Source organism: Variovorax rhizosphaerae (assembly GCF_037889975.1).
In the GTDB taxonomy this organism is placed as follows: domain Bacteria; phylum Pseudomonadota; class Gammaproteobacteria; order Burkholderiales; family Burkholderiaceae_C; genus Variovorax; species Variovorax rhizosphaerae.
The window spans coordinates 111,030-223,800 of record NZ_JBBKZT010000007.1 but is presented as its reverse complement, the minus strand read 5'-3'; the positions used below and the strand labels follow the sequence as shown (position 1 = coordinate 223,800).

At 66.5% G+C, this 112,771-nt stretch carries 104 protein-coding genes and 3 pseudogenes (2 of these 107 only partly in view); 45 read left to right on the top strand and 62 right to left on the bottom strand.

Features of this window, described 5'->3' with window-relative positions; translation table 11 throughout:
* Positions 1-452 carry the 3' end of a DUF294 nucleotidyltransferase-like domain-containing protein gene (locus tag WKW82_RS16700; RefSeq protein ID WP_340343603.1) on the top strand. The gene continues 1,366 nt to the left of window position 1, outside the view, so 452 of the gene's 1,818 nt are visible here — the last part of the coding sequence; the start codon falls outside the window, past its left edge; its stop codon occupies positions 450-452.
* Positions 449-1,078 (top strand): 3'-5' exonuclease, encoded by a 630-nt coding sequence (locus WKW82_RS16695; RefSeq protein ID WP_340343428.1) that lies wholly within the window; start codon positions 449-451, stop codon positions 1,076-1,078. Before WKW82_RS16700 ends, WKW82_RS16695 begins: the two co-directional genes overlap by 4 nt.
* 37 nt (positions 1,079-1,115) lie before the next feature.
* Here WKW82_RS16695 and WKW82_RS16690 read toward each other — a convergent pair whose 3' ends face one another.
* Positions 1,116-2,411 (bottom strand): acetyl-CoA hydrolase/transferase family protein, encoded by a 1,296-nt coding sequence (locus WKW82_RS16690; RefSeq protein ID WP_340343427.1) that lies wholly within the window; start codon positions 2,409-2,411, stop codon positions 1,116-1,118.
* A gap of 144 nt (positions 2,412-2,555) precedes the next feature.
* On the opposite strand from WKW82_RS16690, the gene WKW82_RS16685 reads away from it, so the two are divergent.
* On the top strand, positions 2,556-3,542 hold the full coding sequence (locus WKW82_RS16685) for an ABC transporter substrate-binding protein (RefSeq protein WP_340343426.1): 987 nt from the start codon (positions 2,556-2,558) through the stop codon (positions 3,540-3,542).
* Positions 3,543-3,660: 118 nt separating this feature from the next.
* Here WKW82_RS16685 and WKW82_RS16680 read toward each other — a convergent pair whose 3' ends face one another.
* Complete coding sequence (locus WKW82_RS16680; protein WP_340343425.1) at positions 3,661-4,704, bottom strand: XdhC family protein; 1,044 nt, start codon at positions 4,702-4,704, stop codon at positions 3,661-3,663.
* An 86-nt stretch (positions 4,705-4,790) separates the two neighbouring features.
* Here WKW82_RS16680 and msrB point away from each other — a divergent pair, with 86 nt between their 5' ends.
* On the top strand, positions 4,791-5,294 hold the full coding sequence (gene msrB / locus WKW82_RS16675; protein WP_340343424.1) for a peptide-methionine (R)-S-oxide reductase MsrB: 504 nt from the start codon (positions 4,791-4,793) through the stop codon (positions 5,292-5,294).
* A gap of 17 nt (positions 5,295-5,311) precedes the next feature.
* On the opposite strand, the gene WKW82_RS16670 is transcribed toward msrB, so the two are convergent.
* The 6 genes from WKW82_RS16670 to WKW82_RS16645 form a co-directional block, all read right to left on the bottom strand.
* Positions 5,312-5,635, bottom strand: a complete 324-nt coding sequence (locus WKW82_RS16670; protein ID WP_340343423.1) for a winged helix-turn-helix domain-containing protein — start codon at positions 5,633-5,635, stop codon at positions 5,312-5,314.
* Between the two features lie 360 nt (positions 5,636-5,995).
* Positions 5,996-6,985, bottom strand: a complete 990-nt coding sequence (locus WKW82_RS16665) for a molybdopterin-dependent oxidoreductase (RefSeq protein WP_340343422.1) — start codon at positions 6,983-6,985, stop codon at positions 5,996-5,998.
* 21 nt (positions 6,986-7,006) lie between these two features.
* A complete protein-coding gene (locus WKW82_RS16660) occupies positions 7,007-7,375 on the bottom strand; it encodes a type 2 periplasmic-binding domain-containing protein (RefSeq protein ID WP_340343421.1) in 369 nt (122 codons plus the stop codon).
* Between the two features lie 526 nt (positions 7,376-7,901).
* Positions 7,902-9,656 (bottom strand): IlvD/Edd family dehydratase, encoded by a 1,755-nt coding sequence (locus WKW82_RS16655; RefSeq protein WP_340343420.1) that lies wholly within the window; start codon positions 9,654-9,656, stop codon positions 7,902-7,904.
* A 244-nt stretch (positions 9,657-9,900) separates the two neighbouring features.
* Positions 9,901-10,941, bottom strand: a complete 1,041-nt coding sequence (locus tag WKW82_RS16650; RefSeq protein WP_340343419.1) for an extracellular catalytic domain type 1 short-chain-length polyhydroxyalkanoate depolymerase — start codon at positions 10,939-10,941, stop codon at positions 9,901-9,903.
* A gap of 8 nt (positions 10,942-10,949) precedes the next feature.
* Complete coding sequence (locus WKW82_RS16645; protein ID WP_340343418.1) at positions 10,950-11,159, bottom strand: hypothetical protein; 210 nt, start codon at positions 11,157-11,159, stop codon at positions 10,950-10,952.
* Between the two features lie 241 nt (positions 11,160-11,400).
* On the opposite strand from WKW82_RS16645, the gene WKW82_RS16640 reads away from it, so the two are divergent.
* Positions 11,401-13,833 (top strand): PAS domain-containing protein, encoded by a 2,433-nt coding sequence (locus tag WKW82_RS16640; RefSeq protein ID WP_340343417.1) that lies wholly within the window; start codon positions 11,401-11,403, stop codon positions 13,831-13,833.
* A gap of 230 nt (positions 13,834-14,063) precedes the next feature.
* Positions 14,064-16,496 (top strand): PAS domain S-box protein, encoded by a 2,433-nt coding sequence (locus WKW82_RS16635; protein ID WP_340343416.1) that lies wholly within the window; start codon positions 14,064-14,066, stop codon positions 16,494-16,496.
* Between the two features lie 18 nt (positions 16,497-16,514).
* On the opposite strand, the gene WKW82_RS16630 is transcribed toward WKW82_RS16635, so the two are convergent.
* The 9 genes from WKW82_RS16630 to WKW82_RS16590 all read right to left on the bottom strand — a co-directional run bounded on the left by WKW82_RS16630 (position 16,515) and on the right by WKW82_RS16590 (position 24,027).
* A complete protein-coding gene (locus WKW82_RS16630; protein ID WP_340343415.1) occupies positions 16,515-16,898 on the bottom strand; it encodes a hypothetical protein in 384 nt (127 codons plus the stop codon).
* Positions 16,899-17,052: 154 nt separating this feature from the next.
* Complete coding sequence (locus WKW82_RS16625; protein WP_213959091.1) at positions 17,053-17,268, bottom strand: TOBE domain-containing protein; 216 nt, start codon at positions 17,266-17,268, stop codon at positions 17,053-17,055.
* Between the two features lie 28 nt (positions 17,269-17,296).
* Complete coding sequence (locus tag WKW82_RS16620) at positions 17,297-18,106, bottom strand: ATP-binding cassette domain-containing protein (protein WP_340343414.1); 810 nt, start codon at positions 18,104-18,106, stop codon at positions 17,297-17,299.
* Positions 18,107-18,116: 10 nt separating this feature from the next.
* Positions 18,117-18,956 (bottom strand): aliphatic sulfonate ABC transporter permease SsuC, encoded by an 840-nt coding sequence (gene ssuC, locus WKW82_RS16615; protein ID WP_340343413.1) that lies wholly within the window; start codon positions 18,954-18,956, stop codon positions 18,117-18,119.
* 5 nt (positions 18,957-18,961) lie between these two features.
* The gene (gene ssuD / locus WKW82_RS16610) at positions 18,962-20,131 is read right to left on the bottom strand and encodes an FMNH2-dependent alkanesulfonate monooxygenase (protein WP_340343412.1); all 1,170 of its coding nucleotides are present in this window, start codon (positions 20,129-20,131) and stop codon (positions 18,962-18,964) included.
* A 10-nt stretch (positions 20,132-20,141) separates the two neighbouring features.
* Positions 20,142-21,131, bottom strand: a complete 990-nt coding sequence (locus tag WKW82_RS16605) for a sulfonate ABC transporter substrate-binding protein (RefSeq protein ID WP_340343411.1) — start codon at positions 21,129-21,131, stop codon at positions 20,142-20,144.
* On the bottom strand, positions 21,128-22,087 hold the full coding sequence (locus WKW82_RS16600) for a sulfonate ABC transporter substrate-binding protein (RefSeq protein WP_340343410.1): 960 nt from the start codon (positions 22,085-22,087) through the stop codon (positions 21,128-21,130). The genes WKW82_RS16605 and WKW82_RS16600 overlap by 4 nt, the downstream gene beginning before the upstream one ends.
* A gap of 117 nt (positions 22,088-22,204) precedes the next feature.
* Positions 22,205-22,789 carry an NADPH-dependent FMN reductase gene (gene ssuE / locus WKW82_RS16595; protein WP_340343409.1) on the bottom strand — a complete coding sequence of 195 codons (585 nt, stop codon included), beginning with the start codon at positions 22,787-22,789 and terminating at the stop codon, positions 22,205-22,207.
* A gap of 209 nt (positions 22,790-22,998) precedes the next feature.
* The gene (locus WKW82_RS16590; RefSeq protein WP_340343408.1) at positions 22,999-24,027 is read right to left on the bottom strand and encodes a sulfate ABC transporter substrate-binding protein; all 1,029 of its coding nucleotides are present in this window, start codon (positions 24,025-24,027) and stop codon (positions 22,999-23,001) included.
* A gap of 117 nt (positions 24,028-24,144) precedes the next feature.
* Here WKW82_RS16590 and WKW82_RS16585 point away from each other — a divergent pair, with 117 nt between their 5' ends.
* The 3 genes from WKW82_RS16585 to WKW82_RS16575 all read left to right on the top strand — a co-directional run bounded on the left by WKW82_RS16585 (position 24,145) and on the right by WKW82_RS16575 (position 26,802).
* A complete protein-coding gene (locus tag WKW82_RS16585) occupies positions 24,145-24,417 on the top strand; it encodes an oxidative damage protection protein (protein ID WP_213959084.1) in 273 nt (90 codons plus the stop codon).
* Positions 24,418-24,430: 13 nt separating this feature from the next.
* Complete coding sequence (mnmC, locus tag WKW82_RS16580) at positions 24,431-26,254, top strand: bifunctional tRNA (5-methylaminomethyl-2-thiouridine)(34)-methyltransferase MnmC2/FAD-dependent 5-carboxymethylaminomethyl-2-thiouridine(34) oxidoreductase MnmC1 (RefSeq protein ID WP_340343407.1); 1,824 nt, start codon at positions 24,431-24,433, stop codon at positions 26,252-26,254.
* Positions 26,255-26,355: 101 nt separating this feature from the next.
* Positions 26,356-26,802 carry a universal stress protein gene (locus WKW82_RS16575; RefSeq protein WP_340343406.1) on the top strand — a complete coding sequence of 149 codons (447 nt, stop codon included), beginning with the start codon at positions 26,356-26,358 and terminating at the stop codon, positions 26,800-26,802.
* A 135-nt stretch (positions 26,803-26,937) separates the two neighbouring features.
* On the opposite strand, the gene WKW82_RS16570 is transcribed toward WKW82_RS16575, so the two are convergent.
* Entirely contained in the window at positions 26,938-27,579 is a 642-nt protein-coding gene (locus WKW82_RS16570; RefSeq protein WP_340343405.1) for a trimeric intracellular cation channel family protein, read from the bottom strand.
* A 56-nt stretch (positions 27,580-27,635) separates the two neighbouring features.
* Here WKW82_RS16570 and WKW82_RS16565 point away from each other — a divergent pair, with 56 nt between their 5' ends.
* From WKW82_RS16565 to WKW82_RS16535, 7 genes and pseudogenes are all read left to right on the top strand, one after another.
* Positions 27,636-28,646 (top strand): transglutaminase family protein, encoded by a 1,011-nt coding sequence (locus tag WKW82_RS16565; RefSeq protein ID WP_340343404.1) that lies wholly within the window; start codon positions 27,636-27,638, stop codon positions 28,644-28,646.
* A gap of 167 nt (positions 28,647-28,813) precedes the next feature.
* Complete coding sequence (locus WKW82_RS16560; RefSeq protein WP_340343403.1) at positions 28,814-29,275, top strand: ArsR/SmtB family transcription factor; 462 nt, start codon at positions 28,814-28,816, stop codon at positions 29,273-29,275.
* Positions 29,272-29,622: an SRPBCC family protein gene (locus tag WKW82_RS16555; protein WP_340343602.1), complete on the top strand. Its 351-nt coding sequence runs from the start codon at positions 29,272-29,274 to the stop codon at positions 29,620-29,622. Before WKW82_RS16560 ends, WKW82_RS16555 begins: the two co-directional genes overlap by 4 nt.
* A gap of 22 nt (positions 29,623-29,644) precedes the next feature.
* Positions 29,645-30,118 carry a VOC family protein gene (locus WKW82_RS16550; protein ID WP_340343402.1) on the top strand — a complete coding sequence of 158 codons (474 nt, stop codon included), beginning with the start codon at positions 29,645-29,647 and terminating at the stop codon, positions 30,116-30,118.
* Between the two features lie 128 nt (positions 30,119-30,246).
* Positions 30,247-31,282: pseudogene (locus tag WKW82_RS16545) on the top strand (aldo/keto reductase).
* A 118-nt stretch (positions 31,283-31,400) separates the two neighbouring features.
* Complete coding sequence (pgm, locus tag WKW82_RS16540) at positions 31,401-33,041, top strand: phosphoglucomutase (alpha-D-glucose-1,6-bisphosphate-dependent) (protein ID WP_340343401.1); 1,641 nt, start codon at positions 31,401-31,403, stop codon at positions 33,039-33,041.
* Positions 33,042-33,215: 174 nt separating this feature from the next.
* Positions 33,216-34,823, top strand: coding sequence for an MFS transporter (locus WKW82_RS16535; RefSeq protein WP_340343400.1), 1,608 nt, complete (start codon positions 33,216-33,218; stop codon positions 34,821-34,823).
* A 10-nt stretch (positions 34,824-34,833) separates the two neighbouring features.
* On the opposite strand, the gene WKW82_RS16530 is transcribed toward WKW82_RS16535, so the two are convergent.
* Positions 34,834-35,343 carry a hypothetical protein gene (locus WKW82_RS16530; protein ID WP_340343399.1) on the bottom strand — a complete coding sequence of 170 codons (510 nt, stop codon included), beginning with the start codon at positions 35,341-35,343 and terminating at the stop codon, positions 34,834-34,836.
* Positions 35,344-35,528: 185 nt separating this feature from the next.
* Between WKW82_RS16530 and WKW82_RS16525 the strand changes: the two genes are divergently transcribed.
* Both WKW82_RS16525 and WKW82_RS16520 read left to right on the top strand, forming a co-directional pair.
* On the top strand, positions 35,529-37,307 hold the full coding sequence (locus WKW82_RS16525; RefSeq protein WP_340343398.1) for a nitrite/sulfite reductase: 1,779 nt from the start codon (positions 35,529-35,531) through the stop codon (positions 37,305-37,307).
* A gap of 71 nt (positions 37,308-37,378) precedes the next feature.
* On the top strand, positions 37,379-37,786 hold the full coding sequence (locus tag WKW82_RS16520; RefSeq protein WP_340343601.1) for a DUF934 domain-containing protein: 408 nt from the start codon (positions 37,379-37,381) through the stop codon (positions 37,784-37,786).
* Positions 37,787-37,891: 105 nt separating this feature from the next.
* On the opposite strand, the gene WKW82_RS16515 is transcribed toward WKW82_RS16520, so the two are convergent.
* Positions 37,892-38,206: a hypothetical protein gene (locus WKW82_RS16515; RefSeq protein ID WP_340343397.1), complete on the bottom strand. Its 315-nt coding sequence runs from the start codon at positions 38,204-38,206 to the stop codon at positions 37,892-37,894.
* Positions 38,207-38,715: 509 nt separating this feature from the next.
* Between WKW82_RS16515 and WKW82_RS16510 the strand changes: the two genes are divergently transcribed.
* From WKW82_RS16510 to WKW82_RS16490, 5 genes are all read left to right on the top strand, one after another.
* Positions 38,716-39,534: a phosphoadenylyl-sulfate reductase gene (locus tag WKW82_RS16510; protein ID WP_340343396.1), complete on the top strand. Its 819-nt coding sequence runs from the start codon at positions 38,716-38,718 to the stop codon at positions 39,532-39,534.
* 16 nt (positions 39,535-39,550) lie between these two features.
* Entirely contained in the window at positions 39,551-40,501 is a 951-nt protein-coding gene (gene cysD / locus WKW82_RS16505; protein ID WP_340343395.1) for a sulfate adenylyltransferase subunit CysD, read from the top strand.
* Positions 40,502-40,637: 136 nt separating this feature from the next.
* Positions 40,638-41,984: a sulfate adenylyltransferase subunit 1 gene (locus tag WKW82_RS16500; RefSeq protein WP_422823500.1), complete on the top strand. Its 1,347-nt coding sequence runs from the start codon at positions 40,638-40,640 to the stop codon at positions 41,982-41,984.
* Positions 41,985-42,024: 40 nt separating this feature from the next.
* Positions 42,025-42,354, top strand: coding sequence for a ferredoxin FdxA (gene fdxA / locus WKW82_RS16495; protein ID WP_340343394.1), 330 nt, complete (start codon positions 42,025-42,027; stop codon positions 42,352-42,354).
* Between the two features lie 220 nt (positions 42,355-42,574).
* Entirely contained in the window at positions 42,575-43,588 is a 1,014-nt protein-coding gene (locus WKW82_RS16490; protein ID WP_340343393.1) for an NAD(P)/FAD-dependent oxidoreductase, read from the top strand.
* Positions 43,589-43,631: 43 nt separating this feature from the next.
* Here WKW82_RS16490 and WKW82_RS16485 read toward each other — a convergent pair whose 3' ends face one another.
* Positions 43,632-44,498, bottom strand: coding sequence for a LysR family transcriptional regulator (locus WKW82_RS16485; protein WP_340343392.1), 867 nt, complete (start codon positions 44,496-44,498; stop codon positions 43,632-43,634).
* 65 nt (positions 44,499-44,563) lie between these two features.
* On the opposite strand from WKW82_RS16485, the gene WKW82_RS16480 reads away from it, so the two are divergent.
* Both WKW82_RS16480 and WKW82_RS16475 read left to right on the top strand, forming a co-directional pair.
* The gene (locus WKW82_RS16480) at positions 44,564-45,793 is read left to right on the top strand and encodes a YbfB/YjiJ family MFS transporter (RefSeq protein WP_340343391.1); all 1,230 of its coding nucleotides are present in this window, start codon (positions 44,564-44,566) and stop codon (positions 45,791-45,793) included.
* A 79-nt stretch (positions 45,794-45,872) separates the two neighbouring features.
* Positions 45,873-46,172, top strand: coding sequence for a hypothetical protein (locus WKW82_RS16475; protein WP_340343390.1), 300 nt, complete (start codon positions 45,873-45,875; stop codon positions 46,170-46,172).
* A 34-nt stretch (positions 46,173-46,206) separates the two neighbouring features.
* Here the strand turns inward: WKW82_RS16475 and WKW82_RS16470 are convergent.
* From WKW82_RS16470 to WKW82_RS16445, 6 genes and pseudogenes are all read right to left on the bottom strand, one after another.
* Positions 46,207-47,339 (bottom strand): annotated as a pseudogene (locus tag WKW82_RS16470) (CaiB/BaiF CoA transferase family protein).
* A 74-nt stretch (positions 47,340-47,413) separates the two neighbouring features.
* On the bottom strand, positions 47,414-48,226 hold the full coding sequence (locus tag WKW82_RS16465; RefSeq protein WP_340343389.1) for an oxepin-CoA hydrolase, alternative type: 813 nt from the start codon (positions 48,224-48,226) through the stop codon (positions 47,414-47,416).
* Complete coding sequence (locus tag WKW82_RS16460) at positions 48,223-49,365, bottom strand: acyl-CoA dehydrogenase family protein (RefSeq protein WP_340343388.1); 1,143 nt, start codon at positions 49,363-49,365, stop codon at positions 48,223-48,225. Before WKW82_RS16460 ends, WKW82_RS16465 begins: the two co-directional genes overlap by 4 nt.
* 13 nt (positions 49,366-49,378) lie before the next feature.
* Positions 49,379-50,575 carry an acyl-CoA dehydrogenase family protein gene (locus WKW82_RS16455; protein ID WP_340343387.1) on the bottom strand — a complete coding sequence of 399 codons (1,197 nt, stop codon included), beginning with the start codon at positions 50,573-50,575 and terminating at the stop codon, positions 49,379-49,381.
* A 15-nt stretch (positions 50,576-50,590) separates the two neighbouring features.
* Positions 50,591-51,772, bottom strand: a complete 1,182-nt coding sequence (locus WKW82_RS16450; RefSeq protein ID WP_340343386.1) for an acetyl-CoA C-acyltransferase — start codon at positions 51,770-51,772, stop codon at positions 50,591-50,593.
* Positions 51,773-51,848: 76 nt separating this feature from the next.
* The gene (locus tag WKW82_RS16445) at positions 51,849-53,975 is read right to left on the bottom strand and encodes a 3-hydroxyacyl-CoA dehydrogenase NAD-binding domain-containing protein (RefSeq protein WP_340343385.1); all 2,127 of its coding nucleotides are present in this window, start codon (positions 53,973-53,975) and stop codon (positions 51,849-51,851) included.
* Positions 53,976-54,101: 126 nt separating this feature from the next.
* Between WKW82_RS16445 and WKW82_RS16440 the strand changes: the two genes are divergently transcribed.
* Entirely contained in the window at positions 54,102-55,022 is a 921-nt protein-coding gene (locus WKW82_RS16440) for a LysR family transcriptional regulator (protein WP_340343384.1), read from the top strand.
* 58 nt (positions 55,023-55,080) lie between these two features.
* Positions 55,081-55,584: an arsenate reductase/protein-tyrosine-phosphatase family protein gene (locus tag WKW82_RS16435; protein ID WP_340343383.1), complete on the top strand. Its 504-nt coding sequence runs from the start codon at positions 55,081-55,083 to the stop codon at positions 55,582-55,584.
* Between the two features lie 17 nt (positions 55,585-55,601).
* Here WKW82_RS16435 and WKW82_RS16430 read toward each other — a convergent pair whose 3' ends face one another.
* The 3 genes from WKW82_RS16430 to WKW82_RS16420 form a co-directional block, all read right to left on the bottom strand.
* The gene (locus WKW82_RS16430; protein WP_340343382.1) at positions 55,602-56,141 is read right to left on the bottom strand and encodes an arsenate-mycothiol transferase ArsC; all 540 of its coding nucleotides are present in this window, start codon (positions 56,139-56,141) and stop codon (positions 55,602-55,604) included.
* Positions 56,142-56,292: 151 nt separating this feature from the next.
* Positions 56,293-56,868 (bottom strand): phosphate ABC transporter substrate-binding protein PstS, encoded by a 576-nt coding sequence (pstS, locus tag WKW82_RS16425; RefSeq protein WP_340343381.1) that lies wholly within the window; start codon positions 56,866-56,868, stop codon positions 56,293-56,295.
* Between the two features lie 18 nt (positions 56,869-56,886).
* Positions 56,887-57,651, bottom strand: a complete 765-nt coding sequence (locus tag WKW82_RS16420) for a LuxR C-terminal-related transcriptional regulator (RefSeq protein WP_340343380.1) — start codon at positions 57,649-57,651, stop codon at positions 56,887-56,889.
* Positions 57,652-57,803: 152 nt separating this feature from the next.
* Between WKW82_RS16420 and WKW82_RS16415 the strand changes: the two genes are divergently transcribed.
* The 3 genes from WKW82_RS16415 to WKW82_RS16405 all read left to right on the top strand — a co-directional run bounded on the left by WKW82_RS16415 (position 57,804) and on the right by WKW82_RS16405 (position 62,867).
* Complete coding sequence (locus WKW82_RS16415; protein ID WP_340343379.1) at positions 57,804-60,320, top strand: ATP-binding protein; 2,517 nt, start codon at positions 57,804-57,806, stop codon at positions 60,318-60,320.
* A gap of 313 nt (positions 60,321-60,633) precedes the next feature.
* A complete protein-coding gene (locus WKW82_RS16410; protein ID WP_422823499.1) occupies positions 60,634-61,476 on the top strand; it encodes an alpha/beta fold hydrolase in 843 nt (280 codons plus the stop codon).
* A gap of 2 nt (positions 61,477-61,478) precedes the next feature.
* On the top strand, positions 61,479-62,867 hold the full coding sequence (locus WKW82_RS16405) for a carotenoid oxygenase family protein (protein WP_340343377.1): 1,389 nt from the start codon (positions 61,479-61,481) through the stop codon (positions 62,865-62,867).
* Positions 62,868-63,957: 1,090 nt separating this feature from the next.
* Here WKW82_RS16405 and WKW82_RS16400 read toward each other — a convergent pair.
* A complete protein-coding gene (locus tag WKW82_RS16400) occupies positions 63,958-64,386 on the bottom strand; it encodes a hypothetical protein (RefSeq protein WP_340343376.1) in 429 nt (142 codons plus the stop codon).
* A gap of 237 nt (positions 64,387-64,623) precedes the next feature.
* Here WKW82_RS16400 and WKW82_RS16395 point away from each other — a divergent pair, with 237 nt between their 5' ends.
* The 3 genes from WKW82_RS16395 to WKW82_RS16385 all read left to right on the top strand — a co-directional run bounded on the left by WKW82_RS16395 (position 64,624) and on the right by WKW82_RS16385 (position 66,624).
* Positions 64,624-65,082 carry a DUF995 domain-containing protein gene (locus tag WKW82_RS16395; protein ID WP_340343375.1) on the top strand — a complete coding sequence of 153 codons (459 nt, stop codon included), beginning with the start codon at positions 64,624-64,626 and terminating at the stop codon, positions 65,080-65,082.
* A 192-nt stretch (positions 65,083-65,274) separates the two neighbouring features.
* Positions 65,275-66,252 (top strand): ferritin-like domain-containing protein, encoded by a 978-nt coding sequence (locus WKW82_RS16390; protein ID WP_340343374.1) that lies wholly within the window; start codon positions 65,275-65,277, stop codon positions 66,250-66,252.
* Between the two features lie 102 nt (positions 66,253-66,354).
* Positions 66,355-66,624 (top strand): hypothetical protein, encoded by a 270-nt coding sequence (locus tag WKW82_RS16385; protein ID WP_340343373.1) that lies wholly within the window; start codon positions 66,355-66,357, stop codon positions 66,622-66,624.
* 94 nt (positions 66,625-66,718) lie between these two features.
* Here WKW82_RS16385 and WKW82_RS16380 read toward each other — a convergent pair whose 3' ends face one another.
* Genes WKW82_RS16380 through WKW82_RS16335 form a run of 10 tightly spaced genes read right to left on the bottom strand, consistent with a single transcriptional unit; the run spans position 66,719 to position 76,492 of the window.
* The gene (locus tag WKW82_RS16380) at positions 66,719-67,708 is read right to left on the bottom strand and encodes an NAD(P)H-dependent flavin oxidoreductase (protein ID WP_340343372.1); all 990 of its coding nucleotides are present in this window, start codon (positions 67,706-67,708) and stop codon (positions 66,719-66,721) included.
* Positions 67,709-67,720: 12 nt separating this feature from the next.
* Entirely contained in the window at positions 67,721-68,983 is a 1,263-nt protein-coding gene (locus tag WKW82_RS16375) for a CaiB/BaiF CoA transferase family protein (protein ID WP_340343371.1), read from the bottom strand.
* A 30-nt stretch (positions 68,984-69,013) separates the two neighbouring features.
* Positions 69,014-70,561, bottom strand: a complete 1,548-nt coding sequence (locus tag WKW82_RS16370) for an AMP-binding protein (protein ID WP_340343370.1) — start codon at positions 70,559-70,561, stop codon at positions 69,014-69,016.
* On the bottom strand, positions 70,558-71,379 hold the full coding sequence (locus tag WKW82_RS16365; RefSeq protein WP_340343369.1) for an SDR family oxidoreductase: 822 nt from the start codon (positions 71,377-71,379) through the stop codon (positions 70,558-70,560). Before WKW82_RS16365 ends, WKW82_RS16370 begins: the two co-directional genes overlap by 4 nt.
* Positions 71,376-72,584: an ABC transporter substrate-binding protein gene (locus WKW82_RS16360; protein ID WP_340343368.1), complete on the bottom strand. Its 1,209-nt coding sequence runs from the start codon at positions 72,582-72,584 to the stop codon at positions 71,376-71,378. Before WKW82_RS16360 ends, WKW82_RS16365 begins: the two co-directional genes overlap by 4 nt.
* The gene (locus tag WKW82_RS16355) at positions 72,581-73,228 is read right to left on the bottom strand and encodes a TetR/AcrR family transcriptional regulator (RefSeq protein WP_340343367.1); all 648 of its coding nucleotides are present in this window, start codon (positions 73,226-73,228) and stop codon (positions 72,581-72,583) included. Before WKW82_RS16355 ends, WKW82_RS16360 begins: the two co-directional genes overlap by 4 nt.
* Positions 73,228-74,175 (bottom strand): branched-chain amino acid ABC transporter permease, encoded by a 948-nt coding sequence (locus WKW82_RS16350; protein ID WP_340343366.1) that lies wholly within the window; start codon positions 74,173-74,175, stop codon positions 73,228-73,230. The genes WKW82_RS16355 and WKW82_RS16350 overlap by 1 nt, the downstream gene beginning before the upstream one ends.
* 4 nt (positions 74,176-74,179) lie before the next feature.
* Positions 74,180-75,049, bottom strand: coding sequence for a branched-chain amino acid ABC transporter permease (locus WKW82_RS16345; protein WP_340343365.1), 870 nt, complete (start codon positions 75,047-75,049; stop codon positions 74,180-74,182).
* Positions 75,049-75,789, bottom strand: a complete 741-nt coding sequence (locus WKW82_RS16340; RefSeq protein ID WP_340343364.1) for an ABC transporter ATP-binding protein — start codon at positions 75,787-75,789, stop codon at positions 75,049-75,051. Before WKW82_RS16340 ends, WKW82_RS16345 begins: the two co-directional genes overlap by 1 nt.
* A complete protein-coding gene (locus WKW82_RS16335) occupies positions 75,773-76,492 on the bottom strand; it encodes an ABC transporter ATP-binding protein (RefSeq protein WP_340343363.1) in 720 nt (239 codons plus the stop codon). The genes WKW82_RS16340 and WKW82_RS16335 overlap by 17 nt, the downstream gene beginning before the upstream one ends.
* Before the next feature lie 480 nt (positions 76,493-76,972).
* Between WKW82_RS16335 and WKW82_RS16330 the strand changes: the two genes are divergently transcribed.
* Positions 76,973-78,448, top strand: a complete 1,476-nt coding sequence (locus WKW82_RS16330; protein ID WP_340343362.1) for an NAD(P)-binding domain-containing protein — start codon at positions 76,973-76,975, stop codon at positions 78,446-78,448.
* A 56-nt stretch (positions 78,449-78,504) separates the two neighbouring features.
* Here the strand turns inward: WKW82_RS16330 and WKW82_RS16325 are convergent, their stop codons facing one another.
* Both WKW82_RS16325 and WKW82_RS16320 read right to left on the bottom strand, forming a co-directional pair.
* Positions 78,505-79,635, bottom strand: a complete 1,131-nt coding sequence (locus WKW82_RS16325; protein WP_340343361.1) for a zinc-binding dehydrogenase — start codon at positions 79,633-79,635, stop codon at positions 78,505-78,507.
* Positions 79,636-79,812: 177 nt separating this feature from the next.
* Positions 79,813-81,255 carry an aldehyde dehydrogenase family protein gene (locus WKW82_RS16320; RefSeq protein WP_340343360.1) on the bottom strand — a complete coding sequence of 481 codons (1,443 nt, stop codon included), beginning with the start codon at positions 81,253-81,255 and terminating at the stop codon, positions 79,813-79,815.
* A gap of 308 nt (positions 81,256-81,563) precedes the next feature.
* Between WKW82_RS16320 and WKW82_RS16315 the strand changes: the two genes are divergently transcribed.
* From WKW82_RS16315 to WKW82_RS16300, 4 genes are read left to right on the top strand one after another with little or no spacing between them, the layout of a single operon-like run.
* Positions 81,564-82,481, top strand: coding sequence for an NAD(P)-dependent oxidoreductase (locus WKW82_RS16315; RefSeq protein WP_340343359.1), 918 nt, complete (start codon positions 81,564-81,566; stop codon positions 82,479-82,481).
* Positions 82,482-82,504: 23 nt separating this feature from the next.
* Positions 82,505-82,882: a carboxymuconolactone decarboxylase family protein gene (locus tag WKW82_RS16310; protein ID WP_340343358.1), complete on the top strand. Its 378-nt coding sequence runs from the start codon at positions 82,505-82,507 to the stop codon at positions 82,880-82,882.
* A 60-nt stretch (positions 82,883-82,942) separates the two neighbouring features.
* Positions 82,943-83,914, top strand: coding sequence for a Bug family tripartite tricarboxylate transporter substrate binding protein (locus WKW82_RS16305; RefSeq protein WP_340343357.1), 972 nt, complete (start codon positions 82,943-82,945; stop codon positions 83,912-83,914).
* Positions 83,914-84,876, top strand: coding sequence for an amidohydrolase family protein (locus WKW82_RS16300; protein ID WP_340343356.1), 963 nt, complete (start codon positions 83,914-83,916; stop codon positions 84,874-84,876). Before WKW82_RS16305 ends, WKW82_RS16300 begins: the two co-directional genes overlap by 1 nt.
* Positions 84,877-84,882: 6 nt before the next feature.
* Here WKW82_RS16300 and WKW82_RS16295 read toward each other — a convergent pair.
* The 6 genes and pseudogenes from WKW82_RS16295 to WKW82_RS16270 form a co-directional block, all read right to left on the bottom strand.
* Positions 84,883-85,812: pseudogene (locus WKW82_RS16295) on the bottom strand (tripartite tricarboxylate transporter substrate binding protein).
* An 82-nt stretch (positions 85,813-85,894) separates the two neighbouring features.
* Positions 85,895-86,824: an NAD(P)-dependent oxidoreductase gene (locus WKW82_RS16290; RefSeq protein WP_340343355.1), complete on the bottom strand. Its 930-nt coding sequence runs from the start codon at positions 86,822-86,824 to the stop codon at positions 85,895-85,897.
* On the bottom strand, positions 86,825-87,802 hold the full coding sequence (locus tag WKW82_RS16285; RefSeq protein WP_340343354.1) for a tripartite tricarboxylate transporter substrate binding protein: 978 nt from the start codon (positions 87,800-87,802) through the stop codon (positions 86,825-86,827).
* Positions 87,802-88,188, bottom strand: coding sequence for a (R)-mandelonitrile lyase (locus WKW82_RS16280; protein WP_340343353.1), 387 nt, complete (start codon positions 88,186-88,188; stop codon positions 87,802-87,804). Before WKW82_RS16280 ends, WKW82_RS16285 begins: the two co-directional genes overlap by 1 nt.
* A gap of 18 nt (positions 88,189-88,206) precedes the next feature.
* Positions 88,207-89,178, bottom strand: coding sequence for a Bug family tripartite tricarboxylate transporter substrate binding protein (locus WKW82_RS16275; RefSeq protein ID WP_340343352.1), 972 nt, complete (start codon positions 89,176-89,178; stop codon positions 88,207-88,209).
* An 11-nt stretch (positions 89,179-89,189) separates the two neighbouring features.
* A complete protein-coding gene (locus tag WKW82_RS16270; protein ID WP_340343351.1) occupies positions 89,190-90,176 on the bottom strand; it encodes an SMP-30/gluconolactonase/LRE family protein in 987 nt (328 codons plus the stop codon).
* Positions 90,177-90,402: 226 nt separating this feature from the next.
* On the opposite strand from WKW82_RS16270, the gene WKW82_RS16265 reads away from it, so the two are divergent.
* The 4 genes from WKW82_RS16265 to WKW82_RS16250 are packed head-to-tail and all read left to right on the top strand — an operon-like array spanning position 90,403 to position 95,672.
* Positions 90,403-91,830, top strand: a complete 1,428-nt coding sequence (locus WKW82_RS16265) for an MmgE/PrpD family protein (RefSeq protein WP_340343350.1) — start codon at positions 90,403-90,405, stop codon at positions 91,828-91,830.
* Between the two features lie 55 nt (positions 91,831-91,885).
* Positions 91,886-92,881 (top strand): Bug family tripartite tricarboxylate transporter substrate binding protein, encoded by a 996-nt coding sequence (locus WKW82_RS16260; protein WP_340343349.1) that lies wholly within the window; start codon positions 91,886-91,888, stop codon positions 92,879-92,881.
* 9 nt (positions 92,882-92,890) lie between these two features.
* The gene (locus WKW82_RS16255) at positions 92,891-93,853 is read left to right on the top strand and encodes a Bug family tripartite tricarboxylate transporter substrate binding protein (RefSeq protein ID WP_340343348.1); all 963 of its coding nucleotides are present in this window, start codon (positions 92,891-92,893) and stop codon (positions 93,851-93,853) included.
* Between the two features lie 37 nt (positions 93,854-93,890).
* On the top strand, positions 93,891-95,672 hold the full coding sequence (locus tag WKW82_RS16250) for an acyl-CoA dehydrogenase (RefSeq protein WP_340343347.1): 1,782 nt from the start codon (positions 93,891-93,893) through the stop codon (positions 95,670-95,672).
* Here the strand turns inward: WKW82_RS16250 and WKW82_RS16245 are convergent.
* Complete coding sequence (locus WKW82_RS16245; RefSeq protein ID WP_340343346.1) at positions 95,653-96,033, bottom strand: hypothetical protein; 381 nt, start codon at positions 96,031-96,033, stop codon at positions 95,653-95,655. The two genes, WKW82_RS16250 and WKW82_RS16245, sit on opposite strands and share 20 nt — an antisense overlap.
* Positions 96,034-96,209: 176 nt before the next feature.
* Between WKW82_RS16245 and WKW82_RS16240 the strand changes: the two genes are divergently transcribed.
* Positions 96,210-97,520, top strand: a complete 1,311-nt coding sequence (locus WKW82_RS16240) for a toll/interleukin-1 receptor domain-containing protein (RefSeq protein WP_340343345.1) — start codon at positions 96,210-96,212, stop codon at positions 97,518-97,520.
* Positions 97,521-97,726: 206 nt separating this feature from the next.
* The gene (locus WKW82_RS16235; protein ID WP_340343344.1) at positions 97,727-99,034 is read left to right on the top strand and encodes a TIR domain-containing protein; all 1,308 of its coding nucleotides are present in this window, start codon (positions 97,727-97,729) and stop codon (positions 99,032-99,034) included.
* 38 nt (positions 99,035-99,072) lie between these two features.
* On the opposite strand, the gene WKW82_RS16230 is transcribed toward WKW82_RS16235, so the two are convergent.
* The 10 genes from WKW82_RS16230 to WKW82_RS16185 all read right to left on the bottom strand — a co-directional run bounded on the left by WKW82_RS16230 (position 99,073) and on the right by WKW82_RS16185 (position 110,306).
* Complete coding sequence (locus tag WKW82_RS16230) at positions 99,073-99,990, bottom strand: LysR family transcriptional regulator (protein WP_340343343.1); 918 nt, start codon at positions 99,988-99,990, stop codon at positions 99,073-99,075.
* A 217-nt stretch (positions 99,991-100,207) separates the two neighbouring features.
* The gene (locus WKW82_RS16225; RefSeq protein WP_340343342.1) at positions 100,208-100,774 is read right to left on the bottom strand and encodes a DUF2889 domain-containing protein; all 567 of its coding nucleotides are present in this window, start codon (positions 100,772-100,774) and stop codon (positions 100,208-100,210) included.
* A gap of 4 nt (positions 100,775-100,778) precedes the next feature.
* Positions 100,779-101,570, bottom strand: a complete 792-nt coding sequence (locus WKW82_RS16220; protein WP_340343341.1) for a crotonase/enoyl-CoA hydratase family protein — start codon at positions 101,568-101,570, stop codon at positions 100,779-100,781.
* A 10-nt stretch (positions 101,571-101,580) separates the two neighbouring features.
* A complete protein-coding gene (locus tag WKW82_RS16215) occupies positions 101,581-102,621 on the bottom strand; it encodes an NAD(P)-dependent alcohol dehydrogenase (protein WP_340343340.1) in 1,041 nt (346 codons plus the stop codon).
* On the bottom strand, positions 102,621-103,580 hold the full coding sequence (locus WKW82_RS16210) for a Bug family tripartite tricarboxylate transporter substrate binding protein (protein ID WP_340343339.1): 960 nt from the start codon (positions 103,578-103,580) through the stop codon (positions 102,621-102,623). The genes WKW82_RS16215 and WKW82_RS16210 overlap by 1 nt, the downstream gene beginning before the upstream one ends.
* Positions 103,581-103,607: 27 nt before the next feature.
* Positions 103,608-105,023, bottom strand: a complete 1,416-nt coding sequence (locus tag WKW82_RS16205) for an aldehyde dehydrogenase family protein (RefSeq protein ID WP_340343338.1) — start codon at positions 105,021-105,023, stop codon at positions 103,608-103,610.
* Positions 105,024-105,027: 4 nt separating this feature from the next.
* Positions 105,028-106,194, bottom strand: coding sequence for an iron-containing alcohol dehydrogenase family protein (locus tag WKW82_RS16200; protein ID WP_340343337.1), 1,167 nt, complete (start codon positions 106,192-106,194; stop codon positions 105,028-105,030).
* Positions 106,195-106,199: 5 nt separating this feature from the next.
* Positions 106,200-107,783, bottom strand: coding sequence for a class I adenylate-forming enzyme family protein (locus WKW82_RS16195; RefSeq protein WP_340343336.1), 1,584 nt, complete (start codon positions 107,781-107,783; stop codon positions 106,200-106,202).
* Positions 107,784-107,807: 24 nt separating this feature from the next.
* Positions 107,808-109,058 (bottom strand): CaiB/BaiF CoA transferase family protein, encoded by a 1,251-nt coding sequence (locus WKW82_RS16190; protein WP_340343335.1) that lies wholly within the window; start codon positions 109,056-109,058, stop codon positions 107,808-107,810.
* 42 nt (positions 109,059-109,100) lie between these two features.
* The gene (locus WKW82_RS16185) at positions 109,101-110,306 is read right to left on the bottom strand and encodes an FAS1-like dehydratase domain-containing protein (protein ID WP_340343334.1); all 1,206 of its coding nucleotides are present in this window, start codon (positions 110,304-110,306) and stop codon (positions 109,101-109,103) included.
* Positions 110,307-110,643: 337 nt separating this feature from the next.
* Here WKW82_RS16185 and WKW82_RS16180 point away from each other — a divergent pair, with 337 nt between their 5' ends.
* Positions 110,644-111,840 (top strand): amidohydrolase family protein, encoded by a 1,197-nt coding sequence (locus WKW82_RS16180; RefSeq protein ID WP_340343333.1) that lies wholly within the window; start codon positions 110,644-110,646, stop codon positions 111,838-111,840.
* A 17-nt stretch (positions 111,841-111,857) separates the two neighbouring features.
* Here the strand turns inward: WKW82_RS16180 and WKW82_RS16175 are convergent, their stop codons facing one another.
* Positions 111,858-112,292: a MaoC family dehydratase gene (locus WKW82_RS16175; RefSeq protein ID WP_340343332.1), complete on the bottom strand. Its 435-nt coding sequence runs from the start codon at positions 112,290-112,292 to the stop codon at positions 111,858-111,860.
* A 103-nt stretch (positions 112,293-112,395) separates the two neighbouring features.
* On the bottom strand, positions 112,396-112,771 hold the final stretch of the coding sequence (locus WKW82_RS16170) for a CaiB/BaiF CoA transferase family protein (protein ID WP_340343331.1). The gene runs 833 nt beyond the window's last position; 376 of the gene's 1,209 nt are visible here — the last part of the coding sequence; the start codon falls outside the window, past its right edge; the stop codon is at positions 112,396-112,398.

Below are 112,771 nucleotides of genomic sequence, written 5' to 3'. Positions count from 1 at the left end.
ATGATGCATGGCTCGCCCGCTTTGCCGCCGCGATCGATGCGTTCCCCGATGCCGGCGGCGGATGGTGGAACAGGCTGCTCCTCGGCGAGCACGACAAGCAGGTCCTCGACCTGAAGAAAGCAGGCATCTTTCCGATCGTGCACGGCGTGCGCAGCCTGGCCCTGCGCGACCATGTCCACGCCACCGGCACCGTCGCACGCCTCGATGCGCTGGTGGCCGTGGGACGCCTGCCGCAGGATCTTGCGAACGACCTGGTCGACAGCCTGCATTTCATGATGGGTCTCAAGCTGCAGGCCGGGCTGGCCGAACTCGACGCGGGCCATGCGGTCAGCGGCGCGATCTCGACCGGAAGAATGAGCAGCCTCGAGCGCGACCTGCTCAAGGATGCGCTGGCCGTCGTCAAGCGCTTCAAGGTGCTGGTGCGCCATCAGTTCCACCTGGAGACGGCATGACGCCGCGCTGGCTCGACGCGGTGCGCCGCCGCTGGATGCGCCGTCAGCTGGCGGATGCGCGCTTCGCCTTCATGTACGACGCGCCACCCAAGGACGAATGGGTCACGCTGGATTGCGAGACCACCGGCCTCGATGTGCGGCGCGACCGGATCATCTCGATCGGCGCGGTGCGCATCGTCGGCAATCGCCTGCTGACCAGCGAGCGGCTCGAACTGCTGGTGCGGCCCGAGCAGGCGTTGAAGAGCGAGAGCGTGCGCGTGCACAGGCTGCGCGAGCAGGACGTTGCACTCGGCATGGAACCGGTGCAAGCGGTGCGCCGGTTGCTCGACTTCATCGGCAGCCGTCCGCTGGTGGGCTACTACCTGGCGTTCGATGTCGCCATGCTCAACCGTGAGATCCGGCCCATGCTGGGCGTGCGCCTGCCGCAGCCGAAGATCGAGGTCTCGGCGATGTACTACGACTACAAGAGCCGGCAGTTACCCGCGCACCTGCGCGGCGGCACGATCGACCTGCGCTTCCAGACGATCATGAGCGACCTGGGCCTGCCGCAGCGCGACGCGCACGATGCGCTGAATGACGCCGTGATGGCGGGGTTGGCTTTCGTGAAATTGCGGAACATGAAGTAGTCGTCATTGCAATTCACCTTGGATGCCAAGCTCCGAATCAGAGGATGCGCATCGATCTGGCCTGGTCCGTCAATTCGCCACGAAACGCCGGGTGGGCGATGCCGATCAGTTCCAGTGCACGCTGCTTCGCCGACTTCCCACGCAACTGCGCCACGCCGTATTCGGTGACGACATGGCTGATGTCGTTCTTGCTGGTGCTGACGTGCGTGCCCGGCGACAGAACCGGGACGATGCGCGAAATGGCATCGCCCTTCGCCGTCGAAGGCAGCACGATGAAGGACTTGCCGCCGCGCGAGCGATTCGCCGCGCGTACGAAGTCGGACTGCCCGCCCGTGCCTGAATAGGGCGACAGCCCCAGGCTTTCAGAGCCGCACTGGCCCAGCAGGTCGATCTGCAAGGTCGCGTTGATGGAGACCAGGTTGTCGTTCAGCCCCGCCAGCGCCGGGTCGTTGGTGAAGTTCACCGGATGCATCTCCAGCGCCGGGTTGCGGTGCATGTACTGGTAGAGCTTGCGCGACCCGAGCGCGAAGGTCGCGACCGACTTGCCCGGCAGGTAGTTCTTGCGCCTGTTGGTGACAGCGCCACTTTCCACCAGCGAGAGGATGCCGTCGCCGATCATCTCGGTATGGATGCCGAGGTCGTGCTTGTGCGTCAACTGCATGACCACCGCATCCGGAATCCCGCCGTAGCCGATCTGCAGCGTCGAGCCATCGTCGATCCGCTCGGCCACATGCTTGCCGATCGCCTCCTGCACCGGCCCGATGACCGGCAGGCCGACCTCCAGCACCGGCTCGCTGCTCTCCACCAGTGCCGCGACCTTCGAGACATGCACGCGGCAGTCACCGAAGGCGAAGGGCACGTTGGGGTTGACCTCCAGCACCACCGCGCGGGCCTTGGCCACGCCGGCCATCGTGTAGTCGGCGCCCAGGCTCAGCGAGAAAAAGCCCTCCTCGTCCATCGGCGAGGCCATGCTGAACACCACGTCGGCCGGGATCTGCCCGCGCTCGATCATTCGCGGGATCTCGGAGAAGTAGTTGGGGATGAAGTCGATCCATCCCGCCTGTCCGCCGGCACGCGTCGCACCGCCATAGAAGAAGGCGACGTGCCGCACATGCTGCGTGGTCTCCGGGTCGATGTAAGCGTACTTGCGAACGGCCAGGATCTGGGCGACCTTCACGTCGCGGAAATCGAGCCGCTGCTCGGACAGTGCCGTCAGCAACGCCGGCGGCTCGCCGACGCCGGTGGGCACGATGATGAAATCGCCGTCGCGCACCTGTCGCACGGCCTCCGCCGCGGAAGTCCGCTTTTCCTGGTACATCGCCTCGAAAGACATGCAGTTGCTCCTTGTGGATGGCCACGGTCCTTGCCCGCGGCCGCCATGGAATATAGGGCGGCTTCTGCGGATGTCGCAGTCGTGCTTCCACGGGTTTGACTTGCACATGGCGCATTGGCCCGCAACGGCCCATACTCGCTCCGCGTGAACAAGCTCCGAAGAATCCTCCTGACGCTCGCGGTGGGTGCGGCCTGCGCCCCACGCGCCGCGCTCGCGCAACGGCCCGCATCGAAGCCGGTGCGCATCGGCTACCTGGACACCGCTTCGGCCAGCACAGCCGGCAACCGTCTGGATCGACTCCGCGCGGGCCTGCGCGACCTGGGCCAGGTGGAGGGCACGGACATCCTCATCGATGCGCGCTGGGCGGAGAGCGCCTACGACCAACTTCCCGCCCTCGCGGCCTCGTTGCTCGCGCAGAAGCCGGACCTCATCGTGGCCGCGGGGCCCGCCGCCATCCAGACAATGCGGAGAGCCACAAGCACCGTGCCCATCGTCTTCGCGGCAAGCGGCGATCCGCTGGTCTTCGGCTTCGTCCAGAGCCTGTCGCGGCCCGGCGGCAATGTGACCGGCGTGTCCAGCGTAGGTGCCGACCTCAGCGCCAAGTACCTGGGGTTCCTGCGCGAGGCCTTGCCCGGCCTCTCCACGGTCGCGGTCCTGATGAACCCGGGTCACCCAGGCCACCCCGACTACCTGCGGAGCATCCAGGCTGCGACCCCGGCGTCCGTGCGCGTGCTGCCCCTCCAGGCGGCGGATGCCGGCCAGATCGAGGCAGCCTTCGGCGCGATCCGGCAGCGCGGCGCGCAGGCGCTGATCGTGCTTGGGGACGGGCTGTTTTTCTCGCAGGCGCGCCGCATCGCCGAACTGGCCGTCCAGCAACGCCTGCCCACGCTGTTCTCGACGCGGGAGCCCGTGCAGGCCGGCGGGCTGATGAGCTACGGCCCCAACCTGGCCGAGCAGTTCTACCGGGCCGCGAGCTATGTCGACAAGATCCTGCGCGGCGCGCTTCCAGCGGATCTGCCGGTGGAGCAACCCACGACCTTCGAACTGGTCATCAACCTGAAGACCGCCAAGGCGATCGGGCTGACCCTGCGCCAACCCTTGCTGTTGCGCGCCGATGCACTCATCGAGTGATACGACTTCGCAATCAACCGCATGACTGCGTTGGATCGCCCTGCCGTGCTACAGCACTGTCTGCGGCGCTCCGCCTTGTTCTGCGATTGATTGCAAAGTCGCATGAGTCAAGTCCGCGTCAATGCGTCTTGCGCAACACCGCCACCATCTCGGCCACGATCGACGCCGCGATCTCCGCCGGCCCGATCGCACCGATGTCCAAGCCCGCGGGCCCGTGGATCCTGGCGCACTGCTCGGCCGTCACGCCCGCTTGCTCCAGCCGCGCCAGCCGCGCCGCATGCGACTTGCGGCTGCCCAGCGCGCCGATGTAGAAGACGTGGCTGCGCACCGCCTCGATGAGCGCCGGATCGTCGATCTCCGGCGCATGCGCCAGCACCACGACCGCACAGCGGCTGTCCAGATGCAGCGACCGCATCGTCGCGCCCACATCGCCCACCAGCATGTTCACGCTGGCGAATTCCGGGCCCGCGGCATGGGCGCGCGACTCGATGATGGTCACCTCGAAACCGATCAATTGCGCCGCGTCACGCAAGGCCCGGCCCGTGCGCACCGCACCCACCACGAACAGGCGCAACGGTGCGTTGAACACCTGGAACAGCACCTCGTCCCCCTCCACCAGCGCAATCGCGGTGTCGTCCATGCGCGCCCGCTTGTGGGCCTCGCTTGCCCACGCGCCCGATGCGGGCCCGTTCCCAGAGATCAGCAGGCGCCGCCCATCGGCAAGCCCGGTGCACAGCACGACGCTGTGGCCGCTGCGCATCGCGTCGAGCGTCTCGCGCAGCACACCGACCTGGCCACCGTGCCCCCCTGACCCGCCACCGATGCATTCCAGCCGGATCTCCAGTCCGCCGCCGCAAGCCATGCCGGCGGCCGAGGCCGTGGCGTCGTCCACCGACACGTTCACCATCGCGTCCTTGCCCTCCGCCAGCGCACCCAGCGCGGCCGCCACCACCAGCGTGTCGACGCTGGTGCCGAACAGGGTGCCGGCGTGCGTGCCGTTCTCGTGCACGGCCATCTGCGTGCCGGCGCGCCGCGGGGCGGTCGACCATGCCTTCACCACCGTGGCCAGCACCACGCCGGCGCCGGCTTCGTTCCACTGCAGCACATGTTCGAGCACCCCCGCTGCCAGGTCGCGCGCCTTTTCACCGTGTACATCCGTCATGCCGATTCCTTTGGTGTCACAAGGTTGTTCCAGAGCGCGGACCATTGCCACGCAAGTCCATCGAATGGACCCCCTGGAGACCTCGTATGTACCACCGCAGGCAATTCCTGAACACCCTCACGGCATCTTCCCTGGCCGCGCTGCCCGGATGGATGATGTCCACCACGACGGCGCATGCCGCCAGGGCCTATGAGGTGAGCTTCAGCGACGCCGAATGGAAGAAGCGCCTCTCGCCGCAGCAGTACGCGGTACTGCGCCGGGCCGACACCGAGCCGCCCTTCACCAGCCCGCTGAACAAGGAGCACCGCGCCGGCGTGTTTTCCTGCGCGGGTTGCCAGTTGCCGCTGTTCTCGTCCGCCACCAAGTTCGACAGCGGCACCGGCTGGCCCAGCTTCTGGAAGCCGCTCGACAACGCCGTGGTCAAGGCCGCAGACAACAGCCTCGGCATGAGCCGCGACGAGGTGCTGTGCCGGCGCTGTGGCGGGCACCTGGGCCACGTGTTCGACGATGGGCCGAAGCCGACGGGGCTGCGGTATTGCATGAACGGGTTGGCGTTGACGTTCTCGCCGGGCGCTGCGCCAGCGGCTTGAGGACTGTTTCGGGGGCTTCAGTCCGCCAGCAGGCCGGTCAACGCGCGAATCTCCGCCTTGCAGGCCTCCGCCGCAGTCGTCTCGATGTTGCGGTAGTGCTCGATCAGCCGACAACCCACGTCGGTGACCACGCTGCCGCCGCCATGCTCGCCCCCTTTGCCGGATTCGACGGCGGGCTTCTTCAAGGCACTGTTGAGTTCGTTGATCAGCAGCCAGGCGCGCCGGTACGACATGCCGATGTGCTTGGCGCCGGCCGTGAGCGAGCCGGTTTCGAGGATCGCTTCCAGCAGTTGGATCTTGCCGGGGCCGATCGCGATGATGTCGCCCGCGGTGACGCGCATGCGGAAGCGGACCTTGGGTTTCAGCGCCTGCGCTTTCGCAGGCTGTGCCGCCTTGGCAACTTTGGCGGCTTTGCTTGGAAGCGAGGTTTTCGCGGGAGCTCTGGGCATGTCGACGGCATCGTGCAATTGAATGGCTCGCAGGTTAGCGCGACATTGGCTCGGGCGCACGTGGGGTTCGCCGCATGGCGCCTGCCCAAGCTGTGCCGGTTTTCCCGGTCAGTCGGTACCGATCATCACGCTGGATGCCTTGATGACGCGTAGGCCTTGCCGCCTTCGACCAGGTTCATGCCTTCGGCCAAGGTCGAGATGGGGAGACTTTGCTGAGCAGTTGATCGGAATCGCCAATGCAAGACCCAAGCCTCAACTGCCGCCGCTGCGCGCCACGAAGACCTCGATCGCCGTCAGGTTCGACACCGACCGGCCCTGCTTCACTTCCCCAGGGACGATGAGGCGCGCCATGCCGCTCGCGCGCAGGCCCGACCCGTCGACTTCGTAGGCGATCAAGGCGCCCTTGGCGCCGAAATCCGGGTCGATCTCGCCCAGCGACACCGCCGCGCGATAGCCATCGCTGCCCGTTGCAACGACATACATCGACAGCGTCGGGTTGCTGGCGGAGGCCGACTGCCGGAGCCCCACCACGTTCAGCAAGGTCCACAGGCTGACCCCGGTATAGGTGCTGGTTCCAATCGCCTGACTGATCCTTGGCAAGGCCTGCAAGGCGGCCAGGTCGAAGGTCACCGGAGCCGTCACGGCACCAGAGACCTTGAACGATGGCGACACACCTCCGCCCACGCCCGGCGTGGTTGCAGGCGACGCGAACACTTCCAGCCCGGTCAGCTTCGAAACGTAGCGCCCGTCTTTCACATCGCCCGGCGCCGTCGCGCGCACCGGCCCTTGGCCGGCGCCCAACGGCCCCTGGAAACCGTAGGACGTCTCGCGATAGGCCACGAGGCTCGCCTTGTTGCCGAAGTCGGGACTCAGCTCACCCACTGTGAAAACCACCTGGTCGCCATCCGTGCCTGTCGCCAGGACGTAGCGGCTCAGCAGGTCGTTCTTGCGCGAAGCGTCGGCCTGGATCCCTGCATCGCCCAGGAGCGACCACAGGCTGGCCCCGATGTAGGTGTGGGTCTGCGGCGTGGTGCCACTGTCGAAGGTGACCGTCTGCGTCACCTCCGGCTTGGCGGCCAGCGTGGCCAGGCTGACAGCGGAAGGACGGTCGACCGCACCGCCGATCAACAGCACAGGCGAGATGTAGTTCTCCACGCCGGGCGGGCCACCTCCACCACCACACCCACCCAGCAGCGCCACGGCCACCGTCGCACAACCCGCCCACTTCATGTTCCGTCGCATCGCGTATCTCCCTGACTTTGTTCAACGGCCTTGGGGCAAGGCGATTGCCTTGAACCCATTTTTCGCGAGGATCGCCTGCCCTTCCGGGAAAAGGATGCGCAGCGCCAGCAGCATCGCCTCCGGCCTCGCGCCCTTGATGACGGCAAGGCCGTTTTGCGGGCCGACCTGCAGTTCCGGTGCGAAGGGCACCAGCGAGAGATCCTTGTCCAGCCTGGCGTAGCGCTCGCGGGCCGAGCGATGGACGATGGCCAGGTCGACCCTGCCGTACGTGGTCACCAGGATCTTGTCGCTGGCGGTGAAGGCAGCCGCGACTTCGGTCATCGCCTCGCGCAAGGAGCCTGCGCCGTAGAGCACCAGGCTGTCCTGTGCCCAGGCCGGTGTCGCTGACACGAACACTGTCAGAAGAACAGGCAAGAACCGTGAGATCAGCCGCCGCGTCGCGATGACCATGAAGAAGCGCCTCCTGAATATGGCTTCGGCAGAACGCCGAGCGTTGTATTCCGCGAATCATATCGCGACAGCCTCCGACGCTGCGTCTTCCGGACCCGAAGGTTGGAGCTTCCTCGAGATCCGCAGCGGTCCACTGTCCGATTTGCATCGAGGGCCATGCGCGTTGGAGGCTTTCGACGGCTCACCTGCGACTGCCGCGTCCTGTTCCGCCGAGCGGCCTCGGCACGCTGCCGGGCGCGATTGGGCATCGTGTGCTGCACGAGATCCGACGCCACGGCGGAACAGCTCGTCAACCTGCCGGACGAGCGCGTGCATCGCCTTGTGGTGGAGGCCGGGCGCGCAAGCTCGTGCCCGTCCGGCACCTGAGGGGACACGGACTCAGGGTGCCTGTCAAAACTCCGGCCCGCCACCCCGACTTCTTTCGTCACCAGATCGGTGCGCAGCGTGCCGTCCGGCCGCGTGCTGCTCAACCTTTGCGCGGCACCTTGTCCACCATCTTCGCGGCGCGCAGGAAGTCGAAGTCCACCCCCTTGTCCGCCTGCATCACCGACTGCAGGAACAGCTTGCGATAACCGCGCTCGGCGGTGGGCTCAACCACCGGCGACGCCTTGGCGCGTCGTGCCAGTTCCTCGTCCGAAACCAGCAGCGCGACCTCGCGATTTGCAACGCTCAGCCGGATGCGGTCGCCGTTCTGCACATAGGCCAGCGGCCCGCCGATTGCGGATTCCGGTGTCACGTGCAGCACGATGGTGCCGAAGGCCGTGCCGCTCATGCGCCCATCCGAGATCCGCACGATGTCTTTCACCCCCGCCCGCGCCAGCTTGCGCGGGATCGGGATGTACCCCGCCTCGGGCATGCCCGGCGCGCCCTTGGGTCCGATGTTCTTCAGCACCAGCATGTCCTGCGCGGTCACGTCGAGGTCGTCGCTATCGATGCGGGTGGCCAGGTCCTCGATATCCTCGAACACCACGGCGCGGCCTTCATGCTCCATGAGCTTGGGGTCGGCAGCCGACTGCTTGATGATCGCGCCGCCCGGCGCCAGGTTGCCGCGCAGCACGGCCATGCCGCCTTGCGCATAGATCGGATTGGCGATGGAACGCACCACGTCCTGCTTGAAGCCCGGCCCGGCACGCTCGATCTCCTCGCCGAGCGTTCGGCCCGTCACCGTCATGGCGTCGAGCTTCAACAGCGGCTTGAGTTCACGCAGCAGCGTTGCCATGCCACCGGCCGCATGGAAGTCCTCCATGTAGTGCTGGCCCGATGGCTTCAAGTCCAGCAGCACCGGCGTGTCGCGTCCCATGCGGTCGAGCGCGGCCAGGTCGATCTCCAGGCCCATGCGGCCGGCGATGGCCGTGAGGTGCACGATGCCGTTGGTCGAGCCGCCGATCGCCAGCAGCACCCGCATCGCGTTCTCGAAGGCGGCCGGCGTCAGCACCTTGTCGATGGTGAGCCGGTCGCGAGCCATCTGCACGGCCTGGGCGCCGGTCTGCTCGGCAATGCGGATGCGATCGGCGGTCACGGCCGGGGGCGATGCGCCGCCCGTCATCGTCATGCCCAGTGCCTCGGCGATGCAGGCCATCGTGCTGGCCGTGCCCATCACGGAGCAGGTGCCGACGCTCGCGACCAGCTGGTTGTTGACGTCGACGGTCTCTTCCACGTCGATCTCGTCGGCGCGGTAGCGGGCCCAGTAGCGTCGGCAGTCGGTACACGCGCCCACGCGCTCGCCGCGATGGCTGCCGGTCAGCATCGAGCCGGTGATGAGCTGGATCGACGGGATGCCGGCCGAGGCCGCGCCCATGAGTTGCGCGGGCACGGTCTTGTCGCAGCCGCCGATCAGCACCACCGCGTCCATCGGTTGCGCGCGCACCAGTTCCTCGGTGTCCATGGACATCAGGTTGCGCAGGAACATGCTGGTCGGCGCGGCAAAGCTCTCGTGGATGCTGATGGTCGGGAAGTCCATCGGCAGGCCGCCGGCGAGCATCACGCCACGCTTGACCGCCTCGATGAGCTGCGGCGCGTTGCCGTGGCAAGGGTTGTAGGCACTGCCGGTGTTGGTAATGCCGACGACGGGCCGGTCCAGCGCAGCATCGGTGAAGCCTGCCCCCTTGATGAAGGCCTTGCGCAGGAAGAGCGAGAAGCCCTGGTCGCCATAGCTGGTGAGGCCCTTGCGCATGCCGGAGTTGTCGGGCGGGTCGGTGGGTTCGAAGGGGGATGGGGGCATCGTGATCTTTCGGGGTCTTATCGTGCTTTCGAACTGGAAACGCACGACCGGATTCTCGACCACAACTCGGCGGACGGGGTTCCAGGACAAGGCCCCCGCAAACGCCCACGACACGACTGCGCGCTGCTCGTTTCTGCGAGCCTGCGGCAGCGCCTTGCAGCAATTCAGCACCTCGCCGTTCCACCAATGCTTCCCGGGGCTTCCCGAGCCCCGGAATGCCCATCGAGCGCAGCGCGGACCGCCCTCAGCGCCTGAACTGCTTCGACGCGAAGGTCCAGGCCATCCGCGAGGCATCCGGTCCCTTGTCGTCGCTGAAGTGCTCGGACGCAGCACCGCCGCTCCATGCATGCCCCAGCCGCGCGACCTCCACCAATGTGGCGACCGTGCTGCCCTTGCGCTTGTAGTCGGTCACGCTCGTCGCATAGCGCGTGCCGCGTTGCACGCTGCGGGTGGCGGTGGCCCGGGCGCCGCTGGCCCTGGCCCAGGCCTGCACGGCCGCGTGGCCGTTGTGAAGCGAAACGACGCGGTCCAGGTTGCCATGGATCACCATCAGCGGCGGCCATGCCTCGACCACCGTCAACGGCCGGGCCGCCAGGGTCTTGGTGGACCGCAGGCCGTGCATCGCGCCGAGTGCCGACATCGTCGAATGCGCCGTTCCGGGCGGGATGCCCGAATGCATCACGACCGCCTTGAACCTTTCCGGATGCCGACTCGCCAGCAGCGCCGCCATGCTGGCGCCCGCCGAAAGCCCCACCACCGCGATGCGGGCGCGATCCGCCCCATACAGCAGCGTGGCCTGGTCGATAGCGCTCATGATGAGCCCAGCCTCCGCATACGCCCGGCCGCCCGTCGTGTCGTACCAGTTCCAGCAGCCTTGCGGATTGGAGACGCGGTCCTGCTCCGGGTACAGCACCATGAAGCGCTCGCGCGCCGCGATCACGTTCATGCGCGTGCTGTTGGCGAAAGTCCGGGCGTCCTGGCTGCAACCGTGCAGCATCACCATCAACGGCAGCCGCTCGCCCATCTTGACGTTGGGCGGCCGATAGAGCCGGTAGCGCCGCATCCCCGCCGCCCCCATCGCCACGCCCTGCAGCCATTGCCCGGCGCCCGCGGGCGGCTTGCGCTGCTTGAGCGTCTGCTTCACCGTCTGCTTGACGGCCTGCTTGACCACCGAGGCCATCGCGCTCTGTCCCGCGCGCATGCCTTGCCGTGTCATCGTCGCGACGCTGCGCTGGAAAATCGCACCCCACGACGGGAGCTTCGGGGCCTTGTATCGCCTTGCCATGCCCGCGTTCAACGACGCGTCTTCTTCTTCGTCGCAGCCTTGGCAATGCCCTTGCCGCTCCAGAAGTCGAGCACCTGCCGCGTGACGTCCGCCTGCGCGGTCGCGACATTGCGCTTGGCCGCCGCAGTCGCTTGGCCCTTGGCCGAGCCGGCGGCCCGGTTCGCGGCACTCAGCCACATGCTCATGAAGGGGTTCTTGGTGGTCCAGGGGTTGCGCATGGTGGGGTCCTTCAGGGTCAGGGGGCGGGCCGGAATGGCCGAAGCCCTGAGCATGAAGTCCGCAGGCATGGCCACGCGGGACGTTTTGTCCGCGACACCGCGTCGGCAGGTTCTTACGCACTTGCCGGTGCGCGCTGCTTTGGTGACCGAGGCCCGGGTCGCGTTCTCCGCCTACCTGAAAACGCGCCGACGGGTGCTACAAAACCGATCCCCTCCCACACTGAACGCCGCGAAAGTTTCCATGAAACCCCGCCCCGCCACGCACCCCTTTCTCACCGGCGGCGGCCAGGCGGCGCAGTTGATCGCGAACTTCGACTGGGCGCGCACCAGCGTCGGCCCCATCGACGATTGGCCCCAGGGAATGAAGGCGGTCCTGTCGATGGTGCTGCTCTCCGACGTGCCCATCGTCACGCTCTGGGGCCCGCACGGCGTGATGATCTACAACGACGCGTACTCCGTCTTCGCCAGCGCGCGGCATCCGCAGTTGCTGGGCTCCAACGTGCGCGAAGGCTGGCCCGAGGTCGCCGACTTCAACGACAACGTGATGAAGGTCGGACTCGCGGGCGGCACGCTCAGCTACAAGGACCAGGAACTCACGCTCTACCGCACCGGGCAGGCCGAGCAGGTCTGGATGAACCTCGACTATTCGCCGCTGCTGGATGAACTCGGCCAGCCCGCGGGCGTGATGGCGATCGTGATCGAGACGACGGCCAAGGTGCGCGCCGAACAAGCGGTGCGCCTGCGCGATGCGCGCTTCCAGACCTTTGCCGAGGCCATGCCCAACCACGTCTGGGCGTCCGCGCCGGATGGCTTGCTCGACTGGTTCAACCACAACGTGTCGGCCTACTGCGGCCTCTCGCAGGCGCAGTTGGCCGGCAACGGCTGGACCACCATCGTTCATCCGGACGACCTGCCCCACGCCGCGCAGCAATGGGACCGCGCCCGGGCCGAGGGAATCGGCTACGAGGTGGAATTCCGGCTGCGTCGCGTCGATGGTGTCTATCGATGGCACATCGCGCGGGCCGTGCCGCTGCGCGACGAGGCCGGCACCGTCGTCCACTGGATCGGCACCAACACGGACATCGAGGACCAGAAGGCCGCGGCGCTGGTGCTGGCCAACATGAACCAGATGCTGGAGGAGCAGGTGGCCGAGCGCACGGCGGACCGCGACCGCATGGGGCGCCTCTCCACCGACGTCATGCTGGTGGCCGATTTCGAGGCACGCATCGTCTCGGTGAACCCGGCCTGGACCCGGCTGCTGGGCTGGTCGGAAACCGAACTGGTCGGCCACAGCTTTATCGATTACGTGCACCCCGACGATCGCAGCGCCACGCTCGCGGAAGTCGCCGGACTGGCCGGCGGCGCGACCACCTTCCGGTTCGAGAACCGCTACCGCCGGCAGGACGGCAGCTACTGCCTGCTGATTTGGACCGCGGTACCGGACGAGCGCCTGATCCATGCCGTCGGCCGCGACATGACCGCGGACCGCGAGGCGGCGGAGGCGCTCAAGCGCACCGAGGCGGCGCTCTACCAGTCGCAGAAGATGGAAAGCGTCGGCCAGCTCACCGGCGGCGTGGCGCACGACTTCAACAACCTGCTGCAGGTGATCTCGGGCAACCTGCAACTGCTGTCGCGCGTCATGGGTGTCAACGGGCCGGCCGAGCGCTATGTGGCCAACGCAGTGGCGGCCACGCAGCGCGGCGCGCGGCTGTCGAACCAGTTGCTCGCCTTCGCACGGCGCCAGCCGCTCGACCCCAAAGTGGTCAACATCGGCCGCGTGATCACCGGCATGGGCGACATGCTGCGCAGCACGCTCGGCGATGCGGTCGAGATCGAGACCGTCATCTCGGGTGGGCTCTGGAACAGCTTCGTCGACGCAGCCCAGGTCGAGAACGCCCTGCTCAACCTGGCCCTCAACGCGCGCGATGCCATGGAAGGCTCCGGGCACCTCACCATCGAGGCGGGCAATGCGTCGCTCGACGAGCGCTACGTGCTGGACTACCCCGGCGTGGCGGCCGGTCAGTACGTGATGCTGGCGGTGACGGACACCGGCAGCGGCATACCGCCAGAGATCCAGGCGAAGGTCTTCGAACCCTTCTTCTCGACCAAGGCCGAGGGCAAGGGCTCGGGCCTCGGGCTGTCGATGGTCTATGGCTTCGTGCGGCAATCCGGCGGCCATGTGAAGCTCTACAGCGAACCGGGCCATGGCACCACCGTCAAGATCTACCTGCCGCGCGCCGTCGGGGAAGTGACGGCCGTCGCGGCGGAGATCGACGAACTGGACGGCGGCAACGAGACCGTGCTGGTCGCGGAAGACGACGATGCGGTGCGGGCCACGGTGGTCGAGTTGCTCGGGCACCTGGGCTACACCGTGCTGGAGGCGCGCGACGCGGCGGCGGCACTGGCCATCCTTGAAGCGGGTGCGCAAGTCGACCTGCTCTTCACCGACGTGGTCATGCCCGGCAGGGTGCGCAGCCCGGAACTCGCGCGCAAGGCTCAGCAGTTGCTGCCGGATATCTCCGTGCTGTTCACCTCGGGCTATACGCAGAACGCCATCGTCCATGGCGGGCGACTGGACAGCGGCGTGGAACTGCTGGGCAAGCCCTACACGCACGACGCCCTGGCCAAGCGGATTCGCCGGGTGCTGGCGGACAGGGCGAGACGGGTGCGCTGAGCGCCTTGGCGAGCCCCGGCGCAGCCTGGAAATTTGGCGCCCGTACCACCCGCTTGGACACAGGCGATGTTTATGCGCGACACCGCGCCCGCACGTTCTTACACCATAGGTTTTCATGTGCGCAGCGCTTTCGAAATTGATCGCATGGATGTGTGATTTATCCGTCCGTAATCTCTGCGCACGGTGCTACAAATCGAGGAGCTGTCACCTCCCCCGCTAGTAAAAATGCCATGAAGCCCAAGTGCACAACGCATCCGTTTCTCAATGGCGGCGGCGAGGCGGCGCGGCTGATTGGGGACTTCGATTGGGCGAAAACCAGCGTCGGGCCGATCGACGATTGGCCGCCGTTCATGAAGGCGGCGGTGTCGCTGATGCTGCGCTCGCCCGTACCGATCATCACACTCTGGGGCACGGACGGCGTGATGATCTACAACGATGGCTTTTCCGTCTTCGCGCACCAGCGGCATCCGCAAGTGCTGGGCTCGAACGTGCGCGAAGGCTGGCCCGAGGTGGCCGACTTCAACGACAACGTGATGCAGGTCTGCCTGGCGGGCGGAACGCTCAGCTACCTGGACCAGGAGCTGACGCTCTATCGCAAAGGGCGTGCCGAGCAGGTTTTCATGAACCTGGACTATTCGCCGTTGCTGGACGAGTCCGGCCAGCCGGCGGGCGTGATGGCCATCGTGATCGAGACCACCGGCAAAGTGCGCGCCGAGCGGGCGGTGCGCCAGGGCGATGCACGCTTCCGGACCTTTGCCGAAGCCGTGCCAAGCCATGTCTGGGCCGCCCCGGCCGATGGATTGGTGGACTGGTTCAACCACGCCGCCGAGACCTACAGCGGCCTGTCGCAGGAGGAACTTGCCGGCCATGGCTGGGCGAGCATGGTGCATCCCGAGGACATCCCGGACGTCGCCGAGGAATGGGAACGCTCGCGGGCCGAGAGCCGCGCCCACGAGGTGGAAGCCCGGCTGCGCCGCGCAGATGGTGTCTACCGCTGGCACATCACACGCGCCGTGCCACTGCGCGACGAGGCCGGCGCCATCATCCACTGGGTCGGCACCAACACCGACATCGAGGACCAGAAGGCCGCGGCGCTGATGCTGGCCAACATGAACCAGATGCTCGAGGCGCAGGTGGCCGAGCGCACCGCGGACCGCGACCGCGTCTGGCGCCTGTCGACCGACCTCATGCTCGTCGCCGACTTCGATTCGCGGATCCACGCAGTGAACCCGGCCTGGACGCGCTTGCTCGGATGGTCGGAGGCGGAACTCGTCGGCCACAGCTTCATGGAGTTCGTGCATCCGGACGACCACAGCGCCACGATGGCGGAGGTCGCCGGCCTGGGCGACGGCGTTGCGACCTTTCGCTTCGAGAACCGCTACCGGCGCAAGGACGGCAACTACTGCCTGCTGAGTTGGACTGCCGTGCCGGAGGCGCGCATCATCCATGCCGTGGCCCGTGACATCACCGCCGACCGCGAGGCAGCCGAGGCCCTCAAGCGCACCGAGGCCGCGCTGTACCAGTCGCAGAAGATGGAAAGCGTCGGCCAACTCACCGGTGGCGTGGCGCATGACTTCAACAACCTCTTGCAGGTGATCTCGGGCAACCTGCAACTGCTGTCGCGCACCATGGGCGTGAATGGCTCGTCCGAGCGCTATGTGGCGAATGCCATCGCCGCCACGCAACGCGGCGCACGCCTGTCGAGCCAGTTGCTCGCGTTCGCGCGGCGCCAGCCGCTCGACCCCAAGGTGGCCAACATCGCGCGCGTGGTCAGGGGCATGGAAGACATGCTGCGCAGCACGCTGGGCGATGCCATCGAGATCGAGAGCGTGATCTCCGGGGGGCTATGGAACTGTTTCGTGGACGTGGCGCAGGTCGAGAACGCGCTGCTCAACCTGTGCCTCAATGCGCGCGACGCCATGAACAGCTCGGGGCGCCTCACCATCGAGGCCGGCAACGCGTCGCTCGATGAGCGCTATGTTCGCGACTACCCCGGCGTGGCGGCCGGGCAGTACGTGATGCTGGCAGTCACGGATACCGGGACCGGCATCCCGCCCGAAATCCTCGCGAAAGTCTTCGAGCCCTTCTTCTCGACAAAGGCCGAGGGCAAAGGTTCGGGCCTGGGTCTGTCGATGGTCTACGGCTTCGTGCGGCAATCGGGCGGCCATACGAAGATCTACAGCGAACCGGGGCACGGCACGACGGTGAAGCTCTACCTGCCGCGCGATCTCGGTGAAGTGAGCGCCCTGCCCCCCGAAATCGATGCGATGGAAGGTGGCGACGAGACCATCCTGGTCGCCGAAGACGACGATGCGGTGCGCGCGACAGTGGTCGAACTGCTTGGTCACCTGGGCTACAACGTGCTGGAGGCGCGCGACGCAGCCGCGGCCCTGGCCATCCTCGAAGATGGCGCCCAAGTCGACCTGCTCTTCACCGACGTGGTCATGCCCGGCAAGCTCCGCAGTCCCGAGTTGGCGCGGATCGCGCAGCAGATGCTTCCGGGCATCGCCGTGATCTTCACCTCAGGCTACACGCAGAACGCGATCGTGCATGGCGGGCGCCTCGACAAGGGCGTCGAGTTGCTGGGCAAGCCCTACACGCACGACGCCCTGGCCAAGCGGATTCGCCGGGTGCTGGCGGACCGGGCGCGCCGGCCGCGTTGAGCGACCGGCAGGTCTTCATCAGTAGCGGCGCGGACGTGTCGCCACCAATACCGCCATCAGCGCGGCGCCGCCGGCCATTGCATAGGCCACGGCACGCATCGGCTGGGTGGCGATGTACTTGGCACTCGACGTCCTCAGGTCCGCTGCACGGTTCTTCAATTCGCCGAACTTCTCGCTCGCGGCCGCGGCAGCGCTTCTCGCGTACACCCGTCCGGTGGCGGCGGCGTCCGATGCGATCACGCCGGCATCGCTTGCCACGTCCCTGGCCACGCGTGCCGCGTGCTGACCCGTGGTCCGTGCTTCAGCGGCGACGTTCCATGCGGCAATCGTGGCGTCATGGCTGGCGCGGCGCGCATCGTCAGCCAATTGAGCGGGGGTCTTCGTCATCTGCAATTCATCCATTTCGCAACTCCTGTGATTTCCGAACGGCAACGTGCCGAATCGATGAATCACTGTTGCCAAACGCACCGGCGCCCCATGTGGGTGCCGGGGCGCAATGCGCGTAGGTCGATGCTCGCAAGTTCCTACACGCACGCGGTAGCCGGCGGTCGCCCTGCTACAGCTTCGCGATCGACACCTCGGTCGACTTCACCAGCGCGACCACGTCGGAGCCGGGCCGCAGTTGCAGCTCGTCCACCGAACGCGTGGTAATGACCGAGGTGACCACGCCCCAGGCGGTCTCGACATCCACTTCGGAGACGACGTCACCGCGGATGATTTCCTTCACCTTGCCCTTGAACTGGTTGCGGACGTTGATGGCTTGAATGGACATGAGATAACTCCTTTTGGTTTGAAAAAGATCAGAGCGCCCAGCGCAATGCGTGGGCGGGGCCGTCGGCCCAGTGAAGGTCATTGGCCGGCTCGGCATCGGGCTTCTGCAGCACGCGGTCGAGGATGCGTTTCTCGATCGCGGCAAAGGCCGGGTCGCCCTGCGAGCGCGGCCGGGCCAGCGCGATGTTCTCGTCGAGCGCGATGCGTCCGTCCTCGATGAGGATCACGCGGTCGGCAAGCGCCACCGCTTCCTGCACGTCATGTGTCACCAGCAGCGCGGTGAAGCGGTGGCGCTGCCACAGGTCCTCGATGAGGCGGTGCATCTCGATGCGGGTCAGCGCATCGAGCGCGCCCAGCGGTTCGTCCAGCAACAACAGCCGCGGGTGATGCACCAGCGCGCGCGCCAGCGAGACGCGTTGCCGTTGTCCGCCGGAGAGGCGCGCCGGCCATTCGTTCTCGCGGTCGGCCAGCCCGACCTGCGCCAGCACTTCCTTGCCACGCGCCTTGGCCTCTGCCGGCAGGCCCAGCGTGACGTTGTCCAGCACGCGCCGCCACGGCAGCAGGCGCGCCTCCTGGAACATGATCCGCGTGTCGTCGTGCAGCCCGTCGATGGCCTTGCCATCGGTGAAGAGCGCGCCTTCGCTGGCCTTCCCCAGGCCTGCCACAAGACGCAACAAGGTGCTCTTGCCGCAGCCGCTGCGCCCGACGATGGCGATGAACTGCCCCGGCTCGACGACGAGCCGCGTGTTGCGCAGCACCTCGCGCTGGCCATAGCGCTTGTGGACGCCGCGCACTTCGAGCTTGACGCCGCCTTCGTTGGAAATCGTTTGATCGGTCATTGCGTTACTTTCAAGCAGTCTTCTTCTGATACCCAGGGTGCCAACGCAGCCACCACTGTTCGAGTCCGCGAGCGAACAGATCGGCCAGCTTGCCCAGCAGCGCATACAGCAGGATCCCCACCAGCACGATGTCCGTCTGCAGGAACTCCCGCGCATTCATCGTCAGGTAGCCGATGCCGGCTTGCGCCGAGATGGTCTCCGCCACGATCAGGATCACCCACATCAGCCCGAGCGAGAACCGCAGCCCCACCAGGATCGACGACAGCGCGCCCGGCAGGATGACTTCGCGATAGAGCTGCCACCGGCTGAGCCCGTAGGTGCGCCCCATCTCGATCAACTGCGGATCGACATTGCGGATGCCGTGGAAAGTGTTCAGGTAGATCGGAAAGAACACCGACACGCTGATGAGGAACAGCTTGGCCGATTCATCGATGCCGAACCACAGGATCACCAGCGGGATCAGCGCCAGCGCCGGAATGTTGCGCACCATCTGGATGGTCGAGTCGAGCAGCGTCTCGAAGAACTTGACCGAGCCGGTCAGCAGTCCCAGCGCAAGCCCGAGCCCACCGCCGATGGCGAGCCCCGCCAGCGCCCTGCCCGCACTCACCTTCACATGCGTCCACAGTTCGCCCGAGACAGCCAGGTTCCACGCAGCTTTCACCACGTCGATGGGGGCAGGCAGCACCCGCGTAGACAGCCAGCCCAGCGAGGAGGCGATCTGCCACAAGACGATCAGCGTGATGGGCACCAGCCAGGGCACGAGCCGCGCGCCGACGTTGCCGGCAAAGGCCTTGATCGCTGCCGTGGGCGATGCAGATTCGACGGGCAAGGTATGCACTTGTTCAGTCATGGTGTTCAGCTTTGCGAATGAAGGCGCGATGGCGCATCGAGATTGGCGACCACCTCGCCGAAAGGCCCACCCAGCGGCCCGCCGCGCAGTTGCTGCTTCACGCGCTTCGACAGCAGCGGGAACACCAGCTCGGCGAAGCGGTAAGCCTCTTCCAGGTGCGGATAGCCGGAGAGGATGAAGTTGTCGAGCCCGAGCGCCGCGTATTCCTCGATGCGGGCGGCCACCGTCTTCGCATCACCCACGAGCGCCGTGCCCGCACCACCGCGCACCAGGCCCACGCCGGCCCACAGGTTGGGCGACACCTCCAGGTCGGCGCGCGAGCGCTTCCTGCCACCGGCATGCAGCGCGGCCATGCGGCGCTGGCCTTCGGAATCCATGCGCGCGAAAGCGGCCTGCGCGCGGATCACGGTGTCGTCATCGACGCGGCTGATCAGGTCTTCGGCGGCCTGCCAGGCGGCGTCCTCGGTCTCGCGGACGATCACATGCAGGCGGATGCCGAACTGCACCGTGCGTCCGCGGCTCGCAGCCCGCGCACGCACATCGGCGACTTTCTTTGCCACCTCGGCCGGCGGCTCGCCCCAGGTCAGGTAGGTATCGACCTGCTCGGCCGCCAGTTCATGCGCGGCCTCCGACGAGCCACCGAAATACACGGGCGGATACGGCGCCTGCACCGGCGGGTAGAGCAGCTTGGCGCCCTTCACGCTCAGGTGCTTGCCCTCGTAGTCGAAGGCCTCGCCGTCATGGCTGCGCGCCAGGATCTCGCGCCAGATGCGGATGAACTCGGCCGACTGCTCGTAGCGCGATGCATGGTCGAGGAACACGCCGTCGCCTTCGAGCTCGGCCTGGTCGCCGCCGGTGACGAGATTCACCAGCAGCCGTCCGCCGGAGAGCCGGTCGAAGGTCGCGGCCATGCGCGCGGCCAGGCTCGGCTGGTGCAGCCCCGGGCGCACCGCGACCAGGAACTTGAGCTTGCGCGTGGCGCCGATCAGGCTGGACGCGATCACCCACGGGTCTTCGCAGGAACGGCCGGTCGGGATCAGCACGCCTTCATAGCCAAGCTGGTCAGCGGCGCCTGCGATCTGCTGCAGGTAAGGCAGGTCGACCTGCCGCGCGCCTTCGGTGCTGCCGAGGTAGCGGCTGTCGCCATGGGTGGGGAGGAACCAGAAGATCTTCATGTTCATGCGCTCAAGGTTGCGTGCCGCGCCAGACGACTTGCGACACGTTCACGGGCTTGGGGATCAGCCCCAGTTGATGGAAGGCATCGGCCACGCGCTGCTGGTCGCGCACCGTGGCGGGCTGGATCGGGCCCACTGGCGACGGCGGACGGCGCTGGAGGAACAGGCTCACCACGCCCGCATCGAGGCCGCTGAAACCGGCAACGAGCTTGATCGCGCCGGCGCGGTCCTGCTGCACCAGCTTGTCGGCGCGGGTCAGGTCCTCGAACAGCGCAGTGAGCACATCCGCATGCTGTTCGGTGAAGGCACGCGAGGCGAGATAGAAGGAGTTGTTGCCCGACAGCCCGCGCCCGTTGGCCAGCACGCGCGGCTGGATCGCCAGCTCGGTCGCGGCATAGAACGGGTCCCAGATCACCCATGCGTCCACGGCCTTGCGCTCGAAGGCGGCGCGTGCATCGGCGGGCGTGAGGTACACGGGTTGAATGTCAGTCCATTGGAGCCCGGCCTTCTCGACCGCGCGCACCAGCAGGTAGTGCGCGCTCGAACCCTTCTGCAGCGCGATCTTCTTGCCGCGCAAGTCCTGCAGCGTCTTCAGCGGCGAATCCTTCAGCACGAGCACGGCCGAGCTGTCGGGCTTCGATGGCTCGGCACCGACGTAGAGCAGGTCCTTGCCGGCTGCCTGCGCGAACACCGGCGGCGAATCGCCGGTGAGCCCGAACTCCAGGCTGCCGACCGCCAGCGCCTCCAGCAACTGCGGCCCCGCGGGAAATTCGATCCAGGCAATTTTTGCGTTGGGATAGCGCTTTTCGAGCCAGCCCGATTGCTTGACGATCACCAGGTTGGCGGCCGACTTCTGGTAGCCGATGCGCAGTTGCTGCAACGGTTGCGAGGCGCCGGCCGGTTGCGCCAACGCGATGGGGCCTCCGACGCCAAAGGCCAGCGCGGTGACGGCGAGCAGACGCAGCAGGCCGCGTCGTCCGAATGTGTGCAAGGCGCTCATGCCACACCCGCGCCAGCGGCCTCGAGCAGGTTGATCTTCTTCGGGATCAGCTTCAGTTCGAAGAAGGTGTCCGCGATCTGTTGCTGCTCGGCCAGGATGGCCTTGGTGATCGGTGCCGTGCCGTAGGCCGCACGACCCACGGATACATCGACCACCGGCTTCGGCAAGCCCCACAGCACCGACAACTCCTGCGCATACGCGCTCTTGTTGGCCACGGCCCACTGGTCGAGCTTGTCGATCTCCTCGACGACCAGCTTGAGCACGTCTGCGTTCTTCGCGACATAGGGCAGCGAGGAGAAGTAGTAGCCGCGATTGCCGACCACGCCCTTGCCATCGGCCAGGATGCGCGCGCCCAGCGTGAGTTCGGCGGAGGCGAGGAACGGGTCCCAGATCACCCACGCGTCGATCGAGCCCTTCTCGAAGGCAGCGCGTGCATCGGGCGGTGCCAGGAACACGACGTTCAGGTCGCTGTATTTCAGCCCGGCCTGCTCCGCCAGCTTGACGATGAAGTAGTGGACGTTCGAGCCCTTGTTGAGCGCGATCTTCTTGCCTTTCAAGTCGGCCACGGTCTTGATCGCCGAGTCCTTGGGCACCAGCACCGCCTCGGCGCTCGGCCGCTGCACGGTCGCGGCCACATAGGCCAGTGGCGCACCGGCCGCCTGCGCAAAGATCGGCGGCGCCTCGCCGACATCGCCGAAGTCGATGGAGCCGACGTTCAGCGCTTCGAGCTGCACCGGGCCGGCGTTGAACTCGGTCCAGGTCACGTTCACGCCGAGCGGCGCGAGGCGGTTCTCCAGCGTGCCACGTCCCTTGAGCACGGTCAGCGCGCCCTTCTGGTTGCCGATGCGCAGCGTGCGCGACGGGCTCTGCGCCAGCGCCGCGAACGATGGCAGCGCAATGGCGGTGGCCGCGCCCTGGAGCAGGCGGCGGCGTTGGATCGAAACGGAAGAGGTCATGATTGGATTCCTTCAGGCAAGCCTTTTCCCGCGCCGCGAACGAGCGGCGAAAAAAATCGGGACGATGAATGGGGAGATCGGTTTGCCGCGCGATGGCGCCAAGGCGCGGCGATGGCGTCAGACGCTACATCGCACCCGCGAGAAATGAATCGGCTCGAAGCCCCGCATCGGCGGCAGCTTCAGTCCTTCGGCGGCCAGCACCTCGGCCGCGTCGTCCAGGCGATGGGCCAGGTCGTCATGCACCCGGAACTCGCCCTGCGGCGATGCCGTGATCTGCGCATCGGTCGCATAGATGCCAGGCAGGATGTGCCGTGCCGCGAGCGCCTGCAGCACCGGCCGCAGCGCATAGTCCAGCGCCAGCATGTGATGCGCGCTGCCGCCGGTGGCCAGCGGCAACACCGTCTTGCCTTTCAGCGCGCCCTGCGAGAGCAGGTCCAGGAACACCTTCAGCGCGCCGCTGTACGCCGCCTTGTAGACCGGCGTGGCCACCACCACCACACGCGCCTGCGCCACTTGGGCGATGGCATGCGCGATGTCCGGATGCTCCCACTCGGCGAGCAACAGCGCCTTCGCCGGAAGCTCCCGCACGTTGACGCGCTCGATGCGCGCGCCGCGCCTCTGGAGCCGATCACCCACCGATTCAAGCAAGGCGGTGGAACGGGACGGCGTCGACGGACTCCCGGCAATCAGTAGGACGGTCACAAGATTTCCTGGACGAAGGTGTGAATATTTCTACTGCGGCCACCGATCTCGGGTCTGCGGTGCTCACCGTACTGGAGTACGGCTCCGCTCCTCAACCCGACCTCGGCGCCCTCGCTACGAAATCTTCAAACCTTCTGACTGAGTTCGGTCCCGGCGCACTCTGTTGAGTGGTTGCGCCGCGAATGGATGAATGAGGATGCGCGCTCGACCTACTTCAGCTTCGCCGTGTAGATCTGGTCGAAGGAGCCGCCATCGGCGAAGTGCTCCTTGTCCGCCTTGGTCCAGCCACCGAAGGCCTGGTCGATGGTGAACAGCGTCAGCTTGGGGAACTGCTTGTCGTACTTGGCCTTGGCCTTCTCGGAGGTCGGGCGGTAGTAGTTGCGACCGGCAATGTCCTGGCCTTCGTCGGAATACAGGTACTTCAGGTATTCCTCGGCCACGGCGCGCGTGCCCTTCTTGTCCACCACCTTGTCGACCACCGTCACCGTGGGCTCGGCCAGGATGCTGATGGACGGCGCGACGATGTCGAACTTGTCGGCACCGAATTCCTTCAGCGCAAGGTAGGCCTCGTTCTCCCAGGCCAGCAGCACGTCACCCACGCCTCGCTGAACGAAGGTGATCGTGGATCCACGCGCACCCGCGTCGAGCACCGGCACGTTCTTGTAGAGGTTGCCGACGAAGTCCTTCGCCTTGGCATCGCCACCGTACTTGCGCTTGGCGAATTCCCAGGCGGCCAGGTAGTTCCAGCGCGCGCCGCCGGAGGTCTTGGGATTCGGCGTGATCACCTGCGTGCCGGGCTTGACCAGGTCGTCCCAGTCCTTGATGCCCTTCGGATTGCCCTTCTTCACCAGGAACACGATGGTCGAGGTGTAGGGCGCCGAGTTGTGCGGCAGTCGCTTCTGCCAATCGGGCTTGACCAGGCCACCGTGCGTCACGAGGGCGTCGGTGTCGCCGGCCAGCGCCAGCGTGGCCACGTCGGCATCGATGCCGTCGATGATCGAGCGGGCCTGCTTGCCCGAGCCGCCATGCGACTGCTTGATCACCACGTCCTGGCCGGTCTTGCCTTTCCAGTAGGCGGCAAAGGCCTTGTTGTAGTCGACGTAGAGCTCGCGCGTCGGGTCATACGACACGTTGAGCAGGTTGATGGTCTGGGCGAACGACGGCAGCGCCGTGAGGGCCATGCTTGCGCCCAGCGTGGCACCGAGGGAAAGCTTGATAAAGTCGCGGCGAAGGCTCATGGCGGTCTTTCGAAAGGCAATCTGGCTAAGAAGCTGCCGATTTTGAAAGCCACCCTACAAAACTGGAACTACCGTTTTCACAGTTCCAAATAGCCAAATCAACTAAGGACCCCGCAAATGGCACGAATGATTCAGTGCGTGAAACTCGGCAAGGAAGCCGAGGGACTCGACTTCCCCCCCTATCCCGGCGAACTCGGCAAGAAGATCTGGGAGAGCGTCAGCAAGGAAGCCTGGGCCGCCTGGCTCAAGCAGCAGACCATGCTCGTGAACGAAAACCGCCTGAACCTGGCCGACCAGCGCGCCCGCGAGTACTTGAAGCGCCAGATGGAAAAGCATTTCTTCGGCGACGGCGCAGACGTGGCGCAAGGCTACGTGCCACCGAGCGCCTGATCTTCGCGCCCTGATGCGCGAACCCGTCCAGTGGCGCGCCGACGGCGTTCCGCGCAGCGAGCGCTTCGACGACATCTACCACACCGAAACCGGCGCCCTCGCCCAGTCCCGCCATGTATTCCTCGGCGGCTGCGGGCTTCCAGAAGCATGGCGTGACCAGCCGCAATGGCGGATTCTCGAAACCGGCTTCGGCTTTGGCTTCAATTTCCTGACAACCTGGCAGGCCTGGCGCACAGACCCTGCGCGGCCGCGCATGCTCCACTTCGTTTCGATCGAGGCGCATCCGGTCGGCGTGGAAGATCTGCTGCGCGCAGCATCGGCCTACCCGGAACTGGCCGAACTCGCCCGGGCGCTGGCCGGCCAATGGACCGAACTCCTGTCCGGCTTCCACCGGATGAGCTTCGACGACGGCCACGTGCTGCTGACGCTGTGCATCGGCGACGTGCAGGCCATGCTGCGCGCCCAGCGCTTCGAGGCCGACAGCCTCTACCTCGACGGCTTCAGCCCGGACCGCAATCCCGCGATGTGGTCACCGGAGACGCTCAAGGCGGTCTCGCGCTTTGCCCGCCGCGGCAGCGGCATCGCGACCTGGACCATTGCGCGGGCTGTGCGCGATGCCCTCGCGCAGAACGGATTCCAGGTCAGGAAAGCGCCCGGCCTGCCGCCCAAGCGCGATTGCCTGCGCGGCGTGTTCGATCCAGCCTGGACCCCACGACGCCGCACCCCACCCCCGGAACAAGCGACGCCGGGCCGTTGCGCAGTCATCGGTGCCGGCCTCGCGGGCGCTGCCGTCGCCGCCAGCCTCGCGCGACGCGGATGGCAGGTCGACGTGTTCGACAAGGCAGCCCAGGCGGCGACTGGCGCCTCCGGCCTGCCGGTCGGCGTGCTCGCGCCGCATGTCTCGCCCGACGACGCCCTGCTCTCGCGCCTGACGCGCGCGGGCATTCGCGCGACGTGGCAGCAGTTGCAAGAACGCTTGGTCGGAGGCCGCGACTGGAAGGCCAGCGGCGTGCTGGAGCGCCGCCCCGATGGCGATCTGCGCCTGCCCCCAGGCTGGCGTGCCGAGGGCCCGAACCTTTCGTGGCCTGCCAATGCAGCGCAACTCGCTGCCTCGAAGTTGCCTGCCGATACCGCCGCGCTCTGGCACCCTTGTGCCGGCTGGGTTCGTCCGCGGGCACTGGTGGAAGCGTGGCTGGCCACGCCGGGCGTGCACCTGATCCCGGATTGCGAGATCGAGCGCATTGCGCCCACCGGCGCCGGCTGGCAACTCCTGACCCACGGTGATCCAACCCCCGGCGAGTTCGAACGCGTCGTGATCGCCGCCGGATTCGAAAGCGCCCGCTTCGCCCCATCGCTCCCCTTGCAACCCGTGCGCGGCCAGGTCCAATGGGGGCATTCGCCATGCGAATCGAACTTGCCTCCGGCCCCGATCAACGGCGACGGCCACCTGATCGCCGGCGTGCCGGACGGCGACAGTGCCCTGTGGCTGACCGGCGCCACTTTCGACCGTGACAGCATCGACCTGATGCCAAGCCACACGGACACCGAGGCCAACCGCGAACGACTCGCCCGCCTGTGCCCACAAGCCGCATCGGCGCTGGCCAGCGCTTTCGAGGGCGCCACACCCTGGACCGGCGTGCGCTGCGCCTCCGGGGACCGCCGCCCGCTCATCGGCCCCCTGCCCGATCAGCCAGGGCTGTGGGTCTGCACCGCGCTGGGCTCGCGCGGCCTGACGTTCGCTACGCTCTGCGCGGAACTGCTCGCCGCACACTGGCACGCCGAGCCCCTGCCCCTCCCGACGGCGCTGGCACAAGCCCTCGATACGCGCCGCCTTTGATGCTCGGGCGCCGAGAGTCGTCAGAAAGACCACATAGCCCTTCCGCTCCCCGCGGGATCGCTGTCAAATCGAACCCCATCAAAACCGGAGGAGAACCCCAAATGTTCAAGCGAATTCTTGTAGCCACCGATGGCTCCGCCTTGTCCGAGCAAGCCGTCAGCAAGGCCGTCGAGTTGTGCCGGCTGTGCGGCGCCGATCTGTGCGCCGTCACCGTGGCACACATGGAACCGCACAGCTTCTTCGAAGGCTCCCCGGTGCTGAGCCAGATGCAGGTCGAGGAAGTGCGGGCCCGGTCGACCCTGGCGGCGCAAGGCTTGGTCGACGCGGTCAAGGCCAGCGCCATGAACCAGGGAGTGCCCAATGTCGAAGCGGTGGTCGTCCGCTCGAACCAGGTGGCGGAATCCATCATCGAGATCGCGACCACCCACAACTGCGACCTGATCATCATGGCCTCGCACGGCCGCCGCACGCTCAAGCGGCTGATGATGGGCAGCGAGACCTTGCACGTCCTCACGCACTCGAATACGCCGGTGCTTGTCCTTAGATAGGCCCACCCCCGAAGCGCCTGCGACGCCTACCCAAGGGGGCGCACCCGGCGGCCCGGCAAAGCCGGCTCCACGGGTGCCCACGGAACAGGCATCGCGTTCTTGCCATGGCCTCCGAGGCGCGACGGCACTGCCGCGCTACTTGTCCGGCCCGTCCTCATCCGGCGGCTTGACGAAGCGCGGCAGGTGCCAGTTGTAGCGCACCGCGAGGAAGCGCAGCGTGAAGCAGGTCGCCAGGGCCGCCATCGCGCGCCAGTCCGAGCGCCAATGCAGGCGACTCCCGAACACCTCGATCAAGGCCGCAGCCAAGGCCGCCAGCGCGTAGATCTGGCCCTTGAGGATGGCCGGCACGCGGTTCAGCAGCACATCCCGTGCGATGCCGCCACCCACGGCAGTCAGCACACCCAGGATGACCGCACCTTCCGAGGTCAGCCCGTAGATCATGGCTTTCTGCGCCCCGGTCACGGCAAAAAGACCCAGCCCGAGGCTGTCGAACAGCACGATGGGCTGCTCCAGCCTTTCCCGCACGATGCGCGAATACATCGCCATCAGTGCCGCGACCGACGAGATCGCGAGGTAGCGCCAGTCCGATAGCCCCGCTGGCGGCACCGCGCCGATGCAGACGTCGCGCAACACGCCGCCGCCGCAAGCGACCAGGAAGGCGACCACGAAGATGCCGAACACATCCAGCCCCCGGTTGCGCGCCGCCACGGCGCCGCTGAATGCGAACGCGAAGGTTCCGGCCAGGTCGAGGATGTAGAACAGGAGAAGGCTTGTCATGCGGTGTGCGCATTCTGCCGTTGCACGCGAGGCCGGCCAATCCGAGACAATCCCCCATGCACACCCGCTACGACATCCAGCACACCACCATCTACAGCTACAACCAGCCCGTCAGCTTCGGGCTGCACCGCGTGATGTTCCGTCCGCGCGACAGCCACGACCTGCGCGTGCTCGCCACCGACCTGCAAGTGAGCCCCGCCGCCAATGTGCGGCTGATCCAGGACCCCCACTCCAATTCCGTCGCGCTGGTGCAGCCGCTCGGCGAGGCGACCGAACTCAAGGTCGTGTGCTCCTTCACCATCGAACAGGTGCCGCCCGCCGACGACGTGCTGAGCGAACTCGACCCGGCCGCCGAGTTCCTCCCCTTCGCCTACTCGATCGAGGACCGCCTCGATCTCGAGCACTACCTGCGCCCGCACCATCCCGACCCCGACGGCACGCTCATCCGCTGGGCGCACCAGTTCCTCTACACCGACGAGCCCAACAGCACGCGCGAAGTGCTGGCCCGCATGAACGAGCACATCGGCAAGACCCTGACCTACAAGGCCCGCGACGAGGAAGGCACGCAGAGCCCACTCGAAACTCTCAACCTCGGCTCCGGCAGTTGCCGCGACTACGCGCTGCTGATGATGGAAGCCGCAAGGCGGCTGGGCGTGGCGACTCGATTTGTCTCGGGCTATCTGTATGACGCTTCGTTGGACAAGCCCGCACCATTGACGGACGCCAGCGACGCGACAGACGCCACTGACGCGACCGGCGAGTTCGAAGAGGAGTCAGCGAAGGCCCCGGAGGACAAGAAGGACACGAAGGACGCGGCCGACGCCGCAAGCCCCGGCGTCACCGTCGGCGCCGGCTCGACGCATGCGTGGCTGCAGGCCTACCTGCCCGGCGCCGGCTGGGTCGCCTTCGACCCCACCAACAACCTCATGGGCAGCAGCCAGTTGATCCGCGTCGGCGTCGCGCGTGATCCGAGTCTGGCGACGCCGATCGCGGGAAGCTGGTTCGGCAAGGCAGAGGCCTATGAAGGCCTGACCGCCACCGTGCAAGTGCGACGCGTGCGCAACTGATACCACTTCGCGATCAAGCGCATCACTGCGTTGGATCGCCTTGCCGTGCGACAGCACTGTCTGCGGCGCTCCGGCTTGTTCTGCACTTTTGATTGCAACTCCGGTTGCATCGCGGCGCATTCCCACTCGCTTGACAAACAGCACGCATTCGCTCAATACTGAACCAAATGGTTCAGTTATCAGACCCCAATCTCGACCTTGTTTTCACTGCGCTGGCCGACCGCACGCGGCGCGATGTGCTGGTCGCGCTGGGCCAGCGTGACCTGAGCATCTCGGAGCTGGCGCAGCCGCACGGCATGTCGCTGACCGGCTTCATGAAGCACCTGCGCGTGCTCGAAGCCGCGGGCCTGATCGCCCGCTCGAAGGAAGGCCGCGTGGTGCGCTGCGAACTGTCGGCCGCGCCCTTGCAGGAGGCCGCCGTGTGGTTGTCCCGTTATGAAAAGTTCTGGAACGCGCGCTTCGACGCGCTGGGTCGCTACCTCCAACATCAGGAAGAAGTCAAGCCATGCCCAACCTCAACGCCCTCGACGAAGCCCCCACCCGCGAACGCCCCGAACTCCGCCTCGAACGCCACTTCCCCGTCCCGCCGGAAAAAGTCTGGCGCGCGTGGACCGACCCGCAAGCCCTGATCCATTGGTTCGGCACGGGCGCGCCCGGCTCGGTCACGCATGCCGAGACCGACGTGCGCATGGGCGGTTACTTTCGCATCGAATTCCACACGCCCGACGGCGAAGCGCACAGCGTGAGCGGCTATTACCTGGATGTGGTTCCGCACCGCCGCCTGCAGTTCAGCTGGGCCTGGCGCAGCACGCCGGAGCGCGAGTCGCTGGTCACCATCGATTTCGTGAAGACCCCGACCGGCACGCGCATGAACTTCGTGCACACCCAGTTCTTCGACCAGGCCGCGCGCGACGGCCATGAAGGCGGATGGATCCAGACCTTCGAAAAGCTCGCGCATCACCTCCAGCAACCCTGATCAAACCCCGAAGGAAAGCCCGATGCAAAAGATCACCCCCTGCCTCTGGTTCGACGGCCAGGCCGAAGAAGCGCTCAACTTCTACGCCGGCATCTTCAAGAACTCGCGCGTCTACAACGTCAAGCGCTATGGCGATGCCGGCCCCGGCAAGAAGGGCTCGGTGCTGGCCGCCAACGTCTCGCTCGACGGCCAGGAATTCATGGCCCTCAACGGCGGCCCGATGTACAAGTTCACGCCTGCCATCTCGCTCTTCGTCAGCTGCGAAACGCAGAACGAAGTCGACCACTACTGGCACCGCCTGCTCGAAGGCGGCAAGCCGAGCCAGTGCGGTTGGCTCGACGACAAGTTCGGCGTGTCCTGGCAGATCGTGCCCAAGGCGCTCGGGCAGATGCTGGAAGACAAGGATCCGCGCAAGGCCAACGCCGTCATGACGGCGATGTTGAAGATGGTCAAGCTGGATGTTGCAGCGCTGAAATCAGCCTACGACAGCGTCTGAGGGTTCCGCGCCTCTCGCAGGCCCGGCCCGCCGCCACAGCGCGGATCGGGTGGTGGCAAAGCCGAAGACACGGCAGGATTCCCGGGATCGCCCTATGCTCCCTGGCTTTCCCTTCCGGAGCCCCGCTCATGCGCAATCACCCCCTGGGCCGCACCGGCCTCTACGTCTCGGAACTGTGCCTCGGCACCATGACCTTCGGCGGCACCGGCGGCTTCTGGAACAAGATCGGCGAAGTGCAGCAGTCGGATGCGGAGCGACTGATCGGCGCGGCGCTCGACGGCGGCATCAACTTCATCGACACGGCGGACGTGTACTCCGAGGGCCAGTCGGAGGAAATCACCGGTCAGGCACTGAAGAACCTCAAGGTCCCGCGCGAGAACGTGGTGATCGCGACCAAGGTCTTCGGCGAGACCGGCGCCGGCCCCAATGCGCGCGGCGCCTCGCGCGGCCACATCATGGACGGCGTCAAGGCCAGTCTGAAGCGGCTGCAGCTGGACCACATCGACCTCTACCAGATCCACGGCTTCGACCCCGCCACGCCGATCGAGGAAACCGTGCGGGCGCTGGACCAGTTGGTGCGCCAGGGCCATGTGCGCTACGTCGGCGTGTCGAACTGGGCGGCGTGGCAGATCGTCAAGGCGCTGGGCATCGCGGAACGGCTGGGGCTGTCGCGCTTCGAATCCCTGCAGGCCTACTACACGGTCGCCGGCCGCTACCTGGAGCGCGAGATCGTGCCGATGCTCGAAAGCGAAGGCCTCGGGCTGATGGTGTGGAGTCCCTTGGCGGGGGGCCTGCTCAGTGGCAAGTACGACCGCGACCACCAAGGCGAGGTAGGCAGCCGCCGCACCACCTTCGATTTCCCGCCGGGCTTGGACCTGCGTCGATGCGATGCGGTCGATCGCAGCAGCGCACGGCGTGTCTGTTGCGCAGGTCGCGCTGGCCTGGCTGCTGCATCAGCCAACGGTGACCAGCGTCATCGTCGGCGCCAAGCGGCCCGACCAGCTGGCCGACAACATGGCCGCCACGCGGGTGGCACTGAGCACGGCTGAACTCCAGCAGATCACCGACGCGGGCCAGTTGCCCGCCGAGTACCCCGGTTGGATGTTCGAACGCCAGAGTGCCAACCGCCGCAAGCAGATTGCGGATGCCGCGGCGCCGCGCTGATTCGTATAGGAGGTCGTAGGCCATTCGCGTTAACCTCCGTGCATGTCTGCCATGCCGAAGACAACCTTCCTGTCCCAAGGCAATCCCCGCCGACAGCACCCCAAGGAGAAACGACCCAATGGCAGACAGTCCACTCGCCGGCAAGATCGCCCCCGCCTCCATGCGCGCCAACCTGCCGCGCCTGGTCACCGCCTACTACGCGCTGGTGCCCGACCCGGAGGTGGCCGCGCAACGCGTCGCCTTCGGCACCTCCGGCCACCGCGGCTCCTCGTACAACGCCGGCTTCAACGAGTGGCATGTGCTGGCCATCTCGCAGGCGATCTGCGAATACCGCGCGCAGAAGGGCATCGACGGCCCGCTCTACCTCGGCATCGACACGCATCCCTTGTCCGAGCCGGCGGCCGCAAGCGCCATCGAGGTGTTGGCGGCCAATGGTGTCGAGCTGATGCTGGCCACCGACGACGACTACACCCCCACGCCCGCCATCTCCCACGCGATCCTGGTCTACAACCGCGGTCGCACGGCTGGCCTGGCCGACGGCATCGTCATCACGCCGTCGCACAACCCGCCCGATGACGGCGGCTTCAAGTACAACCCGCCCAACGGCGGCCCGGCCGACACCGACGTCACCAAGTGGATCGAGAACCGCGCCAACGAGCTCATCAAGGCGGGACTGCAAGGCGTCAAGCGCTTGCCTTACGCGCAAGCCCTGCGCGCGGCCACGACCCATCGGCACGACTACATCACCCACTACGTCGCCGACCTCGGCAACGTGCTCGACTTCGACGCGATCCGCGCGGCCGGCGTGCGCATGGGCGTGGACCCGATGGGCGGCGCGGGCGTGCACTACTGGGGCCGCATCGCAGATCACTACAAGCTCGACCTCACCGTCGTGAATCCCGACGTGGACGCCACCTTCAGCTTCATGCCACGCGACTGGGACGGCCGCGTGCGCATGGATCCATCGTCCATCTACGCGATGCAGAACCTGATCGGCCTGAAGGACAAGTTCGACGTCGGCTTCGGCTGCGACACCGACCATGACCGCCACGGCGTCGTCACGAAAAGCGGCGGCCTGATGCGCCCCAACCACTACTTGGCTGTGATGATCGACTACCTTTTCCAGCACCGGCCGAACTGGAGCCCCAACGCCGCTGTCGGCAAGACGCTGGTCAGCAGCACCATGATCGACCGCGTCACCGCGCGGCTCGGCCGCCCGCTGCAGGAGGTGCCGGTCGGCTTCAAGTGGTTCGTGAACGGCTTGATGGACGGCAGCCTCGGCTTCGTCGGCGAGGAGAGCGCGGGCGCCTCCTTCCTGCGCCGCGACGGCACGGTCTGGACCACCGACAAGGACGGCCTCGCCCCCGCGCTGCTGTCCGCCGAGATCACCGCGAAGATGGGCCGCGACCCCGGCGAGCTGTACCGGCAACTGACCCAGGAATTCGGCGACCCGGCCTACGACCGCGTCGACGCACCGGCCACGCCGGAGCAGAAGGCCAAGCTTTCGAAGCTCACGCCGCAGCAGGTCACCAGCACCGATCTCGCAGGCGGAAAGATCGAGAAAGTGCTGTCGAACGCGCCCTCCAACGGCGCGGCCATCGGCGGCATCAAGGTCATGTCGGCCGACGGCTGGTTCGCGGCGCGGCCGTCGGGCACGGAGAACATCTACAAGATCTACGCCGAGAGCTTCAAGGGCGAGACGCACCTGCGCAGCATCATCAGCGAGGCGCAGGCGATCGTCGACAAGGCCCTGGGCTGAGAGGATGAGAATATTTCGACTGCGGACGCCGATCTCGGGCCTGTGCTGCTCACCGCACGAGAGTGCGGTTCCGCTGCGCGACCCGACCTCGACGCCCTCGCTACGAAATCTTCTCACCCTCTGACGTCTGGTCAAAACGGTACGGGCCAGATCGCGCAAAGTTCGTTCGCTGCCGTGAACCCCAACCGCTCGATCTCCTTCCACCACCCGGTCGCCTTCTGGCTCGGCTGCATCGCCATCATCGGCGGCGTGCTCTCGCACATGCCGATGTTCATGATGGGCCGCCACAACGGCTACCAGATGGTCGGCATGCCGATGGACACGCCCATGCTCATCGGCATGGCGATGGTGCCGCTGGGCGTGCTGCTCTCGGCCTACGGCCTGATGCCGCGCATCGGCCGCATGGCGAAGAGCGGGCATGGCGGCCGCCACCTGCAGTTCCATGTCGCCGACGGCGTGCCGCTCAATGCCGAGCATTGGAAGCTCGTCACCGTGCTGGTCATCGCGTTGGCGGTCGACGTGCTGAAGCCGGCCACGCTCGGCTTCGTGATGCCGGGCATGACCCGCGAGTACGAGATCACCAAGGAGACGGCCGGTGTGCTGGCGCTGGTCGCGCTCACCGGCACCACCGTCGGCTCGGTGGTCTGGGGCCGCATCGCCGATGTGTTCGGACGCCGAGCGGCCATCCTGCTGTCGGCGCTGATGTTCATCGGCACGGCCATCTGCGGCGCGATGCCGGCCTTCGGCTGGAACCTGGCGATGTGCTTCCTGATGGGCGCTTCCGCCGGCGGCCTGCTGCCGATCACCTTCACGCTGATGGCCGAGTCGGTGCCTGCTGCGCATCGGGGCTGGCTGCTGGTGGCGCTGGGCGGCGTCGGTACCTCGGCCGGCTATCTGCTGGCTGCAGGCTCCGCGGCCTGGCTGGTGCCGGAATTCAGTTGGCGCGCGCTCTGGCTGCTGGGCCTGCCGACGGGGCTGATCATCGTGTTCCTCGGCCGCTACATTCCCGAATCGCCGCGCTTCATGTCGAACGCAGGCCTGGTGAACGAGGCGCGCGAAGTGCTGGAACGCTTCTCAGGCCCACGCGCCGCCGCCACGCCGGCCGAAGCGGTGGTCGTCGAGGCCGTGGAGGAAGCGCCGAGCGGCGGCCTCGCCCAACTGCTCCGAAGCAGCCACGCCCGCATCACCTGGGGCCTGATGGTCTGCGGCGTCGCCTGGGGCCTGGTCAACTTCGGCTTCCTGCTGTGGCTGCCGACCAACCTGGGCAGCATGGGCATGGACGCCACCGCCGCCAGCGCCCTGCTCGCACGCTCCGCCCTGCTGGCGCTGCCGGGCATCGGCATCGTGATCTGGCTCTACCACCGCTGGAGCAGCATCAAGGCGCTGGTGCTTTTCATCGCGCTGACGACCGCGACGCTGCTGCTGTTCGTGGCGATGAGCATGCTCAAGGTGCAGTCGAGCATGGCCATCGTGAGCGCGACCGCACTGCTGCTGGTCAGTTCCAGCGGCGTCATCGCGATGCTGATTCCCTATGCCGCCGAGATCTATCCGGTGCACCTGCGCGGCACAGGCTCAGGCGTCATTGCGGCCAGTTCCAAGTTCGGCGGCATCGTCGGCGCGGGGCTTGGCGTGATGGGCGTCTTCACCCATTTCGCGATCTCCGCCCTGCTGATCGCGGTGCCGATGGCGCTCGCTGCCGCGCTATTGATCCGCAGCGGGATCGAGACGCGCGGGCGGCGGCTGGAGGAGATCCAGCGGGCGCTGCATTTGCGCGCGCGCTGACTTCACCGCACTACTTGCCCTCGAACAGCTCCGCGCAGCCATCGCACACGACGTACTCTGTCTCCGCACCGCAGTGGATGCTGCCCGTGCCTCCCGGGCGGATCTTCCAGTCACAGGATTCGGCGTTGCGCTTCATCGTGCCCTCGATGTTGCACGGCGCGATCTCGTAGTTGTCGTGCAAAGTCATGGCGTCCACGGGCCTGGCGCGCAAGAAGAACATCCCGGCTTGCACGTCCGTCAACGCCACGTCGGATGGCCGGCACGACTCCGGCGCCTCCGAGCGGAAATCCAAAAGACGCACATCGGTGATCGCGTCATGCGCATTGGCAGGCATTGCGCAAGCGGCAAGGCACAGTGCCGCGACGAATGCACCCGCCCGTTGCGCTACAGCCATCGCGCTGCGCTCGCCGAATCCGGCTTCCTGATGCTGGCCACGTGCTTCTCCCCGATGTTGTTGCTTGTGAAATCCACCGCGATCGTAGCGCGCCGCATTGCAGTGAAAATACACGGCAGCGCGCACTGACCCTGAACCAGCGGCTTATCCGGAAACCGCCAAAAACCCTGCGGCAACCCGCATGGGCATTGAGGAATAAGCTTATCCGCATAAGGCGTGCACCAAAAAATCGTTTGTTTCCATAAGCAGTCCTCCGAGAATCCCCGCCTCTTGGGCTGGCGTTGGCCGCACCCGACTTCAAGACTTTCACGATGTACCAATACACAGATTTCGATCGCCAGTTCGTGCAGCAGCGCGCGGCGCAATTCCGCGACCAGCTGGAACGCTGGCAAGCTGGCAAGCTCCACGAAGACGAGTTCCGCCCGCTCCGCCTGCAAAACGGCTGGTACGTGCAACGCTACGCCCCGATGCTGCGCGTGGCCGTCCCCTACGGCGAACTCTCCAGCAAGCAACTGCGTGTGCTGGCCCGCATCGCCCGCGAATACGACGAGCCCGAAGTCGAGGTCTACAAGAACGCCCTCAAGACCCAGGGCAAGCTCGGCACGCAGAAGCTGCCGACGCACTACGCACACTTCTCGACGCGCCAGAATGTGCAGTTCAACTGGATCCCGCTGTCCAAGTCCGCCGACGTGATGGACCTGCTGGCCTCAGTCAACATGCATGGCATCCAGACCAGCGGCAACTGCATCCGCAACATCACCAGCGACGAGCGCGCCGGCATTGCCATCGACGAAGTGGCCGACCCGCGCCCCTTCGCCGAAATCATGCGCCAGTGGAGCACGCTGCATCCCGAGTTCGCCTTCCTGCCACGCAAGTTCAAGATCGCCATCACCGGCGCCACCGAAGACCGCGCTGCCACCGGCTGGCATGACGTGGGCCTGCATGTGGTCAAGAACGACGCCGGCGAGATCGGCTTCCGCGTGCAGGTCGGCGGCGGCATGGGCCGCACGCCGATCATCGGCACCGTGCTGCGCGAGTTCCTGCCGTGGAACCAGATCATGAATTACCTCGAAGCGGTGATCCGGGTCTACAACAGGTATGGACGCCGCGACAACATCTACAAGGCCCGCATCAAGATCCTGGTGAAGGCCGAAGGCCAGCGCTACATCGACGACGTCGAGGCCGAATACAAGCAGATCGTCGAGCACGACGGTGGCCCGCACACCATCACGCAGGCCGAATACGACCGCGTCGCCGCCTCCTTCGTCCCGCCGACGCTCGCCACCCGCGTGCTGCAGAGCGCCGAGCAGACCGACGCCGACCTGCGCCGCTTTGCCGACGACGATGTGCAATTCGCGCGCTGGCTGGCCCGCAACGTCGCGCCGCACAAGAACCCCGCACTGCGCGCCGTCACGCTGTCCTTCAAGCGCCTGCACCAGGCGCCGGGCGATGCCGACGGCAATCAGCTCGACACCATCGCCACCCTGGCCGACCGCTTCTCCGCCGGCGAAGCACGCGTCACGCACGACCAGAACGTCGTGCTGCCCTGGGTGCACGCCGAAGACCTGCACGCCCTGTGGCTCAACGCCCGCGAAGCCGGCTTCGCCAGTGCCAACGTGCGCCTGCTGACCGACATGATCGCCTGCCCCGGCGGCGACTTCTGCGCGCTGGCCAATGCGCGTTCGATCCCGATCGCCGAAGCCATCACCGAGCGTTATCAAGACCTCGACGAGCTCGACGACCTCGGCGAGATCGACCTGCACATCAGCGGCTGCATCAACTCCTGCGGCCACCACCACAGCGGCCACATCGGCATCCTCGGCGTCGACAAGGATGGCAAGGAGTGGTACCAGGTCACCCTGGGCGGCTCGGACGGCTCGCTGCTCAGCGGCACGCCGCAGGCCGGCAAGGTGGTCGGCCCGTCGTTCTCCGCGGCCGAAGTGCCGGACGTCATCGAAGCCGTGCTCGGCACCTATCGCGACGCGCGCAACGCTGGCGAGACCTTCATCGACACGCTGCGCCGCGTCGGCATCGACCCGTTCAAGGCTTCCGCCAACGGTGCGCGCTTCAAGGTGGAGGTGGCAGCATGAGCGACGCGACGAACCGCTTCGAGCAAGCTCGCGCCCCCTTGGGGGGCAGCGAGGACACGCAAGTGCCGAGCGTGGGGGTCAAAGGACGCCGCGCACTCCAGATCCTCGCCGCGGAAGAACACATCGACGACGGCGATCCGAAGGTCCTGCAACTGGCCAACGATGCCGACCCGCAGGCCATCGAGGTCTGCCTGGCCGACATCGAACGCATCGACCTCGTGTTCCCCAAGTTCACCGACGGCCGCGCCTACAGCCAGGCCTTCCTGCTGCGCCGCCGCCTCGGCTTCAAGGGCGACATCCGCGCCACCGGCGACGTGCTGATCGACCAGCTGGTGCAGATGCAACGCACCGGCTTCTCCAGCGCCGTGCTGAAGGAAGGCGTGGACGCCTCCGACGCGCAGCGCCAGTTCGACCGCTTTGCAGCCTTCTACCAAGGCGACGCGGTGCAGCCTGCGCCGCACTTCACGGCCACGGCCTGAGCCTGCAACGCTAGCAACACGCCCCAGGGACGGGGGCGTTGCCGGCGAGCGCTCGGGTCAGACACCGCCCGACGAGGCTTTTCCAAAGGCTCTACTTGTGACTGGCTAGGCTCGCGCCCGACCGTCCTCCTGAAGCCCCTGTGTCACCTCCAGGTGCGTCTCATGCGCAAACTGGTCCGCCAATGCCAGCAGTGCACGTGCCTTGATCGGACCGCCGTGGACATGGCGCGTGTAGTGCCAGTTGTGAAGCACGATCTCGAGGAAGGTGCCCTCCTCGACCGACACCACATGCACGAACCCGTAGCGCGTGCGAATGGCGCCCAGCAAGGCCTGCGAGTCGGTCGAATCCTCGAGCGGATGGAGCCCCCACGACACAGGTTTGGTGACCGCCTGGCGCGAAGTGCTTGATTCGAAGTTCATCGGTTCTCCAGGGAACATCGGCAACGCCTCGCACTGGGCGTCGCATCCTTTGAGCAGCGTTCGGTATCGCCTCAAGGCGAACGATCCACTGCCACCCTCCTCACAAGTCGGGCGCATGGGCGCCGACCGCATTGCCCAACGCGTCACGCCCGCGTCAGGCAGGCTCGCATCATGAATGATCAATGCCCGTGCATTTCAAAAAAAGTGAAACCAAAAGCACTACTCACTGACGCCTGATCCGAAGTGCCCTGCACGCGTGGCCCCTATCTGGCGTGCTGCTGTCCATCGACTTGGTCACCAGAGATCAACAACCGCAAGGCGCGGATCGCCTTATCCAGTTTGGTCCTCCAACCGCCCCGGAACCCGCATGAACACTGGTGCATTTGCTTATCCGCATAAAGCGCGAATAAAAAGATAGTTTGTTTTCATAAGCACTCTCCCTACAGTCCGAATCCGACCGAGCCAGCACCGCGACGAAGCGCGTGCCGGCCCTTGATTCCACGATGCACATGAACGCCATTTCCCTCTACGCCAAGCCCTCAGCCGACTTCGACGCGAAGGTCGCCGAAAGCGTCGCGCTGCTGCAGCGTGCCGCCCGCGACTACGCGCCCATCACGCAAGCTTCCAGCCTGGGCGCGGAGGACATGGTTGTCACCGACCTGATGCAGCGCCACCATGTGCAGTCGGCCATCTTCGTGCTCGAGACCGGCAAGCTGCACCCCGAGACGCTCGCGCTGATCGACCGCCTCGAATCGCACTACGGCCGAGAAGTCGATCGCTACCACCCCGACCCCGCCGCCGCTGCCGCCTTCGTTGCCGAGAACGGCGAGGAAGCCATGTACCGCAGCCTCGGCCTGCGCAAGAGCTGCTGCGACATCCGCAAGATGGAGCCGCTGGAGCGCGCCCTCTCCGGCAAGCGCGCCTGGATCACCGGTCTGCGTCGCGAGCAATCGGGTGCGCGTTCCGAGGTCGAATTTGTCGAGCATTCGCAAGTCACCGACAAGAACGGCGTCGAAAGCACCCGCACCAAGATCAACCCGCTGGCCCGCTGGACCTGGGGCGACGTGTGGCACTACATCGCGACGAACAAGGTGCCCTACAACCCGTTGCACGACCAGTTCTTCCCCAGCATCGGCTGCGCGCCCTGCACGCGCGCCGTCACCCTCGGCGAAGACTTCCGCTCCGGCCGCTGGTGGTGGGAACAGGAAAGCGCCAAGGAATGCGGCCTGCACGTGGCTGCCGACGGCACGCACGAGGGCGAGGAGCCCGCGGCCTTCGAACCGCTGTCGGCTGTGTCGGTGATTCCGATCCGCGCCATCCCGAACTGAATTTCCACTGAGCCTCATGAACGCCCGTACCGATACCGAACTGCTGCAACCGATGCATTCCCCTGCGCGCCTGTCCAACACGCACCTCGACGCGCTCGAGGAAGAAACCATCTTCATCCTGCGCGAAGTCGCTGCCGCCTTCGAGCGGCCGACGTTGCTGTTCTCCGGCGGCAAGGACTCGCTGGTGCTGCTGAAGTGCGCCGAGAAGGCCTTTGGCGCCGGACGCATTCCGTATCCGCTGTTGATGATCGACACCGGCCACAACTTCCCTGAGGTGACGGACTACCGCGACCAGCGCGCCAAGGAACTCGGCGCTGAACTGATCGTGCGCAGCGTCGAGGATTCGATGGCGCGCGGCACCGTGCGCCTGGCGCATCCCGGCGAATCGCGCAACGCGCACCAGTCGGTGACGCTGCTCGAAGCGATCGAGGAATTCCGCTTCGACGCCCTCATCGGCGGCGCGCGCCGCGATGAGGAAAAGGCCCGCGCCAAGGAACGCATCTTTTCGCACCGCGATTCCTTCGGCCAATGGCAGCCCAAGGACCAGCGCCCGGAACTGTGGACCCTGTTCAACACGCGCCTGGCTCCGGGCGAACACTTCCGCGTGTTCCCGATCTCGAATTGGACCGAACTCGACGTCTGGCAATACATCGAACGTGAGCACGTCGGCCTGCCGTCGATCTACTACACGCACAAGCGCGAAGTGGTCGAGCGCCGCGGCCTGCTGGTGCCGGTGACCGGCCTGACACCGGCGCGTGACGGCGAGCAGATCCAGGTGCGCGACGTGCGCTTCCGCACCGTCGGCGACATCACCACCACCTGCCCGGTCGAGAGCCTGGCCGCCGATGCCGGCGACGTGGTGATCGAGACACTGAGCGTGGACGTGAGCGAACGCGGCGCGACGCGCATGGACGACATGACCTCCGAGGCTTCGATGGAGAAGCGCAAGAAGGATGGCTACTTTTAGCCCACCCGAAGCATCGCCCACGGGCGGCCGCCAGAGGCGGCTGCTCTTGCGGGCCGTCCAAGCCTGCGCAGGCAGGCTTGGAGCCGCGGCCCTCAGCCCCTTCGAGGGATGTGAGATTTGAGAGCTGGAGATTGATTTGAACGCGACGACTTTTTCTGAAGCATCGACCATTGCACAAGCCGCCCACGGCGACACCGGCACGGCCCTGCGCTTCATCACCTGCGGCAGCGTCGACGACGGCAAGAGCACGCTGATCGGCCGCCTACTGGTCGACAGCAAGACCGTCCTGCAAGACCAACTCGCCGGCGTGCAGCGCGGCGGCGAAACCGACCTGGCCCTGCTGACCGATGGCCTCTCCGCCGAGCGCGAGCAAGGCATCACCATCGACGTCGCCTACCGCTACTTCTCGACCGCCAGGCGCAAGTTCATCATCGGCGACGCGCCCGGCCACGAGCAGTACACCCGCAACATGGTCACCGCCGCCTCGGCCGCAGATGCCGCCGTGGTGCTGGTCGACGCCACCAAGCTGCCCTGGGCCGGTGAAGTGGCCGATGGCGAAGTGGTCGTGCAAGACCTCCTGCCGCAAACCCGCCGCCACACGCTGTTGTGCAACCTCCTGCGCGTGCAGTCCATCGTGTTCGCTGTCAACAAGCTCGACGCGATGAACGATGCCGAGGTCGCCTTCGAGCGCATCTCGACCGCGCTCAACGCCTTCGCCGAAGCCGCCAACGTGCAGGTCGCCGCCATCGTGCCGATCTCCGCGCTCAAGGGCTGGAACGTGGCCTCGCGCCATGCCGACTGGTGCAACTACGAAGGCCCGAGCCTGCTCGAACTGCTGGAGCAACTGCCCGTCACCGAAAAGGACGAGGCCGTGCCCTTCGCCTTCCCGGTGCAGTGGGTCGAGAAGTTCTCCTCGTCAGCCGATACCTCGCAAGGCCGCCGCGTCTTCTGGGGCCGTGTCGCCAGCGGCCACATCGAGCCCGGCCAGCGCGTGACCGTGCTGCCGAGCAAGCAGACCGCCACCGTCGCGCAAGTGCTGAACCACGTGCGCCAGCCGCACGCCGTGCATGCGGGCCACAGCGCCGGCATCGTGCTGGACCGCGAACTCGATGTCTCGCGCGGCGACTGGCTGCTGGAGCCCGAAGCCTTCGAACCGGTGCGCGAGATCACCGCGACCATTGCCTGGCTGGACGACGAGCCGCTGGTCGCAGGCCGTGTCTACTGGGCGCTGCAGGGCCATCGCTGGGTCAAGGCCAAGGTCGCACGCATCATCGACCGTGTGAACATCACGACGCTCGGCTCCGAGCCCGCCACGCAACTGGAGGCCAATTCGATCGGCGACGTGGTGCTGTCGCTGCAGCAGCCGCTGGCCGTGCTGCCCTTCGCAAAATCGCGTGCGCTCGGCTCGCTGGTGCTGGTCGATACCGCCTCCCACAAGACCGCAGCAGGCGTGCTCGTGCAGCCTTCTGTCACAAACAACTAAAATCACGGGTTTCCCCGATCACCAGCTTCAGCAAAAGAACATGACCCACGTCGTCTCCGAATCCTGCATCCGTTGCAAATACACCGACTGTGTGGACGTGTGCCCCGTGGACTGCTTCCGCGAAGGCCCCAACATGCTGGTGATCGACCCGGACGAATGCATCGATTGCGCCGTGTGCATCCCGGAGTGCCCCGTCAACGCGATCTACGCCGAGGAAGACCTCCCCGCCAACCAGATCGCCTTCATCAAGCTCAACGCCGAACTCTCGCTGGCCGACGGCTGGAAGAGCATCACCAAGCGCAAGCCCGCGCTGCCCGATGCGGACGAGTGGAAGGATGTGACGGACAAGGTCGGCGAACTGGTTCGCTGAACGACTTGAATACGGACATCCCGACGCAGGGGACGCGAAGTTTTCGCGCAGGATGCGAAGGGAGATCCAGGATCTTCTCTTTGGCGCCGATGCGGCTTCGCCATCTCGACTCGATCCCCCACGGGGGACTGGCTGGGCGCAGGCCGGCCTTGGGGGCTCTTTTGCGTCCAATTGCGCTTCTTGGCGCTCTTCGCGGCGGGTCGCGCCCGCTTTCGAGTCAATGCAGCCTCTCATTGAAACCGACGCACTGATCATCGGCGCCGGCCCGGTCGGCCTGTTCCAGGCCTTCCAGCTCGGGTTGCTCGAGATCGCCTGCCATATCGTCGACGCGCTGCCCCGTGCGGGCGGCCAATGCGTCGAGCTGTATGGCGACAAGCCCATCTACGACATCCCTGGCACCCCGCGCACCACGGGGCATGGCCTTGTCGAATCGCTGCTCGAACAGATCGCCCCGTTCAAGCCGACTTTCCACTACGGTGAGCAAGTTGCCACGCTTGCTCGCCAGACAGACGACCGCCTGTTGTTGAGCACTTCGGCTGGCACGACCTTCCTCGCACGTACGGTCTTCATTGCCGCCGGCGTCGGCGCGTTCGTGCCGCGTCGCATGACGATCGAAGGCATCGCGCGCTTCGAGGGCTCGAAGCTTTTCTACCATCCCGATGCGCTGGAGCGCTTCGCCGGCCAGGACGTGGTCGTGTACGGCGGCGACGATGCGGCCGTCGACACCGCATTGACGCTCGCGGGCCAGGCGAAAGAGGTCACGCTCCTGTTCCGCCGCGATGTCTTCAACGCCGAAGACGCGCTGGTGGCACGCTTGCGCGAGGCCGTGTCGGCCGGCGCGCTGAAGCTCGTCATCGGCCAACCCACCGGCTTCGATGGCGCGCAGCTGCAGGTGGCGACACCCGACGGCCAAGTCATCGACCTCAACGTCGATGCCCTTATCGCCTGCCTGGGCATCTCCCCCCGCCTCGGCCCCATCGCCGACTGGGGGCTGGCACTGGAACGCAAGCAGATCCCGGTCGACACCGAGCGCTTCGAGACCCGCGAGCGAGGCGTGTTCGCGGTCGGCGACGTCAACACCTATCCCGGCAAGAAGAAGCTCATCGTCTGCGGCTTCCACGAGGCCACGCTCGCCGCGTGGGCCGCCACGACCATCGTCTTTCCCGGCCAGTCGATCCCGCTCCAATACACCACCACCAGTACGCGATTGCATACGCTGCTCGGCGTCGGCTGAAGCGCGGCGCCACGCGCAGTGCCGCATGGGCACACGGGGAGGTTCAGGTCGACGTGTCCAACATCTCGATCAACCGACCCAACGCCACAGAAGGCGTCCCATGCCACACGAGATGGGTTCGGTTCCGTCGCATCTTCGCGGGCAATGCGTGCTGCCGAACCTGTGCCGTCGCACGCAATGCTCTCAGCACCGACACCGGAACGATCGCGAAGCCCGTGCCCGCGGCGACGCAGGAAATCATCGCCTGGTAAGACGAAAACTCGAGCGATCGCGAAGGCATGGCTCCGCCCTTGCCGAGCCATTGCTCGAGCAGCCGCCTGTAGGAGCAGCCCTGTGCAAATGCAATCAGCGTGGCATTGGCAAGATCGCTTGCCGAGGTGACCGACGCCACGCTGCGCGCGGTGACCAACACCAGTTCCTCGTCAAACACCGGCAAGGCTTCCAATCCCGCCCGCGTGAAGGGTTCCGCCACGAAGGCAGCTTCGATTTCGTAGGCATTCACTCGCTTCAACAGTGCTGCGGTCGTGCCCGTGGCCAACTCGACCACCACGCCCGGGTAGAGCTTGTGAAAGCGCGACAGCACCGGCGCCAGGCGACTGCCCGCCGTGCTCTCGAGGGCGCCGAGCCGGAGGGCACCGACCGGAACGTCGCTGCGCAATTCGCTTTCGGCCTCATCGGCCAGTCGCAACAGGCGCTCGGCATAGGGCAGCAGCTTCTGACCGGCCGGCGAGAGTGCCAGCGAGCGGCCTTGGCGATGGAACAGCTTGTGGCCGAGCCGGCCCTCCAGCTGCTGGATGCGCGTCGTGATGTTCGATTGGACGCGGTGGAGCTTTTCCGCGGCACGGATCACGCCTCCTTCGGCCACGACGCTGCGAAAGATCTCGAGGGAGTCCAGGTCGATGGTTCTCATAGAGAGAATGATTGTTCTGAACAATTCATTTGTTTATTGGCGCATTTTGCGTTCAAGTCGGCTGCATGTCGAACGCTTCACCGAACAGCACCCGCCCCTCTTCCCTTGCCGTCTGCATCGCGGGCCTCCTGGTGCTGGCAGTCGCCATGGGCGTCGGAAGATTCGCGTTCACGCCGTTGCTGCCGTTGATGATCCAGACCGACAGCGTCGACGTGGCGGCGGGCGGCTGGCTGGCAACCGCCAACTACGCGGGCTACCTCGTCGGCGCGCTGACGACCGGACGCCTTCGGCTCACTCCACAACGTATCGGGCTTGTGGCGCTGGCGGCCATCGTCGTGTCGACTGCTGCGATGGGGCTGGCCTCATCGCTGTCGATCTGGCTGTTGCTGCGCTTCGTCGCCGGTGCGGCGAGCGCCTGGGCTCTCGTCAGCACCAGCGTCTGGTGTCTCGCATGGCTGACCCGGCTGGAGCGGTCGGCGGGGGCCGGGGTCCTCTTCGCCGGCGTTGGTGCAGGCATCGCCTTTGTCGGCCTCTACTGCTGGCGTGCGAGCGTCGCGAGCGTCTCTCCGGATGGCCTGTGGCAGCAACTGGGCGCGGTGGCGCTCGTGAGTCTTCTTGCCGCAGCCGCGCTGATGCCGCGCGCCTTGCCGATTGAGGCGGCGCCGCCGCAACGCGCGGCCGCGGTGGCGCCTTCATCCGCCACCCCTTGGGGATTGGTGATCTGCTACGGCGCACTTGGCTTCGGCTACATCCTGCCCGCCACCTTCCTGCCCGTGCTTGCGCGCGCAGTGGTCCATGACCCTTCCGTGTTCGGCGCCGCCTGGCCTGTATTTGGCGCGGCCGCCGCGCTCTCCACGCTGGTTGCGAGCTGGTTCCTGGGCCGGGTGCCACGGCGGCGCGTCCTGGCTTGCAGCCTTGGGCTGATGGCAACGGGTTGCCTGCTGCCGGTGCTGCACCTGTCGGCGCTCACCGTGCTGGTCGCCGCGATGCTGGTGGGCGGCACCTTCATGGTGGCGACCATGGCCGGCATGCAGGAAGCGAGAGACAGCACGGTCGGCGATCCGACACAGGCGCTCGGTCGCATGACCGCGGCCTTCGCAATCGGCCAGATCGCCGCCCCGGTCCTGTCGTCGACCCTGAGCGGCCCGACGCAGGGCTTCGGCGGCCTCTTCATTGCGCTCGTCGCGGGCGCCGTGGCCCTGCTGGCCAGCGCTGGATGGCTGATGCGCGCGGACCACAAGATCAAGTCGCCACAGCCTTTGCTGGACCCCTTGCGGGAGCACATGACGCGATAGGCGGGTGGCGGACCTGGGCCATCGATTCGGCGGCAGGCAGCCGGGACTTCCGGGCGTGGATGGGAAGGAAGCCGCTCTCGTGATCCGGCGCCCGGACGGCACCTCACTGGTCGTCAACGACATCATCGCCAACGTGCGCCATCCCGACCGGCTGGGCGCCCAGGTGATGGCGCGCCTCATGGGGTTCGGCGTCAAGGGACCGCAGATGCCATGGGTGGGCGAGAAGATGTTCGTCAAGGACCATGCGGCCGTGGCCGCCGCCTTGCGCGCCTGGGCTGCCGAGCCGGGTCTCGCACGCATCGTGGTCAGTCATGGCGATGTCATCACCAACCGCCCGCGCGAGGTGCTCGAAAGAATTGCTTCCGACGTCGGCCACTGAGCCCACTCCGTCGACGGTCCTCCGGTTCAAAGAACTACAGGACGCCGCCTTGCCGGAGCGCGGCAATGGCCGCCGCGTCCATGCCCAGCAGGTCGCCGAGCACGCGCTCGGTGTCCTGCGCGAGCAGCGGTGGCGCTGCGCGCACGGGCATGCGCTGGCCATCGATGCGTAAGGAGGCGCGAGCACCTGCACGCTGCCCGTTTCGGGGTTGGGAAGCTCGGCCAGCAGTCCGGCCTCCGCAGTGCGCTGCGACTGCAAGGCCTCCAGCAGGCCCAGCACCTCGCCGCATGGAATGCCGGCCGCTGTCATACGCGCCAGCAACTGTTCACGCGGACGGCTCGCCAGTTCGGCGCGCAGTTCGGGCAACAGCACGTGGCGGTTCTGCGAGCGGGCCAGGTTGGTGGTGAAGCGTTCGTCGGTCGCCAGGTCCGGACGCTCCAGCACGTCGGCACAGAAGCGCTGGAACTGTGCGTTGTTGCCCACCGTGATGACCACCGGACCATCCGCCGCATCGAACACGCCATAGGGCACGATGGACGGATGCGCGTTGCCGTACTTGGGCGGGTCGTTGCCCATGAGCAAGGCCTCCATGCCGTAGTAGGCGGTGATCATCAGGCCGCAGTCGTACAGGGCCATCTCGACATGCCGGCCCTCGCCGGTGCGCTGCCGGTCGAACAGGGCTGCCAGGACCGCCTGCGCCGCATACATGCCGGTGAACATGTCCACGGCCGCGACGCCGAACTTCAGCGGGCCCTGCCCCTCCTCGCCGTTGAGCGCCATCAGGCCGGCCTCGCCTTGCACCACGAGGTCGTAGCCCGGACGCGCGGCCTCGGGGCCATCGGTGCGGTAGCCGGTGATGGAGCAGTACACCAGGCCCGGATTGATGGCCTTCAAGGACGCGTAGTCCAGCCCCATCTTCGAGATGCCGCCGAACTTGAAGTTCTGGATCACCACGTCGCTCTTCGCGGCGATATCGCGCACCAGGCGTTGCCCCTCGGGCTTCTGCAGGTCCACGCCCACCGACTGCTTGTTGCGGTTGGCGCTGTTGAAGTAGGCGGTGTTGCGCGAGCCCACGCGCAGGCCCCAGTCGCGCGTGTCGTCGCCCCGGCCGGGATGCTCGATCTTGATGACTTCCGCGCCCAGGTCGCCGAGCGCCTGCGCGCACATGGGGCCCGCGAGGACGCGCGACAGGTCCAGCACGCGCACACCGGCCAGCGGCAGGCGCGATGCGCCGGCCGCGCTCAACGCTGGCCCCGCAATCGCGCGAAATCAGGCGTCTGTTTGGCCAGGAAGGCATCGATGCCCGCTGCGGACTCGGCGCTGCCCTGCGCCTCGACCATGAACTCCGACTCGCGGTCCAACTGCACATCCAGCGTGTTCGACATCGCCTCACGGCACAGCGTCTTGATGCGCGCCATCGCCTGCTCGGGACCACCCGCCAGCCGCGTGGCCAGCGCGATGGCCTCGGCATCCGCCCCACCCGCTTCGGTGAGCCGGTTGACCACGCCCAGCGCGTGCAGGCGCTCGGCGCCGATGCGGTCGCCGGTCAGGCACATCTCGGCCAGGAACTGGCGCGGCAGCACCTGCGCCAGGAAGGCCGTCGCGCCGCCATCGGGCGTCAGGCCCACCTTGACGTAGGCGACGGAGAAGGTCGCGTCGCGAGCGGCAACAAGCAGGTCGCAGCCCAGCGCCATCGACAGGCCGGCACCGGCCGCGCCCCCTTCCACCGCCGCGACGATGGGCTTGGGAAAGTCGCGCAGCAGGCGTACCAGGCCGTGCAGGCCTTCGAGCTTCTCGCGCCGCTGATCGGGCGTGAGCAGGCGGCGCGTGGCGAGCGTGTTCAGGTCGCCGCCGGAGCAGAAGTAGCCATCGGCGCCCGTGAGCACCACCGAGCCGATGGTGGCATCGTCCATTGCCGCTGCGAGTTGGTCGGCCAGCGCGGCATACAGGCCCGGGCTGATCGCGTTGCGCTTGCCGGGCGTGTGGATGGCCAGCACCAGCACCGGGCCTTCGCGGCGCACGAGGATGGGCGGGAGGGTCGCGGTGTCGTTCATTGCACAGTCTCCTGGCCCAGCGCGATGTAGCGTGCCAGATGATGGTCCTCGTCGCCGAGCTGGTGGTCGATCATCACCAGCCGCTTGGCATAGTGCGACAGCGGCAACTCCCATGTCATGCCGATGCCACCGTGCAGCTGGATGCACTCTTCCGCGACGCGGGTGCCGATGCGGCCGATGCTGTACTTGGCTGCCGATAGCGCCTTCTCTCGCTCGACGCGCTCGCCAGCGTCGATGGCAGCGGCGGCATTGATGACGGCCGAGCGCGCCTGCTCGATCTCCAGCAGCAGGTCGGCCATGCGGTGCTGCAAGGCCTGGAAGCTGCCGATGGGCACGCCGAATTGCTTGCGGATGCGCAGGTATTCGAGCGTGTCGCGCTTGGCGACTTCCATCGCGCCCAGCGACTCTGCGGCAAGTGCGAGCAGGCCCCAGCCGATCGCATGCTCCAGGAGCGGGGCGCCGGCACCCTCGGCGCCAAGCAAGGCCTCGGCGCCCACGCGCACTTTGTCCAGGCTCAGTTCCGCGGCACGCCCGCCGTCGATCCGGGGGTATCCGCGCCAGCTCAAGCCCGGCGCGTCGCCCGGCACCAGGAACAGCGAGACACCGTCTGCATCGCCTTCGGCGCCGCCGGTGCGCGCCGACACCAGCAGCAAGCCCGCCTGCTCGCCCTGCAGCACGACCGCCTTCGCACCGCTCAGCGACCAGCCGTCGCCCGATCGTTCGGCACGTGTGGCGACCTGTGTCGGCTCGTAGTGCGAACCCGGCTCCTCGTGCGCCAGCGCAGCGATGGTGCTCCCGTCGATCAACGAGGCGATGTGTTCCTTCTGCGCAGCGCTGCCGGCCTGCGCGATGGCGCGGCCCACGACCAGCGCGCCGAGGAAGGGCTCGACCACCAGGCCCTTGCCCAGGCTCTCGAAGACGACGGCCACGTCGAAGCCGGCGCCGCCAAAGCCGCCGACCTCCTCGGGGAACAGCGCGCCGAGCGCGCCGATCTCCGCGAGTTGCGACCAGTGCTCGCGGCTCAAGCCCTCGTCGCTGCGGGCGACGTGGTCACGCGTGGTGAAGCCGTACTGCTCGGCGATGAAGCGGTCCAGCGAATCCGCCAGCATGCGGCGGTCTTCCGTGTGTTCGAAGTTCATGGTGTAGCGCGCCTCACAGGCCCAGGATCATCTTGGAGATGATGTTCTTCTGGATTTCATTGGAGCCGCCGAAGATCGACAGCTTGCGGTTGTTGAAGTACTGCGCGGCCAGCGGCGCCGCCTCGGCCGGCCCGACCGGCGCTTCGTCCCAGCCTTCGTGCAACGCGCCCTCGATGAAGGGTTGCGCATACGGTCCCATTGCACGGCGCGCCAGCGAGGAGATCTCCTGCCGGATCTCGGTGCCGCGGATCTTGAGCATGGAGCTTTCCGCACCCGGCACGCCGCCACCTGCGACGGCGGCGATCACGCGCAGGTTGGTGGTCTTCATGTTCTCCAGGTCGATCTCGACCCGGGCCAGCCGCGTGGCGAACAGCGGGTCCTGCGCCAGCGGTCGCCCGTTGCGCTGCACCTTGCCGGCGATGCGCTTGAGCTTTTCCAGCGCCGCGACCGAGAAGCCCACGCCCGCGATGTTGGTGCGCTCGTAGGTCAGCAGGTACTTGGCGCAGGTCCAGCCCTTGTCCTGCTCGCCCACCAGGTTCTCGACCGGCACCCGCACGTCGTTGAAGAACACCTCGTTGACCTCGTGCTCGCCGTCGAGCGTGATGATCGGACGCACTTCGACACCGGGCGAGTTCATGTCCACCAGCAGGAAGCTGATGCCCGACTGGGCCTTGGCCTCCTTGTTGGTGCGCACCAGGCAGAAGATCATGTTGGCATGCTGGCCCAGCGTGGTCCAGGTCTTCTGGCCGTTGACGACGAAGTGGTCGCCGTCGCGCACCGCCGTCGTCTTGACGGAGGCCAGGTCCGAGCCCGAGCCGGGCTCCGAGTAGCCCTGGCACCACCAGTCGTTACCGTTCAGGATGCGCGGCAACCAGTACTGCTTCTGCGCCTCGTTGCCGAACTTGATCAGCACCGGCCCCAGCATGCTGACGCCGAAGGGCACGATGCGGGGCGCAGCGGCCAGCGCGCACTCGTGCTCGAAGATGAACTTCTGCACTGCGCTCCAGCCCGGCCCGCCGTACTGACTGGGCCAGTGGTTGGCCAGCCAGCCGCGCTCGTGCAGGATGGCGTGCCACTGCACCGAGTCCTCGCGCGTCAGGCGCAGGCCGTTCATGACCTTGTGCGAGAGCCGCTCGGGCAACTTCTCGCGCAGGAACTGCTGCACTTCGCCGCGGAACGCTTCTTCTTCAGGGGTGAAATTCAGATCCATGTGGTCGCTCCCCAATCAAAAGATTTCGAAGAGGCCCGCCGCGCCCATGCCGCCCGCGATGCACATCGTGACCACGCCCCACTTGGCCTTGCGGCGGCGCCCTTCGAGCAGGATGTGGCCGGCCAGCCGTGCGCCGGTCATGCCGAAGGGATGGCCGATGGAGATGGCGCCGCCGTCCACGTTGAGTCGCTCGGCCGGGATGCCCAGCGTCTGCTGGCAATAGATGGATTGCGAAGCGAAGGCTTCGTTGAGTTCCCACAGGTCGATGTCCTCGACCTTGAGATCGAAGCGCTTCAGCAGCTTGGGCACGGCGAACACCGGGCCGATGCCCATTTCGTCGGGCTCGCAACCGGCCACCGCCATGCCGCGGAAGGCGCCCAGCGCTTGCAGGCCGAGGCGCTCGGCTTCCTTGGCTTCCATCAGCACGCAGGCGCTGGCGCCGTCGGACAGCTGCGAGGAGTTGCCCGCGGTGATGAACTTGTCGGCGCCCTTCACCGGCGCCAGCTTGGCCAATGACTCGTAGGTGGTGCCGGCGCGATTGCAGGTGTCGTGGTCCACGGTCACCTGCTTCTTGCTGACCTCGCCGGTGTCCTTGTCCTTCACGGCCATGGTAGTCGTGACAGGCACGATCTCGTCGCGATAGCGGCCAGCTTCCTGCGCCTGCGCAGTCTTGGTTTGGCTTTCGACGGAGAAGCGGTCCTGCGCCTCGCGGCCGATGCCGTAGCGCTGCGCCACGATGTCGGCGGTGTCGATCATCTCCATGTACAGCGCCGGCTTGTGCTCGACGATCCACGGGTCCATGCCCGAATTGCCGTCTTCACGCGTGCGGATGCCCGAGATGCTTTCGATACCGCCCGCGATCATGGCCGGTGCGCCGTCCACCACGATGCGCCCGGCGGCGATGGCGATGGCCTGCAGGCCCGAGGCGCAGAAGCGGTTGACCGTGGTGCCGGCGATGGAGAGCGGCAGCTCGGAGCGGATGATGGCCTGCCGCGCGATGTTGCGGCCGGTGATGCCCTCGGGATAGCCGCAGCCGAGGATGGCGTCCTCGATCAATGCCGGGTCGATGCCCGAGCGCTCGACGGCTGCGCGCACCGCGAAGCTTGCGAGCGTCGGGCCGGGCGTGATGTTGAATTCGCCGCGGTGCGACTTGGTGAGCGGCGTGCGGGCGGTGGAGACGATGACAGCTTGGCGCATGGACTTGTCCTTGAAGGTTCAGGGTGAGTGCCGCCCTCCTCCGACTTGCGGAGGATGCGGCACGGATGGATGGAATTCAGCCTTGCGGCTGGTTGAGACTCGAGAAATCCTTGCCCTCGGCCACGAGCTTTTCGAGCAGTGGCGCGGGCTTCCAGAACAACGGGTCGTCCTTTGCGAAAGCGCGAATGTCTTCCAAGATCCTGGGCAGGCCCACGGTATCGGCGTACTTCATCGGGCCACCGCGATGGCGCGGAAAGCCGTAGCCGTAGAGGAAGGTCGCGTCCACATCCAGCGGCCGCAGCGCGATACCCTCGGCCACCACCTTGGCGCCCTCGTTGACCATCGCGGCCATGTAGCGGCGCATGATCTCGTCGGCGCTGAAGGGGCGCGGCGTGACGCCCTTCTTCTGCCGTTCGGCGTCGACGATGGCCAGGACTTCAGGATCCTCCTGGCCCGCGCGGGCGCCCTGGGGATACAGGTAATAGCCGCGGCCGGTCTTCTGGCCGAACCAGCTGCGCTCGCAGATGCGGTCGGCCACTTCGACGTAGCGGGCATTGGGGTCGCGCGTGGCAGCCTTGCGCTTGCGGGTGGCCCAGCCGATGTCGCCACCCGCCAGGTCCGACACCTGGAACGGCCCCATCGGGTAGCCGAAGCCGCGCACCGCGGCGTCGATCTCATAGGGACTGGCGCCGTCCTCGAGGATGTGGTCCGCCGCCTGCCGGTAGACGGCCAGGATGCGATTGCCGATGAAGCCATCGCACACGCCCGCGCGCACCGCGACCTTCTTCATGCGCTTGGCCAGCACGAAGGCGGTGGCCACCACGTCGGCACTGACCTTGGCGGGCACGACGATCTCCAGCAGCTTCATGATGTTCGCCGGGCTGAAGAAGTGCAGACCGATCACGTCCTGCGGGCGCGAGGTGCTGGCGGCAATCGCGTCGATGTCCAGGTAGGAGGTGTTGGTCGCCAGCACCGCACCGGGCTTGCACACGCGGTCCAGTTCCTTGAACACGCCCTTCTTGACCTCGATGTCCTCGAACACCGCTTCGATGACCAGGTCCACGTCGGCGAAGGCGGCGTAGTCGGTGCTGCCGGTGTAGCGGGCCATCACCGTGGCCTTGGCCTCGGGCGTCATGCGGCCCTTGGCGACCAGGCCGTCGTAGACCTTCTCGACGTTGGCGCGGCCGCGGTCGATGGAGATTGTGTCGCGCTCGACCATCACCACGGGGAAGCCCGCGTCGAGCGCGGACACGGCAATGCCCGCCCCCATGGTGCCGCCGCCGACGATGCCCACGCTCTCCAGCTTGCGCGGCTGCGCGGCCTTGGCCTCGGGCACCTTGGCCACTTCGCGCTCGGCGAAGAAGGCATGAATGAGGCCGGCGCGCTGCGGGCTGTCGATGCAGGCAAGAAAGGCCTCGCGCTCCAGCTTGATGGCCTCGTCGAAGGACTTGTCGAGCGCGGCCTGCACGGCCTCGACGATTTTCATGGGCGAGAACAAGCCGCGCGACTTCTTGGCCGTGTCGGCCTTTGCAGCGTCGATGGCGGCCTGCGCCACGGCGCGGTCGGCCAGGCCTTGTGCGTCGCGCGTGCGGCGCACGCCGGCGCCCTGCGCCAGCAATTTGCCGGCGTATGCGAGACCCGCTGCCTGTGCGTCCTCGCCGGCGGCCAGTTCGTCCACCAGGCCCAGTGACAAGGCTTCTTTTGCCTTGGCGTGGCGGCCGCTGAGCGTCAGGTCCAATGCAGCCTGCGCACCGACCAGCCGCGGTGCGCGCACCGTGCCGCCGGCACCGGGCATCAGGCCCAGTTGCACCTCGGGCAGGCCCAGCTTGGCGTCATGCAGCGCCACGCGGTAGTGCGCGGCCAGCGCGATCTCGAGCCCCCCGCCCAGCGCCGCACCGCGGATGGCGGCGATCACGGGTTTGCCGCAGGCTTCGATGCGGTTGCACACCTCGGGCAGCGACGGCGGTTGCGGTGCCTGGCCGAATTCACGGATGTCCGCGCCGGCCACGAAGTTGGCGCCCTCGCCCACGATGACGATCGCCTTCACGCAGGCATCGGCGTCGGCAGCCTCGATCGCTGCCTTCAGCCCGCGGCGCACGGCCGAGGAGATGGCATTGACGGGCGGGTTGGCGATGGTGATGCACTGCACGTCGCCGTGGCGGGCGCTGCGTATGACATCGGCGGGTGCGGAAGCGGTGGTCATGAACTTGTCTCCAAAAGCGCGTTGGCCGCGAAGCGGGCCTTGCGCAAATTCTGATCTGACAATCCCATATCGACAATTCCCCTGGGGATTGACACACTGTCAACCTGTACTTGACAGTGAAAAGCCATGGACCAGAACGCCCTCACCTTGTTCGTCGAGATCGTCGAAGCCGGCAACCTCAGCGAGGCCGCGCGCCGCCTGCGCATGAGCCGCGCCAACGTGAGCCACCGCCTCGGCCAGTTCGAACGCGAGCTGGGCCAGCAACTGTTGCGCCGCACCACCCGCCGCATCGAGCCCACCGAGATCGGGCTGCGACTGTATGCACACGGCTGCGCGATCCGCAACGAGTTGCAGGCCGCCAGCGAATCGGTGGCCCTCGGAAAGAGCCTGCAGGGGCGCGTGCGGCTGTCGGTGCCCAGTGGCTACGGGCAACTCGTCATGTCGGATTGGCTGGTGGAATTCAAGCGCGCCTACCCCGGCATCGTGCTGGACGTGATGTTCGAGAACCGTGTGGAGGACCTGATGCGCGAGGAGGTGGACATTGCGGTTCGCGTCATGTCCGAGCCACCGCAGAACCTGGTGGCGCGCGACATGGGGCCGGTGCACTACGTGGCATGCGCGAGCAGCGCCTGGGCACGTGAACACGGCATGCCCGCGGAACTGGGTGACCTGCCGCATGTGCCGCTGATCACCTCGGCCGTACACGGACGGCAGCTTCGCGTCTCGGCCTACCTGGGCGAGGAGCGGCACGAGGTGCTGCTGGAGCCAACCCTCATCTCGGAAAACTTTCTCTTCCTGCGCAAGGCGGTCCAGGCGAGCCTGGGCGTGGGCATCGTGCCGGACTACGTGTTCACCGAGGAACTGCGAAACGGAGAAGTGGTGGCTGCGCTGAGGGAGTGGCGCCTTTCCATCTTCGGCACGCACATGTACATGCTCTACATGCCCGGCCGTCATCGCACACGTGCCGCCACGACCTTCATCGACTACATGCTTGCGAAGGCAAGGGAGACGCGGGACAGCGCGATGTCGCCCGTGACAGCAGAATGATGCTTTCGAGTCAGTCACGCGACATCGGCCTGCCGGTTTCGCGAACACTGGAGAGCGCATGGACGGCCGCAATCGCATCAACGTTCTTTTCGTCTGCAACGACAACTCGGTGCGCAGCCTGATGGCCGAGTCGCTGCTGCAGCGCCTCGGGGGCATGCGCTTTCGCGCGTTCTCCGCCGGCAGCACCGGCGTGGACGACGAGGAGCCCGACCGGCGCACTTTCCGCGCGCTCTCCGAGGCCGGCCTGCCGGTGGCCGGCCTGCGGCGCAAGAGGTGGGCGGAATTCACCCGGCCCGGCTCGCCGCACATGGATCTCGTCGTGACCTTGTGTGACGCGACTGCCGGCGAGCCGATGCCCGACTTGCCCGGCGAGCCCGGCACCGCGCACTGGTCTCACCCGAATCCGCTGCATGCCAACCCCGACGATGAAGCCGCCGCGTTCCGGCACGTGCTGCACGAGATTCGCCGCCACGTGGAGTTGCTCGTCAACCTGCCGGACGAGCGGGTCGATCGGCTGGTGCTGGAAGCCCAGGCTCGAGAGCTCGCCCAGCAGGGCCGTTGAGCGCGCCGCTGTCGGCGTCAATCCATGTATCCGAGGTCGCGGATGTCGGAACGTATCGCGGCCGGGTCGGCGCCCTGCAGCGGAAGGCTGATGAGCAATTCCAGCCGACGGCGCAAGCCGTAGAGGATCAAGGTGGCAGCGCGGGCCGCGTCCTCGGCGTTGGCAGATGCCGCCGTGTCCGGGAAGGCCCACAAAGCGGAATACGGTTGACCGGGCCAACTGGGTTCCAGGATTTGCGTGGGCTCGTCCAGCGTGATGACGAAATCGACTCGGGCCGCGCCCGGCCGAGCCAGGTCGTTCCAGCCCCGCGGCTGGACCTCAGGCACTGCGATGCCGGCGCTCCGCAGCGCACCCACCGCCGCAGGGTGAATCGACGGACTGACGTGCCGGGGGTGGCCGCAGGAAACAACCGCAAACCGGTCCTTCGCGAGATGCACGAGACACGCCTGCGCCAAGATGCTGCGCAGGGAGTTGCGCCTGGAAACGAACACGATTCTCTTGGCCATCAAAGTCGGTGAGCGCAAGCCGCTTGCCATCGCGACAAGCTGCCGCAGCACGAATTCTCGTTCACAGTTGTTACCCGATCAACGCTCCGTTTCCCTGAGAGCCGGGCAATGCGAAGCGCCAGTGCGCAACAGTGACCGTCGCCGGATCAGCCGACGACGAGACCCTTCACCAGACCCTTCCCAATCGCGCCGAAACCGGCTCCTACTTGCCGTTTTCCCAGGTCGCCTCGATCTGCTTGACGAGGCTTTCTGGCAGCGGCACGTAGCCGAGCTTCCGGGCGTCGAGCCGGCCGCTCGACAGCGCAGACTTGAAGAAGCCCAAGGCCTCCGCCGAGCGGGCTGCGTCCCGCGGGTGCTGCGGCAGCAGTGCGAACGTCGTCGCAGTGATGGGCCATGACTGCGCGCCGGGCGCATCGGTCAGCAGTTGGTAGAAGTCGGGGCTCGACCAGGTCGCGCTGGCCGCTGCGGCCTCGAAGCTCTCGGGAGAAGGACTGACGAAGGCCCCGCTCTTGTTGCGCAGCAGGGTGTAGGTCATCTTGTGCTCGATGGCGTAGCTCAATTCCACGTAGCCGATCGAGCCCTTGACGTAGTTGACATAGCGGGTCACGCCGTCATTGCCACTGCCACCATAGCCTGTGGGCCACTTGAGCAAGGTGCCCTCACCGACCGTCGCCTTCCAATCCTCGCTCACCTTGCCAAGGTAGTTGGCGAAGTTAAAGGTCGTGCCCGAACGATCCGACCGGTGCGTGACGGTGATCTTGAGATCGGGCAGCTTCAAGTCCGGGGGTTGCTCGCGTCACACGATCGCCGCCCAATTTCCCACGGCAGGTGCGTACAAGGCCATCGGCCATGACAGGCCTGTGCAAAGCTCGAGCGGAAAAGTCATGCACGCCACCACCGTACCCGCGTGCCGCTGCACGCCCGACGGACGTCTCACGGCATGTTGCTCGACGAGCCCGCGCGCGGATGCGATGCTGGCGGCCTGGGTGCGCGATGTGGCGCCGAGCTTGCTCATGATCGCCGTCATGTGGGACTTGACGGTCCCTGCCGCAATCGCGAGATCGCGGGCGATCGACTTGTTGGATTCACCGCCCGCGACCAGGCTCAGCACCTGCATCTCGCGGGCAGTGAGGGCTGTTCGGGTCAGGCTGTCGGCCATGCGTTGTGCGACAGAGCGGGACACGTAGCGCAGGCCGGCGGCCACCGCGGTCACGCCGTCTGTCAGTTCATCCAATGGTCCTCCCAGCAGGATGTACCCATGGATCCCCGCCTCGAACGCACGCCGGATGTCCGCCTCGCGATCATTGGTCGTCACGATGACGATCCTTGCGCCTGCAAGCCCGTCGCCGGATGGGCGGACAGAACAGGCCAGATGCATCGCGTTGTCGTAGTCGACGATGACGACGTCGATGCGGTGTCGGGCCAAGTCCGGACCATCGACGCCATCGACGAGGGTCTCGAAGGCCGCGTGCCGGCGCAACGCTGCCTCGACACCCGCACGCAAGAGCGGATCAGGGTGCTTCACCAAAAGTGCCGGCCGAGCGGACACAAGCTGGTTCATGAATATCCTCCTGTCCGCGGCTTCGATCCGAAGCCGCAGCCGGGATCTTCGCGCTGGCCGGGGCCGGTGTCCTGGGTGGCGGCCTGAAGTTTTCCTGAAGTTTGGCGCCGCAACTTAGACTGCGCGACGCACAGGCGCCTGGCATCGCTTCCATGACCGCTTCCGCCGCATCGCCCCGCTACTGGTTCGGCCGCTTCGAGCTTCAGCCCGATGAGCGCCGCTTGCTCGCGGGCGGGCAGGCCGTTCACCTCGGCCCTCACGCCTTCGACCTGCTGGTCGCACTGGTCGGTCGCGCCGGCCACCTGGTCGGCAAGGACGAACTGCTGGCGCAGGTCTGGCGCAGCGTGATCGTCGAACAGAACACGCTGCAGGTGCATGTCTCGGCGCTGCGCAAGGTGCTGGGGCCCGACGCGATCACGACCATCTCCGGGCGTGGCTACCGCTTCGACCTCGCCGTCGATGCCAGACCGACGACGCCGATGCACAACCTCCCGCACAGCCTGACGAACTTCATCGGCCGCGAGCGTGAAATCGCGGAGATCAGGCAGTGGCTGGCCACCACGCGGCTGCTGACGCTGAGCGGTGCCGGTGGCTGCGGCAAGACCCGGCTGGCGTTGCAGGTGGCGAGCACTTTGCAAGGCCAGTATTCCGACGGCGCCTGGCTCGTCGAGCTCGCGCCCCTGAGCGACCCTTCGCTGCTACCCCATGCCATGGCAAAGGCACTGGGCATCAGCGAGCGGTCGGGTCAGGAACTCATGGAGACGGCGACCGAATGGCTCGCGTCGCGGCAGGTCCTGCTGTTGCTCGACAACGCCGAACATCTCATCGCAGCGTGCGCGCCACTCGCCGACGCGCTGTTGCGGCGCTGTGCCGGACTCTCGCTGCTCGTGACGAGCCGCGAGCGCCTGGGCATCGAGGGCGAACTCATCTACCGCGTGCCGTCGCTCGCCATGCCGCCGGCGCGCCTGGATTCGACAAGCGACGAAGAGATCATGGGCTGCGAGGCCGTGCGCCTTTTCATCGACCGGGCCGGACTGCAGCGGCCAGCGTTCCAGGTCACGGCGACGGATGCGCCGGTGCTGGCGTCGATCTGTCGCCGCCTGGACGGCATCGCACTGGCCATCGAACTGGCGGCCACGCGCACCCGGGTCATGTCGATCCAGGAACTCGACAGCCGGCTGGCCGACCGCTTCGGCATGCTCACCGGCGGCTCACGTGCGGCCCTGCCTCGCCATCGCACGCTGCGCTCCCTGATCGACTGGAGCCACGAACTGCTGGGTGCTGCCGAGCGAGCCGTCCTTCGGCGGGTTTCGGTGTTCGCCGGCGGCTGGAGCTTGCAGGCAGCCGAGTCCGTCTGCAGCGGCGGAAGTGTCGAAGGCACCGAGGTGCTCGACCTTCTGGCCTCGCTGACCGACAAGAGCCTCGTCATGACCGAGACGCAAGGCGACGCAGCACGCTTCGGTGTGCTCGAAACCGTGCGCCACTACGCACAGGACCGGCTGCGCGAGAGCGGCGAAGACGAGGCGACGTGCAATCGCCAACTTGCCTTCTTCCTCGACATGGCCGGCAAGCTGCTCGACCCGATGCAGACCGATTCCGAGCTGCAGGCGAAGCTCCTGCAACTCGACCAGGAGCACGACAACATTCGGGCCGCGCTGGCGTGGTGCGAAGCCGCGCCGTCGCGCGCCGAGCAGGGCCTCGCCCTTGCAGGCGCGCTCCACTGGTTCTGGCGGATGCGCGGCCACTATGCCGAGGGCCGCGCATGGATCGCCCGCCTGTTGGCTATCGCACCCGACGTCGCGCACCGGGACGCGCACGCCAGCGCGTTCCACGCTGCCGGAGCGCTTGCTTACCTCCAGGGCGACTACCAGCCGGCAGAGATCCGACATCGGCAGGCCCTCGCGATCTGGAGCCGGGAGGGCAACCGTCGGGGAATCGTCCGTTCGCTGATCAGCCTGGGCAGCATCGCCAACTCGCGCGGCGAGCCGGCAGCGGCCCGCGGTCTCTACGAGGACGCCCTGTCCATTGCACGCGCGATCGACGACCGACGCAGCATCTCCATGGGCCTGCAGTGCCTCGGCGCTGTTGCCTGCGATGCAGGCGAGTACGCCGCGGCGCAATCGCTGCTGGAGGAATGCGTCCGTGTCAGCCGCGACATCGGCGCCTGGCGCGCGGCACTGGCGCTCTCGGTGCTTGGCGAAGTCAGGCATGCGCTGGGTGACCTTGCGGCGGCGCATGCCTTGCTGCTGGAAGCCCTGCAAGGGCACCGCGACCTGGGGGACAGGCCCGGCATCGCCAGGACCCTGGTCGGGCTTGCGACAGTCGCGCATGACAGGGGTGACATCGCGGCCGCGAAGTCCCACCTGGGGGAGGCGCTGGGCATTGTTCCAGCCGGTGACGCACTCTTCTGCGCGACCTTGCTGGATGCCTGCGCGGGCTTGTGGCTGGCGTTTGCGAACGTGACCTGTGCGGCACGCCTGTGGGGTTGCACCGAGCGTCTGCGCGAGGCCATCGGCGCGCCGATGTCCGCGCCACAGCGTGCGCGGCACCAACGCCTGGTGAATGACGCACGAGATGCCTTGAACGACGACGAGGCCTTCGACGATGCGTGGAGCGAGGGGCGATCGCTGAACCTCGATGCGGCCCTGCAACTGGCTCAGCGCCTCTGAGGACTGGATCTGGCCAAAAGGTATGAGGTCCGGGTTGGACCTCCTGGCGATGCGCCACCACCGGATGTGCGTCACGCTATGCCCGTCGACACCGCAGGCGCATGCAGCCGGCGTCGATCCACGACGGAGATACACCATGAAGGCACCCCCATCCGCGACAAGCCTGCCGACCACACGGCGCCGACTGCTTGTGGGCAGCGCAGCCGCCGCAGCGGCGTTCGGCATTCCATTGGCGACTTCCGCCAACGACACGCCCGCTGCAAGCCGACAGGCCGCCAACCGAACTTCCACCCTTCCCCGCGAAAGGCGAACCATGAGCACCTTCACCACCAAGGACGGCACGCAGATCTACTACAAGGACTGGGGCTCCGGCCCCGTTGTCAGCTTCAGCCACGGATGGCCCTTGAACTCGGACGCATGGGAATCGCAGATGTTCCACCTGGCATCGAACGGCTTTCGCTGCATCGCGCACGATCGCCGCGGCCACGGCCGTTCGAGCCAGCCCTGGAACGGCAACAACATGGACACCTACGCCGACGACCTGGAAGAGCTGTTCACATCGCTGGATGTGAAGAACGTGACGATGATCGGCCACTCCACCGGCGGCGGCGAGGTGGCACGCTACATCGGCCGGCACGGCAGCCGCCGCGTCGCACGCGTGGTGCTGATGGGCGCGGTGCCGCCCATCATGGTGAAGACCGCGGCCTATCCCGGCGGGCTGCCGATGGATGTGTTCGACGGCTTTCGAAAGTCCTACCTGGCCGACCGCTCGCAGTTCTTCCTGGAGATCGCCAGCGGCCCCTTCTTCGGCTTCAACCGCCCGGGCGCCAAGGTGTCGCAGGGGATGATCCAGGCCTGGTGGGCGCAGGGAATGATGACCGGCCACAAGAACGCCTACGACTGCATCAAGGCCTTTTCGGAGACCGACTTCACCGAGGACCTGAAGAAGATCGACGTTCCAACCTTGATCATCCACGGCGACGATGATCAGATCGTGCCCATCGCCGCATCGGCGCTGCTGTCGGCCAAGCTGGTCAGGGGCTCGGTGCTGAAGATCTACCCCGGCGGCTCGCATGCGCTGGGCGACACCGACAGGGCCAAGCTCAATGCCGACCTGCTGGCTTTCGTGACCTCCACCCAAACTGCAAGGAGCTGAACATGAACATGCATGCAACGGCCGAGCGGATCGCTTCCGCGAACAGTACCGGCGCGCCCTACGTCGCGGGTAACTTCGCACCCCTCAAGAGCGAGGTCACGGCCTTCGACCTGGAGGTGATCGGCCGCATCCCGGAAGAACTGAACGGCCGCTTCCTGCGCATCGGGCCCAATCCGATCGACGAACTGGACCGCGTGCAACTCGTGCGCCATCACTGGTTCGCGGGCTCGGGGATGGCACATGGACTGCGACTGCGCGGCGGCAAGGCGGAATGGTTTCGCAGCCGCTTCGTGCTCGATCGGGATGCCGCAAGGGTCTTGAGCCGCAAGCCGATCCCTGGGCCCGGAGAAGGCGCGCGCGACGGCAACGTCAACACCAGCCTGATGAACGTCGGCGGCAAGCTCTGCGCCGTCGTGGAGGCAGGCAGCCTTCCGGTCGAACTCGACGACGAACTGGCGAGTGTGCGACGCACCGATTTCAACGGCACGCTCGAAGCGGGCTTCACCGGGCATCCGAAGTTCGATCCGCTCATCGGCGAGCACCATGCGCTGGCCTATGAGCCGTTCCAGCCGGTGCGCTACATCACGGTCGACGCCGACGGGCGCGCCACGACCAAAGCGCGCATCGACCTGCCGCACATCCCGCTCATCCACGACATGGCGTTCACCCAGTCCTTCATCGTGGTGCCCGACTTCCCGGTGACCTTCCAGCCGGAACTCTCCCACACGGACTTCCCGTGGCTCTGGGACGAGAAACGAGCCTCGCGCATCGGGCTGCTGCCGCGAAAGGGTGACGCGGCGGCGATCCAGTGGTTCGAAGCGCCGCGCTGCTTTGCCTTCCACTTTGCCAACGCCTATGACGACGGTGATCTCACCATCGTCGACCTGATGCGCCATCACCGGATGTTCCACACCGACCAGAACGGGCCCAACGAAGGTGCGCCCGTCCTGGTGCGCTGGACGCTCCACCGCCCGACCGGGCGCTTGAGCGAGACGGTGATCGACGATCGCGGCGTCGAATTCGCGCGGATCAACGGCCGCTACGGCGGGCAGGCCTATCGCTTCGCCTACACCGCTTACTGGGGCGACGACGTGGCCTTCGGACCCTCGATGAAGCACGACCTGCAGCGTTCCACCACCGAGGTCCATGACTACGGTCCGGGCCAGATGACGTCGGAGCCCGTGTTCGTGCGCAAGCCGGGCGCCACCGCAGAGGATGAAGGCTGGATCCTGTCCTATGTCTACGACCCTCGGCGCGACCTCAGCGACGTCGTGATCCTGGATGCACAGGACTTTGCCGGCGAGCCGGTTGCCACGATCCGCCTGCCTGTTCGCGTTCCCTTCGGCTTTCATGGCGGATGGGCGCCTGACAAGGTGACCGTGGTCGAGTGAAGGTGGCGCAGGCACGACGCACCGCCCGAGCGCTTGTCCAAGGCGTGCGCGAACGGCACGCAAGTTGCTCACGACAAGTGTTCGTGGCCATCGCGCAGCGACCGCTGCCCTGGCTTGGTGCGTCGAATGTCTCCTCCACCCTTCCTTGGTGGATTTGGTCCTCGGGGTTCGCACTCCGAGGATCTTTCTTGCGCACCCGCGCAGCGGGGGACGAGGCAGTCGCCCGACGATTCAAAAGACGGCCCAGCGCATTCAGGGGCACGCCCTGCGCGAGCCCTCGCCCATCGCAAAGAGGCGCGCAAGGACTCCCGGCTGACGCAAGGCGTAAGCCCGCGTGGCAGCGACATGCACAAGGTCGCGGAAGGCGGAGCGATTGGAACCGACAAGGCTGCAATGTCCGGCGAGCGCAGGGCAGAGACACGCGACATGCGTCGACCTGGAAAGCCCAAGCCGACGCAAGGCGGCACGCCGAAGCAGGTTGGGCGCAGCGGTCTTCGCTGCCGGCCAGCTTCCAGCGAAGCTCTGGCTTGCCCCGACGCTAGTTGAGGCCGACGGCAGGCGCCATGGCCGTTCGTACGCGAAGTTGCGCTGGCGACGCACTGCTTGGGCGGTCGCCATCGTCAACGTCCCGAATCGGCCTCCAGTCATCCCATTCACACGCTGCTGGATCTCTCAACATCTTTCCCTCAGCGGATCCGGTCGGGGATGCTGCGTTTCGCTTTCGCTTCGCGCGGCTTCGCGTCAGGGCCGACGCCAACGTGCCATAGAGCTGATGGATCGCTGTTCCGACACGTTCGACTCCGGCATGGGTCAAGGGCTGCTCGACATGGATAAAGCGGGTCATGGATTCCTCCAATGGGAAAGTCAGGTTCAGACCGACCCATATTAGGGTTTGTACCTATCCATGACAAGTTCTTACTCGTGATGGTTGCCATCACGCTGCGTGATCTCTCTCGGGGCTGGAACGCAGATGACGGCCTTGGGCCAACTCGAGATCGGTGCCTGCGACGAGGTCAGGCCCCCAACGTTGACCAGTCGTCCTCACAAAGAGGCAATGCCAAAAATGGGAGCCCTTGCTCCCAGGACGCTGTCATGAACACACCAGACGCATGGCTTCGATGCGTCCGCCGAATCCGAGCTTGCGGATCAACCCACCCTCGCGGCTGTTGGCCGGAAAGTTGACGACGCGATCGCGAAACATGCTGTGCTCGTACACCTGCAGCGTGGCCTTCGGACCGACCGTCACGCTGTCGATCTGGCGCTTGAGTTGCTGCGCAGTACCTTTGTCGAGCGTCGCCAGTTCCGCCGGGCCAACCAGGGTCGCCATGTCGCCCTGGAAGTTGCGGTCCGAATAGAACTGCGCCCAGCACCCGGAACTCAGCGCTGGGTCGGTCACCACCACAGGCACCAGCAGGATGGTCGGATCAGGCTGGTTGGCGGTGGCTGCGACCTTGGGCGCGGGGCTGGAACAGGCTGCGAGCGTGACCGCTGCTGCGATCACCATGGCTTTGCAAATCATGTGTTCGTTCTCTGGGAGTCAAGGAAGCGGTCAGCGTAGCGGCGGCGCACGCCGTTCACCTTGCCGAACGCGCAATCGACGCGTAGGACTCCAGCGCTTCTCCTTGACGTATGGCCTGGCGATTCGGTTGGGTCCAGTGGCCGAATGGCCGGTGGCGGCCGGCGACCGATCACGCCAGACTCGACGCTGCGGATCATTGCCAACCCCGTCTCCCTGACCCTATCAAGGAACAAGTTCATGCGAGTCTCGATCACGAAATGGATCCCCGCCCTGCTCCTGCCATTGCTCGCTACCGAAGGGGCCGCCCAGTCCGACATGGTGCTTCGCGACCTGGAGTCGAAGAGCCCCAGGAAGCTGTCGAAGGAGGAGGTGACGGAGCTGCTCACCGGCGCCAAGATGAGCAGGATCAGCGGTCGAGGAAACGTGCACTACTGGAGCAACGATCCGGGCGGCAGCTTCGTCATTTCATCGGACAACCGCGGTGCGGGTGCCGTGGGTTCGGTGGGTCGACCGTCGACCTCGCCTGGCAAATGGCACATCTCCGATGATGGGCGGTACTGCGTGCTGATCGAATGGAAAGGCGTACCCACGGAAGAATGGTGCCGGTACATCCTGCAGACCACCGATGGCTACTACGCGGTGCGTTCCGATACCGTCGGAACCGAACGGGTCTTCAAGCTCGAGATCAAGAAATAGCGCGTTGTGCGTCTCGCCTGTCCGACGGCGAACCGACCGCGCGACGGCAACTCCTTGAGGGCGGCAAGCCGAATACCTACAGCGGCCATGAGGCGCGGATGACGAGCGTCTCGACTCCCGGTGCCCATATTGCAGGGTCTTCTTCATCCCCGGCAATCGGCCGCCTCGCACGAGGCATTTCAAGGAGTCAGCATGGCAACAGACGACGGCGCATTGGGCGTCGGCACACCGAATCGCGATCCCATCACGGGCACCCCGGGGGCGCATCCGGTAGGCACCGGCCTGGGGGCGACGGGCGGCGCACTCGCGGGCGCTGCGGCCGGCTCGCTGGCAGGTCCTGGCGGAACGCTTGTCGGGCTGGTGGCGGGAGCCATCATGGGCGGCCTGGGTGGCAAGGCCGTGGCCGAGGCGGGCAACCCGACGCAGGAAGATGCGTACTGGCGCGAGAACTATCAGAAGGAAAGCTATTACGACGCGGGCCGGTCCTACGACGACTACCGGCCTGCCTATGCCTTGGGCTGGTCGGGTCGTGCCGAGCGTGGCGTCGACTACGACGTGGCCGAGCCCGCGCTGGCGAGCGAATGGGAAACCCGCCGGGGCAGCTCGAACCTCGACTGGGAACAGGCACGGCCGGCGACTCGCGCGGCATGGGAGCGGGTCGATGACACTTACCACGGCAAGCAGGCGAATGGCAGCGACATCGTCAACCATGAGGACCTCACCGACGAGGGGGTCGTGGATGTGCTCAACGACCTGCTGGAAAACGCACGCGATGGCGAGTACGGTTTCCACACCTGCGCGGAGCAGGTCGAGACAGCCAGCGCGAAGCAGTTGTTCGCGAGCCGCGCCGAAGGATGCCGCCTGGCCGGCGAGCAGCTGATCGCGCTGATCCGTCAGTACGGCGGTGAGCCTGCCGAGGGCGGCACGGCGGCCGGCGCCCTACACCGCGGGTGGGTCCAACTCATGGGCGGCGTGGGTGCCGACAGCGAACTGTCGATCCTTGAATCATGCGAACGCGGGGAGGACACCGCGATCGCACGCTACCGCAAGGCGCTCAAGCAGAGCCTGCCCGCCGATGTGCGTTCGGTGGTGCAGCAACAAGCCGACGGCGCGCAGAGGAACCACGACCAGATCCGGGATCTGAGGAACGCCGCGCGAGCAAGCAGTTGAACGAGCTGCATCCAACAAGCCCTATTGCCTATTGAAGGGACGAAACCAATGGAACCCATGAAGCCAATGAAGCCAATGGAGCCAATGAGGCCGATGGAGCCTATGAAGCCGATGGCCCCGCCAGACAGCAGTTGGTGGCCCGCAGGGCTGAGCGACCCGTCGAGCAGCGGCCAGCAGGGCGGCATGCGCTATGCATACTTCCCCGAGCAAAGACGCTTGGCCGTAGAGAGCGATGGCCGCGTGACGCAATACGACACGGGCGACCATCGCATCACCGGCGTGTCGCAGGCCAGCGGGTCCGCCCCCGGCGGCGCCACCTTCACGAGCCAGGACGGAGAAGTCGACTTGTCGACGCTCAAGCGCGTGGATTGAAGATTGCGCGGCTCGAGGTCGACCTGTCGACGCTCAAGCGCGTAGCTTTAACTTTGCGCGGCAGGTGGACGTCGTCAGAAGCGCCGCATGCCGCTCAAGCGAATTCCTCTTCGGCCACCAGCTCGCCGAGCCGTCCCCGGATGATCGAATTCGCCTCCTTCATGATGCGCCGGACAAGGTCCCCGGCCGCAGGAATGTCGTCGATCAGGCCAGCCACCATGCCGCAGCTCCATGCGCCGGCATCCATCTGGCCTTCGTACATCACCTTGGGATACACGCCCGCGACTTCAGGGGCGATGTCGCTGAACTGGATCGTCCCGCCCAGCGTACGTTCCTTCTGCAGCAGGCGTTCCACGGCCGCATTGGTGAGGACCCGCTCCGTATTGCGCAGGGGACGAAGGACCAGCCGTGTATCCAGCTCGGACGCCAGCACGATGGCGTTCTTGACGTTCTGGTGAACCGGTGCCTCTTCGGTGGCGAGGAAACGGGTGCCCATGTTCACACCATCGGCGCCCAGGGCGAGCGCCGCCACCAAAGAGCGACCGTCGGCCATGCCGCCCGAAGCGATGAACGGAATCCTCAGCGCCTGCGCCGCCAGGGGCAACAGGATGAAGTTGGGGATGTCGTCCTCGCCGGGATGACCGCCGCATTCGAAGCCGTCGACGCTCACCGCATCGCAGCCGATCTTCTCGGCCTTGAGGGCATGCCGGATCGACGTGCATTTGTGGATCACCTTGACGCCTGCGGCTTGCAGCGCGGGTAGCACCCGCTCGGGGTTGTTGCCCGCCGTCTCGACGGCCTTCACGCCGCCCTCGATGATGGCGCGGACATAGCCTGGGTAGTCCGGCTGCTTCACGCTCGGCAGGAAGGTGAGGTTGACGCCAAAGGGCTTGTCCGTCATCTCGCGGCAGCGCCGGATCTCCTGCGCCAGCTTTTCTGCCGTGGGCAGCGTCAGCGCGGTGATCATGCCCAGGCCGCCGGCGTTGGAGACGGCTGCAGCCAGGGGCGCAAGGCCCACGCAGTGCATGCCGCCCTGGACGATGGGGTGTTCGATGCCAAACAGTTCAGTGATTCGTGTCTTCATGATGGTTCCAAGTCAGTTGAAAAAAGAAAGGGCGCCGGACTCCCGCAGCCCCTGGATACGTGAATCGTCAAAGCCAGCGGCGCGTAGCACGTCGACGCCCTGCGCTCCCAGCCGCGGCGCGGGCTGCAGTCGGGCGGCCTGTGCGTGCGGCCAGACAGTGGGCGTGCCCAGCGTGCGCTGTCGCCCTTCGCTCGGATGGTCTTCCTCGCCCAGCAGCCCGGTGGCGTGCAGGTGAGGGTCATCGAGCAGGTCGTCGAGGGTCGCCGGAACCTGGTTGGGGATGTCGAGCTTGTCCAGCAGTTCCACCCATTCGCGCGTCGAGCGCGTGCCCATCACTTCGCCGACAAAGCCGTAGATCTCGTGGATGCTCCGCGAGCGGGCCGCCTGCGACGAGAAACGAGGGTCTTGCGTGAAGCGCGTGCCCTGCCCGATCGCGCCAAGGAATCGCTGCCAGTGCGCGTCGTTGTAGATCAGCACGCAGAGGTGGCCGTCCGCCGTCTTGTAGGGCCGTCTGTTTTCCGACAACAGCCGGTCGTAGCCAGCCTTGCCCAGCGCCGGCATGAAGGTCTCGCCGGCCAGGTGGTCGGCCAGCACGAAATGCGCAACGCACTCGAACATCGGCACCTCCACCTGCGTGCCGCGCCCGGTGCGTTCGCGCTGGTACAAGGCAGCGGTCACCGCATAGGCGAGGTGCAGGCCCGTCACCCTGTCGGCCAACGAGACAGGCATATAGCGCGGCTCACCTCCGACATGCTGCTGCATCAACCACGCAACGCCGGCCGCCCCCTGGATCAGGTCGTCATAGGCCGGCTTGCCCGCGTAAGGCCCGCCAGAGCCGTAGCCGGTCGCCACCACGTGAATCAACTTGGGCATCCGTTCGCGCAGCGAATCCGCATCCAGGCCCAACCGCTTCAACGCTGCCACGCGCACGTTCGTGACGAACACATCCGCAGTGCGCAACAGCTCGAGCAGCGCATCGCGTGCGCTGGCCTGCTTCAGGTCGAGCGCCACGCTTTGCTTGCCGCGGTTCCCGTGCAGGAAGACATGGCCCATGCCTTCGGTGCGCGCCACGCCGGCCGAGCGCACGTTGTCGCCTTCCGGCGCCTCGATCTTGATGACCTCGGCGCCCAGCCCGGCCAGCGTCAGCGTCGCCAGGGGCCCGAGCACCACCGTGCTCAGGTCGATGATCCGCACGCCCGACAGCGGCAATGTTGCGCGCCCGTCCGCGACGCCCGCCGGCTTCGTGGCGATTTCTGGTTGGCTGATGCCTGGCATCGATCGCTCCTCGATTCGCTCGCGCATGGATCAGCTCGTGGCCACCGCGGCGCTGCGCGCCAGGAAGGCATCGCGAACGCGCCGCTTGTAGACCTTGCCCGTGTCCTCGCGCGGCAGGCTGGCTTCGACCGTGACGAACTTCGGCACCTTGTAGCCGGCCATGCGTTCGCGCACGAACTCGCGCACGGCGCTCTCGTCGATGTCCTGGCCGGCCACCGGCTGCACGGCGGCCACCAGGGCCTCGCCCCACTCGTTGTCGGGCACACCGAACACGGCGCAATCGACCACGCCAGGCATGCGCGACAGCACGGCCTCGATCTCGGCCGGATAAATGTTCACGCCACCGGAGATGACCATGTCCGACTGCCGGCCGGAGATGAAGAGGTAGCCGTCATCGTCCAGATAGCCCATGTCGCCGACCGTGACCAGGCCGTCCCGCTCGATCTTCGAGCGCGCCTCGGCGTTGTTGATGTAGCTGAAGTCTGGCGATGCCGGTTGCCGGCCATGGATGACGCCGATCTCGCCCTTGCCCAGCGCCTGCCCGCCCTCATCGAAGATCCTGACCACGGCGGCACCCACCGGCCGGCCGACCGAGCCGGGCTTGCGCAGCCATTCCTCGGCCGTGATGAAGGTCAGGTAGCCGGTCTCGCTCGACGCATAGGCCTCGTGGATCACCGGGCCCCACCAGTCGATCATGGCGCGCTTGACGCTCGCCGGGCAGGGCGAACCCGTCGAGGCCACGAACTGCACCGAGCTCAGGTCGTACTGCTTGCGCTTCTCCAGCGGCAGGTTCAGCAGGCGCTGGTACATCGTCGGCACCAGGTAGAGGTGCGTGATGCGTTCCTCGCTCACCCGCCGCAGGATCTGCTCGGCATCGAAGCGCGGTTCCAGCCGCAGCCACGCCCCGACCCGTGCGCACGCCGCCGCGTAGTTGCCCGGTGCGCTGTGGTACAGCGGCGCCGCGAGCAGGCAGCGCGATTGCGGGGTGACGCCGAGCACCTGGGTGCTGAGTTCGGCGGTGGCGGCAGCCTGCTTCACGGCCTGCGCTTCCGGCAACGCAATGCGCACGACGCCCTTGGGGCGGCCGCTGACGCCCGATGTGTAGGGCATCAATCCCTTGGCCCGCTTGGGCTGCGTGGTGCTTTCCGTTTGCGCGCGCAGCCAGCCCTCCCATTCGAGTGCGCCGCGAGGCAGGTCCGTTTCGTCGGCAAGGCCGTACATCTCGCGCGTCATGGCGCGGGGCTGCACGGCAATGACTGCGAGCCCTTGCGGGAGACCGGCCGCGACTTGCGGAATCAGGTCCGCGTGAATGACCAGCGCCTTGGCCCCGGAATCGCGCAACACCCAGCCCGCCTCTTCGTCCTTGAAGTGCCAATTCAGGCCGCACCAGTAGGCGCCCAGGTGGCCGGCGGCCAGGATGGCCTCCATGGCCTCGGGCTCGTTGCGCATCATGACGGCCACGACGTCGCCCTCCCCCACCCCCAGCGCTGCGAGGCCCGAGGCTGCTCTCAGCGCGCGTCCGCGGACGACGCTGGCCGGGATTTCCGCGTCGTCGAATGCCAGTGTCGGGTAGCTCATGCTGTGGCCCTTTCCTTGCTGGCCTCGACCATGGCGTCGGCTTCGGCCACGAGCTTCGGCGAATAGCGCCCAAGGTTGAGACCGCCATCCACGGGGATCACCTGCCCGGTCACCATCGCGGACCCTGGCGACGCCAGGAACTGCGCGACGGCCGCAATCTCGTCCTTGCGGGCCCAGCGGCCCATCGGAACGATCTCGGTGAGCTCCTTGGCCGCCTGTGGCGTCGGTGCCAGCCGGACCATGCCCTCGGTGTCGGACACCGGCCCCGGCGCGATCGAGTTGATGCGGATGCCGTCGCCCGCCCACTCCATGGCCAGCGTGCGGGTCAGCATGTCGATGCCGGCCTTGGCCGCGCAGACATGGCTCTGCATCATCATCGGCACGTACGCCTGCGAGGCGGAGATGTTGATGATCGAGGCACCGGGCTTGCGCAGGAACTCGTGCGCCGCATACAGCACATGGAAAGTGCCGATGAGGTCGATGTCGATCACGGTCCGAAAGCCCTTGGGCGACATGCCGAGCGCAGGCGCACGGAAGTTGCCCGCGGCACCCGAGATCAATACGTCGATGGCGCCGAAGCGCGCATGGAATCCGCTCAACGCGTCCTTGACCGCGTCGAACTCGCGCACATCGGCCGACCAGCCGGCGGCACGTTGCCCATTGAGCGACCCGAGGCGCTCGATGGCCGCATGGACCTTCTCGCTGTCGCGCGACAGCACGCCGACATTCGCCCCGGCCTTCGCAAAGGACTCGGCAATCGCCAGGTTGATGCCGCTGGTGCCGCCGGCGACAAAGACGTTGAGTGTTGAAGTGGTCATACCGAAAGAGCCTTTCCAAAGGGGATCCATGCATTGCCATCGAAACGTTGCAGCCACAGGTGGCCATACAACTCGTGGTCCTTCTCGCTGGTGCTCAGCGTGATGCCGGGCATGAGCAACGGGGTCGACAGGCCGGAGAGACTGCTGGCCTGCTTCATGATGTTTTCGCGCGTCAGGTCGTCGCCGCAGCGCCGCAGGATGTTCTCCAGCACCTGCGCCGCCGTGTAGCCACCGCCGACGAGCGAGTCGCTCGCGTCGGCCTCCGGCAGCCATTTCTTGAGGAACTCGCGCAGCCCGACCACGCCGGGGTCCTTGTCGAACTGCGGGTCGGAGACAGGCTTGTTGTAGACGCCGGTGATGGCGCCCTTGCCCGCGTCGGCGCCGGCCGGCCGCATGATCGCGGAGAGCGATGAACTGCCCAGGGGCAGGATGACCTGCGGCTTCCAGCCGATGTCGTTGGCCTTCTTCATCGACTGCACGGTGAACTTGCCGTTGGACAACGAGATGAACACGTTCGCACCGCTGCCCTTGAGGCTCACCACCTGCGAGTCGACCGACGCATCGGTCGTCTCGTAGGTGCTCTGCGCAACGATCATGTCCTTGGCCTTGTCGCCCAGGCCGGCCTTGATGCCCGCCAGGTAGTCGCGGCCGAAGTCGTCGTTCTGCATCAGCACGGCAACCTTGGCCGTGGGCATGTTCTCGAGGATCCAGCGCGCGTAGACACGCCCCTCGGCGTTGTAGGTGGGCATGCCCGAGATCGCGAAGGGTGCGCTGGCCACGTCGTTCCACTTGTTCGCGCCGCTGAAGATGAGCAGTTGCGGAATCTTCTTGCCGTGGAGGTAGCGATGGATTGCGTTGTTGGTCGCCGTGCCCACCGTCTCGAAGATGAACGACACCTCGTCCTGCTCGACGAGCCGGCGCGTCAGCTCCAGCGCCTTGCCGGGGTTGTAGCCGTCGTCGTACTGGATGAGCTTGATGCGGCGGCCGTTGATGCCGCCCTCTTCGTTGACCTTGTTGAAGTAGGCCTGCGAGGTCTTGCCCAGCGTGCCCAGGATCGACACCGGGCCGCTGAACGGCATCGTCGATCCGATCCTGATCTCGGTATCGCTCACGCCCGGGCCGTAGCGCTTTTGCGCCAACGCGGGCAGCGGTGCTGCCATTGAAGCGATCGCGCCGAGCACGACCGTACGACGATTCAATTTCATGGGGTCTCCTTGACCGGTTTCGAAGTGGAACGAGAGGGCTTCTGCGCGTCCGCATGAAGCCCCACGAACAGCCAGCGCATCGTGTTGCGATAGGCCTCACGCGCGCTGTCCGCGCTGGAAAACTTGCCCGCCATGTAGAGCACGCACACGCCGTGTGCGGCCGACCACAGCGAATGGGTCACCTCCTCGATGTCGTCCGGCGCGAGGCCGGCGGCGATCAGGTCCGTCGACTGGCGCGACAGGATCTCCCTGGCGCGGGCGCTCTGGAAGGCGAGCTCCGGGTACTGGTCTTCGTCGGGCTGCGTCATGTCGAAGATCAGTCGGTAGGCATTGGGTTCGGCAATGGCAAAGCCGAGGTAGGCCGTGCCGATGGCGCGGGCGCGGGCCGTCGGTGTCTTGCCGCTGTCGAACGCCGCCTCGATCGTGTCGGAGAAGCGCGAGAAGGCGGCGGCCCGCACGGCCGCCAGGATCTCGGCCTTGTCCTTGAAGTAGCGGTACGGCGCCATCGGGCTGAGGCCGAGTTCGGCGCCCAGGTCGCGCATGCTCACACCGTTCACGCCGCGCTCGACGAACAGGCGTTCGCCGACTTGGCAGATGAGTTCGCGGGTCTCCTGGCGCTCTTCAGGTGTCTTTGCGCGTGGCATCAGAGGCTCCTCTTGTTGCGAAGTGGAAGACGCAGCATCCCGGCAATGCCGCGCGGCTGGAGGAACACGACAAGCAGGATCGCCATGCCGAAGACCGCCCAGGGCGCCGCGGTGGAAACCCGGTCGGCCACCGATGGAATGAACTGCACGAAGACGGCGCCGATCCAGGGCCCCAGCGCCGTGCCCAGCCCGCCCACCACCAACCCCGCCACCATGGTCAGCGACAGGAACAGGGTGAAGCTATCTGGCGTGACGAGCTGGACGTTGAGCGCATACAGCCCACCGCCAATGCAGGCACACACCGCGCTCAGCACGAAGGCCAGCGCCTTGCTGCGCGGCACGTCGATGCCGCAGCCTGCCGCAGCCACCGTGTGGTCGCTGAGCGCGCGCAGCTCCAGCCCGAGCCGGCCGCGTGCCAGGCGCCGGACGGCCAGCACCACTGCGATGGCCAACGCCAACGCCACCCAGTACATCCACGTGTCCTGGTTGACCCAGGGCTCGAGCCAGGCCGGCGGCGCCGGGCGATCGAGCTGCAGGCCTTGCGCCCCGCCGGTCCAGCGCTCGACCGCCGCATTGCGCACCAGTTGCGGCACGGCCAGCGCAATGGCGAAGGTCGCGAGCGCCAGGTAGGTGTGTTCCAGCCGCAGGATGGGCTTGCCGATCACGAAGGCCAGCATGGCCCCCGCCACGCAAGCCAGCGGCAGCGCGCTCCACCAGGGCAGTCCTGCCTCCGCCAACATCGCGGTGCCGTAGGCGCCGATCGCGAAGAAGGCGCCATGGCCGAGCGAAGGCTGGCCGGCCATGCCCGTCAGCAGGTTGAGCCCGACCAGCGCGATGCCCAGGCCGATCGTCTGGGTCAGCTGGAAGGTGAGGAAGGCCGGCACGAACAGCGGCAGCAATGCAGCAAGCACGGCGACGGCAAGAAGGGATCGATTGGAAGTGTTCATGGCATCAGACTCGCTTTGCACTGGGACGACCGATCAGCCCTTCGGGGCGCCAGACCAGCATGCCGACGATCAGCACCATGGCCACGGTGAGCTTGAGTTGGGTGCCGACGACGTAGGCGCCCAGCAGGTTCTCGACCACGCCGAGGACCAGGCCGCCGATGACCGCACCGGGCACGCTCTGGATGCCGCCCATCAGGGCGGCGGCGAAGCCGTAGATGAGCACGCCGCTCATCATGTGCGGGTCGAGGTAGAGCTGCGGCGCGACCATCATCCCGGCCACCGCGCCGATGGCTGCCGCCAGGCCCCAGCCGAATGCGGCCATGGCCGGCGTCGAGATGCCGCTCAGGCGGGCGGAGCCCGGGTTCTGCGCCGCGGCGCGGATGGCCAGCCCCATCGCGGTGAAGCGGAAGAAGGCCCACAACAACCCGAGCAGCACGGCCGTGACGGCGGCCACGCCCACCTGGTGGCCGGACACCAGCCCGCCCGCCAGCGCGCCGTCCGGGAAGGGGCTAGGCAGCTCGCGCACGTCATGCCCCCAGACGTAGCCGGTGAGGCTGTGAATGACCATGAACAGGCCGATGAAGGCCGCCACGGTCGCCATCGGGGACGCGGCGCCGAGGCGTCCGATCACCCAGCGCTCGAGGCTGGCGGCCAGCAGGAACGCTGCGCCGATGGTGAGCGCGAAGGCCACCCAGTACGGCACCCCCGCTTGCAGCAGTGACCAGGCGACATAGGTCGTCAAGGTGGCCATCTCGCCCTGCGCAAAATTGACGTGGCTGGTGCTGCGGTAGACGATGACCAGCGCCAGGCCGATCAGCGCATAGGCACAGCCCGTGGTCAGGCCCGCGACGATTTGATTGACGAGCGCTTCCATCAGTGGGCTCCCAGGTAGGCGTCGCGCAACGCGTCGCTGCCGCGCAGTTGCGAAGCGGGGCCGCTGGCCACCACCGCGCCCGTTCGCAGCACATAGGCGTCGTCCGCCAGCGCCAGCGCGATCTCGATGTTCTGTTCGACCAGCAGGATGCCCATGCTGGTTTCCGACTGCAGCCGGCGCAGCAGCCGCATGACCTCGGCCGCGACGCGCGGCGCCAGTCCGAAAGACGGTTCGTCCAGCAGCAGCACCTTGGGCTTGGCCATCAAGGCACGGCCGATGGCCAGCATCTGCTGCTCGCCGCCCGAGAGGCTGCCGGCGCGCTGCGTGCGCCGCTCGGCAAGCCGGGGCAGCCAGCCGTAGATGCGCTCCAGGGTCTCGGCGGCCCCCTCCCGGGTCGGCCTGGCGAAGCAGCCGACGCGCAGGTTCTCCTCGACGCTCAGGTCGATGAAGGTGCCACGGCCTTCGGGCACATGCGCAACCCCGAGACGCGCGATCTGCTCGGTGCGCCGGCCCGACAGGACCTCCTGGCCGAACATGACCGAACCGGTGAACTTGACCATGCCGCAGATGGCACGCATCAGCGTGGTCTTGCCGGCACCGTTGGCGCCGAGCAATGCGGTGATCCGGCCTTCCCGGATGGCGAGCGACACGTCGCGCGCGACGGCCGGTCCGCCGTAGCCCGCGGTCACGCGGTCCACCTTGAGCAGGGTGGTGGGTTCCACCTCAGTGATCTGCGTCATCGCCAGCTCCAAAGTAGGCCGCCTGCACGGCCGGGTTCGCACGAACTTCGATGGGGGTGCCCGCGGCAATCAGCTTGCCGAAGTCGAGCACGAAGAGGTGCTCGCACAAGCTCATCACCAGGCTCATGTCGTGCTCCACCAGCAGCACGGCCCCACCCCGGTTCCTGAACTCGCGCATGCGCGTGGAGAACTCGGTGATCTCGCTGCCCGTCAGTCCCGCTGCGGGCTCGTCCAGCAGGAGCAGCTTCGGCTTCGCGACGGTGGCGCGTGCCATCTCGACGCGCTTGCGGGTCCCCAGGGAGAGGACGTTGACCGGCTCGTCGGCGACCTCTGCGAGCCCGAAGTCGTCGAGGGCCGCATCGACCGCAGCGCGCAGGCCCGCATCGTCGTGGGCGTGGATGGCGCCGCAGGTGACGTTCTCCCGAACCGACAGTTTGTGAAACAGCGCCAGGTTCTGGAAGGTGCGCGCCAGCCCCGAGCGCGCACGCCGGTGCTGCGGCCAGCGCGAGACGTCCCTGCCGTGCCACAGGATGCGGCCGGCGCTGGGCACGATCGTCCCGGTGATCGCGTTGATGGCCGTCGACTTGCCCGCGCCGTTGGGCCCGATCAGGCCGTAGATGCGTCCTGGCTCGACGGCCAGCGAGACGCCCGAAAGCGCATGCACGCCGCCGAAGGACATCCCAAGTTGTTGAATCTCGAGCACTTGTACCGCCTGTCTCTGAGTGGTTCGGATTTGCCAACCCGACCGGAGATCGGGTGGCAATCGAGCTCATCGCGGTTGGATTCGATGAGTTGCGTACAGTGTAAACAATAATAGTTTATGGTGTAAACCACAAAGACATAGGGATTACCCGTGGACCGTCTGCACTCGGTTCCGTACGGGCTCAGTCCCCGCATCCGAGCGAGGAACTACTCGGCGCAGGCCTCATCGGCAGGCGCGCCGAACAAGGCCCGCATGGAGAGCGGACCAACACGGGGTCGGTCACCTCCTCCAGCGGCGGGACTTGCTCCCTTACGCATGCGAGCCAGTGCCTCGCGGTGTGAGTGCCATCGCGGCCATCCAATCGCACCGAAGCGGACGTTGACAGGGGACGCATCGAGCGAAACAGCCGTTGACCGCAACGAGCTGCCATCGCATATTTCGCGCAAGGATTGGAAGAGGCTTGGAATCCCAAGCCCATGAATGGCATTGGAAGTGCGCCGGATGAATGCTTCTGGCGTGCGCAGAAGGAAATCGCGATGTACAGCGTTTCGTTCGGTGCAGAGGCGCATTTGTGCCCTTGCGAGGCGGTCGCCCCAGCCGCGCACCCTGACGGCAAGCCTGGTGCGGCTTGGCGCAAGCTCCCGGTGCAGTTGCGGTCGCGCGGGAGCAGCTTCTGCTGGCCGCACCAGATCACAGGGGCGCGGCATGTCCACTGAGCGCGTCGAAACCATCGTGATCGGCGGCGGTCAGGCGGGGTTGGCCATGAGCTACCACCTCGGGCAACTGGGTGGTGAGCACGTCGTGCTCGAGCGCGGAGAACTTGCAGAGCGTTGGCGCAGCGAGCGCTGGGATTCGTTGCACTTCCAGTCTCCGAACTGGAACATGAACCTTCCGGGTTGGCCCCGGATGACGGCCGACCCACAAGCCGACCCTGATGCCTTTTCGCCGCTGCGCGAGGTGACCGACTACATCGAACGCTATGCGGCGAACATTCGCGCTCCCGTGCGCACCCAGTGCGCGGCGCTCTCGCTCACACGCAAGCCGGGGTCGCGCGAGTTGCAGGTGCAGACCGACGGCACCCTTTACGTGGCGCACAACGTCGTCGTGGCCACCGGCCCCTACCAAGTTCCGCGCGCGACACCTGCACTTGGCGCAGGCGTGTTCGAACTCCATTCGACCCAGTACCGCAATCCCATGCAACTGCCTGACGGCGCTGTGCTCGTGGTCGGCAGCGGGAACTCCGGCGTCCAGATTGCCGAGGAACTGTGCGGCGCCGGCCGGCGTGTGTTCCTGTCCGTCAGCTCGCACGAGCGGATCCGGCGCCGCTACCGCGGGAAGGATTGCATCTGGTGGCTGGTCGCAACGGGCTCCACCGATTCAACGCTTCGCGAGTGGACAGGCGCTCGCCTGTCTCGTTTGATGACCGGTGTGAATGGCGGGCATGACATCGACCTGCGCCGACTGGCGGCCGGAGGGATCGTGCTGATCGGCCGCGTCAACGCTGCCGAGAATGGCAGGATCGCCATCGCCGACGATCTGGCCTCCAGCATGGCGCACGGCGACGAGTCCCTGAATGCATTCACGCGTCGATGCGACGACGCGGCTCGCATGCAGCAATTGGATCTGCCTCCGGCGGACCCGCCCGCCGACCCGATGCCAGATCCGCCGGAGCTTCAGGCGCCCATCCGTACCGTCGATCTCGTTCGCGAGGGCATCCACACGGTGATCTGGGCCAACGGCGCGCAGGCGGACTTCGGTTGGATCGACCTTCCGGTTTTCGGCCAGTCACCCGGATCGAAGAAGACACCTGTGCACGAGCGCGGCGTGACCGCCGAAGCGGGTCTGTATTTCCTGGGCCTGCCTTGGCTGCACAAATGGAAGTCGGCCTTCCTCTTCGGCGCGGATGAGGACGCGGCCTACCTGGCGGCGCATATCGGCTCGCAGAAGAGGAATTGATCGAGGTGCCATGGCGGTCGAATGCAGGGCCTTCCAGCGGATGTCTTCCGGCCCTTTCAGCCGTGCGGTCGCAGGATCTGCCGCAGCACTTCACCATGCTCCAGCCGGTCGAGGTTCAGGTTCAGATCGTCGAAGCCGAAGCTGCCGCTCATCAGGCGTTCGACCGGGAGCCGTCCCTCCAGGTAGTAGCGCATGTAGAGCGGCAGGTCGCGCTGCGGGACACAACTGCCCATCAGCGAGCCGCGGATGACTTTCTCTTCGCCGACCAACGCGGTGTGCGGATACGGGTACATGTCGCCCGATGCACCCATGCCCACGCAAATGATCTCGCCGCCCTTGCGCGTGATCGCATAGGCCGTTGCCATGCCGGGCTTGCTGCCCGACATTTCCAGCGCAAAGTCCACGCCGCCGCGCGTGAGGTCGCGCACGGCCTCCACTGCGTTGTCGTCGCGCGCCGAGACGGTGTGCGTGCAACCCAGTTCCCGTGCGAGCGCGAACTTGGAAGGGTTGATGTCGATGCCCACGATGGTCGAGGCGCCGGCGATCCGTGCGGCCATCACCGCATTGAAGCCCACGCCGCCCAGGCCAACCACGGCCACGCTCTGGCCCGGGCGCACCTTGGCCGCGTTGAACACGCAGCCGGCGCCGGTCACGACAGCGCAGCCGAACAAGGCCGCCACATCGAACGGAATCGCAGGATCGGCCTTGACCAATGTGCCCGGCACCGTCACCGCGTATTGGGCAAACGAGGACACCCCGCTGTGGTGAAACAGGCCCATGCCCCCGCGCGCCAGACGCCGCGCGCCGGTCATCAACAACCCCTTGGCGCGCGAAGCACCCACCAGGTCGCACAGCACCGGGCGGCTGTTCACACAGTAGTCGCACGCGCCACAGCCCGAACCCACGGTCATGACGACATGGTCCCCCGGCTTGAAGGCGGTCACCCCGCGACCAACCTCGCGCACGATGCCAGCGCCCTCGTGGCCCATCACCACCGGCAGCGTGCGCTTGCGCAGGCCGGCCACCTGGGACAGGTCGGAATGGCACAAGCCGGCCGAGCGCACTTCGACCAGGACCTCGCCCTCGCCCGGCCCCTCCAACGCCACTTGCTCGATCTTCAACGGCTGGCTGTCGGCGTAGGGCGCTGGCAAGCCCTGCTCGTAGAGGACGGCGGCGGTCATCTGCATGTCGTGACCCTCCCGCTCATATCAGTTTTCCACCACGCTATCGCGTGAGCCGCGACGCATGAAACCCGGGCGAGCGATGCCTGTTCGTGGGCACCCACGGAACCGGCTTTGCCGGGCCGTTGGGTGCGCCCCCTTGAGGGGGAGGCGCCGCAGGCGCTTCGGGGGTGGGTTTTCATTTCAGTTCAGAACGAACAATCGTTCTTCGGTCATGTCGCGGATCGAGAACTTCGGCCCCTCGCGGCCGATGCCGCTGTCCTTCACGCCGCCATAGGGCATCTGGTCCGAGCGCCAGCGCGACGTGCCGTTCACGATCACGCCACCGGTGCGGATGGTGCGGATCGCCGACAGCGCCAAGTCCAGCGAGTTCGTGTAGATGCCGCATTGCAGGCCGTAGGCGCTCTCGCTGATCGCGGCGAACAGCGGCGCGATGTCTTCGTACGGCTGGATGCTGAAGGCCGGGCCGAAGATCTCGTCGGACACCACGCGCATGTTCGGGTTCACCTGGCTCAGCACGGTGGCGCCGAGTTGGGCGCCGCGGCGCGTGCCCGCGCGCAGCGCGCAGGCGCCCTCTTCCACGGCCTCAGCGACCATCCGTTCCACGCGGATCGCGGCCTCTTCGTCGATCAGCGTGCCGACCTCGGTTGCCATGTCGAGCGGATCGCCAAAGCGGATGGCGTCCACCTCTTGCAGCACCGCGTCGACAAAGCGGTCGTGCACGCGCTTGTGCACGTAGATGTTCTGCACCGACACGCAGCTCTGGCCTGCCAATGCCACACCATTGCGCGCGCATGCCTTCGCAGCTTCGGCGATGTCGGCATCGTGGTGCACGAAGGTCGGCCCCACGCCGCCCAATTCCAGCGCCACACGCTTCATGCCCACGGCATCGCGGATCATCTTGCCGACGCGGATCGAGCCCGTGAAACTTACGAAGTCCACGCGTGGATCGCTGACGATCCTGGGACCCACGGTATCGCCATAGACGGTGTTGATGGCGCCGGCCGGAAAGCCTGCCTCCAACACCGTCTCGACCAGTTGATGCACGCACAGCGGTGCCTTGGGTGAAGGCTTGAGCACCAGCGCATTGCCGGCCGCAAGGGCCGGGCCGAGCTTGTGCGCGGTCAGGCTGATCGGGCCATTGAAGGGCGTGATGGCCGTCACCACACCGACCGGATAGCGCATCATCATTGCGATCTTGCCGGCACCGATGCTGCTGGCGTCCATCGGGATGTGCTCGCCCTGGATGCGCACGGCCTCTTCGGCGCACAAGTGGATCAGCTCGGCTGCGCGTTGCGTCTCGACGATGGCATCGCGCAACGCCTTGCCGGTCTCGCGCGCCATGGTGCGGCCGATCTGCTCGGTGCGCGCCGCCACCAGGTCGGCAGCGCGGTGCAGCAGGCGAGCACGTTCATGCCCCGGCAGTGCTGCCATCGCAGTCTTCGCCTTGCGCGCGGCTTCCAATGCGTCCTCGCCGTCCCGCAGTGACGAGATCGGGGCCAGCGCGATGACATCGCCGCGGTAGGGATCACGTACATCGTGTGTCTGCTCGGCTTCGCGCCATTGACCGTCGATCTGCATGCGGATGCGAACAGGGGGTGCGCTCGATTGTTCCTGGGTGCTCATGAGGTCTCCTTTGCGGGGCAGTGTAGGAAGCGCTCCGCGCCGCGGTCCATGGCGAAATGCGAGAGCCCGCGTCCCGAAAACCGGAACACATGCCCGGCCGCCCTGCGCGCACATCGTTTCGATTCCGCGGACGCGGCTTGCCGAAAAACGCCATGGACGCTGAGCGGCCGCCATTCCTAGACTGCGGCCACTGCGTCGAGACACAAGCTCACAGCGCCTTGCAGCAAGCGACGCCGTATCGAGTTGCCGCAAGACCCCAGAACCGCGCCGTGAGATGGCATCCACCAAATCTTCCGAAAGAACACAGCATGCAATTGGCATTCATAGGCTTGGGCACCATGGGTGCCGGCATGGCCCTCAATCTCATCAAGGCCGGGCACGACGTCGCGGTTCATGACCTTCGCAAGGAGAGCGCCACGCGCCACCTCGACGCGGGTGCGCGCTGGGCCGCGACGGTGGCCGAGGCCGCTGCAGGCGCGCAGGTTGTGTTCACGTCCGTGCCCGGGCCCAAGGAGATGCGCCAGGTTGGCGCCACGCTGCTGGACGCCTTGGCGCCGGGCAGTACCTGGTTCGACCTCTCCACCAATTCGCCCAGCGTCGTGCGCGAAGTCCACAAGGGCTTCGCCGAGAAGGACATCGCGTTGCTCGACGCCCCCGTCAGTGGCGGCCCAATCGGTGCCAACGCCGGCAAGCTGGCCATCTACGTGGGCGGCGACCAAGCAGTGTTCGAGCGCTACAGGTCCCTGCTGGACGTCATCGGCGACCAGGTGCTGCATGTGGGCGACATCGGCGCCGGCAACGTGGCCAAGCTCGTTCACAACTGCGCCAGCATCACCATGCGCATGATGATCGCCGAGGTGTTCAGCCTGGGTGTCAAGGGTGGCATGGAACCGCTGGCACTGTGGCACGCGGTGCGCCAGGGCGCCATTGGCCGCTCGCGCACCTTCGACCGCATCGGTGACCAGTACCTGCAGGACAAGTACGAACCGGCCAGCTTCGCGCTGAAGCTGGCGCACAAGGACTTGACGCTGGCACTGGACCTTGGCCGCGAACTCGACGTGCCGATGAAGTATGCAGAGCGTGCGATGGAGGACTTCCAGGCTGCCCTCGACCGCGGCTGGGGCGACCGCGATTCGCGCTCGCCGATGCAACTGATCAACGAACGCGCCGGCGTCCAGATCAAGGTGTCCGCAGAGGACGTGAAGAAGACGATGGCCCGCGCTTGACCCGCACTTTCAAGGAGAACTTCATGGACGCCAAACAAGCCGGTCGCAAGATCATGAACGAGCTCATGGGAGAGGGCTACGTCGAGGGCAAGGACAAGAAGAAGAATGCGTTCACCGGAGTGCTGAACGACTACTCGGAAGAGGTGTGCTTCGGCCGCGTCTGGGCGCGCGGCGTGATCGAGCCCAAGCTGCGCAGCATCCTGAACATCACGATGCTCACGGCGCTGGGCCGGCCGAACCAATTGCGCAACCATCTCGAAGGCGCATTGAACAACGGTGTCACGGTCGATGAGCTGCGCGAGATCCTGCTGCACACGGCCGTCTACTGCGGGCTGCCCGCCGCGGGCGATGCCTTCAAGGTGGCGGAAGAAGTGCTCAAGGGCCGCAAGCTGATCGACTAGACGAATGCGAGTGACTCAGCGAGTGATTCACAGGGGACAGGGCCGGCACAGAGGACAAGCATGAAAAGAAGATATTTCCTGAGTCTCCCTGCGGCCCTGCTGATCTCTGCCGGCAATGTCCACGCGCAAGGCGAGCGCTTTCCGAGCCGGCCGATTCAGGTGATCAGCACCGCGTCGCCGGGCTCGCAATCCGACACCCTGTTGCGCTTCCTCGCGGCCGAGGCGGGCAAGGCACTGGGCCAGCCACTGGTGGTGGTTTCCAAGCCCAGCGCGGCCGGCACGATCGGCGCTGACCAGGCCAAGCGTGCGCCGCCGGACGGTCACACCTTGATCTTCGGCGGCAACACGGTGATGGCGGCCAACGTCCACCTGATCAAGAACCTCGGCTACGACCCGGTGCGCGACTTCGAAGCCATCACCCTGGTGACGACCAACCCGCTGGTGCTGGTCGTCCGGTCCAGCCTGCCGGTCAAGACGCTGCCCGAGTTCATCGCCTATGCCAAGACGCGGCCAGGCCAACTGAACTACGGTGTCGGCAATGCCGGCAACAAAGTGGCGGTGGGTCTGCTGGAATCGTTGACCGGCATCAAGACCGTGGAGATCGGCTTCAAGGGCGCCTCCGATGCCATGTCGGAACTGATCGCGGAGCGCCTGGACTTCTACGTCAGCGACCCGCTGATCGCCGACCCCTTCCTGAAGCAGGGCAGCATCCGGGCGCTGGCCGTCACGGCGCCGGTTCGACTGCCATCGATGCGCGCGCTGCCCACGATGCCGGAGGCCGGCGTTCCAGGCTATCAGGCCATCACGACCTTCCTGGGCTTCTACGCGCCGCGCGGCACACCGAAGACCGCGATCACCGCACTGCACGACGCCTTCGTGCAGGCCATTACAAGCCCGCAAGGCCAGGAGCAGTTCGTCAAGATGGGCATGGTCGCCAAGACCTCCTCGCCCGAGGAACTGGCCGCCTTCACACGCGAGCAGATCGCGATCTGGGCTCAGCTCGTCAAGGTCTCGGGCATGCAGGCGCAGTGATGGCGGCACCGGCGCTTTCCATCGTCGACAGCCACCACCACCTCTGGATGCGCGATGGCCAGCGCTATCTGCTGGACGAATTCGCTGCCGACATTGCAGACTGCGGCCACGACATCGCCGCCACGGTCTATGTGGAGTGCGGCGCGATGCTGCGCCGCACGGGGCCCTCGCATCTGCGTTGCGTGGGCGAGGCGCAGTTTGTCGCTGGGGTGGCCGCCATGAGCGAAAGCGGGCTCTTTGGGCCGGCGCGCATCTGCGCCGCCTTCGTCGGCGCCGCCGACCTGTCGCTGGGCGCAGAGGTCGACGAGGTGCTGGATGCCTTGCATCAGGCCAGCGCTGGCCGGCTGCGCGGCATCCGCGGCGCGGTCGCCTCCGACCCGGACCCCGCGATCAACGTCGGTGGCCGCGCCCATGCGCCGGCAGGGCTGATGCGCGATGTGCGCTATCGCGCTGGCGTGGCGCGGCTGGCGGCACGCGGCCTGGTCTACGACGCCTGGCAGTACCACCCGCAACTGGTGGAACTCTGCGAGCTCGCAGACGCGTTTCCCACACTCACGATCGTGGTGAACCACTGTGGAGGGCCGTTGGGCATCGGCCCCTACCGGCGTGAGGACAACTTCGCACCCTGGCGCACGCTGGTTGCCGAACTGGCACGTCGTCCGAATGTCTGCATGAAGCTGGGCGGCATGTCACGCAAGCGCTGCGGCTTCGATTTCGAGGACCGCGTATCGCCGCCTTCGATTGCCGAACTGGTGCAGGCCTGGCAGCCATACATGCAGACCTGCATCGAACTGTTCGGCGCCGACCGTTGCATGTTCGAGAGCAATTTCCCGCCCGACCAGGTGGCGGGCAGCTACGGCGACGTCTGGACGGCGTTGCTGCGCACGCCTGCAGGCTGCTCCGATTCGCAACTGCGCGCGCTGGCCGGTGGCACGGCCAAACGCGTGTACCGCATAGGCTGAAGGCTGTTACTCCACCTGGATTGCGTTGTCCTTGACAAGACGCGTCCAGCCCGCAACGTCGGCCGCGATCAGTCGGCCGAAGGCCTCGGGCGTTGCTGCCGTCGATACGGCTGCCTCGCGGGCCAGGGCGGCCTTGGTGTCGGGCTCGGCCAGCAGCGTGTTGATCTCTGCATTCAACCGCTCCACGATCGCGCGCGGCAACTGGCTCTGCCCGATGAAACCCCACCAGAATTCGATGCGGAAATTCGGAAAGCCTGCCTCGGCCGTTGTCGCCAGCTGAGGCATGAACGGGTCACGCTGCGCACCGGTCACGGCGATGCCACGCAGCCTTCCGCCCGCGAGATAGCCAGATGTCGTCGCTTAAGTGGCCAGCCCGGCCTGCAGATTGCCTCCCATCATGTCGGCAAAGGCCGGCGCCATGCCCTTGTAGGGCACGTGCACGAGGCGCAGCTTCGCGTCCGCGGCAAACATCTCCATGCCCAGATGACTCATCGAACCGATGCCGCTGGAGCCGTAGGTCACTGTGTTCGGCTGCGCACGCGCCATTTCCGCCAGATCCTTCAAGGTCTTGACGGGCGAGCTGGCGGGTACCGCGACCAGCAAGGACGTCTTGCCCACCAATGCAATCGGCGAGATGTCGCGCACCGGGTCGTAGGTCATCTTGCGGCCGGTCGCGGCGTTGGTCGCGTAGGCGCTCGTGATGAAGGTCAGCGTGTAGCCATCGGCCGGCGCCTTGACGCCGGCCTCGAAGCCGATGGCACCCCCAGCGCCAGGCTTGTTGTCGATGACGATGGGCTGGCCGAGCCGGGCCGACAGCCGCGTGGCGATGCTGCGCGCAATGATGTCGGTTCCCCCGCCTGCGGCGTAGGGCACGATCAGCTTGATCGGACGGCTGGGCCAGGCCGGGTCCTTGGTCTGGGCCGTCGCGGGGAGCATGGCGCTGGCCACCGCAGCCGCGGCGCCCGCCAGCAGCGTGCGACGTGTTGCGGGGCGAGGCATGTTCATGTGCGACTGCGCCTCAATTGATCGAGTAGCCATCCGGCACCACGCGACTGCCGGCGATGCGGTCCATGGTCAACGCCACCACGTTCACCGGCGAGTCGAAGCTGTATTCGTTCAGCGCCATCTGGTAGAAATCCTTGGCGAGATTGCCGAACAGCATGGGCATGGCGGAGTCCTGCCCAAGTTGGCAGGCCAGGCGCACATCCTTGTGCAGCAGGCCCAGCGCAAATGCGGCCTTGAGCTTGCCGGTCAGGATGTAGTCGGCCATGTACTTCTCCATCCAGAAGTTGCGGCCGCCGCTGGCCATCATGATCGCCAGCGCCTTCTCTCCTTCGACGCCGTTCTTGACGGCCAGTGCCATGGCCTCGAGCGTCATCAGCCGCGTGCCGGCCGACAGCAGGTTGTTGGCCAGCTTGACGACATGGCCGCAGCCGATGCCGCCGGCATGGAACACGTTCGGGCTGATGGCACGCAGCAAGGGACCGACGCGCTCGAACTGCGCCGGCTCCGCCCCGACCATGATGGCAATGGTGCCGGCGTCGGCGCCAGACGGGCCGCCACTGACCGGCGCATCGACCATCTCGATGCCCTTCCTGCCCAGTTCGACGGCGATGGCGCGCGTGATGGTCGGGTCGCCGCTGGTCTGGTCGATGATCAAGGTGCCTGGCTTCGCCGTCGCAGCGATGCCGTCCGGCCCCAGCAGCACACTGCGCACGTGCTCCGAGGTCGGCAGGCACAGCACGATCACGTCGCAGCTTGCCGTCAAGTCGGCCAGGCTGTCGGCGCGCACGGCGCCGCGTTCGACCAGGCGCTGCACGCTGGCCATGTCGCGGTCGTAGACGCGCAGTGGGTGCTGGAGCTGCAGACGACGCGCAAGCGCGCCGCCCATGTTGCCGAGCCCGATGTATCCGATGTTCATGGTGTGGATCTCCGTTTCTTGAATCAATCAATCTGCGTGGATGCCGGCGTCCTTGACGATGCGGGCGTACTTGCCGGAGAGCGTGTTCAACGTGGCCGTGAATTCAGCCGACGAGGCACTGGCCTCCGGCTCCACGCCCTGTTCCAGCATGCGCGCCCGGAAGTCCGGCTGTTGCACGGCCTTGCGGATCTCGGCGTTCATGCGATCCAGGATGGCGGGCGGTGTGCCGCTGCGTGCCGCCAGGCCATTGAAGATCGTCGATTCGTAGCCGGGCAGGCCGGATTCGTCCACCGTCGGCAAGTCCGGCAACAGCGGCGAGCGCGTGCGGCTGGTCACGCCGATCGCCTTGAGCTTGCCCGCCTTCACGTGCGGAATCGAGGTACTGATGGTGTCGAACATCAGCGACGTGCGGCCGCCCATCACGTCGATGAGACCGGGCGCGTTGCCTTTGTAGGGCACATGGGTCATGCGGATCTGCGCCATCGAACTGAAGAGCTGCGCGGCGATGTGGCCGGTGCTGCCATTGCCCGACGTGCCGTACGTCAACTCGTCGGGGTTCCGCTTGGCCAGTGCGATCATTTGCGCGGCAGATGTGGCGGGCACGGCCGGGTGCACCACCAGCAGCAGCGGAATGCGCGCGACGAGGCTGACTCCGACGAAGTCCTTCAGCGGTTCGTAGGTCGCGGCGCGCGCCACGGCTGGCGTGTACAGGAACGAATCGGCGATGGCGAGGTAGGTGGTTCCGTCCGCAGGGGCCTTCAAGACCGCATCCACCGCGAGCATGTAGTTGCCGCCAGGCCGGTTCTCCACGACGACCGGCTGGCCGAGTTGTTCCGTCAGTTTTTGCGCGAGATGGCGACTCACGAGATCCAGGTTGCCGCCGGCCGCGGCTGGAACCACGATGCGCAGAGGGCGTGACGGGAATGTGTCTGCTTGAGCGGCGCCGGCGGCGCTCAGGATCGCCATGGTGCTGGCCGCCAGGGCCAGGCGTGCAAGGCGGCGCATCACGACGTCAGCTCAACGCGTTCAAGCCATTCCACGGGTTCGCCTTCCAGCACTTCGGAGACCGAGATATGGGTCATCGAAGTCTTGTCGGTCGCGCCGTGCCAGTGCTTCTCGTGCGACTCGATCCAGACGGTATCGCCGGGGCGGATCTCTTCCACCGCTCCCCCATCGCGCTGCACCCAGCCGCAGCCCGCGGTGACGATCAGCATCTGGCCCAGCGGGTGCTTGTGCCAGTTGGTGCGCGCGCCGGGCTCGAAGGTGACGCTCGCGGCTTTCACGCGCGCGGGCGCCGATGCGTTGTACAACGTGTCCACGCGCACGCGGCCGGTGAAGCGCGTTTCGGGGGCTTGGGCAGAGGGCTGGGTGCCGACGCGTCTGACTTCCATGTCTGGGCTCCTGAGTAATCAATCGGATGTGATGCGGGCGGACTGGACGAGTTGGCGCCAGCGCGGCACCTCGGTGTCGATGACCCGTGCAAAGTCCTGCGGAGAGCCGGGCCGAGGCCGTGCGCCGTCCCGTGACAGCAGCTCTCTCAAGTCCGGCGTGGCAAGGACGGCGTTCAACTCCTCGTTGATGCGCTGGACGATGGGCGCGGGCAGGCCACGCGGCCCCAGCACGCCCCACCACGAATCGACCACGTAGCCGGGCAGGCCGGCCTCGGCCGCCGTCGGCAGGTCGGGCACCAGGTCCGAGCGCTCGTTGCCCGTGACCGCCAGCGCACGCATGCGGCCGCCGCGCACATGAGGCAGCGCGGCCGGAAAGCTGGCCACCAGCATCTGCGTGCGCCCACCCAGGAAGTCCGTGATGGCCGGCCCCAGGCCCGTGTACGGCACATGCAGCAGCTTGACGTTTGCAAGGTGGTTGAACAGTTCGCCACCGAGGTGGTTGATGGTGCCGACGCCGGCCGACCCATAGCTCATGGGCCTGGTGCGCGCCAGCGCGATGAACTCGCGCAGGTTGCTGGCCGGTACGTCGTTGCCGATGACGACCATGAAGGGGCCGGAGCCTGCCATGCCGATCGGCTGCAAGTCGTGGACCGGGTCGTAGGGCGGAGGAACCTTCAGCAGCGGCGCCGTCATGTAGGGGCTGGACTGGAACAGCAGCGTGTAGCCATCGGCCGGCTGGCTGGCAACGTAGGTCGTGCCGATGATGCCGCCAGCACCGATCTTGTTTTCCACCACGATCGGCTGGCCGAGCCGGACCGACAGCTTGGTTGCGACGAAGCGCGCGACCGTGTCGGTGCTGGCTCCGGGGCCGAAGGGCACGATCAATCGGATCGGCTTCTGCGGCCAAGGGCCTTGGGCGTGGGCGAGCCAGCTGGCGGCAAGACTTGCGCCCGCCACGAGAAGGGTTCTGCGGGTGTGCAGTTGCGACATGGCGGGCTCCATCACTGGTGCGAAAACAGGGGGAAGCCCAGCGCCAGGCCGCGTGCGGTGAAGATCATGGCGCCCTCGCCCCGCACCACATCACGCGCCACGATCACCAGGTCGCGCGAACCCGGCACCAGCGCCAGGCTGGTCGACTTGAGGTACTTGTTCTCTTCGCGCCCCGGCAGCAGGATCTGGCCGATCGGTATGCCGAACGGGCTCAACACCAGCACGCGGGCTTGCCAGTTCAGCGCCACGTAGGCGTTGCCGTCCGCATCGGTGCGCATGGAATCGGGGGCGCGGCCGGCAAAGGTGTAGGGAACCGACACACCGCCCCGCGCGCGCACGCCGGGCGATGCAAGCTCCACACGGTGCAGGCGGTTCGCGCAGTATTCGGTGGCCCACACGACCTTGTCGTCCGGGCTCAGCGCCACGCCATTGGCCGCGCACATGTGAGGCAGCACGGGAACGATCTCGCTGTGGTCGGGCGTGACGTAGAACAGCCCGCCCGTGGCCTCGGTCGACGTGCCCCGAAAGTCCGTGAAGTAGAAGCCGCCCGCGCGGTCGAACACCAGGTCGTCGACGACGTGGCCAGCCTCGGGCGGGACGATGGTCTGGCGGTTGCCGCCGTCCGCGTCGAGCGCGATCACACTGCCCGCATCGAACTGGCCGCTGGCGTTGATCGGCCCCACGCAGGCCACAAAGATGCGGCCGTCCTTGTGGATTGCGATGCCAGCGGGATGCAGGTCCTTCTCGACAAACAGCCTCGTGAGTTCGCGCTGCGGCGACAAGCGCAGCACGCGCCCGCCGTACACGTCGACGAACAGCAGGTTGCCCTGCCGGTCGAAGGCCGGACCTTCGAGCGCTACGGAACTGTCGCCGACCTTGAACCAGGGCTCGGCAATGGCCGTCGGAAGATCGCGCTCGCAGAACGGCAGCGGGGCCAAACAGCGGGTGCTATCGAGGTACGAGAGCGTGTTGCTCTCGGAAGGTTGGATCTGTAGCAAGGCTTGTCTCCGGGCGGTGCCTGTCTCGGGCTGTTGGTGTCACCGCATGCCTCGCAGTGTCGAAGTCGTGTCGTGCACCGTCCATCGCGAAATCCGGGACGCGGCCTGCGCGTTTCGCGCAAGGTTCGAGAAACGAGCACACCGCATCCCGGATTTCGCGATGGACCCCAAGCTGTACCGCTTCCTACACTGCCTCCACGCTTTCGCAACCTCGCAGGACAACAACATGACGGCAGCCCATCACGCCCCGGAGACACGACCCACCCAACCCGACCTGGTGCTCGACCTGGCGCGCTTCGCCGCGAACATCGATGCGGCCAAACTCGACCACGCCGTCGTCGAGGCGGTGAAGACCAACATCCTCGACACACTGTCGTGCGCGCTGGCCGGCTCGTCGGCCAAGGCCATCGCCGAGGTGTCGGGACTGGTGCAGGAATGGGCCGGTACGCCGCAGGCCGACATGTTCGTGTTCGGCGGCAAGTACCCGGCGCATCATGCGGCCCTGGTCAACGGTGGCATGTCGCATGCCCGGGACTACGACGACACGCACGACGCGGCCATCCTGCACGCCGGGGTGACGGCCGTGCCGGCCGCCATTGCGGCCGCACAGTTGCGCGGCGGCGTCTCCGGCAGCGAGCTCATCGCGGCTGTGGCCGCAGGCCTTGAAGTGACATGCCGGTTGGGTGTGGGCGTCAAGGTCGACATCGTCGAGAGCGGCTTCATCTACACCTCGCTGCTGGGCTACTTCGGTGCCACTGCTGCAGCCGGCCGCGCGCTGGGGCTGAACGAAGAACAGATGCGCAACGCCTTCGGCATCGTCTACAGCTCGGTGGCCGGCAATCACCAGGTCACGCGCGACGCTTCGCTGATGAAGCGGCTGCAGCCCGGCCTCGCGGCGCAGGCGGCGGTGCTGGCCGTGCAACTGGCACAGCGCGGGATCCGTGGCGCACAAGAGGTCTTCGATGGCGCCGACGGCTTCATCCGCGTCTACATGCAGGGCCGCGTCGACCGCGAAGTCGTGCGGCAGGACCTGGGCCAACGCTTCGAGCTGCTGAACCTGAGCTACAAGCCCTACCCCTGCTGTCGCGACACGCATGCTGCCGTCGACGCAGTGCTGCAATTGCGCGAGCAGACCGGCCGGCCAGCCAGCGACATCGAGACCATCCGCGTCGGCGTGACGGCTCCCGGCTACCAAATGGTGTGCGTGCCCGAGGCCGTGCGCCTCGCGCCACGCACCATCGTCGAGGCGCAGTTCAGCATTCCCTACACCGCCGCTGCCGCCTGGATCGACGGGCGCCTGGGCATCGGCCACTTTTCCGACGAAGGCTTGCAGCGCGAAGACATCCTGGCGCTGACCGCGCGCGTGCGGCCCTACGTGGACGAGGACATCGACCGAGAGTGGAGTCGCTTCGTCACACCGGCCCGTGTGGTCGTGGAGTTCCGCGACGGACAGACCGTCGAGACGCGCATCGACTACCCCAAGGGCCATCCCAAGAACGCCATGACCACGGCGGAGTTCGCGGCCAAGTCCGCGGACTGCGCCACCTTCGTTGCGAAGCCGCTGTCGAACGACGTGGCAGCCCGCCTGACGCAGACCGTTGGCCGACTCGAATCGGTCGGCGATGTCGCCGAATTGCTGCGCGCGATGACCTGAACGTCTGCCCCACCAACACGGCGGCAGACGGACCGTCAACTGGAGACAAAGACCAATGCAAGACTTCAAGTTCCTGCGCGGGCTGACGCGCCGGGCGGTGCTGGCGCTCGCGACCGCCGCCGCCCTGTTGCCCACCGCGGGCGGCGCCCAAGCCACTTGGCCGCAGCGCCCCATCAAGCTGATCGTGCCGTTCGCACCCGGTGGCAGCAACGACAACCTGGCACGCCTTCTCGCTACCAAACTCGGTGCGCGTTTGGGCCAACCCGTGGTGGTCGAGAACAAGGGTGGCGCGGGCGGCACCATCGGCACGGAATTCGTGGCCAAGGCCACGCCGGACGGCTACACCTTGCTGCTTGGCTCGACCTCGATCACGACCAACGCGGCGGCAGGCAAGAAGCTGCCCTACGACCCGGTCAAGGATCTGCAGCCCATTGGTTTGATCGCTACCAGCCCGCTGGTGATCGTGGTGACCAACGGCCTGCCAGTAAAGAACTTGCGCGAGCTGATCGCGCTTGCGCAAGCCAAGCCCGGCAGCATCAGCTACGGCTCGGCCGGGCTCGGTGGCACCAACCACCTGGGAACGGAGCTGTTCGCCTCGGCCGCGAAGGCGCAGTTCGTGCACGTGCCCTACAAGGGCATCTCGTTGGCCTTCACCGATCTCATGGGCGGCAGTTTGCAGATGCTGGTACCCAGCGTCGCCGCCGCCCTGCCGCAGATCCAGGGCGGCAAGATGCGCGCCCTGGCCGTGACCGGGCCACAGCGCTCGCCGCTGGCACCTGATCTGCCGACGGCCGCCGAGTCGGGGCTGCCGGGCTTCCGGCTGGAGGTCTGGTTCGGCCTCCTCGGTCCGGCCGGCATGCCGGCCCCAGTGGTCAGGCGACTTAACGACGAACTGCGCGCCGTGCTTGACGACGCAGCGGTCAAGGAAGTGCTGGCGCGCGAAAGCTCGACGCCTCAACCAGGCACACCCGAAGAGCTCGGCGCCTTGGTGCGTAGCGACCTCGCCCGTTGGACGCAGCTCATCAAGGACCGCGGAATACAAATCGACTAGGAGACTGAATTGGACAAGAGAACGCTTCTGAAAGCCGCCGCCGCATTGAGCCTGGCCCTGATGGCCGCCACGGCCTTCGCGCAAGGCGGCGGAGAGCCCATCCGCATCATCATTCCGCTGAGCCCCGGCACGCCGAGCGACTTCGCAACCCGCATCGTGGCTACCGCCATGGGCGAGAACCTCAAGCGGCCCATCATCATCGACAACAAGCCCGGCGCCAACGGCATCCTGGCCATGCAGGAGTTGATGCGTTCGAAGCCCGATGGCAACACGCTGATGCTGGGCGGCATCTCGCCGATGGCGCTGAATGTGTCGGTCGTCAAGAACCTGCCCTACGACACGCGCAAGGATGTCACGCCGATCGGCGGCATCTACAACGCATTCCAGGGCTACATCGTCTCGAACCAGTTGCCCGTCAACAGCTTTGCCGAGTTCGTGGCCTACGCGAAGAAGAATCCGGGCAAGGTCTCGGCGGGCCACTATTCGGCACTGACGAAGATCCAGTTTGCTGCGCTCGGCCGTCTGGCGAAAGTCGACCTGCTGATGGTGCCGTACAAGTCGACCACCACCACCGCCACCGACGTGATGGGCGGCACGCTGGACGTCAGCATCGTCGACTCGGCCACCGCGATCAACATGGCTAAGGGCGGAAAGCTGAAGGTGCTGGCCATATCGCTGCCCGAGCGCAGCGATCTGGCGCCAGGGCTGCCGGCTGCCTCCGAGACGGTGCCTGGCCTCGCGGTACCGGCCTGGTCGGGGCTGATCGGCCCTGCCAACATGCCGGCCGACGTCGTTCAGAAACTCAACGCATCCCTGAACGCAGCGCTGCGCGACAAGGCAACCATCGCCAAGCTGGCCGAGAGCGCGGTGCAGCCGTGGCCCACCACGCCAGAGCAGTTCGCCAAGTACATCGATGCGGAGACCGCGCGCTGGAAGAAAGTCGCGCAGGACGCCGGCATCCACCCCGAATGAGCCGGCGCTTTCTGCCGGCAGTGAACCAGGAATCGAGATGAGCTATGCGCCCCCCGTGAAGGACGTGTTGTTCGCAATGCGCCACCTGGCGCAGTTGGACCGCGTGGCCGCCCTGCCCGGCTTCGAGGACTTCGGTCCCGACACGGCCGAAGCGGTGCTCGAGGAATCGGCCCGTCTGTGCCGCGAGGTCATCGCGCCACTGAACGCGGTGGGCGACCGCCAACCCTCGCACTGGCACGACGGCGAAGTCACCGCCACGCCGGGCTTCAAGGAGGCATACCGGCTGTTCGCGGAGGGTGGCTCGCAAGGCCTGGCCCATCCGCAGACCTACGGCGGACAAGGTGCACCCAAGCTCATCGCCGCAGCCTGCGCCGAGATGCTGCATGCGGCCAATGTCTCGCTCGGCCTGTGCCCCATGCTGACGGATGGCGCCATCGAGGCGCTGCTGACGGCCGCGAGCCCGGCCGTGCGCGCCAGGTATGCGCCGCAACTGATCGCCGGCACCTGGACTGGCACCATGAACCTCACCGAGCCGCAAGCTGGCTCCGACCTTGCATCCGTGCGCACGCGCGCCGAGCCACAGGCAGACGGAAGCTACCGCCTCTTCGGCACCAAGATCTTCATCACCTGGGGCGAGCACGACATGGCGGACAACATCGTCCACCTGGTGCTGGCCCGCCTGCCCGATGCACCGCCGGGTGTGAAAGGCATCAGCCTGTTCGTGGCGCCGAAGTTCCTCGTGAACGAAGACGGCAGCCTGGGCGCGCGCAACGACGTGCAATGCATCAGCATCGAACACAAGCTGGGCATCAAGGCGAGTCCGACAGCGGTGCTGCAGTTCGGCTGCGCGCAGGGCGCGGTGGGCGAACTGGTCGGCGAGGCCAACCGCGGCCTGGAGTACATGTTCGTCATGATGAACGCCGCGCGCTTCGCCGTGGGCTTGCAGGGCATCGCAGTGGCCGAGCGCGCGTACCAGCAGGCACTGGCCTTCGCGCGCGAGCGCGTGCAGGGCCGTGCGCTTGGCAGCAGCGACGCGGCGCCGCCCATCGTTCAGCACCCCGATGTGCGGCGCAAGCTGCTCACCATGAAGGCGTCCATCGAAGGCACGCGGGCGCTGGCCTATGTGGCCGCGGCGGCTGGCGATGTGGCGCACCACGCGACGGACGAAGCCGAGCGGCGCGACAACCTGGCGCTGTACGAGTTCCTGGTGCCGGTCGTGAAGGGGCACAGCACGGAGATGGCGGTCGAGCTCGCCAGCCTGGGCGTGCAGATCCATGGCGGCATGGGCTTCATCGAGGAGACCGGTGCCGCCCAGCACTACCGCGACGCGCGCATCCTGCCCATCTACGAAGGCACGACGGCGATCCAGGCAAACGACTTTCTGGGGCGCAAGACGGTGCGTGACGGCGGGGCCGTGGCCCAGGCCGTCTGTGTGCGGGTTGCAGAGACCGAGCACGCGCTGGCGGAGACGCACGGCGAGGATTTCCGCGTGATGCGTCAAGGACTGCGCGCCGGCAGGATGGCGTTCGAGTCTGCTGTGGAATACGTGCTGGACAACGCGAGGGAGCGGCCCGTGCAGGTCTACGCAGGTTCGGTGCCGTATCTGCGGCTGGCGGGCGTGCTGCTGTGCGGCTGGCAGATGGCAAGGACGATGCTTGCAGCGCACGCGAGGCGCGAAGAAGACCCGGCGTTCTGCGAGGCCAAGATGGCGACAGCGCGGTTCTATGCCGAAGCGGTGATGCCGCAGGCATGGGCGCTGGAGGCGGCGTTGCTGAGCGCGGGGGGAACGGTGGAGCGGGTCAGCTCGGAAATGCTGTGAGAACTCTGCAAGTCAAGCGACGTGGGCACCAGCGATAGCGGCAGCTCGCGAAGATCACATCGACGCCATGCCCGTTTTCCTTGACCACGTCACCGTCCCCTCGCGCAACCGGGTTGCGTCCGCCAGGCGGCTCGCAGAGTTGCTCGGTGTCCCTTGGGCAGAACAAGGCGCCGTCGGCTTGTACTCCCCTGTGTACGTCAATGCCCGCCTGACGCTCGACTTTGCGCAATGCGACGCCCCTCTCCCCCAGCAACACCTGTGCTTCCGGGTCGGGCGGGAAGACTTCGACGCGATCGTGCAACGCATGCAGGCCGCTGGCGTTCCGTTCCGCAGCGCGGCGCACGGTCCAGACGACGGCCAAGCCAGCGACTATGTTCCCGGCAGTCGGCGCGGTGGGTCGTCCTCAATCTTGTTGAGATTTCATTTGGCGTTTCGTCCTGATTGCCCTAGAAAGATCTCTGCAGTCCAAGGCTACCCTGCATCGCCGCCGAAGTCTTTGGCTAGCCGTTGACAAGAGAACTTGCTTGACGAGGTGATATGGCCAAGGTGTTCATCTCTTACCGCCACATCAACGCGGAGTCCGCAGAACCGTTGTTCGAAGGCCTGGTCAAGCGCTTCGGATCGACAAACGTCTTTTTCGATAGTTCGGCAATTGAGCCTGGCGAAGTTTTTCCTGAGAAGATTCGGTGCGCATTGGAGGCTGCTACCGTTGTGCTCGTGGTCATCGGCAGAGGCTGGGGCGACATCCGCGACGGGCAAGGAAAGTTTCGGCTAAGCGATCCCCAAGACTGGGTGAGAACGGAGATCCGCCTGGCTCTGAAGCTTGGCAAGAGGATTATTCCGGTTGTGCTTCGAGGCGCAGCAATGCCCCCGCGCGAGGAGCTTCCGGAGGACATCCGCGAAATCGCGCTGCTGTCATGGCACCAACTCCAGAACTTCAATGCCGACATAGCACGGCTTTGCAACATCATCGAACCCAGATTTTCGGTTGCTGAACCGGCGGCAGTCATGGCACTTGCCGCTGGTACTGCGTTCTCCGAACGGCAGGCCGTGCGTGGCGAGCAACAGCGTACGTGCAGGGTCGAGGGATACGAGGTCGGCAGTATCGAACTGCCTCCGGTGATTGCCGAGATTGGACCGATGTCTCTGTACTACGCGCTGCTGGTTCTTGGTGGGTTGGTGGCGGCGCGTGATCGGACGGGTTGGCGTCTTGAAGAAATGCTCAGGGTCGCAGGGTGCGCAGCAATTGGAGTGGCTCTGAGCCAATTCGTCGTTGTCGGAGCCACAGCATCTCTTGGCCCCAATCACTTCTGGGTGCAGGTGCTTCAGGTTGGTCTCTGGTTTGCGGGAATATCAATCGGAACAGCCTACGGGTTCCGACAATATTCTCTGATCGAGAACTTCGATTCACGACGCGCTTCCTTCATATGCGCAACCGTGATCTGCATGGCGCTGCTCGGTTCATTCATGCAAAACGCATATATCAAGATAGATGCATTCAAGCTCGGCGAGGTCAATCCCAGAACGCTCCTTTGGGCTCCCATTCTGCTAGGAACGTCGATCGTCTGGTTTCGCTTTCTGCGACGCGGGCGATCTGCAAGATGGTCCGATCTTGCGAAGCTTTTGATTCCGGTTCTCGCCGCGATGGTTGCGGCCGATGTTCTCGTCAGCGTACCGACACCGATTTTCTCTCCAGTGGGAGGCGACGATCAAAGCCTCGTGAGAGCCTGTGTCATGAGATTTGCCCATACGCGTCAGACCTTTGGCAACGCGCTCTTCTTTGCCCTGGTTGCCGGGGTCGGTTCCTGGCGCCTCAATAGTTTCGCTCGGGATGACGAGCAGGGCTGAACCGCGGTCGCAGTCACGGATAGGGCGTGTTCGAGTCGCCATGCCTAGGTTCTGTGCTCCACTGGATTAGGGATACGGAGCGCAGACGGGAGGGGGATAATCCGACCCTCTGCGCCACGGCGAGGGAGAGTTGTACCGAGTTATTGATCCGGACATGGCAGTGAGCGCGGTCAGCACCTTTCGCACGGAAGTAAAGAGGGAGCAGCATGATTACTGCCGAAGACTGGATACAGCAGGTACCGCCGCCGCGGCCACTAAGCGAGGGCGACCAGTGGAACGTGTTTCTCTCCTATCGGTCGGCCGATCGAGCGTGGGTCGTCAATCTGTACGACGTTTTGCGCCGATACGGTCACAAGGTCTTCCTCGACCAAGTGGTGTTGGTCGGCGGTGATCAATTGCAGGAGCGCCTTGAGAGTTCGCTGACGGCAAGCCAGGCTGGCGTGTTGGTCTGGTCGAATCACGCGCGCGACTCGACGTGGGTTCGTCGCGAATACCAGACGATGGAGGCGGCGACCGACCGGAAGAAGGCCTTCAGGTTTGTTCCCGTGCGCCTCGATGCGAGCGAACTACCCAGCTTCGCGGCATTGCGGATCTTTCTTGACTTCAGCTCCTATCCCGACGGTCCGAACGGTGGTGAACTACTACGCTTGCTGCATTCCGTTGTCGGACAGCCCCTGAGTGACAAAGCGGCGCGCATTGCGCTTGAGCTCGACGAGTCTTCGAAGCGAGCAGCGAGCCAGATTGGTGCAGCCATACGCAACGGCTCGCCCGAACGGCTGAAGGCGCTGTTCGCAGAGCGCGGCGCGCCCTGGCGAGTAGCTGCTGCCCTGGGTTGCAAGGCTGCGGAGGGCTTGACCAAGCTGGAGGCGTACGATGACGCCGTAGCGATGTTGCTCGAATTGCAGCGAGAGTTTCCGCGGGCAATACGGCCCAAACAGTTGCAAGCACTCGCACTGCTACGGCGCGCTCGAGGCGGAGGACAGCAGAAGGATCTGGCGGATGCCCAGGAGATCGTCGCCGAACTCTACGAATCCGGCGAAAGGGATCCCGAGACGCTGGGCATCTACGCTTCGACGTGGATGGAGCGCTACGAGCGCTCGAGCAAAGTCGGCGACTTGAGGCAAGCGAGAGACCTCTACGCGGAAGCGTTTGCCGCCGCTCGCGACGACTACTACACGGGAATTAACGCTGCAGCTAAGAGTGTCCTTTTAGACGACCTTGCGCGCGCTGCGCAACTGGCGAACGAAGTTCAGCAAATCGTCGGAGCCGAACCACGCCCCGGCGACTACTGGTTGACAGCAACTGTAGGCGAGGTGTGGCTCATCCAGAAGAACTACGTCGAAGCCGCACGCAACTACGACGCGGCAGTAGCGATGGCGAGTAGTCAAACCGGATCGCACAAGTCGACGTGGAGGCAAGCCTGCCGCCTCATGGCTAAGCTCGGTCCCACTGCCGATGAGCGCGCGTTGGTGCGCAAGCCATTCGAGCATCTACCGGATTGCGATCAGCTCTGAGATCCCGGTGGGCGACGGCCACGGGCGGGTACTGCACATCACCGACGCGCCAACGGCGCCATCCTCCGCAGGTCAGGCCAAGCCTCCGCCGCCGCATCCACGAACGCGCGGATCAACGGATCATTCCCACGGCTCGCCACATGCGCGACGTACTGCGGGTACTCCGCGCGTGCCAGCGGTGACAGTGTCAGATAACCTTCCTGCTCGCCCTGCAGCGCGTACTCTTCGCGCATCAGCAGCATGCCGACACCCGATTGCACGAGCGCACGGGCCAGCGCCGAGTTGTCGAAGCGCACGACGCTGTTCAACTCCAGGCCTTTCTCGGCAAACAGCTTCTCCATCATGAAGGCGTACGAGAGGTTGGTATCACTGGGCGTGATCCACGGAAGTTCGGACAACTCGGTCCAATCAGCGGATTCGATCTTCTCTTTCCAGGCCACGGGCCCCACCACACGGAAGTTCACCGTCGCCATCTCGTAGTAGGTGAACCCGGCGTCCACCGCGCGGCCAAGCAGGATGCCGATGTCGATCTCGCCTGTCTTCAGCGCCTGGCGCGTGCCGGCGGACGCACGCGCCCGCAGGTCGACCGTGATCAGCGGGTGCTTCTCACGCAGTTCGGCAATCACGGGGCCGATGCGGTTGGAGGTGGGGTCGCTGCTGGCGCCGACGATGAGGTTGCCTTCGACCTTGCCGCGGATGTCGCGCGCGAACGAGGTGAACTCGGCCGCGCCGTTCAGCAGTTCCTTGGCCTGGCGCATCAGCATCTGCCCTGCACGCGTGAGTTCCAGGCTGCGGTTGGTACGCACGAACAGCTGCAGGTCCAGGTTCTCTTCGATCGCACGCACATGGGCGCTGGCGGCCGATTGGCTCACATGCAGCCGCTCGGCCGCACGCGTGAGATGCTGCTCTTCCGCCACGGCGACGAAGGTGCGCAGCTGGACCAGGTCGATCATCATGGTTCGTCAGGCCTTCTACGAGCGTTGTCGATGCCGGCGATTGTCGTGCGACACCGCATGTTGGCCCAGCAGGGTTTCCCGTGTGTGCTCCTAGTGACTGGCGGCAGCACGCGCTCTAACGCAGGCTCATGGCCGGCAAACACTGCCCGCCAGTTCGCAACGCCGGGGCTGTTCGGGCAGTGTGCAGCGCGCTTTCTTCGCAGCCACGCGATGTGCATCACGAGTCTCCTTGCTTCCTTGTCTTGTCGTGGAACTGCGGCCACAACACGCGCACCAATTCGCGCGTCGCGCCATAGGCATAGCAGCTGTCGATCTTCAGCGGCCTGCCGTTCGCGTCCACGCGTTCGGCGCGTCCGCGGTTCACCTGGCTCAGCGACTGGAAGGCCGTCGTGGCCATGGGGATCAGCAGCTCCATCAGGTGCGTGCAAGCACGCTCGCCACCCAGGCGGCTGCGCACTTCCTTGCTCCAGCCGCTCGCCATGCGCAGGCCGACCAGCGACTGCAGCGCCCGACCGCCTTCGGGGCACGCGTCGTAAGGCGCGGCCTCGGTAAAGGTCTCCACGGCGTAGATGGTGAGATCGCGGTCGTACACCAGGCGCACGCCCATGTCGTGAACCGGTTCACCGGCCGGAAAGCGCTTGTCGCCGTGCCAGGGCTCGAAGTCGTAAGGCTTGCGATCGGTCACCCGGCCTTCGAGCTCGAACAGGTCGTCGCTGCGCCGCCAGGCACGCATGTCGATGCGGCGCCAGTGCAGCTCTTCTTCGCGGGTTGCGGCGGGGTCCATCACGTCAGCTGAAAGCCGGTGCGCGCTTTTCGAGGAACGCATTGACAGCCTCGCTGTGGTCGGGCGTCTTGTGGCATACGGCCTGGTACACGGCCGACAGCTCCAGCACCTCGCTCAGCCGCGAATGGATGGCCTCGCGCAGCAATCGCTTGGTCAGGCGGATACCGTGTGCGGCATTGACGGCGATACGGTTGGCCATGGCACGTGCTGCGGGCAGCAGTTCCTCGTGCGGCACGACGCGGGAGACGAGGTTCCAGTCGAGCGCCTGGCGCGCACCGATGGTGTCGCCCGTCAGCGCCATCTCCGCCGCGCGCGACATGCCCACGATGCGCGGCAGCAGCCAGGCGCCGCCGTCGCCGGGAATGATGCCCAGCTTGATGAAGCTCTCGGCGAACTTGGCCTTCTCGGACGCGATGCGGATGTCGCACATGCAGGCAAGGTCCAGCCCGGCGCCGATGGCATGGCCGTTGATCGCCGCCACCACCGGAACCTCCAGGTTGAACAGCGACAGTGCCAGCCGCTGGATGCCGCGCCGGTAGTCCTGGCGGATGTCCATCTCGCTGACTTCGGGCGAGGCCTGGCGCTTCATCTCATGGATGTTGCCGCCGGCGCAGAACGACGGGCCGTTGGCTGCCAGGATCACGCAGCGCACGCTGCGGTCGTCGTGGATGCGGTCGATGGCGGCCAGGAATTCCGGGATGGCGGTGTTGCCGGTCAGCGGATTGCGCTGTTCGGGCTGGTTCATGGTCAGCGTGACGACGGGGCCGTCTTGTTCGTAGAGCAGGAAGTCGGGCATGTTGGGGGTCTCACAGGGTTTGGTTGTCGATCACGAAGCGAAAGCGCACGTCGCCGGCCAAGAGGCGCCGGTAGGCCGCATCGATGTCGTCGGCGGCGATCACCTCCACCTCGGCGGCGATGCCGTGCGCGGCACAGAAGTCCAGCATCTCTTGCGTCTCGGCGATGCCGCCGCTGCGCGTGCCGGCGATGGAGCGGCGGTTGGTCAGCAGCGCGGCGGCCGGCACGCTGAGCGGCACGCTGGCCACCGCCAGGTTCACGTACACGCCATCGAGCGCCAGCAGGCCGAGGTAGCGGTCCAGGTCGGCATGGATCGGCACAGTGGACAGCACGATGTCGAAGCTGCTGTCGAGCACCGTGAACGTGTCGGGCTCGTTGCTGAGACGGTAGTCATCGGCCCCGAGGCGCAGCGCGTCCTCGCGCTTGGCAGGCGTGATGTCCAGCACCGTGGTGTGCGCCCCCAGCGAACGGCTGATCTGCACGCCCATGTGACCCAGGCCGCCGAAGCCAAGGATGGCCACGCGCTTGCCCGGCCCGGCGCCCCAGTGGCGCAGCGGTGAATACATCGTGATGCCGGCACACAGCAGCGGCGCCGCGTTCTGCAGCGCGATGGCGTCGGGGATGGCCACGACAAAGGCCTCGTCCACGACCACCTGCTCGCTGTAGCCGCCATAGGTGGGCTGGCCGTCAGCGCCGATCACGCCATAGGCCAACGTCCGGCCGCCGCTGCAGTATTGCTCCAAGCCGGCGCGGCAGTTGTCGCACCGTCGGCAGGCATCCACCATGTTGCCCACGCCCACGCGGTCGCCAACGCGGTGGCGCGTGACTTCGCTGCCCACCGCCAGCACTGTCCCGGCCATCTCGTGGCCCGGCACCAGCGGATAGATCGTCTTGCCGCGCGTGCTGTGCGCATGCTCCACGTCGGACTGACAGATGCCGGCGTAGGCGATGGCGATGTGCACGTCGCGCGGCCCCGGGGCGCGACGCTCGATGGTGGTCGATACGAAGGGCTGCCGCGGGCCGCAGGTACAGCGGGCCTTGACGCGAAACATCACTCGGGCCGGATGTTGGCTTCGCGCGCGAGCCGGACCCAGCGCGTGGTCTCCGAGTCGATTAGCGCCTTCAATTTGTCAGGGCCCATCTCGAGCGGCGTCGTGCCATGGTTGGCGTACTTCTGGATCAGGTCCGGCGTCTTCTGCGCCTTGAGCACGGCATCGCTCACGAGCGTGACCAGTTCACGCGGCAGGCCGGCGGGCCCGACCAAGGCGTTCCACGATGGAAAGTCGAAGCCCGGCAGCGTCTCGGCAATCGCGGGCCAGTCCGGCGTGGTCGGATTGCGCTTCAAGGACGACACCGCCAGCGCGCGCAACTGCCCGGCCTTGACCTGGGCCTGCGCGTTGCCCGGGTCGGTCAACGTGGCGAAGAGCACGCCGCCGATCACGTCACTGATGGTCGCGGGACTGCCCTTGTACGGGATGGGCAGCAGCTCGATGCCGGCCATGTGGCTCATGGTGGCGATCTGCGTTTGCACCGAGGTGGTCGAGAAGCCCACGCTGACCTGGCCGGGCCGCGACTTGGCATAGGCGATGAACTCGCCGAAGGTCTTGATGGGCGAATCGGCCTTGACCATGAGCACGTGATTCGTCAGGCTCACACCCGCGATCGGTGTCAGGTCCTTGCGCGGGTCGTAGCCCATGTTCTTGACGAAGGCCAGGTTGGCCGCCAGTGGCGAATTCGAGCCGCACAGCAAGGTGTTGCCGTCCGGAGCGGCGCGAACCACTTCGAGCGTGCCGATGCCGCCGTTGCCGCCCGCCTTGTTGTCGATGAAGTAGTTCTGGCCGTTGATCGCGCCGACCAGCGGCATCAGCATGCGCGTGGCGTAGTCGTTGGAGCTGCCGGCCGGCAGCGGCACGACGACGCGCACAGCACGGCCCTTGGCTTGTGCCCAGGTCTGTCCAGCGGGCAATGCCAGGCCCAGGCCTAGCGCTTTCAGGATGTCTCGTCTTTGCATTGCTTGTCTCCAGCCGTGGCCGGGCGCTTAGCCCAGCACGGACTTGTATTCCATGAATTCCTCGATGCCGAAGCGGCCCCACTCGCGCCCCACGCCAGACAGCTTGAAGCCGCCGTGCGTGCCACGCTTGTCCAGTGGCGCACCGTTGATGCGGACGCGGCCCACGCGCAGCCGCGATGCAACGGCACGGGCGCGGTCCGGATCCGCGGACCAGACACCGGCCGCCAATCCGTAGGCCGAGTCGTTGGCGATGTGGACCGCGTCTTCCTCGTCGTCGAACGGGATCAGCACGACCACCGGGCCGAAGATCTCTTCACGCGCGATGCGGCTGTGGTTGTCGCCAGAGAAGATGGTCGGCTGCACGTACCAGCCCTGCGCCAGGCCCTCGGGCGCTTCGGCGCCACCCGTCAGCATGCGCACGCCCTCCTCTTGCGCCTGGCTGATGTAGCCGCGCACCCGGTCGCGCGCGGCCGCAGTGGACACCGGGCCCAGCGTTGTCCGTTCGTCGAGCGGGTCACCCAGCACATAGCTCTGCGCCTTGCGCACGGCCAACTGCTCTGCCTCGCCCAGGCGGTCGCGCGGCACCAGCATGCGCGTGAGGCCGCCGCAGACCTGGCCGGTGTTGCGCAGCGCGTCCTCGATGCCGCCTTCCACGGCGCGTGTGAAGTCGGCATCGCCCAGGATGATGTTGGGCGACTTGCCGCCCAGCTCCAGGTGCACGCGCTTGATCGACCCGGCCGCGACCTCCATGACCCGGCGGCCCGAGCGCACCGAGCCCGTGATGGACACCATGTCGACCAGAGGATGCGCCGCGATGGGTTCGCCGACCTCGGGCCCCGTGCCGCAGACCAGGTTGAAGACCCCCGGCGGCAGGCCAGCCTCGGCGCAGAGTTCCGCGAAGACGAAGGCGGTCAGTGGCGCCACCTCGGAAGGCTTGAGCACCACGGTGCAACCGGCCGCGATGGCCGCGCCGGCCTTGGAGATGACGGAGCGCAATGGTGCGTTCCAAGCCGTGATGGCGCCGACCACACCCGAGGGTTCGCGCTGCACCTGAGTGCTGCCGACCTGGTGCATCCATTCGATCTGGTCGAGCGACTCGGCGATGATGTCCAGCTCCTCGACCGCGCCCAGTACCTGCGTCTTGCGCAGCGCGGTGATGGGGTAGCCCAGCTCGCTGACCAACGTCTGCGCAATCTCCTCGAAGCGTGCCTCGGTCAGCCGCGCCAGCCGGCGGAACAAGGTCACCCGCGTGAGGGTGCTGCTGCGCGACCATTCGGGGAAGGCGCGTACGGCCGCCTGCACGGCGCGGTCGACGTCCTCGGCAGTGCCGCGCGGCACGGTGGCGATCACCTGTTCGGTGGCCGGATTCACGACGGTCAGGACTTCGCTGCGCGTGGACGGCACCCAGGCGCCGTCGATGTAGATCTGCTTGCGTTCGATCATGGTCTCACCACGCTTCTTCGAGGATCTGGTGCAGCTCGGCGGCTTCGCGCACCGGACGCGGGTTGCCCTTGAGGAACCAGTCGCCCATGGCGAGCGTGGCGGTCTCGGGAAGGGACTCTCGCGGCACCTGCACGTCGCGCAGGCGGCGCGGCACGGCCAGGTCGTCGAACAGGCTCGCGATGGTCTCCACGACACGCTGCTCGGGCGTCTGCGCGGCGCTGCGTTGCAGGTCGAGCGCGGCAGCCACCTGCGTCATGCCGGCCGCTGCGGCCTCGGCGTTGAAGCGCAGCACGTGCGGCAGCACGATCGCGTTCACCGTGCCGTTCTCGATGTCGTGGCGTGCCCCGATCGCATGGCCCAGCACCGTGGTGATGCCGGCGGCCGTGTGGTCCGTGCCTTGTCCGCACAGGATCGCCGCCAGCACGAGCTGTCCGCGCACGGCCGCATCGTCGGCACGCGCGGCATGGGGCAGATGCTGGGCCAGGAGGCGCAGCGCCTGCATCAGCGCGCCGTGGGCAATGGCGTCGTGCGAACGCGAGGTCAGCCCCTCGATCGCCATCGACAAGGTGTTGATGCTGGCGCTGGCGACCAGGCCGCGTGGTGCGGACAGGATCATCTCCGGGTCGATGAACACCGACTGCGCGCGCGTCTTCGGATCGAACATCGCCAGGCGCTGGCCGCTCGCGGGGTCGAACACGGCGCTTCCAGCCTTGACCGTGGCAGTGGTCGGCGTGGTCGGCACGATGAACTGCGGCAGCTTGGGCGCTGCAAGCTTGGGGCTGCGCAGGCGCCCGTCGGCTTCGGTCACGGTGCACAGTTCGGACACCGGCTTGCCCTCGGCCGCGAGGATGCTGGCCGCACGCGCCGTGACGATGGCCGAGCCGCCGCCGACGGCAATGACGGCATCGGCCTTGACGCTACGCAACAGAGCGGCGGCATCCTCGACCGAGGCGACGGGGCTGTGACCAAGCACCTCGCCATAGACGCCGGCGCAGCGCGCGCCGAGGGCTGCGCGGATGCGCTCGAACAGCGGGCCTTTCGCCAGCCACTCGCCGCAGACGACGACGGCCCGCTCGCTCTTGATGCGGTCCAGCTCGCGGCCCAGGTGCGACAGGCTGTCGGGGCCGTGGTACAGGCGCAGCGGCGGCGTGATGTGTTGGAAGTTCTGCATGGCACTCAGCTTTCGTTCTGCAGTTCGGCCCGGACCTGGGCGCTGATGGCGGCCTTGTCTACCTTGCCGGTGTGATTGGTTGGAAGCGGCTCGCGCTGCAGGCGCCATTGACTGGGCACCGCGAACGAGGCGATCTGGCCGCGGAGTTGCTCCTGCAGTTGCTTCGACGTGAATTCGGCGTCGGTTACGACCACGGCCATGACTTCCTCGCCCAGGTCGCGGTGTGGCACGCCGAACACCACGGACTCGGTGACACCCGGAATGTTCAGCAATGCGCGCTCGATCGCAGCAGGCGCAATGTTCTCGCCGCCGCGGATGATCATGTCCTTGCAGCGGCCGGTGATCCACAGGTTGCCCTTGTCGTCGAGCCGGCCCAGGTCGCCGGTGCGCAGCCAGCCCTCCTCGTCGATCGGCGACTCATCGAGGCCGAAGAAGCCGGACATCTGCGTTGGCGAGCGCAAAAGGATCTCGCCATCCGGCAGGCCAGGATGCGCGAGGAAGCGAATCTCGACGCATGGCAGTGGCTTGCCAGTGGAACCCAGTTCGTCCAAAGCCTCCGAGCCAGCGGCGGCCGTGGCCTGCCCGCCGTTCTCCGTCAGGCCGTAGCCCGTGGGAATCCTGGGACTGACGCTGGGCAACTGGGTGCGGATGCGCTGCATCAGTTCCGCATGCACTGGCGCGCCACCGATGCTGATGGACTTCAGGCTGCTCAGGTCCCGGCGTGACACATCCGGATGGTCCAGCAGGCGCATGACCATCGTCGGCACGGCATTCCAGCGCTTGACCTGGTTGCGTTCGATGGAGGCGAGCACCTCGGCAGGGTCGTACCGGCCCTCGGACAGCACCAGCGTGTCGCCGACGACGACAGCCCGCATCAGGGTCTGCATGCCGCCCACGTGGAACAGGGGGCCGGTGATCAGCGTCACGTCGCGCGCAGTTTCATCGATCTGGTGCGGCAGCTTGCGCGTGATGTGCAAGGTCATCTGCAGGCGTGCCAGCAGCGCACGGTGCGACAGCACCACTGCCTTCGGTTGGCCCGAAGTGCCCGAGGTGAAGATGATGAGGGCGGTCTCTTCCTCGCCGCCTGGGGTCTGCACATCCGGGGCAGCGAGACTGCCAGCGCCCTGCGCCGTGGCGATGCCCCACGGACCGAGGCGCGCGCCAGCCGGCACACGCATGGCGCAGCGCACATCGGCGAGCGTCATGGCAGGTTGCAGCGCTGCCAGGCCGTTGCCGATCTCCACCTCGCTCCACCAGGCATTGGCGAGTACCGGCACCGCGCCTGCGAGGAAGCAGGCCCAGAAGTTGACCACCCACTCCGGGCTGTTCCAGCCGAGGATGAAGATGCGATCACCGCTGCGAATGCCCAACTCGGTGAGTTCGCGGGCCTTGGCGAACGCAGCACTTTGGAGGTCGTCGAACGAGAGTACCCGTTCCCCCTGGACGAGATGGGGCCGCGCGCCCCAGCGCGAGGCGAAGGCCAATACTTGCTCGACCCGGCGTGGGCGCTCGGTGTACATGCGATATGGGATCCCGCCAACCGTTTCGGTCGAGATCTCCTTCCCCCATGACTGCGCTGCTGATGACATCGATGTTGTCTCCATGTTTTGTTCTCAAGGCTTGCGGTAGCGATCGAGCATTGCGTTGTCCTGGCCGAGCGCAGGCGCAGGCTTGGCGGGGCACCACTCGCCGTCGAACTTGATCGGGATCCGGACGCTTCGGATCGAGCCGACGTTGCCCGGGTACTCAACGTCGGTGATTGAACCGGAGCCGCTCGCCGCCTCCATCTCCAAGGCCTCGCCGAGGTTGCGGACGACGCCGCAGGGGATGCCCGCCTCGTGCAATCGCTTCACGATCTCCTCGGAGGTGAAGCCGGAGAACACCTCGCTGAGCAAGGCGTCGCACGCGTCCCGATGCACGACCCGGGAAGCTGCAGTCAGGAACCGCGGATCCTCCGCAAGTTCCGGCCGGTCCATGGCCTCGACGATCTTCTTCCACGAACCGTCGCTGAACGTGGACAGCAGGATGTTCCCGTCCGAGCCTGCGTACTGGCCGTACGGCACCACGCCCGGATGGCGCGACCCCATCCGCTTGGGTGTTTCGCCGGTCACGAAATACCGGGTGGCGTTGTAGACGGAGAGGGACAGCAGAGAGCTCATCATGCTGACCTCCACCAGGCTGCCCTTGCCGGTTCGAGAGCGCTTGAGCAGTGCCGCGAGGATGCCGTGGACCGAGAACATGCCGGAAGTCAGGTCAGCCACCGGAAGCCCAAGCTTGCTGGGTGGTGCGTCGCCTTCGCCGTTGAGGCTCATGACGCCGGATTCGGCCTGCACGATCAGGTCGAAGGCAGCCCGCCGACTCTCAGGGCCCGTCCCCCCAAAGCCCGAGATCGAGCAGTAGACCAACCGCGGGTTGATCTTGGAGAGCACGTCGTATCCAAAGCCCAGGCGCTCGGCGACGCCGGTACGGAAGTTCTGGATGAAGACGTCGCAGTCCGCGACCATCGCGTGGACGAGCTTTCTCCCCTCCTCGGACTTCAGGTCGAGTTCCACCGATGCCTTGCTGCGGTTGATCGTGGAGTGGTAGAAGCTCACGTCGCCTTGCAGGGGCGCGATGTGCCGGGTGTCGTCGCCGGCCTCGGGCACCTCGACCTTGATCACCTCCGCGCCCATCTCCGCGAGCAGCAGCGTCGCGTAGGGGCCAGAGAGGTAGCGTGTCAGGTCGAGAATGCGAACGCCGCTGAGCGGCAGCGCCGAGCCCTCGGCTTCGCTTGCGCCTTCGACGCGAGGCGCTTCCGCAAACGTCGTTGAATGCGGCCTCTCGGTCGTCGCTTCGGCCATCAAGGTGTCGCTGGATGTGGTCATGCTCGTCTACGTCCTTGCTTCGTTCTGCGAACGTCCCGTTGCTCAAGCGGCCGGGCGCGTGGGCAGGGCCACCACCGCAGTGCCGGGCATGCATTGCTGGCCACGCTGGTTGGTGGCCCAGGTGACCAGGCGAACGATGTGGCGGCCTTCAGCGTCGACCTCCTTGGCCTCGACGCGCCCGCCCAGGCGCACCACGTCGCCCAGGTACACATGCGAACGGTACTGGCCGGTCAGCGCGAGCAGCTGGCCGGCATCGCCCATCCAGTTGGTCAGCGAATGGATCTGCCAGCAGGTGCGCTGAATGCCCACGTCGTAGGCGATCTGCGCGCCTTGCAGCTGAGCCGCATAGTCGTTGTAGTGCACCGAATACACCGGCTCCAGCGCGTGGGTACGCGGGTCGCGGAAGGCCCACTTGGGGTGCTTGTGGTAGCGCTTGAGCGCCACCGAATGCGCAGCCACGCGCGGGATGGGCGCAGCGCCGGCGGCGATGAAGGCGATGAAGTCCGTCAGGCCCAGCGGGCCCTTCGTGATGACGTCCATCTCTTCACCGACCTGCACATCGTCCCAGTAGCGCGGCGTCGCACCGCGCGGCTTCTCGGCCAGGATCTGCTCCTCGATGGCCGCGATCTCTGCTTCCTTCCAGGGATGGGGCACTTCGATGGCCCGGCTCTCGCGGCGCGCCTGCATCTCGCCGCGCTCGAAGCGCATGCGGGAGCAAATGAAGGTGGCCTTCAACTCGCCCTCTTCGTTGCGGTACTCCTGGCGCAGGTAATCCTTGATGCGGCGGCCGCCAAAATTGCTGTCGGCGATCGGACCGTCGAAGCCGTCGAACACGACGTTGGCGGTGATCTTCTCGCCGACGCGGATCGGCGCGCCGAAGGTCATCTTGGTCTCGGCATGGAAGCCGCCCAGGCCGGGCCAGCCCACCTGCACGGAGCCCAGGCACGCGAAGATGAAGCTGGGCGGTGCGACCAGCGTGCCGTGAGGGCCGTCATTGGCATAGGCGGCGTCGGTATACAGGGGGTTGTCGTCGCCAATGCCCTCGCAAAAGCGCATGACAGCCAAGCGCGTCGCGTACTCGTTGTTCAGGCAGGACTCGGTGCGCAGCTCGGTGCCGATCAGCGCGCGCATGTCGGCCAACATCTTGTCGGTGAACTTGCCCAGGGCCAGCTCCTTGGTGATGCCGGCGTCGGTTGCCACTGCGGTGGTTTCTGCGGTGGGCTCTGCGGTTGTCTCTGCGATGGTCATGTCTGCGATTCCATGTCTGTGTTGGCGATGAGGAACTTTAGGTTTGGCAGGGGTGCGGCGTCCATGCGTCTTTCCTGCAACCGGCCTGCAGGAAAGCCGTGCACGGGGCCCCGCGTTCGCCGAATCGGGACGCGGGGTCGCGAACTTCGGCATGGACGTGGCCGAAGCCCGGTTCCTAGACTGCCCCCAAGACAACCAGGAGACACACATGATCAGAACCGCCATGGGCGCAGCAAGTGGGCACGGGATCGGTGACCGGCTCGGGTTCACCCAATCAATCGACCACGACCGATGTGAAGCAGTCGCCGGCATGACGCTGTATTGAGGAGACTTGCGCATGCCCGACTTCATCCGCCCGACTCGCCGCACCGTCCTCACCGCCGCCGCCACCATGGCCTTGGGCAAAGTGGGCCTGCTCGATCCGAACACCGCCTTCGCTGATACGCCGGCCACCCCGTACCGCGGCAACCAGCACCGCCCGACCAAGGACCTGCTGGCCTGGCAGGCCCGCGCCGACGCGGAACCTGCGCTCGAACCCGGCCTGCCCATCGTCGACCCGCACCACCACCTCTTCAACACCACGACGGACGCGCTGTACTACCGGCGTGAAGACATGGCGCAGGACCTGTCGAGCGGCCATCGCGTGCTGGGCACGGTCTACATCGCGGCCTATGGGGCAGGTTGGCGCAGCGATGGGCCGAAGGACATGCGCTCGGTCGGCGAGGTCGAGCGCATCGTGCAGCTCAGCGCCCAACCGCTAGCGACGCCGCAGGGCCCGTGCCGGCTGGCGGCGGGCATCGTCTCGGATGTGGACCTGACACTGGGCGACAGCGCGGCCGCGGTGCTGGAGGCACACGTGGCGGCCGGCGCAGGCCGCTTGCGTGGCGTGCGCCACTACACGACCTACCACGACGGCCAGTTGTCCAAGTTCATCCCGAATGCGCCGCGTGGCGTGATGGCGGATGCGGGCTTTCGCCGGGCGTTTGCGCAACTCGAACGCCACCGCTTGAACTTCGACGCACTGGTCTATCACACGCAACTGCGCGAGCTCGCCGAGCTGGCCGACGCCTTCCCGCGCACGACCATCGTGCTGAACCACGTCGGCATGCCGGTCGGCGTGCTGGATTTCGCCTCGCAGCGTGCCGAAGTGCGTCGCGATTGGGAGAAAGACATGCGTGCGCTGGCCCGCCGGCCGAATGTGGTCGTGAAAGTCGGCGGGATGGGCATGCCGATCTTCGGTTTCGGCTTCGAGCACGGCGATCGGCCGGCCACCACGCAGGCGTTGGTGCAGGCCTGGCAGCCGCTGATGCAAGTCTGCTTCGAGGCCTTTGGTCCGGCGCGCTGCATGCTGGAGAGCAACTTTCCTGTGGACAAGCAGTCCTGCGGCTACGGGCAACTGTGGAATGCTTTCAAACGAGCGACGGCCGGGCTGTCGGTCACCGAGCGCAAGGCCCTGTTCTATCGGACCGCCTGCCAGACCTATCGTCTGCCCGAACTGCAGGCCGAATGCGATGCGGCCTGGCCCGCGGCCTGAATGCCAGAGACGCCGCGTCAGCCCTGCTGGCGCGACGTCGGCAGCACTAAAGCGTCGCCATCGATCACGACCTTGTCGCCCACCGTGCAGACCGTGGCCAGCGTCACGCGGCGCTTGTCGGCGAAGAGTTCCTTGACCGTCACGGTCGCCTGCACCGTGTCGCCAGGACGCACCGGCGCCTTGAAGCGCAAGTTCTGTCCCAGGTAGACCGTGCCCGGTCCGGGCAGGTGTCCCGCAATGGCCGCCGAGATCACCCCGGCCGTCAGCATGCCGTGCGCGATGCGGCCCTTGAATGGCGTGGCCTGTGCGAAATCCTCGTCGAGGTGGATCGCATTGCGGTCGCCCGAGGCGCCAGCGAACACCGTGATGTCGGCCTCGGTGATGGTCTTGGCGAAGCTCGCCTGCATGCCGGGTTGCAGGTCTTCGAAGTCGTAGCCGTTCAGTGCATTCATCGTTTGCCGTTCAGGTTTGGGAGCATGTCCGCAAGTGTCGAACGGCTTGCTCTGCCGGTCCATCGCGAAGTTCGGGAGGCCGCTTGCAGGCTTCGCGATCAGGTCAAGAGATCACGCCCGCCGCTCGCAGTGCCACCAGTTCCTCCGCGGAGCGGCCGAGCCACCCGCCATACACCACCTCATTGCACGACCCCATCGGCAGGCTGGGCGTGATCGGCCGCCGCGCCGTGCCCTCGAACACCAGCGGCGAATGCATCAGCACCACGCGCCCCAGGTCCGGATGATCGACCCACTGCAGCTGCCCGCGCGCATGCATGTTCTCGTCAACCATCACTTCCGATAGCTCGCGCACAGGCGCGCAGGGCACCTTGGCGGCCAACATGCGGCGCGCGACGTCGTCGCGTACGTGACCACGGGTCCAGTCCTCTATCACTGCGTCCACGGCCTCGACGTTCTGTACGCGCGCCGTTCGCGTTGCA

Excerpts from the sequence above, each read along its gene's own strand:
- WKW82_RS16695 (WP_340343428.1), top strand. The coding sequence starts at position 449 with ATGACGCCGCGCTGGCTCGACGCGGTGCGCCGCCGCTGGATGCGCCGT.
- WKW82_RS16690 (WP_340343427.1), bottom strand. The coding sequence starts at position 2,411 with ATGTCTTTCGAGGCGATGTACCAGGAAAAGCGGACTTCCGCGGCGGAG.
- WKW82_RS16680 (WP_340343425.1), bottom strand. The coding sequence starts at position 4,704 with ATGACGGATGTACACGGTGAAAAGGCGCGCGACCTGGCAGCGGGGGTG.
- msrB (WP_340343424.1), top strand. The coding sequence starts at position 4,791 with ATGTACCACCGCAGGCAATTCCTGAACACCCTCACGGCATCTTCCCTG.
- WKW82_RS16670 (WP_340343423.1), bottom strand. The coding sequence starts at position 5,635 with ATGCGCGTCACCGCGGGCGACATCATCGCGATCGGCCCCGGCAAGATC.
- WKW82_RS16665 (WP_340343422.1), bottom strand. The coding sequence starts at position 6,985 with ATGCGACGGAACATGAAGTGGGCGGGTTGTGCGACGGTGGCCGTGGCG.
- WKW82_RS16655 (WP_340343420.1), bottom strand. The coding sequence starts at position 9,656 with ATGCCCCCATCCCCCTTCGAACCCACCGACCCGCCCGACAACTCCGGC.
- WKW82_RS16650 (WP_340343419.1), bottom strand. The coding sequence starts at position 10,941 with ATGGCAAGGCGATACAAGGCCCCGAAGCTCCCGTCGTGGGGTGCGATT.
- WKW82_RS16645 (WP_340343418.1), bottom strand. The coding sequence starts at position 11,159 with ATGCGCAACCCCTGGACCACCAAGAACCCCTTCATGAGCATGTGGCTG.
- WKW82_RS16640 (WP_340343417.1), top strand. The coding sequence starts at position 11,401 with ATGAAACCCCGCCCCGCCACGCACCCCTTTCTCACCGGCGGCGGCCAG.
- WKW82_RS16635 (WP_340343416.1), top strand. The coding sequence starts at position 14,064 with ATGAAGCCCAAGTGCACAACGCATCCGTTTCTCAATGGCGGCGGCGAG.
- WKW82_RS16630 (WP_340343415.1), bottom strand. The coding sequence starts at position 16,898 with ATGGATGAATTGCAGATGACGAAGACCCCCGCTCAATTGGCTGACGAT.
- WKW82_RS16625 (WP_213959091.1), bottom strand. The coding sequence starts at position 17,268 with ATGTCCATTCAAGCCATCAACGTCCGCAACCAGTTCAAGGGCAAGGTG.
- WKW82_RS16620 (WP_340343414.1), bottom strand. The coding sequence starts at position 18,106 with ATGACCGATCAAACGATTTCCAACGAAGGCGGCGTCAAGCTCGAAGTG.
- ssuC (WP_340343413.1), bottom strand. The coding sequence starts at position 18,956 with ATGACTGAACAAGTGCATACCTTGCCCGTCGAATCTGCATCGCCCACG.
- ssuD (WP_340343412.1), bottom strand. The coding sequence starts at position 20,131 with ATGAAGATCTTCTGGTTCCTCCCCACCCATGGCGACAGCCGCTACCTC.
- WKW82_RS16605 (WP_340343411.1), bottom strand. The coding sequence starts at position 21,131 with ATGAGCGCCTTGCACACATTCGGACGACGCGGCCTGCTGCGTCTGCTC.
- WKW82_RS16600 (WP_340343410.1), bottom strand. The coding sequence starts at position 22,087 with ATGACCTCTTCCGTTTCGATCCAACGCCGCCGCCTGCTCCAGGGCGCG.
- WKW82_RS16590 (WP_340343408.1), bottom strand. The coding sequence starts at position 24,027 with ATGAGCCTTCGCCGCGACTTTATCAAGCTTTCCCTCGGTGCCACGCTG.
- WKW82_RS16585 (WP_213959084.1), top strand. The coding sequence starts at position 24,145 with ATGGCACGAATGATTCAGTGCGTGAAACTCGGCAAGGAAGCCGAGGGA.
- mnmC (WP_340343407.1), top strand. The coding sequence starts at position 24,431 with ATGCGCGAACCCGTCCAGTGGCGCGCCGACGGCGTTCCGCGCAGCGAG.
- WKW82_RS16575 (WP_340343406.1), top strand. The coding sequence starts at position 26,356 with ATGTTCAAGCGAATTCTTGTAGCCACCGATGGCTCCGCCTTGTCCGAG.
- WKW82_RS16570 (WP_340343405.1), bottom strand. The coding sequence starts at position 27,579 with ATGACAAGCCTTCTCCTGTTCTACATCCTCGACCTGGCCGGAACCTTC.
- WKW82_RS16565 (WP_340343404.1), top strand. The coding sequence starts at position 27,636 with ATGCACACCCGCTACGACATCCAGCACACCACCATCTACAGCTACAAC.
- WKW82_RS16560 (WP_340343403.1), top strand. The coding sequence starts at position 28,814 with ATGGTTCAGTTATCAGACCCCAATCTCGACCTTGTTTTCACTGCGCTG.
- WKW82_RS16550 (WP_340343402.1), top strand. The coding sequence starts at position 29,645 with ATGCAAAAGATCACCCCCTGCCTCTGGTTCGACGGCCAGGCCGAAGAA.
- pgm (WP_340343401.1), top strand. The coding sequence starts at position 31,401 with ATGGCAGACAGTCCACTCGCCGGCAAGATCGCCCCCGCCTCCATGCGC.
- WKW82_RS16525 (WP_340343398.1), top strand. The coding sequence starts at position 35,529 with ATGTACCAATACACAGATTTCGATCGCCAGTTCGTGCAGCAGCGCGCG.
- WKW82_RS16515 (WP_340343397.1), bottom strand. The coding sequence starts at position 38,206 with ATGAACTTCGAATCAAGCACTTCGCGCCAGGCGGTCACCAAACCTGTG.
- WKW82_RS16510 (WP_340343396.1), top strand. The coding sequence starts at position 38,716 with ATGAACGCCATTTCCCTCTACGCCAAGCCCTCAGCCGACTTCGACGCG.
- cysD (WP_340343395.1), top strand. The coding sequence starts at position 39,551 with ATGAACGCCCGTACCGATACCGAACTGCTGCAACCGATGCATTCCCCT.
- fdxA (WP_340343394.1), top strand. The coding sequence starts at position 42,025 with ATGACCCACGTCGTCTCCGAATCCTGCATCCGTTGCAAATACACCGAC.
- WKW82_RS16490 (WP_340343393.1), top strand. The coding sequence starts at position 42,575 with ATGCAGCCTCTCATTGAAACCGACGCACTGATCATCGGCGCCGGCCCG.
- WKW82_RS16485 (WP_340343392.1), bottom strand. The coding sequence starts at position 44,498 with ATGAGAACCATCGACCTGGACTCCCTCGAGATCTTTCGCAGCGTCGTG.
- WKW82_RS16480 (WP_340343391.1), top strand. The coding sequence starts at position 44,564 with ATGTCGAACGCTTCACCGAACAGCACCCGCCCCTCTTCCCTTGCCGTC.
- WKW82_RS16465 (WP_340343389.1), bottom strand. The coding sequence starts at position 48,226 with ATGAACGACACCGCGACCCTCCCGCCCATCCTCGTGCGCCGCGAAGGC.
- WKW82_RS16460 (WP_340343388.1), bottom strand. The coding sequence starts at position 49,365 with ATGAACTTCGAACACACGGAAGACCGCCGCATGCTGGCGGATTCGCTG.
- WKW82_RS16455 (WP_340343387.1), bottom strand. The coding sequence starts at position 50,575 with ATGGATCTGAATTTCACCCCTGAAGAAGAAGCGTTCCGCGGCGAAGTG.
- WKW82_RS16450 (WP_340343386.1), bottom strand. The coding sequence starts at position 51,772 with ATGCGCCAAGCTGTCATCGTCTCCACCGCCCGCACGCCGCTCACCAAG.
- WKW82_RS16445 (WP_340343385.1), bottom strand. The coding sequence starts at position 53,975 with ATGACCACCGCTTCCGCACCCGCCGATGTCATACGCAGCGCCCGCCAC.
- WKW82_RS16440 (WP_340343384.1), top strand. The coding sequence starts at position 54,102 with ATGGACCAGAACGCCCTCACCTTGTTCGTCGAGATCGTCGAAGCCGGC.
- WKW82_RS16435 (WP_340343383.1), top strand. The coding sequence starts at position 55,081 with ATGGACGGCCGCAATCGCATCAACGTTCTTTTCGTCTGCAACGACAAC.
- WKW82_RS16420 (WP_340343380.1), bottom strand. The coding sequence starts at position 57,651 with ATGAACCAGCTTGTGTCCGCTCGGCCGGCACTTTTGGTGAAGCACCCT.
- WKW82_RS16415 (WP_340343379.1), top strand. The coding sequence starts at position 57,804 with ATGACCGCTTCCGCCGCATCGCCCCGCTACTGGTTCGGCCGCTTCGAG.
- WKW82_RS16410 (WP_422823499.1), top strand. The coding sequence starts at position 60,634 with ATGAGCACCTTCACCACCAAGGACGGCACGCAGATCTACTACAAGGAC.
- WKW82_RS16405 (WP_340343377.1), top strand. The coding sequence starts at position 61,479 with ATGAACATGCATGCAACGGCCGAGCGGATCGCTTCCGCGAACAGTACC.
- WKW82_RS16400 (WP_340343376.1), bottom strand. The coding sequence starts at position 64,386 with ATGATTTGCAAAGCCATGGTGATCGCAGCAGCGGTCACGCTCGCAGCC.
- WKW82_RS16395 (WP_340343375.1), top strand. The coding sequence starts at position 64,624 with ATGCGAGTCTCGATCACGAAATGGATCCCCGCCCTGCTCCTGCCATTG.
- WKW82_RS16390 (WP_340343374.1), top strand. The coding sequence starts at position 65,275 with ATGGCAACAGACGACGGCGCATTGGGCGTCGGCACACCGAATCGCGAT.
- WKW82_RS16385 (WP_340343373.1), top strand. The coding sequence starts at position 66,355 with ATGAAGCCGATGGCCCCGCCAGACAGCAGTTGGTGGCCCGCAGGGCTG.
- WKW82_RS16380 (WP_340343372.1), bottom strand. The coding sequence starts at position 67,708 with ATGAAGACACGAATCACTGAACTGTTTGGCATCGAACACCCCATCGTC.
- WKW82_RS16375 (WP_340343371.1), bottom strand. The coding sequence starts at position 68,983 with ATGCCAGGCATCAGCCAACCAGAAATCGCCACGAAGCCGGCGGGCGTC.
- WKW82_RS16370 (WP_340343370.1), bottom strand. The coding sequence starts at position 70,561 with ATGAGCTACCCGACACTGGCATTCGACGACGCGGAAATCCCGGCCAGC.
- WKW82_RS16365 (WP_340343369.1), bottom strand. The coding sequence starts at position 71,379 with ATGACCACTTCAACACTCAACGTCTTTGTCGCCGGCGGCACCAGCGGC.
- WKW82_RS16360 (WP_340343368.1), bottom strand. The coding sequence starts at position 72,584 with ATGAAATTGAATCGTCGTACGGTCGTGCTCGGCGCGATCGCTTCAATG.
- WKW82_RS16355 (WP_340343367.1), bottom strand. The coding sequence starts at position 73,228 with ATGCCACGCGCAAAGACACCTGAAGAGCGCCAGGAGACCCGCGAACTC.
- WKW82_RS16350 (WP_340343366.1), bottom strand. The coding sequence starts at position 74,175 with ATGAACACTTCCAATCGATCCCTTCTTGCCGTCGCCGTGCTTGCTGCA.
- WKW82_RS16345 (WP_340343365.1), bottom strand. The coding sequence starts at position 75,049 with ATGGAAGCGCTCGTCAATCAAATCGTCGCGGGCCTGACCACGGGCTGT.
- WKW82_RS16340 (WP_340343364.1), bottom strand. The coding sequence starts at position 75,789 with ATGACGCAGATCACTGAGGTGGAACCCACCACCCTGCTCAAGGTGGAC.
- WKW82_RS16330 (WP_340343362.1), top strand. The coding sequence starts at position 76,973 with ATGGCATTGGAAGTGCGCCGGATGAATGCTTCTGGCGTGCGCAGAAGG.
- WKW82_RS16325 (WP_340343361.1), bottom strand. The coding sequence starts at position 79,635 with ATGCAGATGACCGCCGCCGTCCTCTACGAGCAGGGCTTGCCAGCGCCC.
- WKW82_RS16320 (WP_340343360.1), bottom strand. The coding sequence starts at position 81,255 with ATGAGCACCCAGGAACAATCGAGCGCACCCCCTGTTCGCATCCGCATG.
- WKW82_RS16315 (WP_340343359.1), top strand. The coding sequence starts at position 81,564 with ATGCAATTGGCATTCATAGGCTTGGGCACCATGGGTGCCGGCATGGCC.
- WKW82_RS16310 (WP_340343358.1), top strand. The coding sequence starts at position 82,505 with ATGGACGCCAAACAAGCCGGTCGCAAGATCATGAACGAGCTCATGGGA.
- WKW82_RS16305 (WP_340343357.1), top strand. The coding sequence starts at position 82,943 with ATGAAAAGAAGATATTTCCTGAGTCTCCCTGCGGCCCTGCTGATCTCT.
- WKW82_RS16300 (WP_340343356.1), top strand. The coding sequence starts at position 83,914 with ATGGCGGCACCGGCGCTTTCCATCGTCGACAGCCACCACCACCTCTGG.
- WKW82_RS16285 (WP_340343354.1), bottom strand. The coding sequence starts at position 87,802 with ATGCGCCGCCTTGCACGCCTGGCCCTGGCGGCCAGCACCATGGCGATC.
- WKW82_RS16280 (WP_340343353.1), bottom strand. The coding sequence starts at position 88,188 with ATGGAAGTCAGACGCGTCGGCACCCAGCCCTCTGCCCAAGCCCCCGAA.
- WKW82_RS16275 (WP_340343352.1), bottom strand. The coding sequence starts at position 89,178 with ATGTCGCAACTGCACACCCGCAGAACCCTTCTCGTGGCGGGCGCAAGT.
- WKW82_RS16265 (WP_340343350.1), top strand. The coding sequence starts at position 90,403 with ATGACGGCAGCCCATCACGCCCCGGAGACACGACCCACCCAACCCGAC.
- WKW82_RS16260 (WP_340343349.1), top strand. The coding sequence starts at position 91,886 with ATGCAAGACTTCAAGTTCCTGCGCGGGCTGACGCGCCGGGCGGTGCTG.
- WKW82_RS16250 (WP_340343347.1), top strand. The coding sequence starts at position 93,891 with ATGAGCTATGCGCCCCCCGTGAAGGACGTGTTGTTCGCAATGCGCCAC.
- WKW82_RS16240 (WP_340343345.1), top strand. The coding sequence starts at position 96,210 with ATGGCCAAGGTGTTCATCTCTTACCGCCACATCAACGCGGAGTCCGCA.
- WKW82_RS16235 (WP_340343344.1), top strand. The coding sequence starts at position 97,727 with ATGATTACTGCCGAAGACTGGATACAGCAGGTACCGCCGCCGCGGCCA.
- WKW82_RS16230 (WP_340343343.1), bottom strand. The coding sequence starts at position 99,990 with ATGATGATCGACCTGGTCCAGCTGCGCACCTTCGTCGCCGTGGCGGAA.
- WKW82_RS16225 (WP_340343342.1), bottom strand. The coding sequence starts at position 100,774 with ATGGACCCCGCCGCAACCCGCGAAGAAGAGCTGCACTGGCGCCGCATC.
- WKW82_RS16220 (WP_340343341.1), bottom strand. The coding sequence starts at position 101,570 with ATGCCCGACTTCCTGCTCTACGAACAAGACGGCCCCGTCGTCACGCTG.
- WKW82_RS16215 (WP_340343340.1), bottom strand. The coding sequence starts at position 102,621 with ATGTTTCGCGTCAAGGCCCGCTGTACCTGCGGCCCGCGGCAGCCCTTC.
- WKW82_RS16210 (WP_340343339.1), bottom strand. The coding sequence starts at position 103,580 with ATGCAAAGACGAGACATCCTGAAAGCGCTAGGCCTGGGCCTGGCATTG.
- WKW82_RS16205 (WP_340343338.1), bottom strand. The coding sequence starts at position 105,023 with ATGATCGAACGCAAGCAGATCTACATCGACGGCGCCTGGGTGCCGTCC.
- WKW82_RS16200 (WP_340343337.1), bottom strand. The coding sequence starts at position 106,194 with ATGCAGAACTTCCAACACATCACGCCGCCGCTGCGCCTGTACCACGGC.
- WKW82_RS16195 (WP_340343336.1), bottom strand. The coding sequence starts at position 107,783 with ATGTCATCAGCAGCGCAGTCATGGGGGAAGGAGATCTCGACCGAAACG.
- WKW82_RS16190 (WP_340343335.1), bottom strand. The coding sequence starts at position 109,058 with ATGACCACATCCAGCGACACCTTGATGGCCGAAGCGACGACCGAGAGG.
- WKW82_RS16185 (WP_340343334.1), bottom strand. The coding sequence starts at position 110,306 with ATGACCATCGCAGAGACAACCGCAGAGCCCACCGCAGAAACCACCGCA.
- WKW82_RS16180 (WP_340343333.1), top strand. The coding sequence starts at position 110,644 with ATGCCCGACTTCATCCGCCCGACTCGCCGCACCGTCCTCACCGCCGCC.
- WKW82_RS16175 (WP_340343332.1), bottom strand. The coding sequence starts at position 112,292 with ATGAATGCACTGAACGGCTACGACTTCGAAGACCTGCAACCCGGCATG.